The sequence below is a fragment of the Pseudomonas sp. MCal1 genome, assembly GCF_026341415.1.
Classification (GTDB): domain Bacteria; phylum Pseudomonadota; class Gammaproteobacteria; order Pseudomonadales; family Pseudomonadaceae; genus Aquipseudomonas.
Window position 1 is genome coordinate 1 of the sequence record NZ_JAKUMP010000013.1, and the last position, 114,612, is coordinate 114,612.

The 114,612-nt window shown below is 59.9% G+C and carries 103 protein-coding genes and 1 pseudogene; 66 read left to right on the forward strand and 38 right to left on the reverse strand.

Going from position 1 to position 114,612, the window contains the following annotated elements; all coding sequences use genetic code 11:
- Nucleotides 1-218: 218 nt before the first annotated feature.
- Nucleotides 219-2,111 carry a penicillin-binding protein 2 gene (gene mrdA / locus MKZ87_RS21115; RefSeq protein WP_085704510.1) on the forward strand — a complete coding sequence of 631 codons (1,893 nt, stop codon included), beginning with the start codon at nt 219-221 and terminating at the stop codon, nt 2,109-2,111.
- Between the two features lie 12 nt (nt 2,112-2,123).
- On the opposite strand, the gene MKZ87_RS21120 is transcribed toward mrdA, so the two are convergent.
- A complete protein-coding gene (locus MKZ87_RS21120) occupies nt 2,124-3,083 on the reverse strand; it encodes a LysR family transcriptional regulator (protein WP_085704512.1) in 960 nt (319 codons plus the stop codon).
- A 144-nt stretch (nt 3,084-3,227) separates the two neighbouring features.
- Between MKZ87_RS21120 and MKZ87_RS21125 the strand changes: the two genes are divergently transcribed.
- The 3 genes from MKZ87_RS21125 to MKZ87_RS21135 are packed head-to-tail and all read left to right on the forward strand — an operon-like array spanning nt 3,228 to nt 6,207.
- Entirely contained in the window at nt 3,228-4,529 is a 1,302-nt protein-coding gene (locus tag MKZ87_RS21125) for an MFS transporter (RefSeq protein ID WP_085704514.1), read from the forward strand.
- Nucleotides 4,526-5,281 carry a class II aldolase/adducin family protein gene (locus MKZ87_RS21130; RefSeq protein WP_011335215.1) on the forward strand — a complete coding sequence of 252 codons (756 nt, stop codon included), beginning with the start codon at nt 4,526-4,528 and terminating at the stop codon, nt 5,279-5,281. Before MKZ87_RS21125 ends, MKZ87_RS21130 begins: the two co-directional genes overlap by 4 nt.
- Nucleotides 5,278-6,207 carry a 2-hydroxyacid dehydrogenase gene (locus MKZ87_RS21135; protein ID WP_085704516.1) on the forward strand — a complete coding sequence of 310 codons (930 nt, stop codon included), beginning with the start codon at nt 5,278-5,280 and terminating at the stop codon, nt 6,205-6,207. The genes MKZ87_RS21130 and MKZ87_RS21135 overlap by 4 nt, the downstream gene beginning before the upstream one ends.
- Here MKZ87_RS21135 and MKZ87_RS21140 read toward each other — a convergent pair.
- A complete protein-coding gene (locus MKZ87_RS21140; RefSeq protein WP_085704518.1) occupies nt 6,201-7,136 on the reverse strand; it encodes a LysR family transcriptional regulator in 936 nt (311 codons plus the stop codon). The two genes, MKZ87_RS21135 and MKZ87_RS21140, sit on opposite strands and share 7 nt — an antisense overlap.
- A gap of 163 nt (nt 7,137-7,299) precedes the next feature.
- Here MKZ87_RS21140 and MKZ87_RS21145 point away from each other — a divergent pair, with 163 nt between their 5' ends.
- The 7 genes from MKZ87_RS21145 (at nt 7,300) to MKZ87_RS21175 (ending at nt 16,853) form a co-directional block, all read left to right on the forward strand.
- Nucleotides 7,300-8,610, forward strand: coding sequence for an MFS transporter (locus MKZ87_RS21145; RefSeq protein ID WP_085704520.1), 1,311 nt, complete (start codon nt 7,300-7,302; stop codon nt 8,608-8,610).
- A 22-nt stretch (nt 8,611-8,632) separates the two neighbouring features.
- Entirely contained in the window at nt 8,633-9,862 is a 1,230-nt protein-coding gene (locus tag MKZ87_RS21150) for a Zn-dependent hydrolase (protein WP_085704522.1), read from the forward strand.
- A gap of 135 nt (nt 9,863-9,997) precedes the next feature.
- On the forward strand, nt 9,998-11,023 hold the full coding sequence (locus MKZ87_RS21155) for a histone deacetylase family protein (RefSeq protein WP_266201929.1): 1,026 nt from the start codon (nt 9,998-10,000) through the stop codon (nt 11,021-11,023).
- Nucleotides 11,024-11,271: 248 nt separating this feature from the next.
- On the forward strand, nt 11,272-13,176 hold the full coding sequence (locus MKZ87_RS21160; protein ID WP_227233074.1) for a sigma-54-dependent Fis family transcriptional regulator: 1,905 nt from the start codon (nt 11,272-11,274) through the stop codon (nt 13,174-13,176).
- Nucleotides 13,176-14,894: an ABC transporter ATP-binding protein gene (locus tag MKZ87_RS21165; protein WP_266201930.1), complete on the forward strand. Its 1,719-nt coding sequence runs from the start codon at nt 13,176-13,178 to the stop codon at nt 14,892-14,894. The genes MKZ87_RS21160 and MKZ87_RS21165 overlap by 1 nt, the downstream gene beginning before the upstream one ends.
- The gene (locus tag MKZ87_RS21170; RefSeq protein ID WP_266201931.1) at nt 14,884-15,561 is read left to right on the forward strand and encodes a S8 family serine peptidase; all 678 of its coding nucleotides are present in this window, start codon (nt 14,884-14,886) and stop codon (nt 15,559-15,561) included. The genes MKZ87_RS21165 and MKZ87_RS21170 overlap by 11 nt, the downstream gene beginning before the upstream one ends.
- Nucleotides 15,558-16,853, forward strand: a complete 1,296-nt coding sequence (locus tag MKZ87_RS21175) for a tryptophan 7-halogenase (protein WP_266201932.1) — start codon at nt 15,558-15,560, stop codon at nt 16,851-16,853. Before MKZ87_RS21170 ends, MKZ87_RS21175 begins: the two co-directional genes overlap by 4 nt.
- A 16-nt stretch (nt 16,854-16,869) precedes the next feature.
- On the opposite strand, the gene MKZ87_RS21180 is transcribed toward MKZ87_RS21175, so the two are convergent.
- A complete protein-coding gene (locus MKZ87_RS21180; protein WP_085704534.1) occupies nt 16,870-18,360 on the reverse strand; it encodes an aldehyde dehydrogenase family protein in 1,491 nt (496 codons plus the stop codon).
- A 357-nt stretch (nt 18,361-18,717) separates the two neighbouring features.
- Between MKZ87_RS21180 and MKZ87_RS21185 the strand changes: the two genes are divergently transcribed.
- The 5 genes from MKZ87_RS21185 (at nt 18,718) to peaD (ending at nt 24,085) form a co-directional block, all read left to right on the forward strand.
- Complete coding sequence (locus tag MKZ87_RS21185) at nt 18,718-18,918, forward strand: hypothetical protein (protein WP_085686895.1); 201 nt, start codon at nt 18,718-18,720, stop codon at nt 18,916-18,918.
- Nucleotides 18,919-19,501: 583 nt separating this feature from the next.
- Complete coding sequence (gene peaA, locus MKZ87_RS21190; protein ID WP_085700528.1) at nt 19,502-21,082, forward strand: quinohemoprotein amine dehydrogenase subunit alpha; 1,581 nt, start codon at nt 19,502-19,504, stop codon at nt 21,080-21,082.
- 97 nt (nt 21,083-21,179) lie between these two features.
- On the forward strand, nt 21,180-22,610 hold the full coding sequence (gene peaB, locus MKZ87_RS21195; protein WP_085700527.1) for a quinohemoprotein amine dehydrogenase maturation protein: 1,431 nt from the start codon (nt 21,180-21,182) through the stop codon (nt 22,608-22,610).
- A gap of 1 nt (nt 22,611) precedes the next feature.
- A complete protein-coding gene (qhpC, locus tag MKZ87_RS21200; protein WP_008016081.1) occupies nt 22,612-22,935 on the forward strand; it encodes a quinohemoprotein amine dehydrogenase subunit gamma in 324 nt (107 codons plus the stop codon).
- Between the two features lie 28 nt (nt 22,936-22,963).
- Nucleotides 22,964-24,085, forward strand: coding sequence for a quinohemoprotein amine dehydrogenase subunit beta (gene peaD, locus MKZ87_RS21205; protein ID WP_266201933.1), 1,122 nt, complete (start codon nt 22,964-22,966; stop codon nt 24,083-24,085).
- A 112-nt stretch (nt 24,086-24,197) separates the two neighbouring features.
- Here peaD and MKZ87_RS21210 read toward each other — a convergent pair whose 3' ends face one another.
- Together MKZ87_RS21210 and MKZ87_RS21215 are read right to left on the reverse strand one after the other, a co-directional pair.
- Nucleotides 24,198-24,602, reverse strand: a complete 405-nt coding sequence (locus MKZ87_RS21210) for a lysozyme inhibitor LprI family protein (RefSeq protein WP_085704540.1) — start codon at nt 24,600-24,602, stop codon at nt 24,198-24,200.
- Between the two features lie 55 nt (nt 24,603-24,657).
- A complete protein-coding gene (locus MKZ87_RS21215; RefSeq protein WP_085704542.1) occupies nt 24,658-25,578 on the reverse strand; it encodes an ADP-ribosylglycohydrolase family protein in 921 nt (306 codons plus the stop codon).
- A 195-nt stretch (nt 25,579-25,773) separates the two neighbouring features.
- On the opposite strand from MKZ87_RS21215, the gene MKZ87_RS21220 reads away from it, so the two are divergent.
- Nucleotides 25,774-26,262 (forward strand): SRPBCC family protein, encoded by a 489-nt coding sequence (locus MKZ87_RS21220; RefSeq protein WP_085704544.1) that lies wholly within the window; start codon nt 25,774-25,776, stop codon nt 26,260-26,262.
- A complete protein-coding gene (locus MKZ87_RS21225; RefSeq protein WP_227233070.1) occupies nt 26,249-26,410 on the forward strand; it encodes a hypothetical protein in 162 nt (53 codons plus the stop codon). Before MKZ87_RS21220 ends, MKZ87_RS21225 begins: the two co-directional genes overlap by 14 nt.
- 290 nt (nt 26,411-26,700) lie before the next feature.
- Here MKZ87_RS21225 and acnA read toward each other — a convergent pair whose 3' ends face one another.
- Entirely contained in the window at nt 26,701-29,442 is a 2,742-nt protein-coding gene (gene acnA, locus MKZ87_RS21230) for an aconitate hydratase AcnA (protein ID WP_085704546.1), read from the reverse strand.
- 222 nt (nt 29,443-29,664) lie between these two features.
- Here acnA and rlmM point away from each other — a divergent pair, with 222 nt between their 5' ends.
- A complete protein-coding gene (rlmM, locus tag MKZ87_RS21235) occupies nt 29,665-30,738 on the forward strand; it encodes a 23S rRNA (cytidine(2498)-2'-O)-methyltransferase RlmM (RefSeq protein ID WP_085700520.1) in 1,074 nt (357 codons plus the stop codon).
- 65 nt (nt 30,739-30,803) lie between these two features.
- Nucleotides 30,804-31,055 carry a sulfurtransferase TusA gene (tusA, locus tag MKZ87_RS21240; protein WP_085700519.1) on the forward strand — a complete coding sequence of 84 codons (252 nt, stop codon included), beginning with the start codon at nt 30,804-30,806 and terminating at the stop codon, nt 31,053-31,055.
- A gap of 48 nt (nt 31,056-31,103) precedes the next feature.
- Here the strand turns inward: tusA and MKZ87_RS21245 are convergent, their stop codons facing one another.
- The gene (locus MKZ87_RS21245; RefSeq protein WP_085700518.1) at nt 31,104-32,513 is read right to left on the reverse strand and encodes an MATE family efflux transporter; all 1,410 of its coding nucleotides are present in this window, start codon (nt 32,511-32,513) and stop codon (nt 31,104-31,106) included.
- Nucleotides 32,514-32,692: 179 nt separating this feature from the next.
- On the opposite strand from MKZ87_RS21245, the gene pdxB reads away from it, so the two are divergent.
- Complete coding sequence (pdxB, locus tag MKZ87_RS21250) at nt 32,693-33,835, forward strand: 4-phosphoerythronate dehydrogenase PdxB (protein WP_085700517.1); 1,143 nt, start codon at nt 32,693-32,695, stop codon at nt 33,833-33,835.
- A gap of 57 nt (nt 33,836-33,892) precedes the next feature.
- On the opposite strand, the gene MKZ87_RS21255 is transcribed toward pdxB, so the two are convergent.
- On the reverse strand, nt 33,893-34,072 hold the full coding sequence (locus MKZ87_RS21255) for a PA1571 family protein (RefSeq protein WP_085613114.1): 180 nt from the start codon (nt 34,070-34,072) through the stop codon (nt 33,893-33,895).
- Between the two features lie 259 nt (nt 34,073-34,331).
- On the opposite strand from MKZ87_RS21255, the gene MKZ87_RS21260 reads away from it, so the two are divergent.
- Both MKZ87_RS21260 and MKZ87_RS21265 read left to right on the forward strand, forming a co-directional pair.
- On the forward strand, nt 34,332-36,107 hold the full coding sequence (locus MKZ87_RS21260; protein ID WP_170929777.1) for an ABC transporter transmembrane domain-containing protein: 1,776 nt from the start codon (nt 34,332-34,334) through the stop codon (nt 36,105-36,107).
- Nucleotides 36,108-36,172: 65 nt separating this feature from the next.
- Nucleotides 36,173-37,186 (forward strand): annotated as a pseudogene (locus MKZ87_RS21265) (Fic family protein).
- A gap of 89 nt (nt 37,187-37,275) precedes the next feature.
- Here MKZ87_RS21265 and MKZ87_RS21270 read toward each other — a convergent pair.
- Nucleotides 37,276-39,204 carry a transglycosylase SLT domain-containing protein gene (locus MKZ87_RS21270; protein WP_085704548.1) on the reverse strand — a complete coding sequence of 643 codons (1,929 nt, stop codon included), beginning with the start codon at nt 39,202-39,204 and terminating at the stop codon, nt 37,276-37,278.
- A 215-nt stretch (nt 39,205-39,419) separates the two neighbouring features.
- Between MKZ87_RS21270 and MKZ87_RS21275 the strand changes: the two genes are divergently transcribed.
- Complete coding sequence (locus MKZ87_RS21275) at nt 39,420-41,342, forward strand: ATP-binding cassette domain-containing protein (protein WP_085704550.1); 1,923 nt, start codon at nt 39,420-39,422, stop codon at nt 41,340-41,342.
- Between the two features lie 76 nt (nt 41,343-41,418).
- Here the strand turns inward: MKZ87_RS21275 and MKZ87_RS21280 are convergent, their stop codons facing one another.
- Entirely contained in the window at nt 41,419-41,856 is a 438-nt protein-coding gene (locus tag MKZ87_RS21280) for a universal stress protein (RefSeq protein ID WP_085700513.1), read from the reverse strand.
- Nucleotides 41,857-41,959: 103 nt separating this feature from the next.
- On the opposite strand from MKZ87_RS21280, the gene MKZ87_RS21285 reads away from it, so the two are divergent.
- From MKZ87_RS21285 to MKZ87_RS21315, 7 genes are all read left to right on the forward strand, one after another.
- Complete coding sequence (locus MKZ87_RS21285) at nt 41,960-42,397, forward strand: hypothetical protein (protein WP_085700512.1); 438 nt, start codon at nt 41,960-41,962, stop codon at nt 42,395-42,397.
- Between the two features lie 540 nt (nt 42,398-42,937).
- A complete protein-coding gene (fadB, locus tag MKZ87_RS21290) occupies nt 42,938-45,085 on the forward strand; it encodes a fatty acid oxidation complex subunit alpha FadB (RefSeq protein WP_266201934.1) in 2,148 nt (715 codons plus the stop codon).
- 29 nt (nt 45,086-45,114) lie between these two features.
- The gene (gene fadA, locus MKZ87_RS21295; RefSeq protein WP_085700510.1) at nt 45,115-46,290 is read left to right on the forward strand and encodes an acetyl-CoA C-acyltransferase FadA; all 1,176 of its coding nucleotides are present in this window, start codon (nt 45,115-45,117) and stop codon (nt 46,288-46,290) included.
- A gap of 99 nt (nt 46,291-46,389) precedes the next feature.
- Nucleotides 46,390-46,626, forward strand: coding sequence for a DUF1653 domain-containing protein (locus MKZ87_RS21300; protein ID WP_007953059.1), 237 nt, complete (start codon nt 46,390-46,392; stop codon nt 46,624-46,626).
- A 114-nt stretch (nt 46,627-46,740) separates the two neighbouring features.
- Nucleotides 46,741-49,371 (forward strand): type I DNA topoisomerase, encoded by a 2,631-nt coding sequence (topA, locus tag MKZ87_RS21305; RefSeq protein WP_007953057.1) that lies wholly within the window; start codon nt 46,741-46,743, stop codon nt 49,369-49,371.
- A 171-nt stretch (nt 49,372-49,542) separates the two neighbouring features.
- Entirely contained in the window at nt 49,543-50,067 is a 525-nt protein-coding gene (locus MKZ87_RS21310) for a DUF6586 family protein (protein WP_085700508.1), read from the forward strand.
- Nucleotides 50,068-50,173: 106 nt separating this feature from the next.
- Nucleotides 50,174-50,407, forward strand: a complete 234-nt coding sequence (locus MKZ87_RS21315) for a hypothetical protein (RefSeq protein WP_007953047.1) — start codon at nt 50,174-50,176, stop codon at nt 50,405-50,407.
- An 86-nt stretch (nt 50,408-50,493) separates the two neighbouring features.
- Here the strand turns inward: MKZ87_RS21315 and sulA are convergent, their stop codons facing one another.
- Together sulA and lexA are read right to left on the reverse strand one after the other, a co-directional pair.
- Entirely contained in the window at nt 50,494-50,967 is a 474-nt protein-coding gene (sulA, locus tag MKZ87_RS21320; protein WP_085700507.1) for an SOS-induced cell division inhibitor SulA, read from the reverse strand.
- A 10-nt stretch (nt 50,968-50,977) separates the two neighbouring features.
- Nucleotides 50,978-51,586 carry a transcriptional repressor LexA gene (gene lexA / locus MKZ87_RS21325; RefSeq protein WP_007953044.1) on the reverse strand — a complete coding sequence of 203 codons (609 nt, stop codon included), beginning with the start codon at nt 51,584-51,586 and terminating at the stop codon, nt 50,978-50,980.
- A gap of 230 nt (nt 51,587-51,816) precedes the next feature.
- Between lexA and MKZ87_RS21330 the strand changes: the two genes are divergently transcribed.
- The 3 genes from MKZ87_RS21330 (at nt 51,817) to MKZ87_RS21340 (ending at nt 54,444) form a co-directional block, all read left to right on the forward strand.
- Nucleotides 51,817-52,524, forward strand: a complete 708-nt coding sequence (locus MKZ87_RS21330; protein WP_085686822.1) for a TetR/AcrR family transcriptional regulator — start codon at nt 51,817-51,819, stop codon at nt 52,522-52,524.
- Nucleotides 52,525-52,682: 158 nt separating this feature from the next.
- The gene (gene nagZ / locus MKZ87_RS21335) at nt 52,683-53,693 is read left to right on the forward strand and encodes a beta-N-acetylhexosaminidase (RefSeq protein ID WP_085704554.1); all 1,011 of its coding nucleotides are present in this window, start codon (nt 52,683-52,685) and stop codon (nt 53,691-53,693) included.
- Between the two features lie 13 nt (nt 53,694-53,706).
- Nucleotides 53,707-54,444: an S-methyl-5'-thioinosine phosphorylase gene (locus MKZ87_RS21340; RefSeq protein ID WP_085704556.1), complete on the forward strand. Its 738-nt coding sequence runs from the start codon at nt 53,707-53,709 to the stop codon at nt 54,442-54,444.
- Nucleotides 54,445-54,558: 114 nt separating this feature from the next.
- On the opposite strand, the gene MKZ87_RS21345 is transcribed toward MKZ87_RS21340, so the two are convergent.
- From MKZ87_RS21345 to mfd, 3 genes are read right to left on the reverse strand one after another with little or no spacing between them, the layout of a single operon-like run.
- Nucleotides 54,559-57,249, reverse strand: a complete 2,691-nt coding sequence (locus MKZ87_RS21345) for a DEAD/DEAH box helicase (RefSeq protein ID WP_085704558.1) — start codon at nt 57,247-57,249, stop codon at nt 54,559-54,561.
- Between the two features lie 11 nt (nt 57,250-57,260).
- Nucleotides 57,261-57,827, reverse strand: a complete 567-nt coding sequence (locus MKZ87_RS21350) for a CsiV family protein (protein WP_085700503.1) — start codon at nt 57,825-57,827, stop codon at nt 57,261-57,263.
- A gap of 10 nt (nt 57,828-57,837) precedes the next feature.
- Entirely contained in the window at nt 57,838-61,287 is a 3,450-nt protein-coding gene (mfd, locus tag MKZ87_RS21355; protein WP_085700502.1) for a transcription-repair coupling factor, read from the reverse strand.
- Between the two features lie 354 nt (nt 61,288-61,641).
- On the opposite strand from mfd, the gene MKZ87_RS21360 reads away from it, so the two are divergent.
- A complete protein-coding gene (locus MKZ87_RS21360) occupies nt 61,642-63,105 on the forward strand; it encodes a glyceraldehyde-3-phosphate dehydrogenase (protein ID WP_085700501.1) in 1,464 nt (487 codons plus the stop codon).
- 65 nt (nt 63,106-63,170) lie between these two features.
- Here MKZ87_RS21360 and MKZ87_RS21365 read toward each other — a convergent pair whose 3' ends face one another.
- Nucleotides 63,171-64,463 carry an MFS transporter gene (locus MKZ87_RS21365; protein WP_085704560.1) on the reverse strand — a complete coding sequence of 431 codons (1,293 nt, stop codon included), beginning with the start codon at nt 64,461-64,463 and terminating at the stop codon, nt 63,171-63,173.
- 53 nt (nt 64,464-64,516) lie between these two features.
- Here MKZ87_RS21365 and MKZ87_RS21370 point away from each other — a divergent pair, with 53 nt between their 5' ends.
- Both MKZ87_RS21370 and sthA read left to right on the forward strand, forming a co-directional pair.
- Complete coding sequence (locus MKZ87_RS21370) at nt 64,517-65,566, forward strand: FAD:protein FMN transferase (protein ID WP_266201935.1); 1,050 nt, start codon at nt 64,517-64,519, stop codon at nt 65,564-65,566.
- A gap of 197 nt (nt 65,567-65,763) precedes the next feature.
- A complete protein-coding gene (gene sthA, locus MKZ87_RS21375) occupies nt 65,764-67,158 on the forward strand; it encodes a Si-specific NAD(P)(+) transhydrogenase (protein ID WP_007953019.1) in 1,395 nt (464 codons plus the stop codon).
- A 42-nt stretch (nt 67,159-67,200) separates the two neighbouring features.
- On the opposite strand, the gene MKZ87_RS21380 is transcribed toward sthA, so the two are convergent.
- A complete protein-coding gene (locus MKZ87_RS21380; RefSeq protein WP_085704562.1) occupies nt 67,201-67,923 on the reverse strand; it encodes a glycerophosphodiester phosphodiesterase in 723 nt (240 codons plus the stop codon).
- A 13-nt stretch (nt 67,924-67,936) separates the two neighbouring features.
- Entirely contained in the window at nt 67,937-68,518 is a 582-nt protein-coding gene (locus MKZ87_RS21385) for a PilZ domain-containing protein (RefSeq protein ID WP_085704564.1), read from the reverse strand.
- A 94-nt stretch (nt 68,519-68,612) separates the two neighbouring features.
- On the opposite strand from MKZ87_RS21385, the gene MKZ87_RS21390 reads away from it, so the two are divergent.
- From MKZ87_RS21390 to MKZ87_RS21400, 3 genes are all read left to right on the forward strand, one after another.
- Complete coding sequence (locus tag MKZ87_RS21390; protein WP_085704566.1) at nt 68,613-69,863, forward strand: lipoprotein-releasing ABC transporter permease subunit; 1,251 nt, start codon at nt 68,613-68,615, stop codon at nt 69,861-69,863.
- Between the two features lie 7 nt (nt 69,864-69,870).
- Entirely contained in the window at nt 69,871-70,554 is a 684-nt protein-coding gene (gene lolD / locus MKZ87_RS21395) for a lipoprotein-releasing ABC transporter ATP-binding protein LolD (protein WP_170929775.1), read from the forward strand.
- 63 nt (nt 70,555-70,617) lie between these two features.
- Nucleotides 70,618-71,862, forward strand: coding sequence for a lipoprotein-releasing ABC transporter permease subunit (locus MKZ87_RS21400; RefSeq protein WP_085704568.1), 1,245 nt, complete (start codon nt 70,618-70,620; stop codon nt 71,860-71,862).
- A 123-nt stretch (nt 71,863-71,985) separates the two neighbouring features.
- Here MKZ87_RS21400 and MKZ87_RS21405 read toward each other — a convergent pair whose 3' ends face one another.
- Entirely contained in the window at nt 71,986-73,323 is a 1,338-nt protein-coding gene (locus MKZ87_RS21405) for a heavy metal sensor histidine kinase (protein ID WP_085704570.1), read from the reverse strand.
- A complete protein-coding gene (locus MKZ87_RS21410) occupies nt 73,323-74,003 on the reverse strand; it encodes a heavy metal response regulator transcription factor (protein ID WP_011335179.1) in 681 nt (226 codons plus the stop codon). The genes MKZ87_RS21405 and MKZ87_RS21410 overlap by 1 nt, the downstream gene beginning before the upstream one ends.
- Before the next feature lie 154 nt (nt 74,004-74,157).
- Here MKZ87_RS21410 and MKZ87_RS21415 point away from each other — a divergent pair, with 154 nt between their 5' ends.
- Together MKZ87_RS21415 and queF are read left to right on the forward strand one after the other, a co-directional pair.
- Nucleotides 74,158-74,691 carry a cupredoxin domain-containing protein gene (locus tag MKZ87_RS21415; RefSeq protein WP_085704572.1) on the forward strand — a complete coding sequence of 178 codons (534 nt, stop codon included), beginning with the start codon at nt 74,158-74,160 and terminating at the stop codon, nt 74,689-74,691.
- A 61-nt stretch (nt 74,692-74,752) separates the two neighbouring features.
- Nucleotides 74,753-75,583: an NADPH-dependent 7-cyano-7-deazaguanine reductase QueF gene (gene queF, locus MKZ87_RS21420; protein ID WP_085704574.1), complete on the forward strand. Its 831-nt coding sequence runs from the start codon at nt 74,753-74,755 to the stop codon at nt 75,581-75,583.
- 63 nt (nt 75,584-75,646) lie between these two features.
- Here the strand turns inward: queF and MKZ87_RS21425 are convergent, their stop codons facing one another.
- A complete protein-coding gene (locus MKZ87_RS21425; RefSeq protein WP_085700493.1) occupies nt 75,647-75,910 on the reverse strand; it encodes a DUF4404 family protein in 264 nt (87 codons plus the stop codon).
- Between the two features lie 108 nt (nt 75,911-76,018).
- Nucleotides 76,019-76,639 (reverse strand): phosphatase, encoded by a 621-nt coding sequence (locus MKZ87_RS21430; protein WP_085704576.1) that lies wholly within the window; start codon nt 76,637-76,639, stop codon nt 76,019-76,021.
- Between the two features lie 185 nt (nt 76,640-76,824).
- Between MKZ87_RS21430 and MKZ87_RS21435 the strand changes: the two genes are divergently transcribed.
- The 3 genes from MKZ87_RS21435 (at nt 76,825) to rssC (ending at nt 79,500) form a co-directional block, all read left to right on the forward strand.
- Nucleotides 76,825-77,514 (forward strand): VacJ family lipoprotein, encoded by a 690-nt coding sequence (locus MKZ87_RS21435; RefSeq protein WP_085700491.1) that lies wholly within the window; start codon nt 76,825-76,827, stop codon nt 77,512-77,514.
- Nucleotides 77,515-77,836: 322 nt separating this feature from the next.
- Entirely contained in the window at nt 77,837-79,018 is a 1,182-nt protein-coding gene (rssB, locus tag MKZ87_RS21440; RefSeq protein ID WP_085700490.1) for a two-component system response regulator RssB, read from the forward strand.
- Nucleotides 79,018-79,500, forward strand: coding sequence for an anti-sigma factor antagonist RssC (rssC, locus tag MKZ87_RS21445; protein WP_024013621.1), 483 nt, complete (start codon nt 79,018-79,020; stop codon nt 79,498-79,500). The genes rssB and rssC overlap by 1 nt, the downstream gene beginning before the upstream one ends.
- A 73-nt stretch (nt 79,501-79,573) precedes the next feature.
- Here the strand turns inward: rssC and tal are convergent, their stop codons facing one another.
- Together tal and MKZ87_RS21455 are read right to left on the reverse strand one after the other, a co-directional pair.
- Nucleotides 79,574-80,500, reverse strand: coding sequence for a transaldolase (tal, locus tag MKZ87_RS21450; protein WP_085686791.1), 927 nt, complete (start codon nt 80,498-80,500; stop codon nt 79,574-79,576).
- Between the two features lie 188 nt (nt 80,501-80,688).
- Nucleotides 80,689-81,630: a glycosyl hydrolase family 5 gene (locus MKZ87_RS21455; RefSeq protein WP_085704578.1), complete on the reverse strand. Its 942-nt coding sequence runs from the start codon at nt 81,628-81,630 to the stop codon at nt 80,689-80,691.
- A gap of 291 nt (nt 81,631-81,921) precedes the next feature.
- Here MKZ87_RS21455 and MKZ87_RS21460 point away from each other — a divergent pair, with 291 nt between their 5' ends.
- From MKZ87_RS21460 to MKZ87_RS21495, 8 genes are read left to right on the forward strand one after another with little or no spacing between them, the layout of a single operon-like run.
- Nucleotides 81,922-82,362 carry a low molecular weight protein-tyrosine-phosphatase gene (locus MKZ87_RS21460; RefSeq protein ID WP_011335170.1) on the forward strand — a complete coding sequence of 147 codons (441 nt, stop codon included), beginning with the start codon at nt 81,922-81,924 and terminating at the stop codon, nt 82,360-82,362.
- Nucleotides 82,363-82,400: 38 nt separating this feature from the next.
- Nucleotides 82,401-84,623 (forward strand): polysaccharide biosynthesis tyrosine autokinase, encoded by a 2,223-nt coding sequence (locus tag MKZ87_RS21465; RefSeq protein ID WP_085700487.1) that lies wholly within the window; start codon nt 82,401-82,403, stop codon nt 84,621-84,623.
- Nucleotides 84,624-84,664: 41 nt separating this feature from the next.
- Entirely contained in the window at nt 84,665-85,741 is a 1,077-nt protein-coding gene (locus MKZ87_RS21470) for a glycosyltransferase (RefSeq protein ID WP_227233058.1), read from the forward strand.
- A 14-nt stretch (nt 85,742-85,755) separates the two neighbouring features.
- The gene (locus MKZ87_RS21475; RefSeq protein WP_266201936.1) at nt 85,756-86,868 is read left to right on the forward strand and encodes a polysaccharide pyruvyl transferase family protein; all 1,113 of its coding nucleotides are present in this window, start codon (nt 85,756-85,758) and stop codon (nt 86,866-86,868) included.
- Nucleotides 86,865-88,097: a polysaccharide biosynthesis C-terminal domain-containing protein gene (locus tag MKZ87_RS21480; protein ID WP_266201937.1), complete on the forward strand. Its 1,233-nt coding sequence runs from the start codon at nt 86,865-86,867 to the stop codon at nt 88,095-88,097. Before MKZ87_RS21475 ends, MKZ87_RS21480 begins: the two co-directional genes overlap by 4 nt.
- Nucleotides 88,088-89,191: a hypothetical protein gene (locus MKZ87_RS21485; protein ID WP_085704586.1), complete on the forward strand. Its 1,104-nt coding sequence runs from the start codon at nt 88,088-88,090 to the stop codon at nt 89,189-89,191. The genes MKZ87_RS21480 and MKZ87_RS21485 overlap by 10 nt, the downstream gene beginning before the upstream one ends.
- 12 nt (nt 89,192-89,203) lie before the next feature.
- Complete coding sequence (locus MKZ87_RS21490) at nt 89,204-90,247, forward strand: acyltransferase family protein (RefSeq protein ID WP_266201938.1); 1,044 nt, start codon at nt 89,204-89,206, stop codon at nt 90,245-90,247.
- Between the two features lie 12 nt (nt 90,248-90,259).
- A complete protein-coding gene (locus tag MKZ87_RS21495; protein WP_085704590.1) occupies nt 90,260-91,408 on the forward strand; it encodes an SGNH/GDSL hydrolase family protein in 1,149 nt (382 codons plus the stop codon).
- A gap of 3 nt (nt 91,409-91,411) precedes the next feature.
- Here MKZ87_RS21495 and MKZ87_RS21500 read toward each other — a convergent pair whose 3' ends face one another.
- Together MKZ87_RS21500 and galU are read right to left on the reverse strand one after the other, a co-directional pair.
- Nucleotides 91,412-91,819, reverse strand: coding sequence for a mannose-1-phosphate guanylyltransferase (locus MKZ87_RS21500; protein ID WP_085700480.1), 408 nt, complete (start codon nt 91,817-91,819; stop codon nt 91,412-91,414).
- 47 nt (nt 91,820-91,866) lie between these two features.
- Nucleotides 91,867-92,700, reverse strand: coding sequence for a UTP--glucose-1-phosphate uridylyltransferase GalU (galU, locus tag MKZ87_RS21505; protein WP_085700479.1), 834 nt, complete (start codon nt 92,698-92,700; stop codon nt 91,867-91,869).
- Nucleotides 92,701-93,079: 379 nt separating this feature from the next.
- On the opposite strand from galU, the gene galE reads away from it, so the two are divergent.
- From galE to MKZ87_RS21535, 6 genes are all read left to right on the forward strand, one after another.
- The gene (gene galE / locus MKZ87_RS21510) at nt 93,080-94,096 is read left to right on the forward strand and encodes a UDP-glucose 4-epimerase GalE (protein WP_266201939.1); all 1,017 of its coding nucleotides are present in this window, start codon (nt 93,080-93,082) and stop codon (nt 94,094-94,096) included.
- Nucleotides 94,097-94,323: 227 nt separating this feature from the next.
- The gene (locus MKZ87_RS21515; protein WP_003226528.1) at nt 94,324-94,560 is read left to right on the forward strand and encodes a hypothetical protein; all 237 of its coding nucleotides are present in this window, start codon (nt 94,324-94,326) and stop codon (nt 94,558-94,560) included.
- Between the two features lie 89 nt (nt 94,561-94,649).
- Entirely contained in the window at nt 94,650-95,765 is a 1,116-nt protein-coding gene (locus tag MKZ87_RS21520) for a polysaccharide biosynthesis/export family protein (RefSeq protein ID WP_176247771.1), read from the forward strand.
- A gap of 11 nt (nt 95,766-95,776) precedes the next feature.
- Nucleotides 95,777-96,442, forward strand: coding sequence for a YjbF family lipoprotein (locus MKZ87_RS21525; protein ID WP_266201940.1), 666 nt, complete (start codon nt 95,777-95,779; stop codon nt 96,440-96,442).
- A 29-nt stretch (nt 96,443-96,471) separates the two neighbouring features.
- Nucleotides 96,472-97,203 carry a capsule biosynthesis GfcC family protein gene (locus tag MKZ87_RS21530; RefSeq protein WP_085700475.1) on the forward strand — a complete coding sequence of 244 codons (732 nt, stop codon included), beginning with the start codon at nt 96,472-96,474 and terminating at the stop codon, nt 97,201-97,203.
- Complete coding sequence (locus MKZ87_RS21535) at nt 97,200-99,278, forward strand: YjbH domain-containing protein (RefSeq protein ID WP_266201941.1); 2,079 nt, start codon at nt 97,200-97,202, stop codon at nt 99,276-99,278. Before MKZ87_RS21530 ends, MKZ87_RS21535 begins: the two co-directional genes overlap by 4 nt.
- Before the next feature lie 158 nt (nt 99,279-99,436).
- Here the strand turns inward: MKZ87_RS21535 and MKZ87_RS21540 are convergent, their stop codons facing one another.
- The 3 genes from MKZ87_RS21540 to MKZ87_RS21550 form a co-directional block, all read right to left on the reverse strand.
- Nucleotides 99,437-100,831, reverse strand: coding sequence for an undecaprenyl-phosphate glucose phosphotransferase (locus tag MKZ87_RS21540; RefSeq protein WP_085700473.1), 1,395 nt, complete (start codon nt 100,829-100,831; stop codon nt 99,437-99,439).
- 382 nt (nt 100,832-101,213) lie between these two features.
- Nucleotides 101,214-101,873, reverse strand: coding sequence for a winged helix-turn-helix domain-containing protein (locus tag MKZ87_RS21545; RefSeq protein ID WP_266201942.1), 660 nt, complete (start codon nt 101,871-101,873; stop codon nt 101,214-101,216).
- A 294-nt stretch (nt 101,874-102,167) separates the two neighbouring features.
- Nucleotides 102,168-102,908 (reverse strand): winged helix-turn-helix domain-containing protein, encoded by a 741-nt coding sequence (locus MKZ87_RS21550; protein WP_266201943.1) that lies wholly within the window; start codon nt 102,906-102,908, stop codon nt 102,168-102,170.
- A gap of 507 nt (nt 102,909-103,415) precedes the next feature.
- On the opposite strand from MKZ87_RS21550, the gene MKZ87_RS21555 reads away from it, so the two are divergent.
- Complete coding sequence (locus tag MKZ87_RS21555; RefSeq protein WP_085700470.1) at nt 103,416-104,249, forward strand: undecaprenyl-diphosphate phosphatase; 834 nt, start codon at nt 103,416-103,418, stop codon at nt 104,247-104,249.
- A 23-nt stretch (nt 104,250-104,272) separates the two neighbouring features.
- On the opposite strand, the gene dusA is transcribed toward MKZ87_RS21555, so the two are convergent.
- Complete coding sequence (gene dusA, locus MKZ87_RS21560) at nt 104,273-105,283, reverse strand: tRNA dihydrouridine(20/20a) synthase DusA (protein WP_266201944.1); 1,011 nt, start codon at nt 105,281-105,283, stop codon at nt 104,273-104,275.
- 102 nt (nt 105,284-105,385) lie between these two features.
- Between dusA and MKZ87_RS21565 the strand changes: the two genes are divergently transcribed.
- Complete coding sequence (locus MKZ87_RS21565) at nt 105,386-106,510, forward strand: site-specific integrase (protein ID WP_266201945.1); 1,125 nt, start codon at nt 105,386-105,388, stop codon at nt 106,508-106,510.
- A 1-nt stretch (nt 106,511) separates the two neighbouring features.
- On the opposite strand, the gene MKZ87_RS21570 is transcribed toward MKZ87_RS21565, so the two are convergent.
- The 8 genes from MKZ87_RS21570 to MKZ87_RS21605 form a co-directional block, all read right to left on the reverse strand.
- Nucleotides 106,512-106,787 (reverse strand): pyocin activator PrtN family protein, encoded by a 276-nt coding sequence (locus MKZ87_RS21570; protein WP_266201946.1) that lies wholly within the window; start codon nt 106,785-106,787, stop codon nt 106,512-106,514.
- Between the two features lie 6 nt (nt 106,788-106,793).
- Nucleotides 106,794-107,555, reverse strand: coding sequence for a DNA cytosine methyltransferase (locus MKZ87_RS21575; RefSeq protein ID WP_266201947.1), 762 nt, complete (start codon nt 107,553-107,555; stop codon nt 106,794-106,796).
- Nucleotides 107,552-108,019: a hypothetical protein gene (locus MKZ87_RS21580; protein ID WP_266201948.1), complete on the reverse strand. Its 468-nt coding sequence runs from the start codon at nt 108,017-108,019 to the stop codon at nt 107,552-107,554. Before MKZ87_RS21580 ends, MKZ87_RS21575 begins: the two co-directional genes overlap by 4 nt.
- On the reverse strand, nt 108,016-108,396 hold the full coding sequence (locus MKZ87_RS21585) for a pyocin activator PrtN family protein (protein ID WP_266201949.1): 381 nt from the start codon (nt 108,394-108,396) through the stop codon (nt 108,016-108,018). Before MKZ87_RS21585 ends, MKZ87_RS21580 begins: the two co-directional genes overlap by 4 nt.
- Nucleotides 108,389-108,529, reverse strand: coding sequence for a hypothetical protein (locus MKZ87_RS21590; protein ID WP_164486587.1), 141 nt, complete (start codon nt 108,527-108,529; stop codon nt 108,389-108,391). Before MKZ87_RS21590 ends, MKZ87_RS21585 begins: the two co-directional genes overlap by 8 nt.
- 25 nt (nt 108,530-108,554) lie before the next feature.
- Nucleotides 108,555-108,836 (reverse strand): phage antirepressor KilAC domain-containing protein, encoded by a 282-nt coding sequence (locus tag MKZ87_RS21595; RefSeq protein WP_266201950.1) that lies wholly within the window; start codon nt 108,834-108,836, stop codon nt 108,555-108,557.
- Between the two features lie 10 nt (nt 108,837-108,846).
- On the reverse strand, nt 108,847-109,437 hold the full coding sequence (locus MKZ87_RS21600; RefSeq protein WP_266201951.1) for a hypothetical protein: 591 nt from the start codon (nt 109,435-109,437) through the stop codon (nt 108,847-108,849).
- A 264-nt stretch (nt 109,438-109,701) separates the two neighbouring features.
- Nucleotides 109,702-110,463 (reverse strand): LexA family transcriptional regulator, encoded by a 762-nt coding sequence (locus MKZ87_RS21605; RefSeq protein ID WP_093099965.1) that lies wholly within the window; start codon nt 110,461-110,463, stop codon nt 109,702-109,704.
- 80 nt (nt 110,464-110,543) lie between these two features.
- Between MKZ87_RS21605 and MKZ87_RS29125 the strand changes: the two genes are divergently transcribed.
- The 5 genes from MKZ87_RS29125 to MKZ87_RS21625 all read left to right on the forward strand — a co-directional run bounded on the left by MKZ87_RS29125 (nt 110,544) and on the right by MKZ87_RS21625 (nt 114,435).
- The gene (locus tag MKZ87_RS29125; protein ID WP_373870917.1) at nt 110,544-110,819 is read left to right on the forward strand and encodes a YdaS family helix-turn-helix protein; all 276 of its coding nucleotides are present in this window, start codon (nt 110,544-110,546) and stop codon (nt 110,817-110,819) included.
- 319 nt (nt 110,820-111,138) lie between these two features.
- Nucleotides 111,139-111,657, forward strand: a complete 519-nt coding sequence (locus MKZ87_RS21610) for a phage regulatory CII family protein (protein WP_266201952.1) — start codon at nt 111,139-111,141, stop codon at nt 111,655-111,657.
- A complete protein-coding gene (locus tag MKZ87_RS21615; protein WP_008080171.1) occupies nt 111,650-111,874 on the forward strand; it encodes a TraR/DksA family transcriptional regulator in 225 nt (74 codons plus the stop codon). The genes MKZ87_RS21610 and MKZ87_RS21615 overlap by 8 nt, the downstream gene beginning before the upstream one ends.
- Entirely contained in the window at nt 111,864-114,083 is a 2,220-nt protein-coding gene (locus MKZ87_RS21620; protein ID WP_266201953.1) for a VapE domain-containing protein, read from the forward strand. Before MKZ87_RS21615 ends, MKZ87_RS21620 begins: the two co-directional genes overlap by 11 nt.
- Entirely contained in the window at nt 114,076-114,435 is a 360-nt protein-coding gene (locus MKZ87_RS21625; RefSeq protein ID WP_047301475.1) for a hypothetical protein, read from the forward strand. Before MKZ87_RS21620 ends, MKZ87_RS21625 begins: the two co-directional genes overlap by 8 nt.
- The last annotated feature ends 177 nt before the right edge of the window (nt 114,436-114,612 follow it).

Genomic DNA, 114,612 nt, shown 5'->3' on the forward strand with positions numbered 1-114,612 from the left:
TAGGTCATCGTCAAGATTAAATTCCGAAACCCCAATTGCGAAAGCAGTTGGGGTTTTGTTTTGCCCGCAGGAAAGTGCTCGACCGTCGTAACAGCAACCATTGGGGAAATCCCTCTGAAATGACCGCCCGGTTTTTGGTATGGTGCAGCTCGTTTTTTAACGGACTGATGTCACGCCCAAGGATCGGCGCTCATTTTTGTCAAAGAGTGGCTGCAGAAATGCCCGAACCCATCCCTATCAAGGATCACGAAAAAGAGACACGACTGGTCAACAAACGCCTGATCGCCTGTGCCTTGTTCGTCTTCTCCGTCAGTTGCGCCCTGGTTGTGCGCCTGTACATCCTGCAAGTCGTCGAGTTCGACTATCACTCGACCATCTCCGAAAACAACCGCGTCCATGTCCTGCCGATCCCGCCGACACGTGGCCTGATCTACGATCGCAATGGCGTGTTGCTGGCCGATAACCGTCCCAGCTATAACCTGACGATCACAAGAGAACGTGCGACTGACGTCAACCAGGAGCTGGACGAGGTCATTAGCCTCCTGCACCTGCCACCCGAAGACCGAACAGTCTTCGACAAGGCCATGAAGCAGTCGCGCCATCCGTTTACACCCGTAACGCTGTTCTATGAACTGACCGAAGAACAAATCGCCGTGCTGGCAGTCAACGAGTTCCGTCTGCCAGGCCTGGATGTCGAGCCGCAATTCGTTCGTAACTATCCACTGGGCGCACACTTCGCACACTCGATTGGCTACGTCGGCCGCATCAACGAGAAAGAATCCAAGACCCTCGATTCCGTCGAATACCGTGGCACCCAATCGATCGGCAAGACCGGTGTCGAACGCTTCTACGAGCCACAACTGCACGGCCACGTCGGTTACGAGGAAGTGGAGACCAATGCTCAAGGCCGCGTTCTGCGGGTCCTGAAACACACCGACCCGATACCCGGCAAAAACATCGTCCTCAGCCTTGATATCAAGCTCCAAGAAGCCGCCGAAGCCGCATTGGGCGACCGTCGGGGCTCAGTGGTTGCGCTGGACCCGTCGACCGGCGAAGTGCTGGCCATGGTCAGCAACCCGAGCTTCGACCCCAATCTGTTCGTGACCGGTATCAGCTCCAAGGAATATTCCGCGCTGCGTGACTCCATCGACCGTCCGCTGTTCAACCGCGTGCTGCGAGGCCTGTACGCGCCCGGTTCGACGATCAAGCCGGAGGTGGCCATCGCTGGCCTCGACGCCGGTGTCGTCACGCCACAAACCCGGGTCTTCGATCCTGGCTATTACCAACTGCCGGACTTCGATCATAAGTACCGCAACTGGAACCACAGTGGCGATGGCTGGGTGGACATGGACGCAGCGATCATGCGCTCCAACGACACTTACTTCTACGACCTGGCGCACAAGCTCGGCATCGACCGCCTGCATGACTACATGGCGATGTTCGGCCTCGGCGAGAAAGTCTCGCTCGACATGTTCGAGGAGTCGCCCGGTCTGATGCCGTCCCAGGCCTGGAAGCGCGCCACGCGTCGGCAAGCCTGGTTCCCCGGCGAAACCGTGATCCTCGGCATCGGCCAGGGCTACATGCAAGTCACGCCGCTGCAACTGGCTCAAGCCACTGCGCTGATTGCCAACAAGGGCATCTGGAACCGTCCGCACCTGGCCAAGACCGTCGACGGTGTGGCGCCGGTGGACGAACACCCGATGCCGAACATCCTGCTCAAGGATCCGCGTGACTGGGACCAGGTCAACCACGGTATGCAGATGGTGATGCACGACGCCCGAGGTATCGCACGTGCGGCGGCGGCCGGCGCGCAATACCGCATCGCCGGCAAGAGTGGTACGGCGCAAGTAGTGGCGATCAAGCAGGGCGAGCGCTACAACCGCGAGAAAACCCTTGAGCGCCATCGTGACAACGCCTTGTTCGTCGGTTTTGCCCCGGCCGAGCATCCGAAAATCGCGATTTCGGTGATGATCGAAAACGGCGAGGCCGGTGGTCGAGTCGCAGGTCCCGTGGTGCGGCAGATCATGGACGCCTGGCTACTCGATCAGGACGGCCACCTCAAACCTCAATACGCTGCGCCGACCAAGGCGCCGGGCGATCCACACGTGTAATCCATCGCAGCTTCACAGCACAGGCTCACGTAAGCTGAGCATGTGCTGGAAGCTGTCGAGGAACACCGTTTCCGCCTGGGTCATCTTCTGTTCGCGATTCCACAGCAGCTGGATATCGAAATCCACCACTCCGTCTTCCGGCGGCAAGCGCCATAGCAAACCTTGTTCGACATCCCTTCGTACCAGGTGGGTCGGCAGACAGCCAATCCCGAACCCTGCGCAGATCAAACGATAAATCTCTTCGAAACTGGTGGAGGAAGCGACGATCTTGCCGGTAAATCCTTGCTGGTCACGAAACAGCGTCAACGGTGAAAGATTGCCGCCAAGCTGATCACTGGTGAAGCTGACAAAGTTCTCCGCCGCCAATTGCTCCAGCGTCAGATTCTGCTGCCCGAACAGTCGATGGCGCTGCCCGCAAAAGTACGCATAGCGCTCACGAAACAAAACCCGTTGTTCCAGCCTCGGCTGCGGTAAACGACACAATCCCACTCCCACCGTAGCGGTCTTCTGCAGCAGCGAACTGATGATGTTCGAACTGCCCATCACCTCGACTTCCAGCTCGATTTTTGGATGAGTCTCGTGGAAGTCCGCAAGAAACTCATCGTAATGCCGCGCCTGGACACCACTGACGGTGAGGATACGGATCTTGCCCACCACGTCGTCATGGCGTTTCTCGACCACGGTGCCCAAACGGGAGATGTCACCGTAGATATCCGTCGCAATTCGCAGGACTTCTTCCCCGGTTTCCGTCAGATCAAAACGCCGTCCGCTGCGCGCAATCAGCACACAATCCAGTTGTTCTTCGAGACGTTTCAATGCCTGACTGACCGCCGATTGGGTGATGTGCAATCGGGCGGCAGCGCGGCTCATGCTGCCTTCTTGCCCGATCACCAGATAGGTGCGAAGCAGGTTCCAGTCCAGCCGATCATTGAGAAAACGCCGTCCGACCCAGGGATTAGCGGAAGAAGTCATGTAGTAGCCACACTAATAGTAAAGATAAGTTTTTGAAAATTGACTAATCCTGTCACGGAAGCGATAAAGCCCACAAGCGCCACAGAGCGCGACTGTCACCCGCCTCGACACCTGCCTAAAACTATAAATACACAGGGTTCTTGCATGCACACCACCGCTCAGCCGCGTCGCGCCGCGGCCGCTGCCTTCATTGGCACGACCATCGAATTCTACGATTTCTATATCTACGCCACCGCCGCCGCGCTGGTGCTCGGGCAAGTGTTCTTTCCCAGCAGCGACCCGGTGACCAGCACGCTCGCCGCGTTCGGCAGTTTCGCCGTTGGCTTCATCGCCCGGCCGATGGCCGGTATGGTGTTCGGTCATTTGGGCGATCGTCTGGGCCGCAAGAAAATGCTGCTGGTGACCATGGCGCTGATGGGGCTGGCCACCGCCGGAATCGGTCTGTTGCCGAGCTATGCCAGCGTCGGCATCTGGGCGCCCATCGGTCTGATTGTTCTTCGTCTGATTCAGGGCATCTCCGTCGGCGGCGAGTGGGGCGGAGCGGTGTTGATGGCCAGTGAGCACGCTCCGGCCAAACGCAAAACCTTCTACGCCTCGTTCGCCCAGCTCGGCAGCCCGGCAGGTTTACTGCTGGCGTTGATCGCGTTCCGACTGGTGACGTCGCTGTCCCCGGAAGACTTCCTCGCCTGGGGCTGGCGTCTGCCGTTTCTGGCCAGCGGCGTGCTGATGATGGTCGGTCTGATGATCCGTTCCGGGGTGCATGAATCGCCGGAATTCGCCAAGGCCAGGGACAACAACGAAACCGCCAAATACCCGGTGAAAGACGTGATTCGCCAGTGCTGGCGTCAGATCCTGTTCGCGGCCGCCGCCGTCACCATCGGCTCGGCAGGATTCTTCTTCACCAACACCTTCATGATCACCTACGTCACCCAATATCAGGGCATTCCGCGCTCGACCATTCTCGACTGCCTGTTCCTGGTGACGATCATTCAATTGCTCTCGCAACCGTTGTCGGCGCTGCTCGCCGAGCGCATCGGCGAAGGGCGATTCCTGATGTTGGTGGCGCTGCTGTGCATGGTCACGCCGTACCCGATGTTCCTGCTGGTCGGCACTCAGAACATCCTGTTGATGACCCTCGGCATTGCCGTCGCGGTGGTGATCCTCTCGGCCCTGTACGCGGTGATCGCCGGGTACATGACCCAGGCCTTCCCGGTGCACCTGCGCTATTCGGGCATCTCCATCGCTTATCAACTGAGCTGCGCGGTCGCCGGCGGTACCACGCCGCTGATCGGCACGCTGTTGGCCAGCAAGTTTTCCGGGCAGTGGCTGCCATTGGCGGTGTTCTTCACGCTGCTGTCGGCCCTGTCGCTGATCGGTGTCTGTGGCCTCGCTCGTCTGCGGGCCAACCCGGTCGTCCTTCATACCAACAAAGAGGTGTATTCGTGAGTAAACCCGCCCACATTGACCCGATCGAATGGCAAGCCCGTTGCGAGCTCGCTGCGCTGTACCGCTTGATTGCGCACTTTCGCATGACCGACCTGATCGACACGCACATCACCCTGCGGATTCCGGGGCCGGAGCATCATTTCCTGATCAATCGCTACGGCGTGATCTTTGACCGCATGCGCGCTTCCGATCTGGTGCGCATCGATCAGGACGGACGCATCGTCGACCCTGAATACGCCGGGCATCGGGTCAACGCCGCCGGGTTCGTGATCCACTCGGCGATCCACATGGCGCGCCCGGATCTGAACTGCGTGATCCACACCCACACCGCCGCCGGCATGGCCGTCGCTGCGCAGAAACAAGGCCTGCTGCCGATCAGTCAGCATGCATTGAAGTTCTACGGAAAACTGGCGTATCACACCTACGAAGGCATCGCGCTGTCGCTGGATGAACGTGAGCGGTTGATCGCCGACCTCGGCCCACATCGCGCGATGATCCTGCGCAATCACGGCTTGCTGGTCGGCGGATCCGGCGTAGCCCAGGCATTTCAGGAAATCCACTTTCTGGAGCGTGCCTGCCAGGCGCAAGTACAGGCGCTTGCCGGCGGTTGCGAGCTGCATTTCCCGTCGCCGGAAGTCTGTGCCCACACCGCCGAACAGTTCGACCGCGATGAACAGGACAACATCATCGACCTGGCCTGGGAGGCCGCCTTGACCCTGATCGAATCCCAGCGCGAGTCCTATCTGTCATGAACACCGTTGCACTGATGTCCCGCGACTCGCTGTTGCTCAAGCAATTGCAGGAAGCCTTTGCCCGCCGTGCGCCGCAGCTCTCGTCGGTGCTGGCCGATGATCCCCGGGCGGTAAATGCGCAGATGGCGGCGTGCTGGTTTCCGCTGCCGGGCAGTCTTGCTGCGTTACCCAACCTGCAAGTGATTCACTCGGTTGCAGCCGGTATCGATCACCTGGAGCACGATCCGTCGTGCCCCGATCTGCCGGTATGCCGGGTGGTCGATCCTGGCCACCGCCAGGGCATGACCGAGTACGTGCGCTGGGCGGTGATTCACTATCATCGCGGCTTCGATCAAGTCCTTGAGCAGCAGCGCCACCAGCATTGGGAACGACCGCTGCAACGCCCGGCCCATCAGTTCCGAATCGGCGTGATGGGGCTCGGTTCGCTCGGCAGCGCGATTGCCCAAGACCTGGCCAGCGCCGGTTACGAGGTGCGTGGCTGGGCGCGCAGCAAAAAGGATTTATCGGGCGTGCAGACCTTCGACGGCACTGAAGCTTTCAATTCATTTCTCGACGGCGTGGAGTTGCTGATCAACCTGTTGCCACTCACCCACGAGACGCGCGGCATTCTCAATCGCCAGACCTTCGAGCGTCTGGCCAACGGCGCGGCACTGATCAACGTCGGGCGCGGCGGGCACCTGAACATCGACGATCTGCAACAGATGCTGGCCCGTGGAAAACTGCGCGGTGCGCTGCTCGATGTCTTCGAACAGGAACCGCTGCCCGCTGACCATCCATTGTGGAAAACCCCGGGCGTGACCATCACCCCGCACATGGCTTCGGCGGCGTCTCATGACTGCATCGCCGAACAGATCACCGAGAACTTCCGCCGTCTGAATGCCGGTGAACCGCTGCTCAACCGCGTGGATCGACTGCTCGGTTACTGATCCGCCAGACAGGCCTGCAATCGTTCGATGAACAGCGTCTCGGCGCGGCTCATGCGCTGGTCGCGGTTCCACAGCAGATGAATGTCGACATCGGCAATCCCTTCGTGGGGCGGCAGGCGCCAGAGCAATCCGGCCTCGACGTCTGCCGCTACCACGTGCTCCGGCAAACAACCGATTCCGAACCCGGCGATCACCAGTCGCCGCACTTCTTCCAGGCTCGGCGATGAGGCAACGATGCGTCCGCTGAAGCCCTGTTGATCGCGGAAAATCGTCAGCGGCGAAAGCATCCCGCCAATTTGGTCACTGGTGAAACTGACGAAATTTTCCCGTTGCAAATCGCCTTCACCGATGTCCTTTCGGCCGAACAGCGCGTGGTGTTTGCCGCAGAAAAATGCATAACGCTGACGCAGGAACAGACGCTGTTCCAGTCGCGGTTGCGGGCGGCGATTAAGGCTCAGGCCGAGGGTCGCGGTTTTCTCCTGAAGGGCACTGACGATGTCCGAACTGCGCATCACATCCACCTCCAGATCTACCCGTGGATACTGCCGGTGAAAGTCAGCGAGGAAGTCATCGAAGCGCTCGGAAAAGATCCGGCTGATGATCAGCAGTCGAACCTTGCCGATCACTTCATCGGCCGGTTGTTCCAGCAGGCTGCTGACCTGGGACATCTGCCCGTAGATCTCGCCGGCCAGTTCGAAGATCTGCTCGCCGACTTCAGTGAGGGCAAATCGCGGGCCGCGCCGGGCGATCAACTGGCGACCCAGTTGCTCCTCCAGGCGCTTGAGCGCCTGGCTCACCGCCGGTTGGGTCAAGTGCAGGCGCGCGGCGGCGCGGCTGATGCTCAGCTCCTGGCCGATCACCCGAAAGGTGCGCAAAAGATTCCAGTCCAAGCGGTCGTTAAGCAGGCGTTGTACGTCGCGTTCGGCCATGGCGGTTCTCGATTATAAGGTGAGGTAATAATCGGAATAATAAATAGAAAATTGACTAATCATAGCCCCGGGACGATAAATCACCCCACGACAGGCACCGCCAGAGTGCCCTGGAATCAGCGTTTTCCTCCTGCCAAAAAAACAATCAAAGGAGCCCGACCCCATGAAGCCCCACGCTTCGAACCAGCCGCGCCGTGCGGCGGCCGCAGCCTTCATCGGCACCATGATCGAGTGGTACGACTTTTACATCTACGCCACCGCCGCCGCACTGGTGTTCGGCGCGCTGTTCTTTCCCTCCGACGATCCGCTGTTCAGCACCATGGCCGCGTTCGGAACCTTCGCCGTGGGCTTCTTTGCCCGACCATTGGGCGGGATCATTTTCGGCCACATCGGCGACCGCATTGGCCGCAAGAAATCGCTGATCATCACGCTGCTGATGATGGGCGTGGTCACGGTGTGCATCGGTCTGTTGCCGACTTACGCGCAGATTGGCGCGACGGCGCCGGTGCTGCTGATTCTGCTGCGCATCGTCCAGGGCATCGCCGTCGGCGGCGAGTGGGGCGGGGCGGTGTTGATGGCCGGCGAGCATGCGCCGAAGGGCCGGCGCAACTTCTTCGCGTCGTTCGCGCAACTGGGCAGCCCGGCGGGTTTGATTCTGTCGCTGTTGGCCTTCAGCGCGGTGACCCGCTTGCCCGAAGCAGACCTGATGAGCTGGGGCTGGCGTCTGCCGTTCCTCGCCAGTGCGCTGTTGCTGCTGGTAGGTCTGGCGATTCGCCTGGGCGTGAACGAGTCGCCGGAATTCCTCGCCAGCCGCGAGCAGGCCACGAAACAGATCAAGAAAGAACAGGCCCCCGTGATGGAAGTCTTGCGCACCGCGTGGCGTCCGCTGTTGCTGTGCATCGGCGCCAACACGCTGGGCATCGCCGGGGTGTATTTCACCAATACCTTCATGATCGCCTACACCACTCAGCAACTGGCGCTGCCACGTTCGCTGATTCTCGAATGCCTGTTCTTCGTCGCGATCATCCAGTTCTGCATTCAGCCGCTGGCCGCATGGACGGCGCAGAAGATCGGCGCGACGCGTTTCCTGTGCCTGGTTTCGCTGCTCTCGATGGCCTCGCCGTATCCGATGTTCGTGCTCGTCAGTTCGGCCCAGGCGCCGCTGATCATCCTCGGCATCGCGCTGGCGGTGGTGTGCATGGCGTCGTTCTACGCGGTGATCGCCGGGTACGTCAGCGGCATGTTCGAGACCCGCGTGCGCTACACCGCAATCTCGCTGGCCTATCAGATCTGCGGCGCGGTGGCCGGTGGTCTGACGCCGCTGATCGGCACGATGCTCGCGCACAAGTTCACCGGGCAATGGTGGCCGATGGCGGTGTTCTACAGCCTGATCGCCGGTATTTCGCTGGTCTGCGTGCTGTCTCTCGCCCGTCGTCACGCCAGTGCCCATCGCGCGGAAATGGCCCGTGCCTGACCCGGAATTTCAGGAGAACCTTATGTTGAAAATCAATGGCGAACGCCTGTGGGCGAGCCTGATGGCCATGGCCGAAATCGGTGCGACAGCCCGAGGCGGCAGCTGCCGTCTGGCGTTGAGCGATGAAGACAAGGCCGGCCGCGAACTGTTCGCCCACTGGTGCCGCGAAGCCGGCATGACCTTGAGTGTGGATGCCATCGGCAACTTGTTCGCCCGACGCGCCGGCACCGATCCGGACGCCGCGCCGGTGATGATGGGCAGCCACCTCGACACCCAGCCCGAAGGCGGGCGTTTCGATGGCGTCTACGGCGTGCTCGCCGGGCTGGAAGTGGTGCGTTGCCTCAACGACCTCAACATCCAGACCCGCAAACCGCTGGAAGTGGCGGTGTGGACCAACGAGGAAGGCGCACGCTTCACTCCGGCCATGTTCGGCTCGGCAGTGTTCACCGGGATCATGGATCTGAACGCCGCGCTGGCGGTGCGCGATATCGATGGCATCAGCGTTGCCGAGGCTTTGCAGCGTACCGGTTACGCCGGTGAACGTCCGTTGGGCGGCGCGGTGGATGCGTATTTTGAGGCGCACATCGAGCAAGGTCCGATCCTTGAAGACAACGCCAAGAGCATCGGCGTGGTCACGGGCGGTCAGGCGATCCGCTGGCTCGATGTGCGCGTGGAGGGCATGGCCGCCCACGCCGGCACCACGCCAATGCCGTTGCGCAAAGATGCGTTGTACGGTGTGGCGCGGATGATCCAGGCAATCGAAGGTCTGGCCACGGATTTTGCGCCGGAGGGCCTGACCACGGTCGGCGAGTTGAGCATCAACAAGTCCTCGCGCAACACCATTCCGGGGCTGGTGAATTTCACCGTCGATCTGCGTCATCACCGTGACGAAGCGATTGCTGCCATGGAGCAACAAGTGCGCGCCCGCTTGCAGGCGATTGCCGATGGCCGAGGCCTGAACCTGACGATTACCCCGCACTGGACCAGCCCGGCCACGCCGTTCGACGCCGAATGCGTCGCGGCGGTGCAAGAGGCGGTGGATGCGCTGGGCTACGCTCAGCAGTCGATTGTCAGCGGCGCCGGGCATGACGCGATTCACCTGGCGCGTTACTGCCCGACGGCAATGGTGTTCATCCCGTGCGTGGGTGGCCTGAGCCACAACGAAGCCGAAGATGTGTTGCCCGAAGACGTGAAGCAGGGCACTGATGTATTGCTCAACGCCGTGCTGGCCCGCGCCGGTCGAGCTGAATAAACAGGACCCCTGTGGGAGCGAGCTTGCTCGCGATGACGTTCGATCAGTCACCGAAGTTGTTGGATGACCCTCCGCCATCGCGAGCAAGCTCGCTCCCACAGTAGAACACCATGCTGACTGACAGGAGTTCATCCCATGCGCAGTTTTTTCCATCCCGAACAATTGCTCCACCATCCACGCAGCTATTACTCGCGCGGGCAGATGCGCACGCCACAGGAAGTCCCCGAGCGCGCGCAGCGTCTGGTGCAGGCGGCCCACGGTCTGGGCTTCAGTGTCGAGCAGCCCGCCGATGCCGGCCTCGCGCCGTTGCTGGCGGTGCATGGCGCGCCTTATCTGACGTTCCTTCAGGAAGCGCATGCACGCTGGAAGGAAATCCCCGAAGACTGGGGTGATGAGGTGATGTCGAACATTTTCGTCCGTGAGCCCAACGCCCTGCGCGGCATCCTCGCCCAGGCGGCGCGCTATCTGGCGGACGGCAGTTGCCCGGTCGGCGAACAGACCTGGCGCTCGGCCTACTGGTCGGCGCAAAGCGCAGTGGCGGGGGCTCAGGCATTGATCGATGGCGAGCCGGCGGCTTATGCGCTGTGCCGTCCGCCGGGGCATCACGCCCGGGCCGAAGCAGCGGGCGGTTTTTGCTACGTGAACAACGCGGCGGTGGCGGCGCAGGTGTTGCGCGACAAGTTCGATAAAGTCGCCGTGCTCGACACCGACATGCACCACGGCCAAGGCATCCAGGAAATTTTCTACGACCGCGATGACGTTCTTTACGTCTCGGTGCATGGCGATCCGACCAACTTCTATCCGGGCGTCGCCGGGTTCGCCGACGAACGCGGCAGCGGCGCAGGGGAGGGCTTTAACCTCAACCTGCCGATGGCTCATGGATCAAGCGAAGCGGATTTTCTTGGGCAACTTGAAGTCGCATTGACGGCGGTGCGGGAGTTCGGCGCCGAGGTGCTGGTGCTGTCGCTCGGCTTCGATATCTATGAGCTGGACCCGCAAAGCAAAGTCGCCGTCACCCGTGAAGGCTTTGCAGCATTGGGTGAGCGAATCCGCAGTCTGGGCCTGCCATGCCTGATCGTGCAGGAGGGCGGTTATCACCTGGAAAGTCTCGAAGACAATGCCCGGGCATTTTTCGTGAATGCCGAGGTCTGGCAACCCTGATAGTCGAGTTGATTGATCAATCGCTTTCGCGAGCAAGCTCGCTCCCACAGATGACCGATTTGAATTCAGTATTTGTGTTCAATGCCAGTCCCTGTGGGAGCGAGTTTGCTCGCGAAGAATATTGAGCCGGTCCGCCTGCTGGAACACTAGCGCCCTACGGTGCTTGCCATCGCCCTGACGTTAACGTAAACATTGGCGTCAGGGCGCTGATATAAAGAAGCGCAAAGCGGACCGCTCCGGAGCGCTTGATGACTCTTATAAAAACAACCGATCCCAAGTCTCACCACGAAGCCCGGCTGGCCCGGGAAAAACTCCATCTCGAAGGGCAAGTCCCGGATGGCGTGTTGCGTGCGGAGATCGATGCTTCGTGGCGGCGCAGCCTGAGCCACGGCGTGCATTTCAATGGCAAGCATGAGCTTGCGCTGGAATCGAGCGCCAGTCTCGATGTGTTGCTGGCGAGCAATCGCCTGCTGATCGATGCGGCGATACCGGCCATCGATTACCTGGCCGAACGTCAGGGCAAGGAAGGCCTGATCATCCTCGCCAATTCCGACGCCACTATCCTCGCCGTCGAGGGACGGGCCGACCGGCTCAAGGGCAGCGGTCTGCAGGACATCACCCTCGGCGCCTGCTGGAGCGAAGCCGCTCGTGGCACCAACGCCCTCGGCACGGCGCTGGTCGAGGCGCGCCCCACCCTGATCGATTGCGGCGAACATTACCTCGATCGCCTCACCGATTTCTCCTGCACCTCGGTGCCGATCCATTGCCCTCAGGGCGAAATTCTTGGCGTCCTCGACCTGACCCGCGAAGGCCCCCTCGGCCGCGTTCACGACAGCACCGCGCTGCTGAGCATGGCGGTCAGCCAGATCGAGAGCCGGGTGTTCAACAACAGCTTTCCCGATCAGATCGTCCTCGCCTTTCACAGTCGCCGACAGTATCTGGAATCGCCGTGGCAAGGCCTGCTCGCAGTCAGTCTCGGCGGGCAGATTCTGGCGGTCAGCGCCCAGGCCTGCCAGTTGCTGCGGGCCGAGCGTTCGGCACTGGTCGGCAAGCGCTGCGAGGAATTTCTCGGGGTCGATGGCGTGCAGTTGCTGACCCGTCTGCAACAGGGCGGTGTCGGCAGTGTGCAGACCGCCAAGGGCGAATTTTTCTACAAGACCCTGCGAGCCCCGGCGCGTTCGGTCAACCTCGGCGGCCCGCCGCGCAGCGTGGCGAAAACCGCCAAGGCGCAACCCGATCTGGAAGCACTGGCCGGCAACAACGTCCGTTATGCCCGTGCCCTGCGCATGGCCCGCCAAGGTCTGGCCAATGAATTGCCGGTGTTGCTGCTTGGCGAGACCGGCACCGGTAAGGAAGTGATCGCCCGCGCCCTGCACCTGGCCGGCAGCCGCAGCGACAAACCGTTTGTGGCCGTGAACTGCGCAGCAATTCCCGAAGGCCTGATCGAGTCGGAACTGTTCGGCTATCGCGAAGGTGCCTTCACCGGATCGCGTCGGGGCGGCATGATCGGGCGCCTGCAACAGGCCCACGGCGGCACACTGTTCCTCGATGAGATCGGCGACATGCCGCTGGCCCTGCAGGCGCGTTTGCTGCGCGTTCTGCAGGATCGCAAAGTCGCGCCGCTGGGGGCCGGGGAAGAGCAGGATATCGACGTCGCGCTGATCTGCGCCACCCACCGCGACCTCAAGCGTCAGGTCGAGGACAAACAGTTTCGCGAAGACCTGTTCTACCGGGTCAACGGCATCAGCGTGATGCTTCCGGCCCTGCGCGAGCGCGATGACTTCAGCGCGCTGGTCACTCGGCTGCTGAGCAAGCTCGACGCACCGAACGCCGTGCTGCACGACGACCTCAATCGCCTGCTCGGCGCGTATCACTGGCCGGGCAACATCCGCCAACTGGAAATGGTGCTGCGTACCGCGCTGGCGATGCGCGAGCCGGGGGAAACGCTGCTGACCCTCGATCACCTGCCCGACAGCATGCTCGACGAACTCTGCGCCACCGAGAAACCCCAGACCGGCAGCATTCGCGAGAACGAACTGGAGATGATCCGCCAGTCCCTCGACACCCATCAGGGCAATGTCTCGGCTGCGGCCAATGCTCTGGGCATCAGCCGCGCGACCCTGTACCGCAAACTCAAACAGTTGCGCCCGTGATGCAGCGCCTGTTCGTGCGGCTGATCGACAGCCAGAACCCCGCCGCGCTGCAAGCGGCGTTGCGTTGGTTGTATGGGTTTGTGCGGCCGCAGCGGCTTGCGATTGTCGGCCTGCTCGGTCTGTCGGTTTGCGCGTCGCTGCTGGTGCTGGTGCAGCCGTGGCTGGTCAAGCTGCTGATCGACGACGGGCTGCTGGCACGCAACTTCCCGATGCTGGTCATGATCGCGGTGCTGATGATCATCGCCGGCCTGCTCGGCACGGCGTTATCAGGGATCAACCGCTATCTGCACACGCGGCTGTCCGGGCGGATTCTGTTTGCCCTGCGCGATGACCTTTACCGGCATTTGCAGAAGCTGTCGCCGAGCTTCTACGGCCAGCGGCGGATCGGTGATTTGATGTCGCGGCTCGACGGCGATGTGGCGGAGATTCAACGCTTCGCCGTGGACTCGTTGTTCTCGGCGGTATCCAGTGTGATCGGCCTGGTGGTGGCGATCGCGATGCTGTTCACCCTGTCGTGGAAACTGTCGCTGCTGGCGCTGGTGCTGATTCCGCTCGACGTGCTGTGGCTGCGCTGGATGCGGCGCAAGGTCGAGCGTGATGTGCGGCAGTTGCGTGAGCGTTCGGCAGACATTTCGTCATTTATGGTCGAGACCCTGCCGGTGATGAAATTCATCCAGTCCGCCGGCCAGCAGCAGCGTGAAGCGCGGCGCCTGGAAAACCTCGGGCAGGGCTATATGAATCAGTTGCTGCGCCTGCAAGTCACCGAATTTTTCACCCAGGCCGTGCCCGGCACGTTGACCTCGCTGTCCCGTGCCTGCGCGTTTTTGATCGGTGGTTATTGGGTGGTGCAGGGTACTTGGCAACTCGGCGCGCTGATCGCGTTTTCCACCTATCTGGGGATGGCGGTGGGGCCGGTGCAGAGCCTGTTGGGGTTGTACGTGGCGATCCAGCGCATGACCGTCAGCCTCGGTCGGGTCATGGAGTTGCGCGGCGAAGAACCCACGGTGTTTTCACCGGTCACGCCGAAACCGTTTCCGACTTCGGGGGCGCTGCGTTTCGATGCGGTGCACTTCAGCCATCCGGGCCGTCCAACCACGTTGAGTGGCATCGAGGCGACGATTCCCTACGGTTTGAAAGTCGCCTTGAGTGGCGCCTCCGGCGTCGGCAAATCGACGCTGATCGATCTGCTGCAACGGCATCACGATCCGCAATCCGGACGAGTGCTGCTCGGCGAAGTGGATCTGCGTGAACTGGAGCTGTTCGAACTGCGTCGACGCATCGCCGTGGTCAGTCAGGACATCGTGCTGTTTCGCGGCAGCCTCGCCGACAACCTGGCTTACGCGGTGCCGGACGCCAGCCGCGAAGCCATCGCCGAAGTCGCACGGCTGGCGCAACTCGACAGCCTGATCGCGTCATTGCCCGAAGGCCTCGACAGCCCGTTGGGCGAGCGCGGTCAGCAGTTGTCCGGCGGGCAGAAACAGCGCATCGCGATTGCACGGGCGCTGTTGCAGGATCCGCTGATTCTGGTGCTGGACGAAGCCACCTCGGCAGTCGACGAAACCACTGAACGCGAGGTGATCGAAGCCATCGACCGCTTGTTTGCCGGGCGCACGCGGATTCTGATCAGCCATCGTCCGTCGACCCTGGCCGATGCCGACCTGCGCTTTGAATTGCTCGACGGTGTGCTCATTTCGAAAACGGTGCTGCATGAAGCCTGAGTTGCGAATCGGTGTGGTCGATAGCGGGCACTCGGCAGCGCAACGGGTTCAGGTGATTGCCGGGCGGCGATTCTCATTGCTGGAGGACGGACTGGCGGAATCGGAGTTGCGCGATGATCCACTCGGGCATGGGAGCGCGGTGATCGAGGCGATCAGCCGTCGGGCACCGGCGGCGCGAATGTGCGTGGCTCAGGTGTTCGATCAGCGCGGCGTCACCAGTGCCTTGCAGATTTCTGCGGCCATCGATTGGCTGGTGACGCAGAACGTGCGGCAGATCAATCTGAGCCTGGGTTTACGTCAGGATCGCAGCCTGTTGCGCGAGGCCTGCGCAGCGGCGGTGGCCCGTGGTGTGTTGCTGTGTGCGTCGAGCCCGGCGCAGGGGGCGGCGGTGTTTCCGGCGAGTTATCCGCAGGTGCTCCGGGTAACTGGCGACGCGCGTTGCACGGATGAGCAATGGTCATGGCTCGACAGTGCGCAGGCGGATTTTGCGGCGTGTGTACGCGGCACTTATCCGGGACAGTCGGGGGCCAGTCTGGGGTGTGCAGCGTTGAGCGGGCATATTGCTGGCTATCTGCTGGAGCATCCGCAGGCAAGCAATGCCGAAGTGATCGACTGGCTGAAACAACACGCTCGTTATCGTGGCCCTGAACGGCGTTTCGGCCCATGACACCGATTCTGATTCTCGGTGCCGGGCCGGCCGGCGCGGCGGTGGCGTTGGGGCTGCGACGGCTGGGTTACACCGTGACGCTGATCAGCGAATGGCGCCGCTTTGCGGCGCTCGAAGGCGTGTCGCAACGGGTGCTGGAGGCGTTGCGCGGTGCCGGGTTGAATCACGCGCTGGCGGATGCCACGTTGCCGTCCCAGCGACAGGTTTCATGGAACGGCCAACAGCATGCGCAGAACATCGAGTTTTTGTTGGATCGCCCGACCTTTGATCGCGGTTTGCGGGAAAACTTGCGGATGGCCGGGGTCGAGGTGATTGAAGGGCGAGTCCTGAATGTTCAGCCTTCGGCGGACGGTCATCGGGTTGAACTTGATGGCGGTCGGACGCTAACGGCGGATTTTCTGGTAGAAGCCCGGGGCCGACAGGCGCCGGCGTCTGGCAAGGGGCTGCGCGGGCCGGAGACGGTCAGCCTGCTCAATCGCTGGCAAGGCGCGCCGGGGGTGACGGCCAGTGCCGTGGAAAGCCTTGAAGACGGTTGGGCGTGGATGGCGCGGCAGGACGACGGCCAGTGTTGTTGGCAATGGACCGTGGACGTCGCCAGTGCCGCGTTGCCGAGCAAGGCGCAGTTGCTCGATCACTGCCGCGCGCGACGGCAGGCCTCGGATTTTGCTCAAGCGTTCTTTGCCGGCGGGCAGGAATCGGCGTTGCAACTGCATGCCCGCAGCAGCACGGCGATTCTGGCGGCGCAGGTTTGTGGCGATAACTGGATTCGCGTTGGCGACGCCGCGATGGCGGTGGACCCGCTGTCAGGCAATGGGATTTTTCAGTCTCTGTCCTCCGCGTTGCAGGCGCCGGTGGTGATCAACACGTTGTTGCGCAAACCTGAACGGACGGCACTGGCCCAGCGTTTTCACCGTCAGCGAGTGGAGCAGTTGTTCCTGCGTTTTGCGCGGATCGGTCGGGACTTTTATGCCGATGAACAGCGCTGGCTCGATCAGCCGTTTTGGCAGGCGCGGCGGCAGTGGCCCGACGCCGAAGCGGCCCATGCTGCGGTGGATTTTTCCGCGTTGCGGATCGAGCGGATGCCGGTGCTGCGTGACGGGTTTGTCGATGAGGCCGAGGTGGTGATTACGGCGGATCAGCCGCTGGGGATCTGGCATGTGCAAGGCGTAGAGCTGGCTCCGCTGGTGCGGCGCTTGCGCGATGAGCCGGCGGATCAGGTGCTGGCGGGGTTGACGCTCGAGCAGGGGCGAGCCGTTCGCGGGTGGCTGTTGGCTCAGGGTTTCAGACCCTGAGCCATGAGCCCAGTCATTACAACTTGATCAACACCGACTTCAACTCGGTGTAATGCTCGATCGCCGCATACCCCATCTCGCGCCCGACGCCGGACATCTTGTAGCCGCCAAACGGCAGCGCCGGATCCAGCGCGCTGTGGCAGTTGACCCACACCGACCCTGACTTGATCCGCGGAATCATCCGGTGCACCGCCGCCAGATCGTTCGACCAGATGCTCGCACCCAAACCGTAAGGGCTGTCATTGGCCATGCGCAGCGCATCGGCTTCGTCATCGAACGGAATCGCCACCAGCACTGGCCCGAAGATCTCTTCCTGCACCAGCGAATGCTGTTGATCGAGATCGACAATCACCGTCGGCTTGACGAAGAATCCCGGCCCGAACTGCTCGCCGCCGCAGGCAATGGTCGCGCCGCTTTCGCGGCCCATTTCGATGTAGTTGTAGACCCGCTCCTGCTGGCGCGCGGAAATCAGCGGGCCCATATCGATGCTCGGGTCGAGTCCGTTGCCGAGTTTCATCGCGTTGGCGATATCGCTGATGTCGGCCACCACATTGTCGAAATGCTTGCGCTGCACGTACAGGCGCGAACCGGCGCAGCAGACTTGGCCCTGGTTGAAGAAAATCGCACTGGCCGCACCCGCCGCAGCGGTTTTCAGGTCGGCGTCGGCCATGACGATGGTCGGGGATTTGCCGCCCAGTTCCAGGGTGACCCGGGTCATCGAATCCATCGCGATCTTGCCGATCTGCTTGCCGACAGCGGTGGAGCCGGTGAAGGTCAGCTTGTCGACCAGCGGGTTGTGGGTCAGGGCGGAGCCAGCCGTGATCCCGGTGCCGGTGACCACGTTGAAGACGCCTTCCGGATAACCCGCCTCCAGCACCAGCTCCGCCAGTTTCAGCGCGGTCAGCGGGGTCTCGTCGGCGGGCTTGAGTACCACGGTGCAACCGGTGGCCAGCGCCGGGCCGAGCTTCCAGCAGGCCAGCAGCAGCGGGAAGTTCCAGGCGACGATGGCGCCGACCACCCCCACCGCTTCGCGACGGATGAAACTGTGGAACTGATCGCCGGGCATCAGCGGCAACGAGACCTCCACGCTGGAACCTTCAATCTTGGTCGCCCAACCGGCCATATAACGCAGGAAGTCGATGGCCAGTTGTACGTCCATCACTTGCGCCACCGCCGCGCTCTTGCCGTTGTTCAGGCATTCCAGTTGCGCCAGCAGTTCGGCGTCGCGCTGCATCAGGTCGGCGAGTTTCCACAACAGATTCTGCCGCTCGCGCGGGCGGGTGCGGCTCCAGGTTGAATCATCGAAAGCTTGTCGGGCGGCGAGCACCGCGCGGTCGACATCTTCCGGCGTGGCGCGTGGCACTACGCACAGTACTTCTCCGGTGGCCGGGTTGTGCAGCGGCATGGTCTGGCCGTCGGCGGCTTCGACCCAGTCGCCGCCGATCAGCATGCGCGGCGGACGCTGGATAAAGGCCGAGGTGGCAGGAAGCAGGTAGGGCAGGGGCATGGCGAAACCTCTTGTTGTTCGATGGGGATCGAGAGGGGCTTTCGCAATGGTTGTGCCAAATGCTGGAGGGTGGCGTACAGCCCGGTTGCACGGGGGGAAGGAGGAAGAGTTTCAGTGGAAGTGAGGGTGAATTTGTCTCAAAACGCGACACCCATTGAGAAGCAAGATACGCGTCCTACAAAGCCAATGCCGCTGCGACGGGGCCTGAGCAAAATCGGGCCTTTTCTGGAGTAGGAAAAGTCGCGCGTCTGACAGTTTCTACCGACTGGTGGAGGCATGAGGTACGAGCTAAGTTGCTTGGTGTATAGGGTTTTCCTGCCATGGATTTGGCGGGTCAGTGTCTTCACAGGGATGTCGATGAACAACTTAACCATTCGATGGCTAACCAATTTCATGATAGGCGTGGGGACTGGATTTCTGGTGACAGGGTTTGCGGCGCTGTTGATCGGCGATCTGACCGATGTTGATACGATTCGGGCAGGTGCCTTGATGGCTACAAGCAGTATTTTCTTGATCGCCACCTCTTTCGCAGTTGCCATGCTCGAGGATAAATCATGACGGCTTTAATTCTGTGTTTTTGGTCATTGGGCTTTAGTTTGCTGATCACGTATGCGTTTTACCGCGAGCGTCGAATTCAAGCTGCCCTGCGTGATTCCGGGTCATTGGCAGCCAAGGCCGACACGCAAGCTGAATGTTCGACGGTTTGCGAGTTTTGTGGGCGTTACAAGGTTCACCCGGACAATTCCGTTCGCTAGGATCATGTCAACGATCCAATACAGGGCCCCGTCATGTGCGGGGCTTGTTTATCAGTCACCTGGAGATTTCATCGCAGGTGATGCTGTCGGTTCCGGACGAACTGTCGCGCGACGCAATGTCGCCGACGCCGTAACAACTATGCTTGTCTCAGACTGCAACAGCTGTCGCGAAATGGGACGCCGGCCAGCACCGCCGGCACCGCCATTTCGCCATGATCTTCACGTAACTGCTTGATTGAAAAGCTTATCGGCAAGCTGGCACGCTCCGTGTATTGCTCACAGCAGACGTTTCGCTTGCCTCCGTTCGTGCAGCGCCACGAACGGCAGAAACCATAAAAAACGATAAGCCACAACAATAAGAAAGCACCGTGCGAGGTTCGACGTTGATGAAGAGAAGACTCCGATCAGGCATGAGCGCCAGCCTGCTGGCCGTGGCCGCTTGCGTGGCCCTGCATTCGCCGTACAGCCTGGCAGCCCGCGATGCCCAGACCATCCTCAAGGAAACCTGCCAGGGCTGTCACACCCCTGAAGCCGGCGACCAGTTGAGCCGTATCAGCCACCAGCGCAAGACCCCCGAAGGCTGGCTGATGAGCATTGCCCGGATGCAGACCATGCACGGTCTGCAGATCAGCGATGACGATCGACGCACACTGGTCAAATACCTCGCCGACACCCAGGGCCTGGCGCCCAGCGAAACCGATGGCGTGCGTTACGCGCTGGAACGGCGGTTGAACACCGTCGAGCAGTTCGACGAGAAAACCGCGCAGATGTGTGGTCGCTGCCATTCCGGTGCCCGGGTCGCTCTGCAACGGCGTCCGGCCCAGGAGTGGGAACGTCTGGTGAATTTCCACCTCGGCCAATGGCCGTCGCTGGAGTATCAGGCACTGGCCCGTGATCGTGACTGGTTCGATATCGCCCGCAAGGAAATGGTCCCCCTGCTGGCCAAACGTTATCCGCTGGATAATCCGGCGTGGCAGACGTGGGTCAAAACCGCACCGAAAGCCGAGGCGCTGGTGGGCGACTGGAGTTTCAGCGGTCACCTGCCGGGCAAGGGAGAACTGGCCGGCACCATGAGCGTCACCGCCGATGGCAGTGACACCTTCAAGGTTGCCGTCAAAGGTCAGTACGCCGACGGCAGCCCGTTCAACGGCGACGGCAGCGCAATCCTCTACAGCGGCTACGAATGGCGCGGCAACGTGACCGTCGATGGCGTGACCATGCGTCAGGTGTTTGCCGCGCAAGGCAACGCCATGCAGGGCCGGATGTTCGAGGCCGAGCACGATGAGCGCGGTCTGGATTTCGTTGCGGCCAAACAGGGTTCCCAGCGCCTGCTGGCGGTACAGCCTGGTTATGTGAAGGCCGGCAGCGAAACTGAAGTGACCCTGATCGGCAGCGGTCTGAGCGGCAAGCCGAATTTCGGCAAAGGCGTGGACGTGGTCGAAGTGGTCGAGCAGAGCGCCGATCGGATCAAGGTCAAAGTCAAAGCGGCAGCCAATGCCCGACCGGGGCTGCGCGCAGTCAGCGTCGGCAGCCTGAAAGGCCCGAGCCTGTCGGTGTACAGCAAGATTGCCTCGGTCAAAGTGGTGCCCGAGTTCTCGGTGGCACGGATCGGCGAGGGCGGTGGTTCGACGCCGAAAGTCCAGGGCCGCTTCGACGCCGAAGCGTGGGGCAAGGGGGCCGACGGCAAGCCATATCGCATCGGCGTGTTCCCGGCGCAATGGAAAGTCGAAGCCTTCGACGAGCGCGCCAAAGAGGACGAGGACGTCAAGTTCGCCGGCACCATGCAGGCCGACGCGGGCGTGTTCACACCGGGCGATGCCGGGCCGAATCCGGCTCGCAAGATGTCCACCAACAATGCCGGCAACCTCAAGGTGATTGCCGCCGTCGACGACGCAGGGAAATCCTTGACGGGCGAAGGCCACCTGATCGTCACCGTGCAACGCTGGAACAATCCACCCATTCCCTGATGTTGAAACGTGAGTTGAGCTGAGCGACAGCGATTCAGACACTTTTCGGAATGACCGCAAGTCCCGCCAGGCGGGGGGCTTGCACAGGAGGTTTGCAATGGGCGCTATCTTGAATCTGGTCGAACGTAATCTGCACGAAGTGCACGTCGACGCCGACCGCATGCTGTTTCATATCCCCAGCAGTTCGCTGTTCGCCAGCGATGAACTGACCGGCACCATCATTGATGCACTGCGCGGCCCTGGGTGTTCCTCAGAGGACCTGGTCCAGCGCCTCGGCGCGCGGTTCAATGGCGAGGAAATCAACGAGACACTGCGCGAGCTGATCTCGCTGGAACTGGTCAGCGACGGCTCGCCGCTGACGCCGGACATCGCCGTAAAACGCGTCGAACGCACGGCGATCAACACCGTGGTGCTCAACGTCAACACCGGCTGCAACCTGAGCTGCACCTACTGCTACAAGGAAGACCTCGACAAGCCGTCCGCCGGCAAAAAGATGGACGTCGAAACTGCCATCGCCTCGGTCGAAATGCTGCTACGCGAATCCCCCGACGAAGAGCGCTTCACCGTGGTGTTTTTCGGCGGCGAACCGCTGAGCAACCGCAAGCTGATCGAGTACATGGTCGATTACTGCGAGAAGCGGTTTGCCGAGGCCGGCAAGTTCGTCGAGTTCGTGATGACCACCAACGCCACGCTGCTCACCGAAGAAACCGTGGACTACCTGAATGCCCACCGTTTTGGCTTGTCAGTGAGCATCGACGGGCCGAAAACCGTGCACGACCGCAACCGCATCACCGTGGGCGGGCAGGGCACTTATGACGTGGTGCGGCGCAAAGCCGAAATGTTGCTCTCTCGCTACAACAGCCGTCCGGTCGGCGCGCGGGTGACCCTGACCACCGGTGTCACCGACGTTGAAACCATCTGGGATCACCTGTTTAACGAACTGGGTTTTGCCGAGGTTGGATTTGCTCCGGTAACGTCCGGCGATATCAGCAGCTTCAATCTGACCAACGACGAGTTGATCGAAGTGTTCGCCAGCATGAAACGCCTCGGTCGGCGTTATCTGGAGGCTGCGCTGGAACACCGCAATATCGGGTTCTCCAACCTGCATCAGTTGATCACCGACATTCATGAAGGCCACAAAAAGGCCCTGCCGTGCGGCGCCGGGCTGAAGATGCTGGCGGTCGATCACAAAGGCGAACTGAACCTGTGCCATCGCTTCACCGGCTCCTCGCTGCCGACCTTCGGCAACGTCCACAGCGGCGTCAAGCAGGTCGAGTTGAATGACTTCCTGTCCCAGCGCCTGGATCGCACCAACACCGGTTGCCATGACTGTCAGATTCGCAACCTGTGCTCCGGCGGTTGCTACCACGAGAGCTATGCCCGCTACGGTGACCCGGCCCACCCGACGTATCACTACTGCGAATTGATGCGTGACTGGGTCGACTTCGGCATTGAGGTCTACACCCGGATCATGGCCGCCAACCCTGCGTTCATCAGCAGCTACATCACTCCGCGCAAGGCTCACTGATATGAAACATCTCAAGGCAATCAATAACAAAGCGTTGAAGCTGGATCAGGCCGCGGACGAGAACCGCATCGAAGAAGTGGTGGCGATGAGCTCCGTCGCTGGCTGCGCCTCGACCACCGACCCGGGCTGGGAAATCGATGCGTTCGGCGGGGTGTCGTCGCTTTGTCAGCCGATGGAAGCCGACCTGTATGGCTGCTCCGACCCGTGCTGGTGGCCAGCCCAGGTGCCGGACATGATGAGCACCTACCCGGACTGGAACAAGGATGCCCAGGCGTCCAACGACAACTGGCGCAACCTCGGCACTGTCTTCCCGAAAGACAAGTAACTGCCCGGACAAGAAGAAGGATTCCAGCATGCCTAGCCTCAACAAAGCCTGCGGCCTTGCCGCACTCGCGGTTCTGAGCGCCTGTTCGCTCCCGGTTCTGGCCGATGAAAACGCCGCGCTGCAAGACGGTCACGAGTACATGTTGACCACCAATTACCCGAACAACCTGCACGTCATCGACCTGGCGACCGACAGCCTGTACAAGACCTGCAAGATGCCCGATGCCTTTGGCCCCGGCACCGTACAGCTTTCGCCGGATCGCAAGACCGCGTACGTATTGAACAACCATTACGCCGATGTCTACGGTGTCGAGCTGGACAGCTGCAAGCAGGTGTTCCATGCCAGCATCACCCAGCAGCCTGGGGAGAAGGCGCGGTCGATGTTCGCCTTTACCGTCAGCCATGACGGCAAGGAGCTGTACACCATCGCCAACCCGACCCAGATGCTCAACGATCGCTACGAGGTCAAACAGCCGCGTCTGGACGTCTACGCCACCGACGCCGGAATGGACGCCAGACCGGTGCGCAGCTTTCCGGCTCCACGGCAGTTGACGATCATGCAGAGCGGCGATGACGGTACGCTCTATGTGGCCGGCGCCGATGTGTACAAGGTCGATGTAAAGAGCGGCAAGTTCGACGTTCTGATCCCCAGCCGCCACTGGAAACGCCCGAACTACAGCGCGCCGGACGTGCTTTACGTATGGAACCAGCAAACCTATCGCCACGATTTCTCGCTGCTGTACACGGCGGCGAAGTTCAAGGACAAAAAACAGGACCCGGCCACCGCCGAATACCTTTATGGCTTGTTCAGCGTCGATCTGAAAACGGGCAAGACCGAGACCACTGACTTCGGCCCGTTGACCGAGATCTACTTCAGCGGCATGCGCTCGCCGAAGGATCCGAACCTGATGTTCGGTGTACTCAATCGTCTGGCCAAGTACGACATCAAGCAAAAAAAGCTGATTCAGGCGGCGACACTGGATCATTCCTACTACTGCATTTCGTTCAACAAGGACGGGAGCAAGATCTACCTGGCCGGGACCTTCAACGATGTGGCGATCTTTGATGCCGAAACCATGAAGCAGACCGGCAGCATCAAACTGCCGGGTGGGGATATGGCGATTACTACGGCACAGATCTTCGTCCGGTAATTAGCGACGTCAGGGATGACGCCCTCGCGAGCAAGCCTGCTCCCCCATTGAAATGCAGTTCAAATGGGGGAGCAGGCCTGCTCGCGAAGAGGCTCTCCAAATCCCTGAAAAGTCAGGCCCCCGGCACCGGGCAGCTCATGTCACCTTCCTCACATTTCAAATACTGTTTGAGCGCTTCGGTTCGCGTCTTGGTTATTGAGGCGATGCAATTGTTGTAGATCAGCGGATAAACACTCCCGCTTGCCACTCCGGATGCGGAAAACTTGCACTCGGCATCGCGAAAGCCGATCCACGCCCGTTGCGCGCTGACCAGCAGTTTCTTGCCATCAGGGTTGTTCTTCAACCGGGCGGTGATCTGTTGATAAACCGTATTCAACTCCTTGTCCGCCGCCTTGTTCTCTTGTGCGGCGCACTGATTCATCGTCGCTTGATCGCTGGCATTGGCGCAGTCCACGGCAGCGTGAGCAACAGAAGTGAAAAGAAAGGGTGTCAGGGCCAGAAGCAGGCGTGGGGACATGAGTCATCTCGCTTTGATGAGTGAACGTGCCGGGCAGTTTAGCGACTTCGTGGCGCTAACAAGGTGCACGGTGTCTGGAGGCGTTGAGCAACCGCTCCGCTGTCGCGGCAATTTCCTCTCCGTCATGCAGCTTTTCCAGCCACCCGAACGGGATTCCCTGCACGCCGTAGTGGGCGCCGGCCAACTGGCCGACGATGGCAGCCGTGGTGTCCGCGTCATCGCCCAGATTCGCCGCTTGCAGGACGGCGGCGGCAAAACTGTCGGTGTTCTGGAAGCACCATAACGCCGCTTCCAGGGATTCGACGCAGTAGCCACTGCCGCGAATGTCGCGCTCGGTCTTGTGCAGGTACTCGCCCCGGGCAATCGCCGCCACCTTGGGCTGGCTGAAGATTGTTTGCGGCTGAGTGCGCAGTTGCGCTTTCGACTCGCCTTCCAGAGCCCTGCAGAGCAGTTCGGCAAACAGCTGGCAGCATTCGATGGATTCGGGCGCCGAATGCGTAGTGCGTGAACTGTCGGCGGCGAATCGCCTGATTTGCCGGGCATCCGGGAAGTAGAACAGTACAACGGGCACCAGACGCATCAGCGACCCGTTCCCGGCGCTGTGGGGATCGGTGGAGCCGGCAAACGGCTCACCGGTTTGTTGAAAACGATCCAGCGCCTGACTCACGGTCATGCCGATATCGAAACATTCGCCGGTCGAACTCAAATAACCCCATTGCCACCAGTTCAGATAGCGGCCCATCTGGTCAGCGGCATCGAAGCCGTTTTTGTTCAGCAGACTTTCCGCCAGGCACAACGCCATCGAGGTGTCGTCGGTCCATTGGCCGGGCTTCAAGTGAAACGGCCCGCCACCCATCATCTCGGTCAGGGGCTGGAAGCTGCCGCGAGGCTGGAATTCGACGGTGGTTCCCATGGCATCGCCACAGGCCAGACCGAGCAGGGCTCCACGGTAACGTTCGGGGAGGGAGGGCTGCATGATGACGTCCTTGTGTCGTTCAATTCGTTGCGAACGTTATCAGTTTCACGGTGCTGATCCGTCCGCATTCTGACGAACCGGTGCCCCAAAATACTGCCGGATATTTCAATCAGCCCGACCGTTGCACCGGATTGATACAACTTCGGATTGGACATGTGGTCATACAAGCCTACTGTTCAAAACAGGAGGTGACGTATGAAACCAGTACCCAACAGCTTTGAACGTAAAATCATGCTCAGGTCGCCGCGCTCGCATGTCTGGCGTGCCCTGGTCGATGCCGAGGCGTTCGGCCAGTGGTTCGGCGTTGCGCTGGAAGGCCGGCGGTTTATACCGGGCGAATGGACGCAAGGGCAGGTCACGTACCGCGGTTATGAACATGTGCTCTGGAATGTGTTGGTGGAGCGGGTCGAGCCGCAACAGCTGTTCTCCTTCCGCTGGCACCCGTACGCGGTGAACCCGAAAATCGACTACTCCCAGGAACCGACCACGCTGGTCAAATTCGAACTGCAGGACTACGAGAACGGCACGTTGCTGAAGGTCTCCGAATCAGGTTTTGCGCACATTCCCGACGTGCGCCAGAAAGAGGCCTACTACATGGACAGTCGGGGCTGGGAGGAGCAGTTGAGTCGACTTGAGCACTTCCTGACGGAAAGCGACCGTTCCCGCGAGCGTGAAGGTAGCTGATCTCGACCTGTTCACGCCGTGGCTGGGACGCTGTGCGCTGGTATTCGCCGGACTGTCTGCCGCGTGGTTCATGGAGGATGACGAGCAAAAAGCCGCCGCCGGACAGCTGAAATTCGCCGGATTGGCGGCTTCTGCACTCGATGTCTGACACGCCTAAGGGTTTTCGGAAGGCCTGCTATGGCGAATGTCTTACACGCGATGGTAGCTATTTCGACTATTGCCGATTGGATCCAGAGCGTAACCTAGCCTCATCAACTGAAACACAGGGAGTGTTTCAGGATCACGGATGATCGACCATTAGCAAGGATCGCTGCCGACAGGGAGTCGATAATGGTCTTGGGAAAAACCCGCTTCGGCGGGTTTTTTTTCGCCCGCAGAAAAGTGCGCTGCCCACACAGAAACACCGCCGATCTGGCGGTGTTTCTGCATCTGCAGGTGTTACGAGGCGATCAACTGCCGCAACACGTAATGCAGGATCCCGCCGGACTTGAAGTACTCCACCTCGTTCAAGGTGTCGATGCGGCACAGCACTTCGATTTTTTCCTGACGTCCGTCTTCACGGGTGATAACCAGCGCCAGGTTCATCCGTGGTGTCAGCTCGACGCCGCTCAGGCCCTGAATATCCAGGGTTTCCTTGCCGGTGAGGTTCAGGCTCTTGCGGTTCTGATCCAGTTTGAACTGCAACGGCAGCACGCCCATGCCCACCAGATTGGAACGGTGGATCCGCTCGAAGCTTTCGGCGATCACCGCTTTTACCCCCAGCAGGTTGGTGCCCTTGGCGGCCCAGTCACGGCTGGAACCGGTGCCGTATTCTTGCCCGGCAATCACCACCAGCGGCGTGCCCGAGGCCTGATAACGCATGGCCGCGTCGTAGATCGCCAGTTTCTCGCCGGTCGGAATGTAGATCGTGTTGCCACCTTCTTCGCCGCCAAGCATTTCGTTGCGGATACGGATGTTGGCAAACGTGCCGCGCATCATGACTTCGTGGTTACCCCGGCGTGAGCCGTAGGAGTTGAAGTCCCGTGGCTCAACGCCTTGCTCGCGCAGATAGCGCCCGGCCGGGCTGTCGGCCTTGATGTTGCCGGCGGGGGAGATGTGGTCGGTGGTCACCGAATCGCCCAATAGCGCGAGCACTCGCGCGCCTTTCACATCGGCGATCACCGGCAAAGGCCCGGCAATGTCGTCGAAGAACGGCGGGTGCTGGATGTAGGTCGAATCCGCCTGCCAGACATACGTCGCAGCTTGCGGTACTTCGATGGCTTGCCACTGTTCGTCGCCGGCAAACACTTCGGCGTACTCCTTGTGGAACATCGCCGTGTTGACCTGATTCACAGCGTCAGCGATTTCCTTGCTGCTCGGCCAGATGTCGCGCAGGTACACCGGATTGCCCTGCTGGTCATTGCCCAGCGGTTCGCTGCTGATGTCGGTGCGCACACTGCCGGCCAGGGCATAGGCGACCACCAGCGGCGGCGAGGCCAGCCAGTTGGTTTTTACCAGCGGATGCACCCGGCCTTCGAAGTTGCGGTTGCCGGACAGCACCGACGCCACGGTCAAATCGGCTTTCTGGATAGCTTTTTCGATCGGTTCCGGCAGCGGGCCGGAGTTGCCGATACAAGTGGTGCAGCCGTATCCGACCAGCGAAAAACCGAGCTGATCGAGGTATTGCGTCAGTCCGGCGGCTTTGTAGTAATCAGTGACCACTTTTGAACCCGGTGCCAGCGAACTTTTCACCCACGGCTTGCGGGTCAGGCCTTTTTCCACGGCTTTTTTCGCCAGCAGGCCGGCAGCCATCATCACGCTGGGGTTGGAGGTGTTGGTGCAGGAAGTGATCGCGGCAATCACCACCGCGCCGTTTTTCAGGCGATAGGTGTGGCCGTCGTACTCGTAATCGGTTTCGCCGACCAGATCGGCATTGCCCACAGCGACACCGCCGCCGCCTTCGCTTTCGAGGCGTCCTTCTTCCTTGCTGGTGGGTTTGAATTGCAAGTCGAGGAAGTCGCTGAACGCCTGACCGACATTCGGCAGAGACACCCGGTCCTGCGGACGTTTCGGCCCGGCGAGGCTGGCTTCGACGCTGCCCATGTCCAGCGCCAGACTGTCGGTGAACACCGGCTCCTGACCGGGCAGGCGCCACAGCCCTTGAGCTTTGGTGTAGGCCTCGACCAGTTTGACCACTTCTGGCGGACGACCGGACAGGCGCAGGTATTCCAGCGTCACGTCATCGACCGGGAAGAAGCCGCAGGTCGCGCCATATTCCGGGGCCATGTTGGCGATGGTGGCGCGGTCGGCCAGCGGCAGGTCGGCGAGGCCGTCACCGTAGAACTCGACGAATTTGCCGACCACGCCTTTCTTGCGCAGCATCTGGGTCACGGTCAGCACCAGGTCGGTGGCCGTGATGCCTTCCTTGAGCTTGCCGGTGAGTTTGAAGCCGATCACTTCCGGAATCAGCATCGACACCGGTTGCCCGAGCATCGCCGCTTCCGCCTCGATCCCGCCGACGCCCCAGCCGAGTACACCGAGGCCGTTGATCATGGTGGTGTGGGAGTCGGTGCCGACCAGCGTGTCGGGGAAGGCGTAGGTGCGGCCGTCTTCATCCTTGGTCCAAACGGTGCGGCCAAGGTATTCGAGGTTGACCTGGTGGCAGATCCCGGTGCCCGGCGGCACCACGCTGAAATTGTCGAAGGCGCTCTGGCCCCAGCGCAGGAAGGCGTAGCGTTCGCCGTTGCGCTGCATTTCGATGTCGACGTTCTGTTCGAAGGCGCTGGCGCTGGCGAACTTGTCGACCATCACCGAGTGGTCGATCACCAGATCCACTGGCGACAGCGGGTTGATTCGCTGCGGATCACCGCCGGCCCTGGCCATGGCGGCGCGCATCGCGGCCAGATCGACCAAGGCAGGAACGCCGGTAAAGTCCTGCATCAGCACACGGGCAGGGCGGTACTGGATTTCTCGGTCGGAGCGGCGCTCTTTGAGCCACGCGGCAATCGCCTTGAGGTCGGCGCCGGTAACGGTTTTTTCATCTTCCCAGCGCAGCAGGTTTTCCAGCAGGACTTTCAGCGACATCGGCAGCCTGGCGAGATCGCCCAAGGACTTGGCGGCATCCGGCAGGCTGAAATAGTGGTAAGTCTTGTCATCGACTTTCAGGGTCTTAAGGGTGTGCAGGCTATCGAGGGACGGCATTACGATCACTCCTTTGAATCCGCACGGCTACGGATTGAGGGGACGAATAGAGCTTAAAACTTAGCCCTGTTTTAGGTAGCTGGCTAATAACTGGACTCTATGACAGGAACCAAGGTTCCGACATCGGCTATCATGCGCCGGTTTTCGTGACAGGCTTTGCTTCAACGCAGGGTCTGGGCATCGCGCAGGGGATGAATGATCGCCCTCTGCCCAGGAGTAAGAATGAACACCCTATTCATGCATTGCCGGCCAGGCTTCGAAGGCGAAGTCTGCTCGGAAATTTCCGACCTCGCCGCTCAGCTGAACGTGGCTGGCTACGCCAAGGCCAAACCGGCCACCGCTTGTGCCGAGTTTGTCTGCACCGAAGAAGACGGCGCCGAGCGCCTGATGCGCGGTCAGCGTTTCGCCGAGCTGATTTTCCCGCGCCAGTGGGCGCGCGGGTTTTTCATCGATCTGCCGGAAAACGACCGCATCAGCGTGATCCTCGCGCACATGGCTGAATTCCCGGTCTGTGGCAGCTTGTGGCTGGAAGTCGTCGACACCAACGACGGCAAGGAACTGTCGAATTTCTGCAAGAAGTTCGAAGGCCCGCTGCGCAAGGCCCTGACCGGCGCCGGCAAGTTGGTGGAGGACGCCGGCAAGCCGCGCCTGCTGCTGACCTTCAAAAGCGGTCGTGAGGTGTTCCTCGGTCTGGCCGATGCCGGTAACTCGGCGATGTGGCCGATGGGTATTCCGCGTTTGAAGTTCCCGCGCGAGGCGCCAAGCCGTTCGACCCTGAAGCTGGAGGAGGCCTGGCACCATTTCATCCCCCGCGATCAGTGGGAAGATCGCCTGCACAGCGACATGACCGGCGTCGATCTCGGCGCGGCGCCGGGCGGCTGGACCTGGCAACTGGTCAATCGCGGCATGCTGGTGACCGCCATCGACAACGGCCCGATGGCCGAAAGTCTGATGGACACCGGTCTGGTGCAGCACTTGATGGCCGATGGTTTCACCTTCAAACCGAAGCAACCGGTGGACTGGATGGTCTGCGACATCGTCGAGAAGCCGGCACGCAACGCCGCGATGCTCGAAGAGTGGATCGGCGAGGGGCATTGCCGGGAAGCGGTGGTCAACCTCAAGTTGCCGATGAAGCAGCGTTACGCGGAGGTGAAGCGCTTGCTCGAGCGCATCGCCGACGGGTTCAAGGCCCGCGGGATCAAGGTCGACATCGGCTGCAAGCAGCTGTATCACGACCGCGAGGAAGTGACCTGCCATTTGCGCCGCCATGATGTGAAGAAAGCCAAAGCCCGCTGAGCGCGCGGCAGGTGACCGAACACCCGGCCTTGGGCGACAATGCCGGCCAGTTTCAGGAGTGAATCATGAGTGAAATGATCAATATGCCGGTCGACGGCACCCTCGACGCTACGGGCCTCAACTGCCCGGAGCCGGTGATGATGCTGCACCAGCACATCCGCGACCTGGTGCCCGGTGGCCTGCTCAAGGTGATCGCCACCGACCCGTCGACCCGCCGCGACATCCCCAAGTTCTGCGTGTTTCTTGACCATGAACTGGTGGGGCAGCACGAAGAGGCCGGGACCTTTCTGTACTGGATCCGCAAGAAGTCTGGTTGATCTGAAAGCAAAAAAGACCTGCATGTGCAGGTCTTTTTTTATGCCCGGTCAGCCCATCGAGCGGCTGATGCGAATGCGTGTGCGTGCACTGCGCGTCAGGCGGATCGATAGCATCAGCGCCGCGCAGCTGAGGCCGACGATCAGGCCTTCCCACAAGCCGCTCGGGCCGCGTGGTTCGCCGAGCCAGTCGGTCAGGCCGAGGGCGTAACCCACCGGCAGGCCGATGCCCCAGTAGGCGAACAGGGTCAGGATCATCGTCACCCGGGTGTCCTGATATCCACGCAGTGCGCCGGCGGCGGTGACCTGGATCGCGTCGGAAAACTGGAACAGCGCCGAGTACACGATCAGCATCGCGGCGATGTGAATCACCATCGGATCCGACGTGTAGATTGCCGCAATGTGTTCGCGCATCAGCAGCATCATGCTCGCCGACAGGCAAGCGTAAGCCAGCGCGGTGCCCATGCCGACACCTGCCGCGAAACGCGCTTCGCGGGGCTCTTCACGGCCCAGAGCCTGGCCGACCCGCACAGTCACGGCCATGCCCAGCGAGTACGGAATCATGAACACCAGCGAGCTGACGTTCAGCGCAATCTGGTGCCCGGCCACCACCGTGGCGCCGAGGCTGCCGATCAACAACGCAATCACCGCAAAGATGCTCGACTCGGCAAACACCGCGACGCCGATCGGCAGACCGATGGCCAGCAAGCGCTTGATCACCGCCCATTGCGGCCAGTCGAAACGGCTGAACAGTTCGCTCGACTTGTAGGCCGGCGCCCAGCGCTCGTAACCGGCCAGACCCAGTGCCATCACCCACATCACGATCGCCGTGGCCCAGCCGCAACCGACGCCGCCCATGGCCGGTACGCCGAGGTGACCGTAAATGAACACGTAGTTCAGCGGAATATTCAGAGCCAGACCGCACAGGCCCAGCACCATCGCCGGGCGGGTGCGACCGAGACCGTCACTGGTGCAGCGCAGCACATGGTAGATGGCCACGGCCGGCAGACCGCTGGCGATGCCGTGCAGGTACTGCATGCACGGGCCGATCAGTTCCGGATCGACTTTCATCAGGTGCAGGATCGGTTCGGCGCTGAACAGCATCGTGGTCGCCATCAGGCCCACCACCAGTGCCAGCCACAAGGCCTGACGCACGATCGGGCCGATTTCGCTGTGGGTGCCGGCGCCGAAGCGCTGGGCGACTTTCGGTGTGGTGGCCAGCAGAGTGCCGGTCATCAGCAGGAACACCGGCACCCAGATCGAGTTGCCCAACGCCACGGCCGCCAGATCCTTGGGCCCGACGCGCCCGGCCATCACCGCATCGACGAAGCCCATGGCGGTGGTCGCCAGTTGCGCGATCATGATTGGCAGGGCCAGGCCGAGCAGATTTTTCAGCTCCAGGCGAACCCGGGCAGGGCGGTTGAGGGAAACGGCAGCGGGGCGGTCAGTCACGGAATTCACAGGCAAAGCGTCCACAGGGGTTGATGCGCAAGGCCGGGCATTCTACGCCGTTGACGTTATGGTCAGGAAAAATCCTCTGTTGCGGATTTGTAATCGCCCCGCCTCATCAAGAAGTCAAAGCCTGCTGGCTCATCGCAGCCCCAGCGCCTACACTGCCGATCCGCCCAAGGAGCCCCGCCATGCTGATTGTTGCCGACGAAAATATCCCGCTGCTCGATGCCTTTTTTGCCGGTTTCGGCGAGATCCGCCGGGTGCCGGGCCGCTCCATCGACCGGGCCACGGTCGAACAGGCCGATGTATTGCTGGTGCGCTCGGTGACCAACGTCAACCGCGCACTGCTGGAAGGCAGCAAGGTGCGTTTTGTCGGCACCTGCACCATCGGCACCGATCACCTGGATCTCGATTACTTCAACGAGGCCGGCATCACCTGGTCCAGCGCGCCCGGCTGCAATGCCCGGGGCGTGGTCGATTACGTGCTCGGCAGCCTGATGACCCTGGCCGAAATCGAAGGCGTCGAATTGAGTGAGCGCACTTACGGCGTGGTCGGTGCCGGTGAAGTCGGCGGGCGCCTGATCAAGGTGCTCAAAGGCCTGGGCTGGAACGTGAAAGTCTGCGACCCGCCGCGTCAGGCGGCGGAGGGCGGCGATTATGTCAGCCTGGAGCAGATCATCGCGCAGTGCGACGTGATCAGCCTGCACACCCCGCTGACCCGCAGCGGTGATGGCGCGACCTGGCATTTGTTCGACGAGCAGCGTTTGCAGCAGCTCAAGCCCGGCGCCTGGCTGATCAACGCGGCTCGCGGTCCGGTGGTGGATAACACCGCGTTGCGCGAAGTGCTGCTGGAGCGTGAGGACCTGCAAGCAGTGCTTGATGTCTGGGAAGCCGAACCGCAAGTCGATGTGGCGCTGGCAGAACTTTGCGTACTGGCGACGCCGCACATCGCCGGTTACAGCCTCGATGGCAAACAGCGCGGCACGGCGCAGATCTATCAGGCGTACTGCGAATTTATCGGTGAGCCCGCCAGCATTCAGCTCGGTGATCTGCTTCCAGCACCTTGGCTTTCGGAAGTTTCCCTGCATGCCGACAGCGATCCGGCCTGGGCGCTGGCGATGTTGTGCCGTGGCGTGTACGACCCGCGCCGGGACGACGCGGATTTCCGTCGCACCCTGCTGGGCAGTGTCGGTGAGCAACGCGCCGCGTTCGATGTGTTGCGCAAACAGTATCCGGTAAGGCGCGAGATCGAAGGCTTGAAGGTGCGAATCGAAGGAGACTCGCCGACCTTGCGCCAGATCGTGACGGCGCTGGGTGCTGTGGTCGTATAAAAAACGGGCAGAAAAAACCCGGCCTGCAGGGGCCGGGTCAGGAAGACGGTGGCGATATCACTTTTGTTCGGCAGGCTTGACCAATCGCTGTTCCAGTTCGCGGCATGCGTCCTGGATCATGTCTTCAGTGATCTCAATTTCACGCCCGTTTTCGTCGATGATCGAGCAACCCAGAGGTTGGCCGGGCTTGGTGCGGATCACTTCAATCTTGTCATCGCTGCTGTTTTGCAAGGACATGGCCTGTCTCCTCATCAGGTTGTGCGCCTAAGTTAAATCCGTCAGGTGACCAGGCTGTGACAACTCCCTGCGGTCGGTCCGGAACGGCATCTCCACTCAAACAGAAATGACCGTCCGTCTCAACCCGGACCTTAGACCAATAGCCTCTAGGGGGTAGTCTTGCCGGTCATAATTAACCTGACTCATTGTGATTTGCAGAGTTCCACCCCATTTGACTCTGTAGGCCGGCCCTATCCATCAGCACACGACGTGAACCTGAATGATCCCGATGCTCTCCTCGCGCCACCGCCGGGCCCTGCGCCTGACCATTCATTTCCTTACGCCCTATCGCTGGCCGGCATTCGGCGCACTGCTCGCACTGATCGTCACGGCGGGCATCACCCTGTCGATGGGGCAGGGCATCAAGTTGCTGGTCGATCAGGGTTTCATGACCCAGTCGCCGCACTTGCTCAACCAATCCATCGGCCTGTTCATGCTGCTGGTTTTCGGCCTGGCGCTCGGCACCTTTGCGCGGTTTTATCTGGTGTCCTGGATCGGTGAGCGCGTGGTGGCGGACATCCGTCGGCAGGTGTTCAACCATCTGGTGTACCTGCATCCCGGGTTTTACGAGGACAACCGCAGCTCGGAAATCCAGTCGCGGCTGACCGCTGACACCACGTTGCTGCAATCGGTGATCGGCTCGTCGCTGTCACTGTTCCTGCGTAATTTGCTGATGGTCATTGGCGGTGTGGTGCTGCTGTTTATCACCAACGCCAAACTCACTAGCATCGTGGTGATCGCGCTGCCGCTGGTGATTGCGCCGATCCTGATCTTCGGCCGCCGCGTGCGTAACCTCTCCCGGCTGAGTCAGGACCGGATCGCTGACATTGGCAGCTACGTTTCTGAGACCCTCGGCCAGATCAAGACCGTGCAGGCCTACAACCATCAGGTGCAGGACGAACAGCGTTTCGCCAGCACCGTCGAGCAGGCGTTCGAAACCGCACGCAAACGGATTTTCCAGCGAGCCTGGCTGATCACTCTGGTCATCGTGCTGGTCCTCGGCGCCGTTGCGGTAATGTTGTGGGTCGGCGGTATGGACGTGATTGCCGGGCGGATTTCTGCGGGTGAACTGGCAGCGTTCGTTTTCTACAGCCTGATCGTCGGTAGTGCTTTTGGTACTTTGAGCGAAGTGATTGGCGAGTTGCAGCGAGCGGCCGGCGCTGCCGAGCGCATCGCCGAATTGCTGCGCTCGGAGAACATCATCCAGCCACCGACCACGGGATTGGTGACGCTGCCGGAGCGGGTCAAAGGTGAGCTGGAACTGCAGGATGTGCGTTTTTCCTACCCTTCGCGTCCCGAAAACCTTGCCGTCGATGGCTTGAGTCTGACGATCAACGCCGGCGAAACCCTCGCCCTCGTGGGCCCGTCCGGCGCGGGCAAGTCCACGGTGTATGACTTGCTGCTGCGTTTCTACGATCCCCGGGAAGGACGGATCCTGATTGACGGCGTGCCGCTGACGAGCCTTGATCCGCTGGACCTGCGTCGCTGCTTCGCGCTGGTCTCGCAAACCCCGGCGCTGTTCTTCGGCAGTGTTGAAGAGAACATCCGTTACGGCTGCCCGACCGCCACGCTGGAGCAGGTCCAAGAAGCTGCGAAAATCGCTTATGCCCACGACTTCATCGAACAAATGCCCGACGGTTACCAGACCCATCTGGGTGACGGCGGCCTCGGCCTGTCAGGCGGACAACGCCAGCGTCTGGCCATCGCCCGGGCGCTGCTGGTCGACGCGCCGATCCTGCTGCTCGACGAAGCCACCAGCGCCCTCGATGCCCAGAGCGAACATCTGATCCAGCAAGCGCTGCCGAGCCTGATGCAAAACCGCACCACACTGGTCATCGCCCACCGGTTGGCCACAGTGAAAAACGCCGATCGGATCGCGGTGATGGATCAGGGAAAACTGGTGGCGATCGGCACGCATCAGGAGTTGATTGCCAGTAATCCGCTGTATGCGCGGTTGGCGGCGTTGCAGTTCAGTGATGGTCAGAAAACACATTGAATAAGGCTGCCAAGCTCGATGGCATCGGGCACTATGGCGAACATTGAGATGCCTTCGGAAGGGATATGAGCCGCTACCAGCCCCCATTGACCCTGACGCCTCGAATGCTCGGACTGATCGCGGAGATCAGTGAGCAGATCGGTCGGCTTTCGGCTGCCGACAGCGGGCGACAGACACCCCAGTTGCGTCGTGGGAATCGTATTCGAACGATCCAGGCTTCTCTGGCAATTGAAAACAACACGCTCAGCGTCGAGCAGGTGACTGCTGTATTGGCCGGGCAACGGGTGCTGGGTTTGCCTCGAGAAATTCAGGAAGTGCGCAATGCTTTTGCCGCTTATGAATGCCTGATTGACTGGAAACCCGGTAATCGATCCGATTTGCTGCGCGCTCACGAGCTTTTGATGCAGGGGCTGATTGACGAGAGTGGGCGCTTTCGGCGAGCAGGTGTCGGTATCTATCGAGGTGAGCAACTGGTCCACATGGCGCCGCCGCCGAGCCGGATTGCCCAATTGGTGGACGACTTGCTGGCGTGGCTCGATGCTTCGGACTGGCATCCGTTGATTACCAGTTGTGTTTTCCACTATGAGTTCGAGTTCATCCATCCTTTCGCTAATGGCAACGGGCGAATGGGACGGCTCTGGCAAACGTTGATCCTCAGCCAGTGGCGGCCGGTGTTGGCGTATTTGCCCGTTGAGGCGGTGATTCGTGAGCAGCAGGATGATTACTATGCGGCGTTGTCGGCCGCTGACCGACTGGCAGAGTCAACACCGTTCGTGGAGTACATGTTGAATGCGTTGAATCTGGCGTTGCGTGAGGCTATCGAAAGCGAGCCTTCTACCGACCTAGTAAGCGACCCAGTAGCGAAGCTCTTGCGTGTTCTTCGAGGTCGGTCACTGAGAATCAGCTAGTTGATGGCTGAAATGGACTTGTTGCACAAGGCAACCTTCCGGGCCAACTACCTTAATCCTGCGCTGGCCGATGGAATGATTGAAATGACAGTTCCCGAAACGCCAAACAGTCCGACACAAAAGTATCGATTGACCGATCTTGGCAGCGCGGCAGTTGCAAAGTTGATGTGACGGAAGGTTCAAAGGCGCAATAAAAATGCCCGCATCTCTCGATGCGGGCATTTTTGTTTACGTTGATCTATCGGCGATACGAGCTTCAATCACTGATCGTCGAAATACCGCTCATGCCAATCCACCAGCGGTTGCGGCGAGTTGAGTTTCTGACCGTATATCACCGAGTAGGACAGCACGTTCTGCACGTACTGGCGGGTTTCGTCGAACGGGATGCTTTCCACCCACACATCGAAGCTCAGGTGGTCGGCACCGCGCAGCCACTGACGCACGCGGCCGGGGCCGGCGTTGTAGGCGGCGGAGGCGAGCACGCGGTTGCCGTTGAACTGGCTGTGCACCTGGCTCAGGTAGGCGGCGCCGAGCTGGATGTTTTTATCCGGATCGAGCACCTGCTGCGGCGAGGCCAATGGAATGCTGAACTTGCGCGCGGTTTCCTTGGCGGTGCCGGGCATCAGTTGCATCAGGCCGCTGGCGCCGACGCTGGAACGGGCATCGTCCATGAACGCACTTTCCTGACGGGTGATGGCGAATACCCAGCTGGAATGCAGGCCGCGCACCTTGGCTTCGCGTACCAGGGTGTCGCGGTGGGCCATCGGGAAACGGATGTCCAGGTCGTCCCAGTACTGCGCCTGACTGATGGTGCGGATGGCCGGGAAGTACCATTTCAGGTCGTAGGCCAGTTTGGCCTGGGCGACCATTTCGTCACGGTTGAAATGCCGGCTGACGTGGTACCACTCGCGACGTCCGTCGACGATCTGCCCACGGGCGTGGAACTCCAGTGCGCGGCGCACGCCGGGGGTGTTGCGCACCTTGTTGATCAGCGCCTGACTGAGCACCAGCGGTTTGTTGTTCAGCGAATACGGCGATTGCGAGCGGTCGGCGGCGAGGAAGCCGTAGAAATCACGCTCCCGCGACAGATTCTTGTACAGCGTCTGCGCTTCCGGGTTTTTCGGTTGCGCCAGTTCCAGACTGCGGGCCTGCCAGTAACGCCAGCGGTTGGTGGTGGCCAGATCCTGCGGTAGACGGCGGGTCAGTTGATAGGCGTCGTCCCAGCGCGCCAGACGCAGCAGCAGGCGCAGGCGCCATTCGGACACGGTGTTGTCGCGCAGTTCCGGGTCGTACTTGGTCATCACATCCAGCGCGCGGCTGTCGAAGCGGCGGGCCAGAGTCAGACCGATTTCCCGTGCGATCGCGACTTTTTCATCGCGGGAGAAATGCATGCTGCTGGCATATCCGTCGAGCAGGGCCATGGCCTTGTCCGGGTCCTGGCGCGCGAGGCGGCGCAGGCCGAGGCTGACCACGTCCGACATCGGCTCATCGGCTGGCGTGAATCTCGACGGCTGGTTGAGCAGTTCCGGTTTTTGCGCCACATCCACCAGCAGGCGGCCACGCGGGGCGAGGGTGGTCAGGCCGTTGACCAGGCTGTTGGCCAGCGGATAGTTGCGGTGCTGGGCGGCGAGTTTGGCGCGTTCCCAGCGTTTCTGCTCGGTCAGCTGACCTTCGGCGGCCCACATGCCAAACAACGCATCGCAGGCGGCGGGTTGGGATTTGCCGGTCAGCCACAGCTTCTCGGCGTTGGCATAGCCCTCGGCCTTCTTGTCGTGGCTGATCTGGTACTGCGCGTTCAGGCAGTCCAGTTCGGTGAAATTCAGTTTGGGGTCGTAATACTTGACGAACGTCGCCCAGTCGCCGCGATCGGCCAGCCAACGCAGCCAGCGCAACTTCATCCAGTTGGCTTGGGGCAGGTCACCGTGTTCGGCCAGGAATTTTTCGATCTCCGCGTTGCTGGCGGTTTTCAGCCGGGCGGTCAGCTCGTCATAAGCCAGGTATGGCTCCAGCGGATAGTCGGCCAGAGCCTGGCTGTAACGGAAATACGGGCCGGTGTCGCCCTTGGCGAGGGCGCGCTTGGCTTCATCGTAATACTGGCGTTGGGTGGACAGGTCCACCGCCTGGGCGGATTGAACGGCAGCGGCGGAAAGCAGCAAACATGACAAAACACTGAAGAGGCGACTGCGCATGAGACATCCGGGCAGAGAAATCATGACAAGTGCCGGCCCTAAACCTGCACTGAATTGCCTGTAGCTTAGCCTTTTGCCAGCAAGGGGCGAAAGCTTTGCCGGCCTTGCAGCACAAGTTCGCAACAATTGTTGTGCAGAGTGCGTCAGCGGCGAAATTGCCGGCCTGCTCGGGTCCCGATTCAGGTAGAATGCGCGCCCGGTTTTTGGAGAAGCTCATGACCCTGCTCAAATTCAGCGATGTGTCCCTTGCATTCGGCGCGATGCCGTTGTTGGACAAGGTGTCCTGGCAGATCGCCCGTGGTGAGCGGGTGTGCATCATCGGCCGCAACGGCACTGGCAAATCCAGCATGATGAAACTGGTCAAGGGCGACCAGAAGCCCGATGACGGCTCGGTGTGGCGTGCCCCCGGTCTTAAAATCGGTGAATTGCCGCAGGAATTGCCGGTGGCCGACGAGCGGACAGTGTTCGATGTGGTGGCCGAAGGCCTCGACGGCGTGGGTGCACTGCTTGCCGAATACCATCATCTGAGCCAGAACATCGTCACCGACGCTGATCTGGAAAAACTGATGCACGTCCAGCACGATCTCGAAGCCCGTGACGGCTGGCGCCTGCAGACCCTGGTCGACAGCACCCTGAGCCGTTTGCAACTGCCGGCCGACAAGACCCTCGCCGAGTTGTCCGGCGGCTGGCGTCGTCGCGTGCTGCTGGCGCAGGCGCTGGTGTCCGAGCCGGATCTGCTGCTGCTCGACGAACCGACCAACCACCTGGACATCGGTGCGATCGCCTGGCTCGAAGAAGCGCTGAAGGATTTCCAGGGCGCCGTACTGTTCATCACGCACGACCGTTCCTTCCTGCAAAACCTTGCTACCCGCATCCTCGAACTGGATCGCGGTGGCCTGATCGACTGGAACGGCGACTACGCCAGTTTCCTGGTGCACAAGGAAGCCGAGCTGGCCGCTGAAGAAACCGCCAACGCGCTGTTCGACAAGCGTCTGGCTCAGGAAGAAGTATGGATTCGTCAGGGCATCAAGGCCCGTCGTACCCGTAACGAAGGCCGCGTGCGTGCGCTGAAGGCCCTGCGTGTCGAACGCAGCGAGCGACGTGAGCGCACCGGCAAGGCCAACATCCAGCTCGAAACAGCGGAGAAGTCCGGCAAGCAGGTGATGGTGCTGGATAACGTGAGCTTCGCCCACCCGGGCGGTCCGTTCCTGATCCGCGATTTCTCCATGGTGCTGCAGCGCGGCGATCGCATCGGCCTGCTCGGCGCCAACGGCACCGGCAAGACCACCCTGCTGAAACTGATGCTCAGCGGTCTGCAACCGACCAGCGGCAAAGTGGAGGAGGGCACCAAGATCGACGTGGCCTACTTCGACCAGTTGCGCCATCAGCTGGATCTGGAAAAAACCGTGGTCGACAACGTCGCCGAAGGTCGCGATTTCATCGATATCAATGGCCAGAGCCGCCACGTGCTGAGCTATCTCGGCGACTTCCTCTTCAGCCCGCAGCGTGCCCGCACGCCGGTGAAGGCGTTGTCCGGTGGCGAGCGTGCGCGTCTTTTGCTGGCCAAACTGTTCAGCAAGCCGGCGAACCTGCTGGTACTCGACGAACCGACCAACGACCTCGACGTGGAAACCCTCGAGTTGCTCGAAGAGGTGCTGCTGACTTTCAACGGCACCGTACTGATGGTCAGCCACGACCGGGCATTCCTCGACAACGTAGTGACCAGCACCCTGGTCTTCGAAGGCGAGGGCAAGGTTCGCGAATACGTCGGTGGCTATCAGGACTGGATCCGTCAGGGCGGTTCGCCGCGCCTGCTGGGCGTGACCGAAAGCAAATCCGGCAAGGCCGACCTGAACTCGGCGGTAGTCACTGCCGAACCGGCTCCGGTTGCCGCACCGGTTGCTGCGGCTCCTGCTGCGAAGAAGAAGCTGAGCTACAAGCTTCAGCGCGAGCTGGAAGCCTTGCCGGGAGACATCGACGCCAAGGAGCAGCAGATTGCTGCTGTTGAGGCTGAAATGGCTGAAGCTGGCTTCTACCAGCGCCCGCCAGCCGAGACGGCCAAGGTGATTGCCTCCCTGGAGCAGATGCAGGCTGAGCTGGATGCGCTGGTGGAGCGTTGGGCCGAGCTGGACGCCTGATTGTTTCCAGGCATTAAAAAGCCCGGCGTCCAGTGATGGGCGCCGGGCTTTTTTGGTTTTTCATAAGTGAGTGGGATCAGCGTTTGACCAGATGCACCGCCAGCACGTCGCAAGGTGCGCCGTGCAGCACGTCATTGGCGGTCGAACCCAGCAGCAGTGCCAGACCGTGTCGGCCGTGGCTGCCGACCACGATCAGGTCGCAGCCCTGTTCCTTGGCGAAGTGGTGGATCTCCTGGCGCGGCTGGCCGTAGGTCAGGTGGCAGTTGGCGCCTTCGAGCTCGGTGTACTTGTGTTTCAGGCGTTCCAGGCGTTCCTTGGCTTGATCGAACTGCTGTTGTTGCAGTTGTGACAGATCCATCGGCACGTCGCCACCAAAGGCCATGGCCATCGGTTCGACGATATGCACCAGCGACAGCTTGGCGCCATTGCTCACCGACAGCTCTCGGGCGCGGTGGATCACAGGGTCGCACTCTTCGGTCAGATCTACGGCGACCAGAATATGGTGGTAGGGCATGAGGTGCTCCTCGTGAGGGATCAATATTGTTAAGTATGGCTGGTTTCAAGCGCATTGGTTCCAAAGTGACGCAATGGGCTCGTTCAAATTCGGGAGTAGAGATATGACGGTCTGGCTGGTGGTGTCAATCCTGCTGGTGGTGTTGAGTCCGCTGGCGTGGTTGCGTCCGTCCCGTGCACAAAGTGGACGGATAGCCTTGCGCACGGAGGCCCGACGTATCGGGCTGGCCATGCAACTGGCGCCGCAGGAGTGGCCACATTGGCTGAGCCAGGAGCCGCCAAACCCGTGTGCGCAATACCATCGGCCACGGCGCGGCAAGCAGCCGGTGTGCTGGACCTATTGGCAGAAATCTCCGGGCGTGTGGGTCAATCAGTGGCAGGAAGTCTGTGAAGATCCGCTGCTGATGAATCATTTCGAAAAATTGCCGGGCAACGTTTTCAAGGTCGAAGCCGACAAGCAGATGATTGCGCTCTATTGGGGCGAGAAGGGTGACGCGTCGGTTTTGCTGGAAATCGATGCAACGCTCAAAGCGCTGGCATGACTCGCGGACTTTTCGCGCTGCAACGGTGCGAAACGTCTGGCAGACGCGCAATAAAAAGCCCGACATGATTCATCGGGCGGGGTTGGCCAGGCAGGCCGGAAATTCTTTTTGGCGTTGATCCGGTGTGATCCGGTCAGCAAACGTGCGCCTGTTTTCCTTCGTAGTCCAGCCAGCGTAGCCTGTTAAACAAGGCTTGCGGTGAATTAGGGCGAATTTTCTAACTATTAATCTTATGAATGCCCTCACATGCGAGCGTGTGTGGCCGGGCTGCGTCCTACGGAAATGACCGCAAAGTCGCATTTCAACCCGTATTTTGGGCGATTGACAATTGTCGGAAATTCCGTGAAGGTGGCGTACCCAAATCAAACGGGCGTATGAATTGAGCGTTTGTATTGCAGACTGCTCCTACAGAATCCCGACTATCGCGTTGGCGGGTGTGCCGGGTGGATGGGTGTCAGCATCGACGAGAAAACGTCCTGCCGAGCCATTTGCCTGCGTCCGACGTGTACTGTTCAGCTTCCATATCGTGGAGATCAGTTGATGATTTACGAAGGTAAAGCCATCACGGTTAAAGCTCTTGAAAGTGGCATCGTCGAATTGAAATTCGACCTCAAGGGTGAGTCCGTCAACAAGTTCAACCGTCTTACCCTGAACGAACTGCGTCAGGCCGTAGACACCATCAAGGCAGATGCTTCGATCAAGGGCGTGATCGTCAGCAGTGGCAAGGACGTGTTCATCGTCGGCGCCGACATCACCGAATTTGTCGACAACTTCAAGCTGCCGGATGCCGAGCTGGTTGCTGGCAATCTCGAAGCCAACAAGATCTTCAGCGATTTCGAAGACCTCAACGTTCCGACCGTAGCCGCGATCAACGGCATCGCCCTGGGTGGCGGTCTGGAAATGTGCCTGGCAGCGGACTACCGCGTCATGTCGACCAAGGCCAAGATCGGTCTGCCGGAAGTCAAGCTGGGCATCTACCCGGGCTTCGGTGGTACCGTTCGTCTGCCGCGCCTGATCGGTGCCGACAACGCCATCGAGTGGATTGCCGCCGGCAAGGAAAACCGTCCTGAGGACGCGCTGAAGGTCGGCGCCGTCGATGCCGTGGTTGCTCCTGAAAAACTGCACGATGCCGCCTTTGAGCTGATCAAGCGCGCCGTCTCCGGCGAGTTCGACTTTAAGGCCAAGCGCCAGCCTAAGCTGGAAAAGCTCAAGCTGAACGCCATTGAACAAATGATGGCCTTCGAAACTGCCAAAGGTTTCGTGGCTGGCCAGGCGGGTCCGAACTACCCGGCCCCGGTTGAAGCGATCAAGACCATCCAGAAAGCCGCGAACTTCGGCCGCGACAAGGCGCTGGAAGTCGAAGCAGCAGGTTTCGTGAAGCTGGCCAAGACCTCTGCCGCGCAGAGTTTGATCGGTCTGTTCCTGAACGATCAGGAGCTGAAGAAAAAGGCCAAGGCCTACGACGAAATCGCCAAGGACGTGAAGCAGGCTGCCGTACTGGGCGCCGGCATCATGGGTGGCGGTATCGCCTATCAGTCGGCTTCCAAAGGTACGCCGATCCTGATGAAGGACATCAACGAGCACGGCATCGAGCAAGGTCTGGCTGAAGCCGCCAAGCTGCTGGTTGGCCGCGTTGATAAAGGCCGCATGACCGCCGCGAAAATGGCTGAAGTGCTCAACGGCATTCGTCCGACCCTGTCCTACGGCGATTTCGGGCACGTCGACCTGGTTGTTGAAGCCGTGGTCGAGAATCCGAAGGTCAAGCAAGCCGTTCTGGCGGAAGTCGAAGAGAAGGTCAAAGAGGACACCATCCTCGCGTCCAACACCTCGACCATTTCCATCAGCCTGCTGGCCAAGGCGCTCAAGCGTCCGGAAAACTTCGTCGGCATGCACTTCTTCAACCCGGTGCACATGATGCCGCTGGTGGAAGTGATCCGCGGCGAGAAGTCCAGCGAGCAGGCGATTGCCACCACCGTTGCCTACGCCAAGAAAATGGGCAAGAACCCGATCGTCGTCAACGACTGCCCGGGCTTCCTGGTCAACCGCGTACTGTTCCCGTACTTTGGTGGTTTCGCCAAGCTGGTCAGCGCCGGTGTGGACTTCGTCCGTATCGACAAGATCATGGAAAAATTCGGCTGGCCGATGGGCCCGGCGTACCTGATGGACGTGGTCGGCATCGACACCGGTCACCATGGTCGTGACGTGATGGCCGAAGGCTTCCCGGATCGCATGAAGGACGACCGTCGCTCGGCCATCGACGTGCTTTACGAAGCCAAGCGTCTGGGCCAGAAGAACGGCAAGGGCTTCTATGCCTACGAGGCCGACAAGAAAGGCAAGCAGAAGAAAGTCGCCGATCCGTCGGTGCTGGAAGTGCTCAAGCCGATCATCTACGAGCAGCGAGAAGTCACTGACGAAGACATCATCAACTGGATGATGATCCCGCTGTGCCTGGAAACCGTGCGTTGCCTGGAAGACGGCATCGTCGAAACCGCCGCCGAAGCCGACATGGGTCTGGTTTACGGTATTGGTTTCCCTCCATTCCGTGGCGGTGCGCTGCGCTACATCGACTCGATCGGTGTTGCCGAGTTCGTTGCCCTGGCCGACCAGTACGCTGATTTGGGCGCGCTGTACCACCCGACCGCGAAGCTGCGCGAAATGGCCAAGAACGGCCAGAGCTTCTTCGGTTAAGCGCCCCCAACTAGAGTGAGAGTGAACTTATGAGCTTGAATCCTAGAGACGTCGTGATTGTCGACTTCGGTCGTACTCCGATGGGCCGCTCCAAGGGCGGCATGCACCGCAACACCCGCGCTGAAGACATGTCGGCGCACCTGATCAGCAAGCTGCTGGAACGCAACACCAAGGTCGATCCTGCAGAAGTCGAGGACGTGATCTGGGGCTGTGTGAACCAGACCCTGGAGCAGGGCTGGAACATCGCGCGCATGGCGTCGCTGATGACCCAGATCCCGCACACTTCGGCCGGCCAGACCGTCAGCCGTCTGTGTGGGTCGTCGATGAGCGCCCTGCACACCGCTGCGCAAGCGATCATGACCGGCAACGGTGACGTTTTCGTGGTTGGCGGCGTCGAGCATATGGGTCACGTGAGCATGATGCACGGTGTCGATCCGAACCCGCACATGTCCCTGTACGCGGCGAAAGCCTCGGGCATGATGGGCCTGACCGCCGAAATGCTGGGCAAAATGCACGGCATCACTCGCGAACAGCAGGACGCCTTTGGCGTGCGTTCCCATCAGTTGGCCCACAAGGCGACTGTGGAAGGCAAGTTCAAGGACGAAATCATCCCGATGCAGGGTTACGACGAGAACGGTTTCCTGAAAACCTTCGACTACGACGAAACCATTCGTCCGGAAACCACCCTGGAAAGTCTGGCGGCTCTCAAGCCGGCGTTCAATCCAAAGGGCGGCACCGTGACTGCTGGTACTTCATCGCAGATCACCGATGGTGCTTCGTGCATGATCGTGATGTCGGCACAGCGTGCACAGGACCTGGGCATCCAGCCTATGGCGGTGATTCGTTCGATGGCGGTAGCTGGTGTCGACCCGGCCATCATGGGTTATGGTCCGGTACCGGCAACTCAGAAAGCACTGAAACGTGCGGGCCTGGGTATCAACGATATCGACTTCTTCGAGCTCAACGAAGCGTTTGCCGCACAGGCCCTGCCAGTGCTGAAAGACCTGAAAGTGCTCGACAAGATGAATGAGAAGGTTAACCTGCACGGCGGCGCGATCGCCCTGGGTCATCCGTTCGGTTGCTCCGGTGCCCGTATTTCCGGCACCTTGCTGAATGTGATGAAGCAGAATGGCGGCACCTTCGGGGTGTCCACCATGTGCATTGGCCTCGGCCAGGGCATTTCCACCGTCTTCGAACGCGTTTAAGCGTCTCGTCGATGGAAGCCGGGGCCAAGTGCCCCGGTTTTTGTTTTTGCGGATTTATTTTTGTTTTTATTTTGAAAAAATTTGAGTGAGGGCCGAAGCATGCCGATACAACCTGGGCTCTACCAACATTACAAAGGTCCGCAGTACCGCGTATTCAGTGTCGCGCGGCATTCCGAGACCGAAGAAGAAGTGGTCTTTTACCAAGCCCTGTATGGCGATTACGGCTTCTGGGTACGTCCCTTGAGCATGTTCCTGGAGTCGGTCGAGGTTGACGGGGAGCAGGTCCCACGCTTTGCTTTGGTGCAAGCCGAACCGAGCCTTTTTTCGAAGCCGTAAGGCGAGTGCGCGCAAAACCCTGCGCTTGACCTCACCTTGTAGCCACTATATATAGCGGTGCCGCGTCAGGCGCCAACCGCCTTTCACTTCTAGAATTCAGGAATTTTCTGATCCATGGGCAAATCGCTGGTCATTGTGGAATCCCCGGCTAAGGCCAAGACCATCAACAAGTATCTGGGCAACCAATACGTGGTGAAGTCGAGTATCGGCCATATCCGAGACCTGCCCACCAGCGGTTCGGCTAGCGCCAGCAAGGAGCCAGCCGCCAAGCGCGGCAAGGCTGCTGCGGGCGAAGCGCCAGCGCTGTCGCCGAAAGAGAAGGCACGCAAGCAGCTGGTCTCGCGCATGGGCGTCGATCCCGAGCACGGCTGGAAAGCCAAGTACGAGATCCTCCCGGGCAAGGAAAAAGTCATCGAAGAGCTGCGCCGGCTCGCCAAGGATGCTGACACCATCTATCTCGCAACCGACTTGGATCGCGAGGGGGAAGCCATTGCCTGGCACCTGCGCGAAGCCATCGGTGGTGATGACAGCCGCTACAAGCGTGTGGTGTTCAACGAAATCACCAAGAAGGCGATTCAGGAAGCCTTCTCGGAGCCGGGCGAACTCGACATCGATCGAGTGAATGCACAGCAGGCTCGTCGCTTCCTCGACCGCGTCGTCGGCTACATGGTCTCGCCGCTGTTGTGGGCGAAGATCGCCCGTGGCCTGTCCGCCGGTCGCGTGCAATCGGTTGCCGTGAAACTGGTGGTCGAGCGTGAGCGTGAGATCCGCGCGTTCAACCCGGAAGAGTACTGGGAAGTACATGCCGACCTTGGCACTGCCAAAGGTTCGACCGTGCGTTTCGAAGTCGCTCGCGAGAAAGGCGAAGCCTTCAAGCCGTTGAACGAAGCGCAGGCGACGGCCGCGCTGGAGAAGCTCAAGTCCTCGAGCTACAGCATCGTCAAGCGTGAAGACAAACCGACCAGCAGCAAGCCGTCGGCACCGTTCATTACTTCCACACTGCAGCAGGCCGCGAGCAATCGGCTGGGCTTCGGTGTGAAGAAAACCATGATGATGGCCCAGCGTCTCTACGAAGCCGGCTACATCACCTATATGCGTACCGACTCGACCAACCTCTCGGCCGATGCCGTGGCGATGGCGCGCGATTACATCGAAACCGAGTTCGGCAAGAAATACCTGCCGGAGTCGCCGAACGTCTACAGCAGCAAGGAAGGCGCACAAGAGGCTCACGAAGCGATTCGTCCATCTGACGCCAACACCACGCCAGCCAAGCTGGCCGGCATGGAGCGCGACGCTGAGCGCCTTTACGAGCTGATCTGGCGCCAGTTCCTGGCTTGCCAGATGCTGCCGGCGCAATACCTGTCGACCACCGTCAGCGTCGCTGCCGGCGACTTCGAGCTGCGCGCCAAGGGCCGCATTCTGAAGTTCGATGGTTACACCCGCGTGCTGCCGCAAATCACCAAGCCTGGTGACGATGACGTTCTGCCGGACATGGCGCAGGGCGACGTGATGAAGCTGATCAAGCTCGATCCGTCCCAGCACTTCACCAAGCCGCCGGCCCGTTATTCGGAAGCCAGCCTGGTGAAGGAAATGGAAAAGCGCGGCATCGGTCGTCCTTCGACTTACGCAGCGATCATCTCGACCATTCAGGATCGCGGCTATGTGACCCTGCACAACCGTCGTTTCTATTCGGAAAAGATGGGCGATATCGTTACCGAGCGTCTGTCTGAAAGCTTCTCGAACCTCATGGACTACGGTTTCACCGCCGGCATGGAAGAGAACCTCGATGACGTGGCGCAGGGCGAGCGCGATTGGAAGAACGTGCTGGACGAGTTCTACGGCGACTTCAAGAAAAAACTTGAAGTGGCGGAGAATCCGGAAGCCGGCATGCGTGCCAACCAGCCGGTGATGACCGATATTCCGTGCACCACCTGCGGCCGTCCGATGCAGATTCGTACTGCGTCGACTGGCGTGTTCCTCGGCTGCTCGGGTTACAGCCTGCCGCCGAAAGAGCGCTGCAAGGCCACCGTCAACCTGGTGCCGGGCGATGAAATCGCTGCGGATGACGAGGGTGAGTCGGAATCCCTGGTACTGCGCGGCAAGCATCGTTGCCCGATCTGCAGTACAGCAATGGACGCCTACCTGCTCGACGAGAAACGCAAGCTGCACATCTGCGGTAACAACCCGGATTGCGCCGGCTACGAAATCGAAGAAGGCAGCTATCGCATCAAGGGCTACGAAGGCCCGAGCCTGGAATGCGACAAGTGCGGCAGCGAGATGCAGCTCAAGACCGGCCGTTTCGGCAAGTTCTTCGGTTGTACCAACCCGACGTGCAAGAACACCCGCAAACTGCTGAAAAGCGGTGATGCGGCGCCGCCGAAGATGGATCCGGTGAAGATGCCCGAGCTGAAATGCGAGAAGGTCAATGACACCTACATTCTGCGCGACGGTGCGTCCGGCCTGTTCCTGGCGGCCAGCCAGTTCCCGAAAAACCGCGAGACCCGTGCTCCGCTGGTGATCGAGATTCTGCCGCACAAGGACGAAATCGATCCGAAGTACCACTTCCTGTGCGAAGCGCCGCAGAAGGATCCGGATGGCTTGCCAGCCGTGATCCGCTACAGCCGCAAGACCAAGGAACAATACGTTCAGACCGAAGTCGACGGCAAGCCAACAGGCTGGAAAGCGTTCTTCGATGGTGGCAAGTGGACGGTCGAAGACAAGCGTCCGGCAAAAGCCAAGGCTTGAGCAAACGCTGAACTGAAGGTGCGCTGATCGGGCATCTTCAATTCAAAAGGCCGCATGACAACCTTCGGGTTTTCATGCGGCCTTTTTGTTTAATGCTTGCGGTCGGATCGGCTGATCCATGACACTGTCCGGCCTGTGTGAAGCAATTATTTCGTTGTGGAGAGTGCCGACATGGCCCACGAACTCTATACCCGTACCAATCAGAAGATCTATTTCGCGGGTTTGTCGCTGGAAGCGCTGGCCAGGGCCGAAGAGGGGCGGGCGATGAATTCGCTGGCGCTGATTCAGGCCGGGCGCGAGTCCGCACTGTTTCATCTCTATGGTGCATTGTTGGGGTTGTGTCATGAAATCGCGGGCTTCTATCGTCTGCCGCAAGCCAATGCGTCGCGGGCGGAAGCCTTGTTGACCCGTGAAGTGCTGGAGTCGATTGCCATCCCTGAGCTGGCAGAGATGATTGAGCTGGCAAGCAATTCAGAGACCTGGCTGGCTAAATTGCTGGCTGCGCACTCGGCGCTGTTTCAGCCTCCTCGGGTTCCACATAAACCGAAAGGTGATGTGACGCAGCCGTTGATTCAGGCGGTGAGTCTGGATGAGGAAGAGGCAGTTGAAGAGCTGAGCCGCGAAGAGCTCGAGAGCTGGCGGCAGAACCTCAAGGGGCTGGCGATCCGCTTCCGTGAAGGCTTGAACGAGTGCTGAGGGGCTCTGGACTGGCGGCGACGAGAGGCGTGCTGCTGGTCAAGATCCCGAGCGAAGCCTGAATGATGTCTATATAATCCCTGCCTTTCGTGGAGAACAGACCTATATGCCAACGTCCTTTCTAGAAATTGTCGAGCTACCAGACGGCCGAATCGAACTGCGCAGGGCTGAGGACGAGGGTTCTCTGGTGACTCTGGATTTCTCCGAGGATGCCAAGGCGTTTCTGCAGGGCCAGCACGTTGAAATTGCCAAGGCGATGTTGAGCGTCGGTGTGCAAATGGCGGGGCGTATGGTTGAAGGCGAATTCGACAAGGATGAGGGACCGCGCGTTCTTCACTGATCTGCTGTCTGTCAGTTACTGCTACAGATCGGCTTCTCTATCCTTGGAGAAGCCCTACGCTTTACGTGGCGCGCGTTGTTGCTGAATCACCCCAAGCGAATATTCAGGCTTTGAGCGTCACCGGTGCGGGCGGCGCTGATCAACTGTTGCCGTGCGCCTGCGCTCAGTGGATTCAACCATGTGACGACCGTGTGGCTGCGACCCAGGCGTAATGCTTCACAGGCCAGTTGCTGAGCGCTTTGAGCGCCACGGGGTTGTAACAGCAGGATGCGTTCGCGATTCAATCCGGCATCCCGCAGCCAAGTCTGGGTCAGGCTGGCAGGCGGTGCAATCAGGGTCAGCCAGCGTGCGTCCTGATCGTCGCTCAGTTCGCGAAGAATCGGGGCCAGCAGGCTCAGGCAGTTCCCGGCCGCGCCGCGCAGTGAAAGCTCGCTGAAGGCTTCGGGTTCGGTATTCCACGGACGTTCGACGACATCCTTGAGGATGGGGGCGAGCGGTTGCCCCAGAAACGCTTCGAACAACGGCAGTTGTGTTTGCTGAGGTGCGTGTGGGAACTGCATAAAGCCTCCTTTAGCGGCGGATGACGCCGACACTCAAGCCTTCGATGACCAGTTCCTGGTCTTTCAGGTTGACTTCGATAGGGGCAAACTCGGGGTTTTCGGCAATCAGCCAGACTTTGCTGCCGTCACGCTTGAAGCGTTTGACGGTGACTTCGTCGCCGATCCGTGCAACCACGATCTGACCGTTGCGTGCCTCGCGGGTGGTGTGAACCGCCAGCAGGTCACCGTCGAAAATGCCGATGTCCTTCATGCTCATGCCATGGACGCGCAACAGATAGTCGGCGCGCGGATGAAAGAAGGCCGGATTGATGTTGCAGGATTCTTCGATGTGTTGCTGGGCAAGAATCGGCGCACCGGCAGCCACTCGGCCGATGATCGGCAGGGTGGATTCGTCGACCTTGGCTTCGAAGCCGGGAATGCGAATACCGCGAGAGGCGCCTGGTGTCATCTCGATCGCGCCTTTGCGGGCGAGCGCCTTGAGGTGCTCTTCTGCCGCGTTCGGCGATTTGAAACCCAGTTCCTGAGCGATTTCCGCGCGGGTCGGCGGGTAGCCGTTGTCTTCGAGGCAGCGTTTGATAAAGGCCAGAATCTCGGCTTGGCGTGGCGTCAGCTTAAGCATATTGATCGCTCTGTCTTTTTATACAGTGACTGGGATTATATACAGTGAAGCGGGCTTGGCAATGATCCTTTTTTGCCATGCCGCCGGACGGTCAGTGACGACGCTGATTAATGTGGCGTCCTTGTTGTGGTTAAATATCTGACCGACCATTCCCAAAACGAACTGGCAGGCTTGACAAGGCATAGGCTGAAACGTATGTTTCAAACAAGTGTTTGTCAGGCGGAGTAGCCATGGCCCAGTCGGAAACCGTTGAACGCATTCTTGATGCTGCAGAACAGCTGTTCGCGGAAAAAGGTTTCGCTGAAACCTCATTGCGTCTGATCACCAGCAAGGCAGGGGTCAACCTCGCTGCGGTGAACTATCACTTTGGGTCGAAGAAGGCGCTGATTCAGGCGGTTTTCTCGCGCTTCCTCGGTCCGTTCTGCATCAGCCTCGACAAAGAGCTGGAACGCCGCCAGGCCAAGCCAGAGAACAAGCCTTCGCTCGAAGAGCTGCTGGAAATCCTCGTCGAGCAAGCACTGGTGGTACAGCCACGCAGCGGCAACGATCTGTCGATTTTCATGCGTTTGCTGGGGCTTGCATTCAGTCAGAGTCAAGGCCACTTGCGTCGGTATCTGGAAGACATGTACGGAAAGGTTTTCCGTCGCTACATGTTGCTGGTAAACGAAGCTGCCCCGCGTATTCCTCCGATCGAACTGTTCTGGCGCGTGCACTTCATGCTCGGTGCCGCAGCATTCAGCATGTCGGGGATCAAGGCCTTGCGCGCGATTGCCGAGACCGATTTCGGTGTCAACACTTCCATCGAGCAGGTGATGCGTCTGATGGTGCCGTTCCTGGCAGCCGGCATGCGTGCCGAAACCGGCGTCACTGACACTGCAATGGCTACCGCGCAGTTGCGACCACGCAGCAAGTCTGCGCCGACACCTGCCAAGGTTTAACCGTCCATGGGTGGGCGCGGCAGCTGACATCCGCTAAGCTAGCCGCCCATGTCGACTCTCGTCCTGAACCCGTTTCTCATTGAAATCACCGATCCGCCGGGCCATGCCTCTGGCGGTGATTTTGTGGGAGACGGGTTTTTCGTTTTCAAGGAATTTCTATGACTGCTGGCCTGCAAGGCTCGTTGATGGTGGACGTCGCCGGTACCTGGCTGACGGCCGAAGATCGCCAATTGTTGCGCCAGCGCGAAGTGGGCGGCTTGATCATTTTCGCCCGCAATATCGAGCATCCGCGCCAGGTGCGCGAGCTGAGCGCGGCAATCCGTGCCATTCGTCCGGACTTGCTATTGGCGGTGGATCAGGAAGGCGGCCGCGTCCAGCGTCTGCGTCAGGGCTTCGTACGCCTGCCGGCCATGCGCGCCATCGCTGACAATCCAAATGCCGAATACCTGGCCGAGCAATGCGGCTGGATCATGGCTACTGAGGTTCTGGCGGTTGGCCTCGACTTGAGCTTCGCGCCGGTGCTGGATCTGGATTACCAGCGCAGTGCCGTCGTCGGTACCCGTTCATTCGAAGGCGATCCGGAGCGCGCCGCGCTGCTCGCCGGTGCGTTTATAAAAGGCATGAACAGCGCCGGCATGGCCGCCACCGGCAAGCATTTTCCCGGCCATGGCTGGGCGGAAGCCGATTCCCACGTCGCAATCCCCAACGACGAGCGTAGTCTTGAAGAGATCCGCGCCAACGACCTCGTGCCGTTCGCCAGGCTCAGCAAGCATTTGGCCGCCGTCATGCCGGCCCACGTTATTTATCCGCAAGTCGACGCACAGCCCGCCGGATTCTCCCGGCGCTGGTTGCAGGACATCCTGCGTGGCGAGTTGCAGTTCGACGGCGTGATCTTTAGCGATGATCTGTCGATGGCTGGCGCGCATGTGGTCGGCGATGCTGCCAGTCGTATCGAGGCGGCGCTGAGTGCCGGTTGCGACATGGGTCTGGTTTGCAATGACCGCGCGGCCGCCGAGCTGGCCCTTAGCGCCGCGCAGCGCATGAAGGTCAAGCCGTCGCCGCGTATCGCGCGCATGCGCGGTCAGGCGTTCGCCAGCACCGAATACCGTCAGGATCCGCGCTGGCTGACCGCTGTCGGCGCGCTCAAAGACGCTCAACTGATCGATTAAGGATTTTTTCGCTATGACGGTTTACGCAATCATCGGCGGCACTGGCCTGACCCAGCTGGAAGGCCTGAGCATTCGTCAGTCGCTGACGGTGGATACGCCTTATGGCGCGCCATCGGCCGAGGTTCAGATTGGTGAATACGCCGGCAAGGAAGTGCTGTTCCTCGCTCGCCACGGCCATCCGCATCGCTTTCCACCACACAAAGTCAATTACCGCGCCAACCTGTGGGCGTTGAAGCAGGCCGGGGCCGAGGCGATCATCGCGGTCAATGCCGTGGGCGGTATTCATCCTGCAATGGGCACCGGACATTTCTGCGTACCGCATCAGATCGTGGACTACACCAGTGGTCGTGAGCACACCTATTTCGCCGATGACCTGGAACATGTCACACACATCGACTTCAGCTTTCCCTACAGCGAACCGCTGCGTCAGCAACTGATTGCTGCATTGGCTGCCGAAGGTTGCGAGTACAGCGATCAAGGCGTTTACGCTTGCACTCAGGGCCCGCGTCTGGAAACCGTGGCCGAGATCGTACGACTGGAGCGTGACGGCTGCGACATCGTCGGCATGACCGGCATGCCGGAAGCGGCGCTGGCTCGCGAACTGGATCTGGATTACGCCTGCTTGTCGCTGGTGGTGAATCCGGCAGCGGGCAAGACCACTGAAGTGATTACCATGGCTGAAATCGAACAGGCGTTGCACGACGGCATGGGCAAGGTGAAGTCGACGTTGGCGCGGGTGCTCAAGGGCTGATTCGGGCTCAAAACCGAGTCGAGTCATTTGCGGGCAAGCCCGCTCCCACAGGTTGAGCGCTTTCTCTGTGGGAGCGGGCTTGCCTGCGAATCGATCTGAAAGCCGACATGGATCTCAGCGCTTGTCGAACTTGTCCGGCAACGGCGCAAACAGCGCCTCGATATCATCACTCTGCAACTTCCAGTCCCCGGCCTTGCGCCCGTCCAGCACGCCAGCCGCCAAGTCGGATTTTTCCCGCTGCAGATGCTGAATTTTCTCCTCGACCGTGCCTCGGGCAATCATCTTGTAGACGAAAACCGGTTTCTCCTGGCCAATGCGATACGCGCGGTCAGTTGCCTGATTCTCGGTCGCCGGGTTCCACCACGGATCGTAATGAATCACCGTGTCCGCTTCCGTCAGGTTCAGACCCACACCGCCAGCCTTCAGGCTGATGAGAAAGATCTGACGCTTGCCGCTCTGGAATTCCTTCACTGGTGTGCGCCGATCCCGGGTCTGTCCCGTCAGCAGCGCATAGGAGATATTGCGTTTTTTCAGCTCGTCCTCAATCAATGACAGCATCGAAGTGAACTGCGAAAACAGCAGAATCCGCCGGCCTTCCTCAAACAATTCCTCAAGCATCTCCATCAGGCTGTCGAGCTTGCCCGAGGTGCTGCCGCGAGCGGGCAGGGTGGCGTCGTTGACCAGGCGCAAATCGCAGCAGACCTGCCGGAGTTTGAGCAGTGCTTCCAGAATGATGATCTGACTGCGCGCCACGCCTTTGCGGGTGATCTCGTCGCGCACCTTCTTGTCCATGGCCAGACGCATGGTTTCGTACACGTCGCGCTGAGCCTCGTTGAGCTCGACCCAATGGATGATCTCGGTTTTTGGCGGCAACTCGGTCGCGACCTGTTCCTTGGTGCGGCGCAACAGGAACGGTTTGATCCGACCGTTGAGGTGCTGAAGTCTGACTTCGCTCGCGCGCTTTTCGATCGGCACGCGGTAATCGGCGTTGAAGCTTTTGACGTCGCCGAGCCAGCCAGGCAGCAGAAAGTGAAACAGCGACCACAGTTCGCCCAGGTGATTTTCCAGCGGCGTCCCGCTCAGGCACAGGCGCTGACGAGCGTTCAATTCTCGGGCTGCCTGCGCGGCTTTGCTGTTCGGGTTCTTGATGTACTGCGCTTCATCCAGCACCAGTACATGCAGCGGCTGTTGCGCCAGGCGTTCGACATCCTTGGGCAGCAATGCATAGGTCGTGAGGATCAGGTCGTATTCGGCCAGATGCTCGAAATGCTTTTTACGGCTGGCACCGTACAGGGCGACAACCTTGAGCTGCGGCGTGAAGTGCGCCGCTTCGTCCAGCCAGTTGGGAATCAGGCTGGTAGGCATCACCACCATGCACGGCCGATCCAGGCGCCCGGCGTTCTTCTCGCTGAGAATGTGCGCCAGAGTCTGTAGGGTTTTGCCCAGTCCCATGTCATCCGCGAGAATCCCGCCGACTTCCAGTTGCCGCAGCGACTGCATCCAGCTCAAGCCTTCGAGCTGATAAGGACGCAGTGTCGCATTCAGCCCCTTGGGTGGCTTGGCGCTGTAATCGCGGATGTCACGCAAGCGCTGGGCGAAGCTGCGAATCTGCTCGCCACCCTCCCACAGCAGCGGAATGCCTTCCAGCGAATTCAGGCGCGTGGCGTCGGCCTTGCTCAGGCGCAGGGTGGTTTCGCCCGGTTCCTGCAAATAGAACTCGCCAAGGGTCGCCAGCACCGGCTTAAGCCGGCCGAGGGACAGGGCGACTTGCAGCGGTCCATGCTCGCTGTTGCGTTGCGGGATGTTCACCAGAATCAGTTCATCGTCGCGACGGCGGGCGAGACGTTCCGGATTGAGGATTTCCGTATGCGAGCGCATCAGGTTGAGCAAGATCGGCAGCAGGCTCAGGCGCTCACCGTTGACGATGATTCCCAGCTCCAGATCGAACCAGTCCCGCTCCGGCGCCTGCTCGACGGTGGCGTACCAGTCGTCGACGGCGGTCAGGTCGAAGCCGAACTCATCGTCGACCAACAGCTCCCAGCCCTGGGTGCGCAGCTTCGGCAGATCATTGAGAGTGAACGTCAGCCAGGCGCTGTCGTTGACCATCTCATAAAGTTCGCCGGCGCTTTCCGGCAGAGCCTTGCTCTGCCGGGTGGCGATGCGAAAGCCGAGGATTCGCAGCTGCTCGCGGTAGCTTTGTTCAATGTCCGGATGGCGTTTCACCCGCAGGGTCTGGGCTTCCTGGCGAATCAGGATGTCGCTGTTCTTCTGGCCGCTGACGTATTCGTCGAGGTAACTGAAGGACAGCGCTGCGCGATGCTGGATGTAGCGCTGCATCTTGCCGTTGCGTGGTTCGAACGCGCTGAACTCGACACTCGCCAGCCACAGGCGTGGCACCGGTTGCACGTTATCCACCAGCACTTGCGGCGGTGCCTTCGGGCTGCGGTTTTCCAGCACGGCCTGGAGTTTTTCCAGCAGTTCGGCGTCTTTGGCGGCGGCGGGGTATTCGAGGGTTTCCTGCACTTGCAGCAACACCGCCGCGCAATGTTTGCAGTTGCTGTGTACCGGGCAGGTGCAGGTCGCGTCGACCATCAGCAGGGTGCCTTTGGCCGACTCACGCAGGTGAATCGTCTGACGGTAGACGTTACCGCCAGAGCCTTCGCAACTGGCGGTGATGGTCGCGTCGCCGACCTGCACGAATCGCACCCGGTTTTCCAGCGCGTAGCGGCGGCCACGCTCCAGGCTCTGTTCCTTGAATCGGCTGACCCAGGAGGAGGCCAGCGGTTTACTCAGGGGCGGGGGCATAAGGACTTCGATCAGTCCGGAACGACTTCAGGCGCTTCCCGAGGCGCGGGTGCCGTCAGTGAAGTGATCTTGATCAGCAGGGCCAGGTGGCCGTTGTCGAGGTAGTTGAGTTGGCCGTTCTTGGTGTGGCTGTTCTGTTTCAGGCGCTCGCTGGCGGTGACCATGCCGTTGGCGTCGATCTGGTTGACCCAGAAGTCGGCGTTCACGTCGGTAAAGCGCCCGAGCTTCATTTCTATGGTGCCTTCGATAGGGAATTGGCCGAACTGCTCCTGACCTTCGCTGACTGCGACCTTGGCTGGAGTCTCGCCCAGCGTCTGCTGCCAGGCTTTGTGCATCAGCACGCTGTACTCGCCGCTGGCGTTGAGTTTGCTCACAACATCGTTCAATGCCGGGGTGCGTTTGCTGTCATCGCCTAAGCGTTGGGCGCCGGCTGCCCAGTCTTCCGGTGCGGCGCGGCTGACTATCGCCGGCACGGCGTTCTGACGTACCAGAATCATTTCGACCTGATACAGGTCATCGGCAAACGCCGTCGGTGCTACAAGTGTCAGTAGCAAGGTCAATGAGCGAAACAGGCGCATGCGGCGTCCTTCAAGCAGTTTTCGGGATGAGGCGCTCGAACAGCGCCTCCACAGTATTAAAGCGCTCTTCCGGGCGCTCCATCGGCACCTGGAACTTGAACACGGTGGCGCCTTCGAATTTGTAGCGTTTTGGCTGGCTCTGGATCAGTTTGATCAGGGTCATCGGGTCGACCGGCGTCTGCGCCGCGAACTCGATGCGCCCACCTTGCGGGCCGCCATCGACTTTCTTGATGCCCAGCTGCTCGGCCTGCAATTTCAGCGCCGTGATGCGCATCAGATTCTTGGTCGGCTCCGGCAGCAGACCGAAGCGATCGATCATCTCGACTTGCAGATCCTTCAGGCCTTCCTCGTCGGTGGCCGAAGCGATGCGCTTGTACAGGATCAGGCGCGCGTGAACATCCGGCAGATAATCTTCCGGAATCAGCGCCGGCACCCGCAGGTTGACCTCCGGGCCGCCGCCGAGCGGTTGATCGAGGTTCGGCTGCTCGCCCTTGCGGATCGACTTCACTGCGCGCTCAAGCATTTCCATGTACAGCGTGAAGCCGACAGCCTGAATCTGCCCGCTCTGACCGTCGCCCAGCAATTCGCCGGCGCCACGGATTTCCAGATCGTTGGTGGCCAGCACGAAGCCGGCACCCAGATCCTGAGTATTGGCAATCGCCTCCAGACGTTTTTCCGCATCACCGGTAATTTGCTGGCGTGGCGGGGTCAGCAGGTAGGCGTAAGCCTGGTGGTGACTACGACCAACACGACCGCGCAACTGGTGCAACTGCGCCAGGCCGAACTTGTCGGCACGCTCGATGATGATGGTGTTGGCGCTCGGCACGTCGATGCCGGTCTCGATGATGGTCGAGGCGATCAGCACGTTGAAGCGCTTGTGGTAGAAGTCGCTCATCACCTGTTCGAGTTCGCGTTCGCGCATCTGCCCGTGGCCGATGCCGATCCGCGCTTCCGGCACCAGTTCGGCGAGTTCGGCGGCGCACTTCTCGATGGTCTTCACGTCGTTGTGCAGGTAGTAAACCTGGCCGCCACGTAGCAGCTCACGCAGCAAAGCCTCTTTGACTGTGCTCTTGTTCTGCTCCATGACGAACGTGCGCACCGACAGGCGTCGCGCCGGCGGCGTGGCGATGATCGACAGGTCGCGCATACCCGACACTGCCATGTTCAGCGTGCGCGGAATCGGCGTGGCCGTCAGCGTAAGAATGTCGACTTCGCTGCGCAGGGCCTTGAGCTGTTCCTTCTGACGGACACCGAAGCGGTGCTCTTCGTCGATGATCACCAGCCCGAGGTTTTTGATTTTGACGTCGTCCTGCAGCAACTTGTGGGTGCCGATGACGATGTCGATATTGCCTTCGGCCAGCTCGGCCACCGCAGCGTTCACTTCCTTGGCCGACTTGAAGCGGCTCATCACTTCCACGGTCACCGGCCAGTCGGCGAAGCGGTCGCGGAAGCTGTTGTAATGCTGCTGGGCGAGCAGGGTGGTCGGTACCAGGATCGCCACTTGTTTGCCGCCGTGTACAGCGATGAACGCGGCGCGCATGGCCACTTCGGTCTTGCCGAAACCGACGTCGCCGCAGACCAGGCGATCCATCGGTTTCGGCGCAAGCATGTCTTCACGCACGGCTTCGATGGTGGATTGCTGGTCCGGAGTCTCCTCGAACGGGAAGCCGGCGCTGAAAGTCGCGTAATCGGCCTTCGGGTCGGCAAAGGCATAACCTTCGCGGGCGGCGCGGCGGGCATAGATGTCAAGCAATTCGGCAGCGACGTCACGCACTTGCTCGGCGGCCTTGCGCTTGGCTTTCTGCCAGGTCTCGGAGCCGAGGCGGTGCAGCGGGGCCAGCGCATCGTCGCTACCGGTGTAACGGGCGATCAGATGCAGGTTGGCCACCGGCACATAGAGCTTGGCGTTCTCGGCGTATTCGAGGGTCAGGAATTCGGCAGCCTGATTGTCGATTTCCAGAATCGTCAGGCCGAGATAGCGACCGACACCGTGGTCGATGTGCACCACCGGCGCGCCTTCGCGCAGCTCGGTGAGGTTCTTGATCACCGCATCGTTGTTGGCGTCGGCGCGTTTTTCGCGGCGACGACGCTGCATCACCCGTTGGCCGAACAGCGGGCTTTCCGCGACCAGTGCCAACGCCGGGTCATCCAGCATCAAGCCTTCGTCGAGCGGGGCGATGGTGATCGCCAGGCGATCCTTGCTTGCAACGAAGTCCGGCCAGCTGTCGACGGTTTTCGGGCGCAGCTTCAGGCGATCCAGCAACTCCAGCAACACTTCGCGACGGCCTGCGGATTCGGCGGTAAACAGCACGCGCCCCGGGAATTCGTCGAGGAATGCCGAAAGCGCGGCCAAAGGTTGCGTGGCCTTGGCTTCGATCGCCAGATTCGGCAATGCCTGCGCCGGGAAGCGCTCCCGGCCGGCACCGGTTTCCACATCCTGCTGACTGGCGACCACGCGCGGCCAGTTCTTCAGGCGGGCGAAACAGTCTTCCACCGGCAGGAAAAGTTCGGCCGGCGGCAATAAAGGACGCGATGGGTCGACGCGGCGCTCTTCATAACGATTGCGTACGTCGTTCCAGAAATTTTCCGCCGCTTGCTCGATGCCTGGCAGCGAGAACACTTGAGTGTCCTGCGGCAAGTAATCGAACAGGGTCGAGGTTTCTTCGAAGAACAGCGGCAGGTAGTACTCGATGCCGGCCGGCGTGATGCCGCTGCTCAGGTCCTGAAAGATCGGGCAGCGACGGAAGTCGACGTCGAAACGCTCGCGAAAGCGTGCCTTGAAGCGAGTGACCGCTTCTTTCTGCAGCGGGAATTCCTTGGCCGGCAGCAGCTTGACCGAATCGACCTTGTCGATGGAACGCTGGGTTTCCGGATCGAAGGTGCGCAGGGTTTCGATTTCATCGTCGAACAGATCGATGCGATACGGCAGTTTGCTGCCCATCGGGAACAGGTCGATCAACGCGCCACGCACCGTGAACTCGCCGTGTTCGTAAACTGTGTCGACGTAGCGATAGCCGCTGGCTTCCAGGCGCGAGCGCATTTGCTCGACATCGAGCTTCTGCCCGACATCCAGCACCAGACTGCTGCCGAGCAGGAATTTGGTCGGCGCCAGACGATGCAGGGCGGTGGTGATCGGCACCACCAGCACGCCATGTTCCAGTTCAGGCAGTCTATAAAGGCTGGCAATGCGCTGGGAGATGATGTCCTGGTGTGGCGAGAACAGGTCGTAGGGCAGGGTTTCCCAGTCCGGGAAATGCAGCACTGGCAAATCCGGGGCGAAGAAGCTCAGCTCCTGTTCCAGCCGTTCGGCACTCTGGCTGTCGGCGGTCAAAAGCAGCGTGAAGCGCTTGGCAGCGCTGGCAGCCTCGGCAATTGCCAGGCTCAGGGCGGCACCGGGGAGGTTGCCCCAGTGCTGTTTACCTGCCGCGGCAGGGAGAAGCGGTAGACGCAGAACAGGCACGGAAGGTTGAGCTCCAGGCGTTGCGACAAAGTCGGTAATTGTAGCGGCGTCCGGTGCCGCCTGTCAGTTGCAGGATGCGTCTATCTGCGCTGTTTGGGAAAAATGTAGTGGTAACCATAAAAACCAGCGCTTTTTTTACGGTTATGTAGTGCCAAAAGTCGGAGGTGTTACGGAGGGTTACAGACATCGTCTAACAGTCGTCGAAAAACTGACTGCGCTGGAAGCCCCGGTTTTACTGGGCTGGCGCAGAGCGTTATTTTTTTGGACGGGATTTTGTTACCGATTGCGCGACAGGCGCGCATTGCTACGAGAGGTTCTCGGCGGCATAATGTAGCCCCTTTTTTCTGCCCCTACATGTGGAAGGTTACCGTGACTCAGAAGCCCGACCAGTGTCTTGGTGAATGGATCGACCGTGAAGCACTCGCAGAAGCGATGATTCCGCTTATCGGTCAGCTCTACCGCAACAACAACGTGGTGAGCTCGATCTATGGCCGCAGCCTGATCAACCAGTCTGTCATCGCGATTCTCAAAGCCCACCGCTTTGCTCGCCACCGCTCTTCCGACGACAGCGAACTCTCCGTCCACGAAACATTCCCTCTTCTCAAGGCCATGAGCGAGCTGAAGCTCGGCGCGGCTTCGGTGGATATGGGCAAGTTGGCGTTCAAGTTCCGCGCTGAAGGCAATGGCCGCACCGCTGAACAATTCGTTCGCGAAGAACTGGCCGATGTCGTTGGTCAGCAGAACGCTTCGGCGCGTAAAGGCACTGACGTCGTGCTGTACGGCTTCGGTCGTATCGGCCGTCTGCTGGCGCGCATCCTGATCGAAAAAACCGGTGGTGGCGACGGCTTGCGTCTGCGCGCCATCGTGGTACGCAAGGGCTCTGAAAACGACCTGGTCAAGCGTGCCAGCCTGCTGCGTCGTGATTCGGTTCACGGACCGTTCGATGGCACCATCACCATCGACGAAGAAAACAACACCATTACCGCCAACGGCAACCTGATTCAGGTGATCTACGCCAAGAGCCCGAGCGAAGTCGACTATACCCAGTACGGCATCGAAAACGCTCTGGTCGTGGACAACACGGGTGTATGGCGTGATGCCGACGGTCTGGGACAGCACCTGGCCTGCCCGGGCGCTGCCCGCGTGATTCTCACCGCTCCGGGTAAAGGCGCGTTGAAGAACATCGTTCACGGCATCAACCATGGCGACATCACGCCTGACGACAAGATCATCTCGGCGGCGTCCTGCACCACCAACGCCATCGTGCCGGTGCTCAAGGCTGTCAACGACCAGTACGGCATCGTCAACGGCCACGTTGAAACCGTTCACTCGTTCACCAACGACCAGAACCTGATCGACAACTTCCACAAGGGCAGCCGTCGTGGCCGCGCCGCGCCGCTGAACATGGTAATCACCGAGACCGGTGCTGCCACTGCAGCTGCCAAGGCGTTGCCAGTGCTCAAGGGCAAGCTGACCGGTAACGCGATTCGCGTTCCTACGCCAAACGTGTCGATGGCCATTCTGAATCTGAACCTGGAAAAGGCCACCACTCGCGAAGAAATCAACGAGTACCTGCGCCAGATGGCCATGCACTCGGATTTGCACAAGCAGATCGACTACGTCAGCTCGCAGGAAGTGGTTTCCACTGACTTCGTGGGCTCGCGTCACGCTGGTGTCGTGGATGCCGAGGCAACCATTACCCAGGACAACCGCGTTGTTCTGTATGTCTGGTACGACAACGAGTTCGGTTACAGCTGCCAGGTGGTTCGCGTGATGGAAGACATGGCCGGTGTAAATCCGCCAGCGTTCCCGCGCTAAGCCTTAGCCGCAAATGAAAACGCCCCGACTCTGGTCGGGGCGTTTTTGTTTGTGCGCGATTTGCCTTAGCGGGGGATAGCGGCTTGTGCCGTGCGCAATTCGTGCTTGTTGCCACGGAACAGCACCAGTGTGGCGATCAGGCCCAGTACCGCTGCACCACTGAGCCAGATCCCCGGTGCCGCCTTGTTGTCCAGCACATGGATCAGATAAGTGCAGGCCGCCGGCGTAAAACCACCAAAGGTTGCGGTGGCCAGGCTGTAGGCCAGCGAGAAACCGGTCGTGCGAACTTCTACCGGCATGATCTCGGTGAGCGCCACCACCATTGCCCCGTTGTATGAGCCGTACAGAAACGACAGCCACAATTCGACAACCAGGAGATGGCTGAAGCTCGGGTTCGCTACCAGCCACGACAACGCCGGATAAGCGGTCAGGATCGCCAGAATCGTCGCCGCCAACAGTAGGGGTTTGCGCCCCACCTTGTCAGACACTGCGCCCATCACCGGCAGCCAGAAGAAGTTCGACAGACCGATGCACACGGTCACCAGCAACGCATCGAAGTCAGACAGGTGCAATTCCGCCTTGCCGAACGTCGGCGTGTACGCCGTGATCAGGTAGAACGACACCGTCGTCATGACCACCAGCGCCATGCCGGCGATGACGATGCCAAAGTTCTGACCGATCGAACGGACGATTTCCTGCAGGGTAGGGCGATGTTTGCGCGCCTGGAACTCCGGGGTTTCCTCCAGCGAGCGACGGATGACGAAAATCACCGGGACGATCATGCAGCCGATCAGGAACGGCACGCGCCAGCCCCATTCGCCCATCTGTTCCGGGCTCAGCCAGTGGTTGAGGCCTACACCGAGCAGGCCGGCGAACACCACGGCGGCTTGCTGACTGGCGGACTGCCAGCTGACAAAAAAGCCCTTGCGGCCCGGCGTGGCGATTTCCGCCAGGTACACCGACACGCCACCTAATTCGACGCCAGCCGAGAAGCCTTGCAGCAAGCGGCCGAACAGCACGATCAGCGGCGCGGCCACCCCAAGGGTGGCGTAGCCCGGCACGCAGGCAATCAGTACGGTGCCGGCCGCCATCAGGGCCAACGTGATGATCAAGCCCTGGCGCCGGCCATGCCGGTCGATGTAGGCGCCGAGAAAAATCGCCCCCAGCGGGCGCATCAGAAAGCCCGCGCCGAACGTGGCCAGAGAAAGCATCAAGGAGGCGAAAGCGCTGTCCGTGGGGAAGAAGGTCTTGGCAATGGCCGTGGCATAGAAGCCGTAGACCATGAAGTCGAACATCTCGAGAAAGTTGCCGCTGACAACGCGAAAAATCGCCTTGCCTTTGCCGGTCGTGGAAGACATGGGTAGGTACTCGCTCTAAATCTTGTAAGAAAGCGTTGCGCTCGTAGCCCATAATGGCCGGCGCGGTTTTGCGGGGAGATGAAGAATTGTTAACTGGACGGTGGGGGATTCTCGTGCTGCTGGCCGGGGTTTTATCCGGCTGCGGCAACGGCGATTCCCTCGAGACTTTTGGTGGCCCGACGATGGGCAGCACTTACTCGATCAAGTACGTGCGCCACGCCAATCTGCCTGCCCCGCAGGAAGTGCGTGTCGAAGTGGAAAAAATCCTCGCGGATGTCGACCGGCAGATGTCGACTTATCGCGCGGACTCCGACATCTCGCGCTTCAATGAGTTGCCGGCTGATCGCTGTCAGCTCATGCCCGCGCCGATCCTGGAAATGGTCCGCATGGGCGAACAGCTGTCGCAGCAAAGCGAAGGCTCCTACGACCTCACGGTTGAGCCGCTGATGAATCTATGGGGTTTCGGCCCGCAGGGGCGCGAAGAAAAAGTCCCGGACGCGGCGGCACTGGCCGAGGTTCGCCAGCGGGTCGGTCATCAACATCTACGTATCGACGGCGATCGGTTGTGCAAGGACGCGGCGGTCGAGGTGGATTTCAACAGCATCGCCGCCGGTTACGCGGTCGATGCCATTGTTGCGCGACTCGAAGCCCTGGGCATCCATGACTATCTCGCGCAAGCCACCGGCGAGCTCAAGGCGTCCGGCAAGAAACCCGACGGTTCGCCATGGCGTATCGCCCTGGAAGAACCGCGAGATGATCAGCAGGTGGCAGAGCGCGTCATCAACATCGATGGCTATGGCTTCTCCACCTCCGGCGACTATCGCAACTATTTTCAGCAGGATGGCCGGCGCTATTCCCACACCTTCGATGCCCGGACCGGTGCGCCGGTCCTGCACGATCTGGCGTCGGTCACGGTCATTCATCCTTCAACGCTGATGGCCGATGGACTATCAACGCTGTTGCTGATTCTCGGGCCTGAAAGGGCCTGGGACTATGCCGAAAAACACGACATTGGTGCATTCTTTGTGATTCGTGCCGATACAGGTTTCGTCACACGCACCAGTCACGCTTTCGAACGGCTCAGTGACGCAAAAGTTGACTGAGAACAGTACGAAAGCTGGCGTTGTAGTGCAGGCAAAAGTAGCCTACGACGCGACCAAGGGTTAATGTGCGCGGCGTTGACGCTTCTATAGACTGTGTCCGGGTTTTCTACTGGCCCCCAATTGTTCCTTCGCGCCGTCGTTCGGCGTGATTTAGCCGCCGGTGCTGCTGGCACCGCGGCCTGTTCTGAGGAGTACGCATGGCTGTCTACAACTACGACGTGGTGGTGCTGGGTTCCGGCCCGGCGGGAGAAGGCGCGGCAATGAACGCCGCCAAAGCAGGGCGCAAGGTGGCGATGGTCGACAGCCGTCGCCAGGTCGGCGGCAACTGCACCCACCTGGGCACCATCCCGTCCAAGGCACTGCGTCACTCGGTGCGGCAGATCATGCAGTTCAACACCAACCCGATGTTCCGTGCGATCGGCGAGCCGCGCTGGTTCTCCTTCCCGGATGTGTTGAAAAGCGCCGAGAAAGTTATCTCCAAGCAAGTCGCTTCGCGTACCGGCTACTACGCCCGTAACCGCGTCGACGTGTTCTTCGGTACCGGCAGCTTCGCCGACGAGCAAACCATCGAAGTGGTCTGCGCCAACGGCGTGGTCGAGAAACTGGTGGCCAAGCACATCATCATCGCCACCGGTTCGCGTCCTTATCGCCCGGCGGACATCGATTTCCACCACCCGCGTATCTACGATAGCGACACCATCCTCAGCCTCGGCCACACCCCGCGCAAACTGATCGTTTACGGCGCCGGCGTGATCGGTTGCGAATACGCTTCGATCTTCAGCGGTCTGGGCGTGCTGGTCGAGCTGGTGGACAACCGCGGTCAGTTGCTGAGCTTCCTCGACTCGGAAATCTCCCAGGCGTTGAGCTACCACTTCAGCAACAACAACATCACCGTGCGTCACAACGAAGAGTATGACCGCGTCGAAGGCGTGGACAACGGCGTGATCCTGCACCTGAAGTCCGGCAAGAAGATCAAGGCCGACGCCTTGCTCTGGTGTAACGGCCGTACCGGTAATACCGACCAGTTGGGTCTGGAAAACATCGGGGTCAAGGTCAACAGCCGTGGCCAGATCGAAGTCGACGAGAACTACCGCACCTGTGTGCAGAACATCTATGGCGCCGGTGACGTGATCGGCTGGCCGAGCCTGGCCAGTGCCGCCCACGACCAGGGCCGTTCGGCCGCTGGCAGCATCGTTGACAATGGCAGCTGGCGTTTCGTGAATGACGTGCCGACCGGCATCTACACCATTCCGGAGATCAGCTCGATCGGCAAGAACGAGCAGGAACTGACCCAGGCCAAAGTGCCGTACGAAGTGGGCAAGGCGTTCTTCAAGAGCATGGCGCGTGCACAGATCGCCGGCGAGCCGCAGGGCATGCTGAAGATCCTGTTCCACCGTGAAACCCTGGAAGTGCTGGGCGTTCACTGCTTCGGTTATCAGGCGTCGGAGATCGTGCACATCGGTCAGGCGATCATGAACCAGCCGGGCGAGCTGAATACCCTGAAGTACTTCGTCAACACGACGTTCAACTACCCGACCATGGCCGAAGCCTATCGGGTAGCGGCGTACGACGGCCTCAACCGGCTTTTTTGACGGGCTCCGGCCGGTGGCCTGAGCCGGCCGGGGAGACCGATTTCAGCAATTCCCGAGGGTGGCAGTGGCCAAACCGGGAAAGTCTGTAATCAGGCTGTCAACGCCGAAGTCGGCGAGTCTGCGCATCAGCGCAGGCTCGTTGACGGTCCACACCGACACATGCAGCCCTTGACGTTGCGCCTTTTGCAGGCGTTCCGGCGTACACAGCGTCCAGTTCAAGGCCAGAATCTCGCAGCCGTAGTTTGCGGCGACCTTCAACGGGTCGAGCCAGGCATATTCCGCCACCAGGCCCCGTGACACGTCCGGTACCAGATCCAGCGCCGCCTTCAACACTTCCCGAGAGCTCGAGGTGATCGTCACCTTGTCGAGCAGTCCGTGCCTGACCGCCATTTCACGAATGGCCAGAACGGTGGTGGCTGCGCGGGTGCGTGAAGCGCTTTTGACTTCGAGCTGCCAGTGATCGAAATCACATTTCTCGAACAATTCTTCCAGGGTCGGAATCGGGCACGGCTTGATCCAGCCGGGGCCGCCCTTGCGGGCGTCGTAGGTCACCAGGTCGGCGGCAGTGTGCTCGACCACCTTGCCGCGCCGGTCGGTGGTGCGCTTTAGGGTCGGGTCGTGGATGACCATCAGCTCGCCGTCCTTGGACAGGTGCAGATCCAGTTCGCAACGGCGTACGCCGTGCTTTAGACATTCCTGAAAACTGGTCAGGGTGTTTTCCGGTGCTTCGCCCTTGGCGCCGCGGTGGCCGTAGATGAGGGTCACGGTTCTTCCTTAATTAAATGCCTGATTCATTTTGTTCGCGGGCCAGACGTCGTTCCTGGGCCTGCTTCTGCAAGATATAGCGGGCAAGCAACTGGCGCTGGGCGTCGGTCAGGTGCTCGAACTCGGTACCGACGTCGTAGCCGTCGCCCTTGCGGTCGCAATGGGTGACGCGGGCGCGCAGCAACAGGCCAAGCGCCTGGGGCATCAGCACCAGTTTCACCGACAGGTGGGCGCCGGTGGCGATCGGGGTCGGGTGCTGAAAGTCGACCCCGCCCTCGGAGATGATCACCGGTTGCGGCTCGCCGATATGGCCGAGCACAGTCAGGGCGACCACCTGGCTGAGCAGGTCGATGCGTTTGTTCTGGGATTTCAGGAACGCCGAGATGGCACGGTCGCGTTCACTGATCTGGCGCAGCAGGTGCTGCGACTCGAATTCGCTCAGGTGCAGTTCGCTGAGCAGGTTGAACAATGGGGAAGCATCCTGCAACACTTCCTGGCCTGCAGCTTCGGGAGCGGACAGGGGCCGAATTTCCAGTGCGATCATGTCCTCGATACGGTAGTATTCGCGGCGATCTTCTTCATCTAATGTCGACATGGCGAACCCATGGTAGCGGCGGTGGTCTGAGTGTAAAGCTGGTTATCGACCCCCGCCACAAGGACGTTCCTTTTCCCTCCGAACAAGCCCCGACATGTTCAGACCTCTCTTCGTATTTATCGGCACGCGTTATACCCGTGCAAAGCGTCGCAATCATTTTGTGTCATTCATTTCCCTGACTTCGATGATCGGGCTCGCCCTTGGCGTGGTCGTGATGATCGTGGTGCTTTCGGTGATGAACGGCTTCGATCATGAGATGCGCACCCGCGTGCTGGGCATGGTGCCCCACGCGACCATCGAGTCCGGTGAAGCCATCAACGACTGGCCGAGCCTGACCGCCAAGGTCAAGCAGAACCCGCAGGTGGCGGCCGTTGCGCCGTTCACCCAGATGCAGGGATTGCTGACCAATAACGGCCAGGTGTCCAAGGTGTTGCTCAATGCCATCGACCCGGCGCTGGAGCGCAACGTCTCGATCATCGACAACTTCATGAAACAGGGCAAACTTGACGACCTGACGCCGGGCAGCTTCGGCATCGTGATCGGCGACAAGGCCGCGACCAAGCTCGGCGTGGGCCTCGGTGACAAGGTCACCTTCGTCGCGCCGGAGGTCAGCGTGACCCCGGCCGGCATGTTCCCGCGCATGAAGCGTTTCACCGTAGTCGGCATCTTCCATGTCGGCGCCGGTGAGCTGGACGGTTACCTGGGCGTCACCAACCTGCAGGATCTGGCGAAAATGCACCGCTGGAAGCCCGATCAGGTGCAAGGTCTGCGCCTCAAGTTCGACGATCTGTTCCAGGCGCCGCGTGAGGCGTGGAACATTGCCCAGCGCCTCGGCGAAGACCGTTACTACGCCCGCGACTGGACCCGTACCCACGGCAACCTGTATCAGGCGATCCGCATGGAAAAAGCCATGATCGGTCTGCTGTTGCTGCTGATCGTCGCCGTGGCGGCATTCAACATCATTTCCACGCTGGTGATGGTGGTGAACGACAAGAAGGGCGACATCGCCATTCTGCGCACACTGGGCGCCACGCCGGGCACGATCATGCGCACATTCATGGTGCAGGGCACGGTGATCGGTGTGGTCGGCACGGCCATCGGCGCTGTGGTCGGGATCTTCGCCGCGCTCAACGTCAGCGCCGCGATTTCGGCCCTCGAAGGCGTGATCGGACACAAATTCCTCAACGCCGATGTGTATTTCATCGATTACCTGCCGTCGCAGGTGCAGAGCCAGGACGTGGTCATGGTCTGCGCCGCTGCGTTGGTCCTGAGTTTCCTCGCCACCCTGTATCCAGCCTGGCGTGCCGCGCGCACCCAGCCGGCGGAGGCGCTACGTTATGAGTGAGTCGGGCATGAGTGAAAAAGCAATCTTGAGCTGCCGCAACCTGGGCAAATCCTACGAGGAAGGCCCGGAGTCGGTGGAAGTGCTGGCCAACCTGCAACTGGAACTGCATCCGGGTGAGCGGGTGGCGATCGTCGGCAAATCCGGTTCGGGCAAAAGTACCTTGCTCAACCTGCTGGGCGGTCTCGACACGCCGACCAAGGGCAGTGTCTGGCTCGACGGTGAAGAACTGTCGGCGCTGAGCGAGAAGAAACGTGGTCTGCTGCGTAACCGCGCCCTCGGGTTCGTGTACCAGTTCCACCACCTGCTGCCGGAATTTACCGCGCTGGAAAACGTCTGCATGCCGCTGCTGATCGGCAAGACCGCGATCCCGGAAGCCCGTCAGCGTGCCACGGCGTTGCTGGAGCGGGTCGGTCTGGGCCATCGCCTGGAACACAAACCGGCGGAACTGTCCGGTGGCGAACGTCAGCGTGTGGCCATTGCCCGGGCGCTGGTGAACAATCCTGGGCTGGTGATGCTCGACGAGCCGACCGGCAACCTCGACTCCCATACCGCCGAAGGCATTCAGGATCTGATGCTGGAACTCAGCACTTCGATGCGCACGGCGTTTCTGGTGGTGACTCACGACATGAACCTGGCTCGCCAGATGGACCGCGTCCTGCACCTCAATGAAGGCTGCCTGACGCCAATCTAACGCGTTGAAACCCGATGCCTGAAAAGGCGTCGGGTCTTTTATTTTTATACGGTGCCCCAGCGAATGTTCAGACCGTTATCGATCTTTATCGGCACGCGCTATACCCGCGCCAAGCGCCGCAATCGCTTTGTTTCGTTCATTTCGATGACCTCGATGATCGGCCTCGCCCTCGGCGTACTGGCGATGATCGTGGTGTTGTCGGTGATGAACGGCTTCCAGCGCGAAATGAGTTCGCGCATCCTCGGCATGGTGCCTCACGCGACCATTGTCGGCGTCAAGCCGATCGATGACTGGCAGCCAGTCGCCGCCGCTGCGATGAAAAACCCGGAAGTGACGGCTGCGGTGCCGTTCACCGAGATGGAGGGCATGCTGTCCTACAAGGGCATGATGCAGCCAATCCAGATCAGTGGCGTCGACCCGTCCCAGGAAGGCAAGGTGTCGATCGTTGCCCAGCACATCGTTCAGGGCCGTCTCGATGCCTTGAAACCGGGTGAGTTCGGCGTAGTGCTCGGCGAAATCACCGCCCGGCGTTTTCGCCTCAATGTCGGCGACAAGATCACCCTGATTGTCCCGGAAGTCAGCACCGCACCGGGCGGCATCACCCCGCGCATGCAGCGGCTGAACGTGGTCGGCGTGTTCAAGGTCGGTGCCGAACTCGACGGTTCCATGGGCCTGATCCACGTCTCCGACGCCGCGACCATGCAGCACTGGGAGCCGAATCAGGTGCAGAGCGTGCGTCTGGCGGTGAAGGATCTGTATGCCGCGCCGAAAGTTTCGTCGGACATTGCCAGCGGCCTCGGCGCCGACTTCAAGGCCGATGACTGGACCCACACCCAGGGCAGCCTGTTCAGCGCGATGAAGATGGAAAAAACCATGATTGGCCTGTTGCTGCTGATGATTGTCGCGGTGGCAGCCTTCAACATCATCGCGACCCTGATCATGGTGGTTAACGACAAGGGTGCCGACATCGCGATCCTGCGCACTATCGGCGCCACACCGCGCCAGATCATGGCGATCTTCATGGTGCAGGGCACGGTGATCGGCATCGTCGGCACCATTATCGGTGGCGTTCTGGGCGTGATTGCCGCGCTGAATGTCAGTGAGATGGTGGGCTGGGTCGAGCGAGTGACCGGGCAGCACATCTTCAGTTCGGACGTCTACTTCGTCAGCAACCTGCCATCGGAGTTGCAGGGCGGCGATGTCCTGCTGATCTGCTCGGCAGGCTTCATCCTCAGCTTCCTGGCCACCGTTTATCCAGCGTGGCGGGCGGCGAAGATCGAACCGGCGCACGCCTTGAGATATTCGTAAGCTTCAAGACCGCCTTCGCGAGCAAGCTCGCTCCCACAGTGTTATGGAGTGCTCACAAAATTGTGGTGCGACTCGGTACTTGTGGGAGCGAGCTTGCTCGCGAAGGGGCCAGCACTGCTGGCCTCAATCCTTGGGCAACTCAATCACAAACCGCGTCCAGCCCTGATCCGATTCGCAATGAATCTGCCCGCCATGGGCCCGGATGATCGACTGAGTAATCGCCAACCCCAATCCCGCATGCTCGCTGCTGCCTTCCTGGCGCGCCGGATCCGCCCGGTAGAAGCGATCGAACAAGCGCGGCAACAACTCTGCAGAAATCCCTTCGCCACTGTTCTCCACCGTCACCCTCAAGGATTTCGCCTGCTCGGCCACCTTCACACGCACTTCGCCGGCGGCCGGGGTGAAGCGCAACGCGTTATCCAGCAGGTTCGACAGCGCCCGGCGCAACATCGCGCGATCACCCGCAAACCGCCCCGCACCATCACGGCTCAGGCTGACCTGAGCGTCTTCGGCCAGCGGCGCAAAAAACTCCAGCAATGCATCGGCTTCTTCCGCCAGATCCAGCGGTTCACGTTTGGGCACCAGCAAACCGTGGTCAGCCTTGGCCAGATAAAGCATGTCGTTCACCAACTGCGCCATCCATTGCAGCTCTTCAAGGTTGCTGTGCAGTGCTTCGCGATAGTCTTCGAGGGGGCGAGGGCGGGTGAGAGTGACCTGGGTGTGGGTCAGCAGGTTGGACAGCGGTGTGCGCAGCTCATGGGCGATGTCGGCGGAGAACGCTGACAGCCGCTGAAAGGAGTCATCGAGACGTCCGAGCATGGCGTTGAAGCTGTGGGCCAATTCCGCAAGTTCTGCGGGCATCCGCGCTTCCGGCAGTCGGGCATTCAACGATTGCGCCGAAATCCCACGGGCCACCGCACTCATGCGGCGTAACGGGCGAAGACCGCTGCGGGCGGCCCAGGCGCCGAGCAGCGCGGTGGCCAGCGCCGAAAGGCCGACGGTCAGCCAGATCAGATGCTGCATGCGTTGCAGGAAGTGCTGGTGGTGGGTGATGTCCAGCAACAAGGTCAATTGCGGGGAATCAGGTTTTCCCGGTTCAAGCGCAGCGTTGAGCAGGCGATAGTCGGTGCCGTTGTCGTTGATGGTGGCCAGGCCGGGCTGTTGCGGCAGATTCGCCGGGGCATGCAACGAGCGGCCGAACCAGCGCTGCCCCTCAGGGCCACTGATGCGCAGCGTGACATCGCCTTGTTGGCTCAACTCATCAGTGATGTGCGCGGCGTCGCTACCACTCAACAGCGTCTGACGCACGCTGAGCAGTTTTCCTTCGAGCAGTTGCTGGTCGAGTTCGATGAAGTGACCTTCGCTGGCCCGATTGAAAACGACCCCGGCGACCAGCGAAACCACTGCGGTGCAGCCAGCGAACAACAGCGCCAGCCGGCCGCTCAAGGACAGTCGGCGCATCAGTCGGCACGCTCTTCCAGGACGTAACCCATACCGCGCACGGTGTGAATCAGCTTGTTTGGGAAGTCGTCATCGATTTTCAGGCGCAGTCGGCGAATCGCCACTTCGATCACATTGGTGTCGCTGTCGAAATTCATGTCCCAGACCTGTGAGGCGATCAGCGATTTGGGCAGCACTTCGCCCTGGCGGCGCAGGAGCATTTCCAGCAGGGCGAACTCCTTGGCGGTGAGGTCGATGCGTTGACCGCTGCGTTCGACCCGGCGGCGGATCAGGTCCAGGCTCAGATCGGCCAGGCGCAGGCTGGTTTCCTGAGGTGTGGAACTGCCGCGACGCAACAGACTGCGCACCCGCGCCAGCAGTTCAGAGAAGGCGAACGGTTTGACCAGATAATCGTCGGCGCCCAGTTCCAGGCCGTGAACCCGGTCTTCCACGGTGTCCTTGGCGGTCAGAAACAGGATCGGCGTTTCCAGACCGGCGCTGCGTACCGCTTGCAGGATCTGCCAGCCATTGCGCCCCGGCAGCATCACGTCGAGGATCAGCAACGCATAGTCGCCGCTCAACGCCAATTGCTGGCCGGTGGTGCCATCGGCCACCAGTTCTGTGTTGAAACCGGCTTCGGTCAGGCCCTGGCGCAGGTACTGGCCGGTTTTCGGTTGGTCTTCGACGATCAGCAGTTTCATGGGCGACTCGGGTTGCGGGAACGAGGACGTTATACCGTGGGCTCACGCTGTGAGCGCCAACCTGACAAAGTTGTAATCTGCCTGTCAGGTCGCTGCCAGCGCAGGCGGGCTAGAGTTTCCCACAGGCTGAACCTTGATTTGTTGGAGTACGACTATGTTTTTGCGCAACCGTCTGGCCCTTGCCGCGTGTCTGCTCGCGCTGAGTTCGCCGCTGTGGGCATCACCGGCGCACACTTATGACTTCGGCCAGCCGGCCCCGGCGGCCAAGGCCACCCGCAGCATTGAAGTGGTGATGGGCGACATGAGCTTCGATCCGAAGGCGATCGAGATCAAGGCCGGTGAGACCGTTCGTTTTGTGCTGGTGAATAAAGGCCAGTTGCTGCACGAATTCAACCTTGGCGACGCGGCGATGCATGCAAAACACCAGCAGGAAATGTTGCAGATGCAGCAAAGCGGCATGCTCACGCCGACCAGCATGAAGGAAATGTCCCACGATATGGCGGGCATGGATCACGGCTCGATGGGGCATGGAATGAAGCACGACGACCCCAACAGCGTGCTGGTGGAGCCGGGCAAGACCGCCGAGTTGACCTGGACCTTCAGCAAAGCGGTGAACCTGGAATTTGCGTGCAACATTCCCGGGCATTACCAGGCCGGAATGGTCGGCAAACTGACTGTCAGTCAGTAAGCACTCAAAGGCGGGAGCAAAGGCTGATAGAATCCGCTGATTCTTCAGTCAGGTTTCCGCCATGCATCCCGCAGCCGAACATTCGCCGCTGGGCAAGTCCAGCGAATACATCGCCACGTACACACCGTCCCTGCTGTTTCCGATTCCGCGCACCGCGAAATGGGCCGAGCTGGGCCTGACCGCCGAAACCCTGCCGTATAAAGGCGTGGATTTCTGGAACTGCTTCGAGCTGTCGTGGCTGCTGCCGTCGGGCAAACCGGTGGTGGCAATCGGTGAATTCAGCATTCCGGCGGATTCGCCGAACATCATCGAATCCAAGTCGTTCAAGCTGTACCTGAACTCGCTGAACCAGACGCCGTTTGCCGATATCGAAAGCCTGGAAGCAACGCTGGTCAAGGATCTGTCCGCCGCTGCCGGCAAACCGGTGGGCGTGCGGGTTCGCAGCCTGAAAGATGTCGAAGCCGAAGGTGTTGTCGCGCTGCCGGGCGTGTGCATCGACGATCTTGATATCAGCGTCAGCAACTACGAACATCCGCGTCCTGAACTGCTGCGCTGTGACGATTCGCGTGTGGTCGAGGAGAGCGTGCACAGTCATCTGCTCAAATCCAACTGCCCGGTGACCAGCCAGCCGGACTGGGGCAGCGTGGTGGTGGAATACAGAGGCGCGGCGCTGGATCACGCCAGCCTGCTGGAATACATCGTCAGCTTCCGTCAGCACTCGGACTTCCACGAGCAATGCGTGGAGCGGATCTTCCTCGACCTGCAACGCCTGTTGAAACCGGAAAAACTCACCGTGTTCGCGCGTTACGTGCGTCGGGGCGGGCTGGACATCAACCCGTACCGCAGCACCGAAAGCGTGCAACTGCCGAACCACCGTCTGGTTCGTCAATAACCCGCCTCGCGGACATGAAAAAGCCCTGCCAGTGATGGCAGGGCTTTTTTGCATTCGCGGGTTTCAGATGCCCATGCTGACCAGGGAATTCATGATGTTGCGCAATGTGCCGGCGATGGCAGGGTGTTCGAGTTCGAAGCGATCAACTGCCAGATTGACACCATCGGCGATGCTGGAATCTTGAGTCGCGGTCTCCAGTTTTATTTCGGATTCGATCTGTGCCATCAGCGCATGTAGATCAGCGCGCTCGGCTTCGGTCAGCGGAGGATTTTGATCCAGTTGCTCGCGCAGGGCATTGAGCTGTTTTTGCAGTTCTTGAGCGGGCATGGTTGTTTCCTTTTATCGAGAGGCACTGGCATAGACCGCAGCCGTGCGCCAAAGGTCTATGGCTCTCCTTAAGACTAATCCACTCTTGGCCAACCTGCATGATCCCGGTCAGGGCTTTTCGCCTTTGAGGCGACGCAGGCTGATGTCCGCCAGACAGGTGTCGAGTTCGCCCAGATGATCGATCACCGAGTGCACGCCGAGGCCGAACAACTGCACCGTCGCCTTGCCACGCAATTGTTCGCGTTCCTTCTGGCTCAGGGCCTGCCATTCGCTCGGCGCCAGGCCGCACAGTGAACCGCAGGACGCCAGGCCAATGGTCCACAGCCCGGCATTGAGGCCCGATTGCAGCAGGCGCGGTTCACCGCTGACCAGCACGCAACCGTCGAGACGATCGACATTCAAGCCCATCAACGCCTGCCAGCAGGCATTGGGCGCCGGCCATGGTTTGATTGTTGCCGAATGTTGCGACGGTTTGATCCAGTCCGGCAGCGCCGATGACAGCACTTGAGTGCAGGCCGTGGACAGCTCATCGAGCCAGGCGCAGGGAATTTGCTGGTGCTGAAGGCTGCGCAGGCTGTCGAGGGCGCCGGGTGTGGCATCGGCGTGTTCCGGGCCGATACTGGTGTGATGACGGGCGCGGGCACCGAAGTCCACCAGACAGCCGCTGAGTCCGAACAGCACCGCGGTCAGTGTCGTTGCGGTGACGGGCAAGGCTTCGGCTTGAGGCATGGAAAACGTCCCTGAAATAGCGATCAGGCTAGGCAATATCGGTGACAGTTGCATGACAGGCCAATGACGAAGTGTCCTACGGAGGGATTTACCGGGGAACTGCCTAAAGTAGCGTTTCCGTCTTATACTGACGCACTTATCGCCGCGGCCCAGGTGCTGCGTCCGTACTATCCAAGGAGTTTTCTATGCGCTTGAGTCATCCTCTTGCTCAGCTTTGTGTATGTGCCAGCGTGATGCTGGTGCCGTTCGCCGCTCAGGCTGCAACGGAAGAAGACCCTTGGGAAAGCGTCAACCGTCCGATCTTCCAGTTCAACGATTTCGTCGACACCTATGCGCTGAAGCCTTTGGCGCAGGGCTACGAATTTGTTACTCCGCAATTCCTGGAAGACGGCATCCACAACATGTTCCGCAACGTCGGTGATGTCACCAACCTGGCGAACAATATTCTTCAGGCCAAACCGGCTGCCGCTGGCGTCGACACCGCTCGCCTGATCTTCAACACCACCTTCGGCCTGCTTGGTTTCTTCGATGTCGGCACCAAAATGGGCCTCACCCGCAGCGACGAAGACTTCGGCCAGACCCTCGGCTACTGGGGCGTCGGCAGCGGTCCTTATGTAATGCTGCCGCTGTTGGGCCCGAGCACCCTGCGCGATGCACCGTCCAAATACGTCGACAGCTTCACCGGCCCGTACCGCTACATCAACGATGTGCCGGTGCGTAACTCGATTTTCGGCCTGAACATCGTCGACACCCGCGCCAGCCTGCTGTCGAGCGAGAAGCTGATCAGCGGCGACAAGTACACCTTCATCCGCAACGCCTACCTGCAGAACCGCGAGTTCAAGGTCAAGGACGGGCAGGTCGAAGACGATTTCTGATCTCGATTGATCGGCAGAAAAGGGCGACCGCGAGGTCGCCTTTTTTGTGGGCGCGTCCAATGATTGGGTTACGGTTGATGCTGTTCTTATAACTGCGAGTGATTTGACAAACAAAGTCTCCAAGCGACCATCGGCGCATGCTTGAAACGGTCGAAGGATGGGAGTACCGTCTGCGCCTTAGAAGGGCACCTCTGGTGCAATCGTGTGCGGGGCAAACGCTCCGAAGCGGTGCAGCAGAGAGGCTAGAAAGCGAATCCAGTAGTCTGCGCCGGGCCGTTGCCCCGCCTGCTACGCCAACCTAATTCTGGCGCCGTTTGCCCACATGCCAAAAACCAGTGCCACGCTGCTGATAATCGATGATGACGAAGTAGTGCGCGCGAGCCTCGCGGCCTATTTGGAAGACAGTGGTTTCAGCGTCTTGCAGGCCAGTAACGGCCAGCAGGGTCTTCAGGTATTCGAGCAAGACACGCCCGACTTGGTCATCTGCGATCTGCGCATGCCGCAGATGGGCGGTCTCGAACTCATCCGTCAGGTCACTGAGCGGTCGCCGCAGACACCGGTGATCGTGGTTTCGGGTGCCGGGGTGATGAACGACGCAGTCGAGGCCCTGCGCCTGGGCGCGGCGGATTACCTGATCAAGCCTCTCGAAGATCTGGCGGTGCTCGAGCACTCCGTGCGCCGGGCGCTGGATCGTTCGCGTCTGCTGCTGGAAAACCAGCGCTACCGCGAGAAACTGGAAAAGGCCAACCGCGAACTCGAAGCCAGCCTGAACCTGCTCCAGGAAGACCAGAATGCCGGTCGCCAGGTGCAGATGAACATGCTGCCGGAAAGTCCGTGGGCCATCGACGAATTCAGGTTTGCGCACCAGATCATCCCGTCGCTGTACCTGTCGGGTGATTTTGTCGATTACTTCCGGGTCGACGAGCGCCGGGTAGCGTTCTACCTGGCGGATGTCTCGGGTCATGGCGCTTCTTCGGCGTTCGTTACCGTGCTGCTGAAGTTCATGACCACGCGCTTGCTCTTCGAATCCAAGCGCAACGGCACGCTGCCGGAATTCAAGCCTTCGGAAGTCCTCGGTCATATCAACCGGGGGCTGATCAGTTGTAAGCTGGGTAAACACGTCACAATGGTCGGTGGAGTCATCGACGAGGAGACCGGTTTGTTGACCTATAGCATCGGCGGCCATCTGCCGTTGCCTGTGTTGTACACGCCTGACAGTGTTCGCTACCTCGAGGGGCGCGGTCTGCCCGTGGGGCTTTTCAACGAAGCCACCTACGAAGACCACGTGCTCGAGCTGCCACCGACGTTCAGCCTGACGCTGATGTCTGATGGCATTCTGGATCTTTTACCAGAGCCCACACTCAAAGAGAAAGAAGCCGCTTTACCGCAAAAGGTGAAGTTGGCGGGCGGCAGCCTGGATGGTCTGCGGCAGGTTTTTGGATTGGCCACGCTAGGGGAGATGCCGGATGATATCGCCCTGTTGGTGTTGAGCAGGAATCTTTAATGAGTACCGGTAGAATCCAGTTCGCCGAGCAGGATGGCACCTTCGTCCTGAAGTTCGTCGGTGAAGTTCGCCTGACCCTGTGTTCGGCGTTGGATGCGACTATTGAAAAAATCTTCACCGCGCTGAATTTCAACGCGATCGTGATCGATTTGACCGAAACCCGAAGCATCGACAGCACCACGCTGGGCCTGCTGGCCAAACTGTCGATCCTGTCGCGGCAGAAGGTCGGCCTGCTGCCGACCGTGGTCACCACCCACGAGGACATCACGCGTCTGTTGCAGTCGATGGGTTTCGAGCAGGTGTTCAATATCGTCAACCATCCCGTGCCATGCCCGGAATGCCTCGATGACTTGCCGGACCAGGATCAGTCTGAGGAGGTAGTGCGGGTCAAGGTGCTCGAAGCGCACAAGATCCTCATGGGGCTGAACGACTCCAACCGCGAAGCCTTCCATGACCTGGTGAATGCCCTCGAACGGCACTGATCGGCCAGACCGCGAGATACAAAAAAGGGCGAACCTGTGAGGGTTCGCCCTTTTTGCGTTTGCGCTTGGCCGATTACAGCTTGGCTTGCAGCAGCGCCTCGAGTTTTTCCTGGTCGCGGGCAAACTGACGGATGCCCTCGGCCAGTTTCTCGGTGGCCATTGCGTCTTCGTTGGACAACCAGCGGAATTGCGCTTCGTTGAGGCTCAGGCGCGCTTCGCCGGCATGGCCCGGAGCGAGTTTGCGTTCCAGCTTGCCGGTGTCGGCCGCCAGTTTCTCGATCAGGTCCGGGCTGATGGTCAGGCGGTCGCAGCCGGCCAGTTGCTCGATCTGACTGAGGTTACGGAAGCTCGCGCCCATGACCACGGTCTTGTAGTCATTGGCCTTGTAGTAGTTGTAGATGCGCGTCACGGACTGCACGCCCGGATCGTCGGCACCGGTGTAGTCGTTGCCGTTGGCCTTCTTGTACCAGTCGTAGATGCGGCCCACGAACGGCGAGATCAGGAACACGCCGGCATCGGCGCAGGCAGCGGCCTGGGCGAAGGAGAACAGCAGGGTCAGGTTGGTCTGGATGCCTTCCTTCTCGAGGATCTCGGCGGCGCGAATGCCTTCCCAGGTCGAGGCAATCTTGATCAGTACGCGGTCACGGCCAACGCCGGCCTTGTCGTACAGCTCGATCAGGCGATGGGCACGCTTGAGGATCGCGTCCTTGTCGAACGACAGGCGCGCATCCACTTCGGTGGAAATGCGGCCCGGAATGACCTTGAGGATTTCCTGGCCGACCGCGACGCCGAAACGGTCGCTGGCCAGGCCGACATCGCCCTTGCAGTCGCGCACGCTGGCGTTCAGCAGTTCGGCGTAGGCCGGAATCGCCGCTGCCTTGAGCAGCAGGGATGGGTTGGTGGTGGCGTCGACCGGTTTGACTCGGGCAATCGCTTCGAAGTCGCCGGTGTCGGCCACGACGGTGGTGAACTGTTTGAGTTGTTCCAGCTTGGAAGTCATGAGCGTGCTCTGTCCTATGGGTCTGGTGACATTACCCGAGCGTCGACAGCCACTCAAGGGCATGTCGGCGTATCGAGCGCCCCGGCGGCAACAACCTGAAAACGGCTGTTTGAAAGGCGGGGCGCGTTATCGATCAATACGATGCCAAAACAGACGACAGGTTCAAAGCAACTGACCTGTTGCAGCGCCTACTCGAGCTCCAATTGTGTCCTGACTGCCGTTTGAGCAGGTTTCGGTTGGCCGTCTGAGGTCAACAGACCGAAATTTTTCTCGCGATCATCTTTTCCCGAGTCGCTGTTCTTCCATTCGTAGATGGAAGTCAGCGGGATCTTGAGCCTTTTCACATCGGCGATGAACGCAGAGATTTTAGTCGCCTGGCCGTCCGGCCCACCGTTGGAGGCAAGCGCCGAAATCCCCCATTCACTGATCACACCCGGTAAGTGGAAGTTCTGCTGAATGAAATTCTGGGCATTGCTGATCTGCGTGGCTGTCATGCCGTAAGGGTGATAGGAAATGGCATCAAGGCAATTGGGGTAAGCCTCGATGAGGCTGTTGAGCGCCGCGGTGGATGCCGATCCCGCGGTGGGCGGCCGGGCGAAGCCAAAGCCGACCAGAGGCGTGGATTGGAGTTGCCCCTGCAGGGTTTTGCACATGGCGCTCATGAACGGCACGAACGTGGTGTTGAAGTTGCCGGTCGGCCAGTAGGTGCCCAGATCCGGCTCGTTCCAGATTTCGATGGCGACCAGTTGCGAACTCCAGGCTTTTTCCAGCCCGCTGACGGCGTTGGCAAAGGCTTCGCCGGCAGTCGTGAGGTCTCCAGTCAACGGTTTAGTGGCGCGGACGGTCATCAAAACCGGCAGGCCTGCGGATTTCGCCGCCGCGAACGCATCGCTGATCTGTTTCTGATAGGCCTTGGCGCCGAGGCTGTCGCTCCAGACGCCGAAACGGACAAAAGTGAATCCTGCGGCTTTGATCTGCTCGGCATCGGCCGCCGTGAAATTCTGAATCTTGACCTGAACGCCGATGGTTTTCGCTGGCAGCGCCGGGAACAACTCGCTGGCTTGAACCTGGGCGGCTGCTCCAAGCATCAACAAGGCTGCCCCTAGATGTTTGAGATGTGCTGATTTCATGTCTGCTCTCCTGATGAGAATGACATCTAGCTGAGGGTTATCTCGTTACATAAGTTTCGAGAGCAACAGGGGCACTAAGTGCACGAATGTTATTTTTTGTCGGAAAACTTTCGCCTGAAAATCACAGTTATTTTTAGTCCGGTAATTCTGGTTGGGGGACTTTTAAAGGCCGTGGTACTTAATGCACCGGTATTAACGGGTGAATCTATTTCCGAGTGAAGGAAGGTCTTGCGGGTTCATTCGAATGTGCAAGGCATGTTGGCCGATTGACATTACACGGGAAAGTAAACCTTGTTCAAAAAGATTCTTGTCGTTTGCGTAGGCAATATCTGCCGAAGTCCGACAGCGGAGCTTCTGTTGCGCAATGCACTGACACCCTCGGCGATCAGCGTGACCTCAGCAGGTCTGTCTGCGCGGGTCGGCGAAGGCATGGAGTCGACCGCGCGCCAGGTGCTGGAAGAACGCGGCCACAGTGCCGAAGGGTTCAAGGCGCGGCAACTGACAGCGGACATCGTCAATGAATCAGACCTGATTCTGGTGATGGAAAAACAACATGTTAATCAAGTACTGAAGATTGCCTCTCACGCCAGGGGCAAAGTGTTTCTGCTGGGCAAGTGGCAGAGCGAACGAGAAATACAGGACCCGTATCGCCAGGGGCAAGCCGCTTTTATTCATGCCCATGCATTGATTGAAGATGCTGTTAGCTCATGGGCGCAACGCCTGGCGCGTTGATGAATATTCTTCAGTTCAGTGAATGGTAAGAAAGACTTATGCAGTTACCGTCAGTAATCGGCACCCGCGACAACGATCAAGACAGTATTGATCTTCTCGGCATCTTCGGCAGCCTGATCGACCAGAAGTGGTTGATCGGTGCGTTCACCGGCGCATTCATGATGACCGGTGTGGCCTATGCGATTTTGGCCACGCCGGTGTATCTGGCCAACGCGCTGGTGCAGGTCGAACCGAAGAAGAACGACATGCTCGGTTTTTCCGACCTCAACAGCATGCTCGGCGGGCAATCGCCGTCGGTGACCGAAATCGGCATCATCAAATCCCGCGCGGTGATCGGCAAGACGGTCGACGACTTGCGCCTGGACATCGACGTCACCCCCAATACCTTTCCGCTGATTGGCGGCTTCCTTTCCCGACGCTATCGCGGTGAGACCGAACTCAGCGTCGCGCCGCCGCGTTTCGGCCTGAGCAGCTACGCCTGGGGCGGTGAACGCCTGGAGTTTGCAAAGCTCAATCTGCCCAAGGAATTGCTGGGCAAGAAACTCACCTTGATCGCCGGCGAGCAACATCGTTTCCAGTTGCTGGACGACAACGACAACCTGCTGGTCGATGGCGTGGCGGGCGAGGCTTTCGCGCAGGACGGCGTGGAAGGGCAGGTTGCGCAACTGTTGGCCAACCCCGGGACCCGTTTCGAAGTGGTGCGCTACCCGCGAATCGTGACCATTCAGGGCTATCAGGACGCGCTGGACATCTCCGAGCAAGGCAAGGAATCGGGGATCATCCGTCTGGCCCTGGCCAGCAGCGATGCCGCCGAAGCGGTGAAGATCCTCAACAAGATCGCCTCGCTGTACGTGGATCAGAACGTACGCCGCACTTCCGCCGAAGCGGCGCAGAGCCTGGCCTTCCTGCAAAGCCAGTTACCGCAGGTCAAACGCGATCTGGCCAAGGCCAGCGATGCGCTCAACGCCTACCAGACCCACGGCAAGACCGTGAACATCTCGCTGGAAACCCAATCGGTGCTGGGCCAGTCCGTGGCGCTCGAAACGCGGATTTCCGAGCTGAAACTGCAGCAGGCAGAGATGGATCGCAAGTTCACCAAACAGCACCCGGCCTACCGTGCGCTGATGACCCAGATCGGTGAATTGACCCAGCAACAGCGTTCCCTGGAAGGCAAGGTTCAGGACCTGCCGGCCACGCAGCAGGAACTGCTCAACCTGACTCGCGACGTCGAAGTCGCCTCGCAGATCTACACCCAGTTGCTGAACAAGTCCCAGGAGCTGGACATCATCCGCGCCGGTGCCGTGGGCAACGTGCGTCTGGTGGATACGGCGGACGTCGACCTGACCAGCCCGGTCAAACCGAAAAAAGCCCTGATCGTGTTGATCGCCACTTTCCTCGGTGCCTTCGTCGGCGTGGCGCTTGTGCTGTTGCGCAAATCCCTGAGCAAGGGCCTGGAAGGCCCGGAAGGCATCGAGCAGCTCGGCTTGCCGGTCTACGCTTCGATTCCCTACAGCGCCCTGCAACAGGAAGAAGACAGCAAAAAAGTCCGGGCCAAAGTCGCAGCGGACACGCCGGCGTATCTGCTGGCCCTGCGCAACCCGACGGACCTGTCCATCGAATCGATCCGCAGCCTGCGTACCTGCCTGCACTTCGCAGCGCTGGATTCGACCAACAACCGCATCATGATTTCCGGGCCGAGCCCGCAGGTCGGCAAGACCTTCGTCTCTTCCAACCTCGCGGCGGTCATGGCGCAGAGCGGGCAGCGCGTGGTGCTGATCGACGCCGACATGCGCAAAGGGCATCTGCACAAGACGCTGAACACACCGATCACCAACGGTTTGTCGGATCTGCTGGTCAAGCGCTGCACCCTCGATCAGGCGATCAACAAGGTCGAGGTCGACAACCTGCATTTCATCAGCCGTGGCCAGGTCCCGCCCAATCCTTCCGAACTGTTGATGCACGCCAATTTCCGCGAACTGCTGGCGCAACTCAGCGAGCGTTATGACGTGGTGATCATCGACACGCCACCGCTACTGGCCGTGACCGATGCGGCGATTGTCGGTCGCGAAGCCGGCATCAGCCTGATCGTCGCGCGGTTCGGGGTAAACCCGGCCAAGGAAATCGAAATGACGATCCGGCGTTTCGCCCAGAACGGTATCGAGTTGAAGGGCGCGGTGTTCAACGGCGTCGAGAAGCGCGCGGCCAGCTATTACGGCAACGGCAGCTATTACAACTACGAATACGCGTCCGACCAGTCCTGAATCTCGGGGATGGTCCTTACAGGCATGAAAGTGGGTGGGTTGTGAAAAAAATACTGCACGTGGCGGAAACGATCAAAGGCGGGGTGGCGACGGTCATCCGCACGATTTCGGCGGCGCCGGAAGACGGGCGCTATGAGCTGGTGTACCTGGTCCCGCTCGACCAGAAAAAAGAGCTGCACGGCATCGATGAACAGCAGATCCGCACCTTCGCCCGCAGCGGGCGGAATGTGCCGTCGCTGCTGCGTTTTGCCTGGCAACTGGCGCGGGTCCTGCTCAAGGAAAAACCCGATGTCGTGCATTTGCACAGCACTTTTTCCGGGGTGATCGGGCGTTGCGTGTGCGTGCTTCTGCGACCCTGGCGCAAGCCGAAAATCGTCTACTGCCCCCATGCGTTTTCGTTCCTGATGGAAAGCTCGCCGATCAAGCAGAAAGTCTATGCGTGGATCGAGCGAGTGCTGCAGAAGGTCACGGACAGGATCATCTGCGTCAGCCAGTTCGAGCTGGACAAGGCCGCGAAATTTGGCATCGAGCGCAAGCGCATGACGCTGATCTACAACGGCATCGATCACAAGAATGACGAACGCAAGGTCAACGATCCGGCACCGATTCATCTGCTGTTTGTCGGCCGCCTCGACTATCAGAAAGGCTTCGACGTGTTGCTCAAGGCCTACACCGAAGCACAGCGCAGCGACCTGAAACTGACGGTGGTGGGCAGTGCGGTGAACGAGGACGTCGTCGAGTGTCCGCCGCTGGATGGCGTGGAATATCTGCCTTGGGTGACGCCAACCGAGGTGCACGCGCTGTATCAGAAAGCCGATGCGCTGATCGTCCCGAGTCGCTGGGAAGGCTTTGCCATGGTGCCGCTGGAAGGCATGGCGCTGGGCCTGCCGGTGATCGCCAGCGACTGCACGTCGTTGCCCGAACTGGTCACCCATGGCGTGTCCGGTTACGTGTTCCCCGCCGGGGATCACCAGGCGCTGGCCGATCGGCTGAAGCAAATCCAGAAGCCTGCATTGTCGGCCCTCGGCATCGAAGGTCGACGCATCGTCCGCGAGCGCTTCAGCGCCGCGTTGATGATCCGTCAGACCTACGACGTGTATTCCGCTCCCTCTTATTAAGTAGAACTCCGCTCATGAACGTAACGATTTTGCATGGCTACAGTGCCTCCAATTCCGGCGATGGTCTGCTGGTCGATCTGGCCATTGCGCTGGTGCAGCGCAACTTTGGCGAAGACACCGCGATCAGCGTCGTGGCTTCCGATCCGGATTCCTTCAAATACCTGCCGCACCCGCGTTTTGACGCGCCGGTCATGGCAGCCAAGGGCCTGGGCCGGGTCAAGCAGGCGGTATTCCTCAATCAGTCGTACGCCGGGTTGGCGGATCTGTTGAAGAAAACCGATCTGATCGTCGGCGTCGGTGGCGGCTACATGCGCTCGAAAAGTGCCTTCGAACACATCAAGCTGAAACTCGGCCACGCCAAGCAACTGGAAACCGCGATCCTCAGCAAAGTGCCTTCGGTGTACCTGCCGCAAAGCATCGGGCCGTTCCACGGCGACAGCGACAAGATCGTCGGCCACTACGCCAGCGCCGATGCAGTGTTCGTGCGCGATAACCGCTCCTCGGCGCTGTTCGATGCCTGTGAAAATGTCTACCGCGCTCCGGATCTCGCGGTGCAGGCGCTGGCCGGCAAGATTCTTCAGCAACCCAAGTTCACCCGCTGCGCCTCTACACCGGCGACGGTGTGCGTAGTGCTGCGCAAACCGCCGGCGTGGAGCAAGGAAAAGAAGCTCGCCTACGTGGCCAACCTGAAGGTGCTGCTGCAGCGTTTGAAGAACAAAAGCAAAGTGGTCTGCGCCGTACAGAGCGCTGTGCGGGGTAACGATGACGGCGCGTTTTATCGCGAACTGGGTATCAGCGAAGACCTGTTGCCGCTGAAGGCGACGCTGGCCAAATACCAGCCGGACCTGGTGATTTCCGTACGCCTGCACGGCGCAATCGAATCGCTGCTCTCGGGCGTGCCGGCGTATCACATCAGCTATGAACGCAAAGGCTTCGGTGCCTATCAGGACATGGGCGTCGAGGACTGGGTCATCAATGGCGGGGACATCAATGTCGACACCATCATCGACACGGTTTACGCGCCTGACGCACTGTCGAATTTCGGCAAACGCCTGACCGACACCTGCCGCGAGATCGAGGCGAAAACCGTGGCCATGGACGACATCATCAAGGGCGTCATTCGATGATATTCCGGCTGTTGCTGCGGGGCGGGGCACTGGGCGCGAAGTTCTTGCTGGTGCTCGCCATCACCCATTACCTCGGTTACGAGGCGCTGGGTTTTTACGGCGTGGTGGTCGCGGCTTCGTTGATCGCGTCGAAGTTCTACAGCGTCGGTTTCAGTTCCGAAATCAACCGGCTGATCAGCGTGGGCGGCAGTTCGCGCCGGGTCGTGGACAAGGTGCTGTTGCTGTACCTGGCCGTGGGCCTGGCGTTGTCGGTGCTGACGGTGGTGATCTATTCGCTGTTCCAGTCGCTGGAAGCGACGACCGCGCTGATCGCCTGCGTGACGCTGGTACTGCTCACCGAACACCTGTCGTTCGAGATCAACTCGTTCGTGTTTTCCGCGCAGAAAGCCACGGCGGGTGCGCTGCTGTTTTTCATCAAGACCGGGCTCTGGGCGCTGCTGGCTGTGGGTGGAATGGCGCTCGGCTGGGTGTCCGGAATCGCCAGCGTATTGTGGCTGTGGGTCATCGCCAACGTGCTGGTGATCGTCGCCGGTTACCTGATCGTGGTGAAGGTCCATCACGGCCGGGAGGAGGGGACGCTGGCGACGGCGGCCGTGTGGAAAGCCGGGTTGCCGTTTTACCTCGGCACTGGCCTTATCGCGCTGAGTCAGTACGCCGAGCGCTTTCTGATCATCGACCTCGAACCCTACGCCAGCCTCGGTAAATATGTGTACGCGTGGTCGGCGGCCAACACCTTGCAGGCGTTGTCTTACGCGGTGGTAGCGGTGGTCGGCATTCCGCTGCTCGCCAAGCGTTATCAGGCCGATCAGCAACCGTTCACGGTCAGGCAGTTGTTCGTGAACAAATGGGTCGCGCGCTCGCTGGCGGTGTCGGCGGCGGTCGCGGTGGGCATTTATCTGTTTTTCAACGTGGTGCTTGATTACGTCGCCACCAGCGTTCCGCGTCCGGACAACGGCATCCTCGGCGTGCTGATTTTTTCCTTCGCCCTGCGTGCCATTGGCGACATCGTCTGGGGCGGGTTGATTGCGTCGAAAAACAGTCGGGTCTCCCTCGCCAGCGCGGCCATTTGTCTATTGGTTTCAGTGCCGGTCAGTTACCTGCTGATCAAGCACTATTCGATTTACGGCGCGGCCTGGGGCAACGTTTTCGCGATCATCGTGCAGCTCGGCGTGATTGCCCTGCTGACCCGCGCCACGCGCGCAAAAAAGGCTGTCGTGTCATGGGCCTGAAACTGCCGTGCATCGAGTTTCGCGGCCGCCGTCTCGATTCGTCGCTGTCGTTCCTGATCCTGTTCACCGGGCTGTTTCTGTCGGTGGCCATGCCGCTGCTGATTCCCCGCGATCCGGGCCCGGACGCGATGACCCTGTGGTCGTCCTACGCCCGGGCCGACAACTGCAATTTCTGGAACCCGTTCTCGCCGGATCGCTCGTCCTACGAGTGTTCGGCATTCCTGCTGCGGCCCACCGGAATCAACCTGACCAACGCCTGGGCCTACGGAATGTTCTGCAACTTTTTCCTCACGGCCATTCCCGTGGTGGTGTTCCGGCGCATGCCGTTGGCCATCTTCGGCACCCTGTGCCTGTGGGGTGTCGTCCGTTCGTTTTTCCTGGAAAACCTGACCAAGGAAATCATCGTGTCGGTGGCGGTGCTGAGCATTCTGTTCAGCTCGCTGACGCGCAAATATCGCGGCGGATTTTTCCTCTCGGCGGCGATCTACGGCGTGCTGATCCGGCCGTACTGGATTCTGTTTTCGCTGTCCTGGGTCGGCGTCTGCGTGATGAAGAAGTATGTGTCGCGCACGACCTTCTTCCTGATGCTGTTCCTGTTCTACCTGGCGGTTGCGATGGCGATCCAGCTGGCGCTGGGCTTTCCGGTGTCGTCGATTCGCGCCAGCAACAACGAATTGCGCACGGCGGGCGAGGAGGGTTCCAAATCGCTGATCGTCTCATGGCTCAGTGGCAGCGACTTCGTCTCGCAGGCCCTGGACTCGATGATTATTTTCTTCCGGTTATCGTTCCCCGTTGAGCTGATCCTGCTGTCCGGGCCGGGTCAGGTGATCTTCGTGGCGTTGATGATCATGACTGCGCTGCTGCTGTTCAAAGTCATCACCTCGACCGATTACAAGGGCGCGCCGATCCAGACCAAACCCAAGGAACTGATCGCGATTCCGCTGGCGTTCCTGTTGGTTCAAGGCTTGTTCGAGCCGGACTTCGGCTCGTTCGCCCGGCACTTTTCGATGGTGGTGCCGGTGTTGTTCGTGGGCCTGGGATTGATGCTGCGGGCGAACAAACCGGTGAAGGTTGAATCAAGAATTCTGAATTGAGGCGGGTGCTTTATGTCGAGCAAGAAAAAGTCCCTGGAGATCGAAACCCTGCGTGGCCTGGCGTGCCTGTTGCTGGTGCTCTATCACGTGATCGGGCCGTTGGGCGGTGGTTTGAAAATCGACATCGGCTCGCCGTTCCGGGTGATCGCCGATTCGATGGTGTACGTGCGCATGCCGCTGTTCACCTTCATCTCCGGCTACATCTACTCCATCTACAAGATTCGCAACAATGACTTTTCGGCATTCTTCAGCGGCAAGGTGCGGCGCCTGATCGTGCCGCTGTTTTGCGTCGGGGTGCCGTTCTCGGTGCTGCAGGCGGTGGGGCCGGGCGTGAACAAGGACGTCAGCGTGATGGATGCGCTGTTGTCGTTCTATGTGCCGATCAACCACTTCTGGTTCCTGCAGGCGGTGTTCATCATTTTCATGTTTGTCGGCCTGCTGGAATGGCGCGGTTTGCTGCGCACGCCGACGCGTCTGTACCTGTTGTTCGCGTTTGCGGCGGCGGTGTTCCTGTTGCCGCCGTTTGCGCTGGACGCGTTTGGCATCAACGGGGCGATTTATCTGCTGCCGTTCTTCGTGGCGGGCATGATCGGCCAGGAGAAAGTCAGCGAGCTGAAGCAAACGTTCAAGGTGATCGGTCCGCTGGTGTTTGTGCTGATTTCGTTGACGCTGCTGTACGTGGCGGCGGTGGACCGCGAGCTGATCGTCGACCGCCGCAGCCTGATCGGCCTGACCGTGGGCTGCGTGTCGTGCATTGCGTTGCTGTCGAGTGACATGCGCTCGAAGGCGCTGACCTGGCTCGGCGGTTATTCCTACGCGATTTTCCTGTTTCATGTGTTGTTCGCCGCTACTTCGCGCTCGATCCTTGGCCGCCTCGGTGTGAAAGACGAAAGCGTGCTGGTGTTCTGCGGCGTGATGTGTGGCTTGCTCGGGCCGGTGGTGTTGTCGATGATTTTCAGCCGGTTCAACTTCACCTCCGTGCTGTTTCTTGGCGAGCGTGCCGCGACGAAAAAGAAACCGCCGGCGCCCATTGCCCCGGTGGCGCAGACCCGATGAAGGAAGCGATCCATGCTGGCTGTTGATGATGTTCCGCCGGTAGCGGCGTCGGTGGTGCAAGTCGGCGACGCTCGCCAGCGGTTTGGCCAGTGGCGTGAAGGCAAGGCCGGCAAGGTGTTGTCGATCTCGGTGATCGGCGACAGCTACAGCGCCGGGCAGGATTTCTACCTGAACAGACTGGTGCAACGCGTGGCCGGGGAGGTCGGGTTTGCCGGGCCGGGTTATGTCGGCTTCAACCACGGCGCAGCGCTGGGCGGCACGCATTTCAAGTACACCCGCAGCAGCGAGAAGTATTTCGGCGGCGACTGGCAGGTCTCCGGCCTTGGCCAGGCCAGCCCCGACAGCCGCACCCTGACTGGTCGGCCCGGCGCCTGGCTGCAAGTCGAGGCCAGCCCGACGCCCGCCATCAACACCGCCGTCACTCAGGCCAAACTGCTTTACCTCGGCAACGGTGAGCCCAGTGAGCTGCGTTATCGCTGGTCACCTTCCGCTGACTGGCAACCGTTGAAACTCGCAGGCGAGGGCGTTCAGGAAGTCCCGCTGACCGGCACATCGGCCGTCACCGATTGGGCTTTCAGACTGGAAGTGCTGAAGGGCGCGCCGACCTTGTTCGGCCTGTGGCTGAGCAACGATCAGAACGGAGTTCGGGTATCGAAACTGGCCGCGTCCGGCGCGGCGTCCGCTGATTTCTACCACGACGATGCTCGCTGGCAGGCGCAGTGGAAAGCCGTGGTCTCGAAGATTCCCGCAGACATTTACCTGATCATGCTCGGTGGCAACGATCAGGGTTTTGGCGTGAAGCCCGAGCAGTATCTGCACAATGTTCAGGGTCTGGTCGGCATGCTCCGCGAGATTCAACCGGCGGCGAGCATCAACCTGATCCTGCGTCAGGACACCACCCGCTCCAGCGCCTATCCGATGTCGGCGTATGCGCAGGTCATCGAGCCCTGGGCCCGTGCGCAGCACCTGGGTTATGCCAATCTGCAATGCGCGTTCGGCACCGACGTCAAACGCTACGCGGCGGCCATGATCGGGCCCGACAAGATTCATCCGCTGCCGGCCACCGGCGGGCGGGTGATTGCCGATTACTTCTATCGTTGGGTCGTGGGCGGACAGCAAAAAGTCTCGCCACAGGACAACTGTGGCGAGACTTCGAAATAGCCGTCAGTTGTCGAACAGATCCAGATGACTCAGCAGCTCTTCGGTTTTCTGCGGCATCAACTGCGTCACGCAACGGGTTTCCACGTTGACGATGATCGCCGGGTCGTTGCAGCAGATCCGCACGCGAAAACGCCAGTCGCTGAAAATCACTTTCAGGCCGTCGCGGTCATCGACCTCCAGCGCCTGTTCGCTGTAGATCCGTTTCAGGTGGGCGAGCAGGGGCCAGGGATCGCGCATCGGTCGGCGAATGTCCCCGGAGGAGGGAAACACGCCGATGCGATCGACCAGCAGCAGAGTGCCCAGCCACGGTCCATTGGCGCTGGGCAATGGCTGATGGCGGGATAACCAGCTCATCACCCCAAGGTTGTCCACCTCACGTTCAATCTCTGCGGAATGTTGTGCAATGTTCATGGTTGCCTCGTTGGATGTGCGTGCCGCGATGGATCAATGGGGGCCGCTCAGCGGCCCTTCAGGTAAACGTTCTCGTAGCAGAAGTTGGTCGCCTGCAGGTAACCCTCGGCGTCGCCGCAGTCGAAGCGCAGGCCCTTGAACTTGTAGGCCAGCACGCAACCGTTCTGCGCCTGTTTCATCAGGGCGTCGGTGATCTGGATTTCGCCGCCCTTGCCCGGCTGGGTGTCGGCGATCAAGTCGAAGATGTCCGGCGTCAGGATGTAACGGCCGATGATCGCCAGGTTCGACGGTGCGTCTTGCGGTGCCGGTTTTTCCACCATGTGGTTGACCCGGTAAATACCGTCGGAAATCGCCTCACCGGCGATCACGCCGTACTTGTGAGTCTGGTCGCGCGGGACTTCCTGGATGGCGACGATCGAGCAGCGGAATTTCCTGTACAGCTCGATCATCTGGGTGAGAACGCCGTCGCCTTCGAGGTTCAGGCACAGGTCGTCCGCCAGCACCACGGCGAAGGGCTCGTCACCGATCAACGGGCGACCGCTGAGAATCGCGTGGCCCAGACCTTTCATTTCCACCTGACGGGTGTAGGAGAACGTGCAGGTGTCGATCAGCTCGCGAGTGCCAGCCAGGAATTTCTCTTTCTCGGTGCCGCGAATTTGGTGTTCGAGTTCATAGCTGATGTCGAAGTGGTCTTCCAGTGCGCGCTTGCCCCGGCCGGTGACGATGGCCATGTGTTGCAGGCCGGCGTCCCGTGCTTCTTCCACGGCGTATTCGATCAACGGCTTGTTGACGATCGGCAGCATTTCCTTGGGCATGGCTTTGGTGGCCGGCAAGAAACGCGTGCCATAACCGGCAGCGGGGAACAAACATTTACGGATCATAAAAGTTTCCTGGTCATTCATGGCGCACTGCCATCGTTTATTGCAATAACGAAAAGTTGCAAGTTATTGAAGCTGTACTTTAATACCTGACTCGGGAGAGAGGTGGCAAATAGCAATGAGTGTAAAACACGACAATGTTATGAGATGTCGGTTTGACAGTTATTGGTTATTTTTAGTCGGCATCCGTTGATAGTGATGAATGCGCGGGAGTGCTAATAAGTACCAGGCAATACAGTTTGGCTTGTAAAAATATTTATAGCCAGTGATTGAACTGTTTTTGTTTCTGGTTGTTGTCGCCCTGTTTGTGTGAATCAAGGCACACATTAAACAAACAGGGCTTGACACGCGAGTTGGCACTTTTCCCACTATGGACCGCGCTATGAAGATTCTGGTAACGGGTGGCGCCGGCTATATCGGCTCGCACACCACACTTGCACTACTTGAAGCAGGTTACGAAGTTGTAGTTCTGGATAATCTTTGCAACAGCAGCGACGCGGCATTGCACGCGGTGGAAGCCATTTGCGGCAAAAGTGCGCTGATGATTCGCGGGGATGTCTGTGACCGGGCCCTGCTGGACCGGATTTTCCAGCAGCACGCCATCGATGCCGTGCTGCATTTCGCCGGGCTCAAGGCCGTGGGCGAGAGCGTGCGCAAGCCGCTCGAATACTACGAAACCAACGTCAGCGGCAGTATCACGCTGTGCCAGGCGATGGCAGCGGCGGGGGTGTTCCGGCTGGTGTTCAGCTCGTCCGCCACGGTCTACGGCGAGCCGGCGCAGATGCCGATCCGCGAGGATTTCCCGACCGGCACTCCGACCAATCCCTACGGCCAGTCCAAGCTGATCGTCGAGAACGTGCTGCGCGACCTGTGCCAGTCCGAACCGCGCTGGAGCATCGCGCTGCTGCGCTACTTCAACCCGATTGGCGCACATCACAGCGGGCAGATGGGCGAAGATCCCAACGGCATCCCCAACAATCTGGTGCCTTACATCAGCCAGGTGGCGGTCGGCAGCCTGAAGGAATTGTCGATCTTCGGCGACGATTACCCGACGGTCGACGGCACCGGCGTGCGCGATTACATCCATGTGGTGGATCTGGCGGACGGGCACTTGAAAGCCCTGCAAACCATCGCCGACCGCACCGGCATTCATACCTGGAACCTCGGCACCGGCGACGGCTACAGCGTGTTGCAGGTGCTGCGGGCGTTTGAGAAGGCGTGCGGGCAGCCAGTGCCGTTCCGGGTGATGCCACGGCGTTCCGGGGATATTGCCGAGAGCTGGGCCGACGCCTCCAAGGCGGCGAAGGAACTCGGCTGGAAAGCCACCCGCAACTTGCAGGACATGGTCACCGACACGTGGCGCTGGCAATCGAATCATCCCCGGGGTTATCAGGGATGATGGCGTTTTAGTGCAATGTTAGTTTCAGTCAGGTTGTTAGATATCGTCGGGAAATTAGACTGGCAATGCCTATTACAAGTCCGTAGATATAAACCTGCCGTTCGACTTTTATCAGTTGGGTAAGACTGTGAAAGAACAACGGATCTTGTTCGCGCTTTTTGCGACTTGAACTCTACCACCTCTAACGAACACCCGATGTTCAGGTGCGATGTTAGAAAGGAGTTGATATGAAAAAAGTGATGGCGATTGCCCTGTTGACGATGTTGAGCAACTGGGCATCCGCAGCTGAAGCGCCGCTTACAGCAGTGACCAATGTATCTGGCAGTGTCGCGGCTTCTACAGCGCCTGCTGCCAGTACTGCCATGGTCGCCAGTGCTGTAGCGGCGTCCAACAGTGGTGGAAGTGCCAACGGCGGTACAACGGGTACCACCGGTACCACGGGTACAACCGGCACGCACAACTAACTGAAGTATCTGTTGGTGCAGTACAAGGTCGCCCGACGAAAGTCGGGTGACTTTGTTTTGGATTCGCCCTTGAATAGCGTAGTGCCATTATGAACCGTCGTTTTTCTCTTTTATTGTTGGCAAGTATCGCTTTGCAAGGTTGCATGTTCTCCCCCGGCCAGTACCTGAGCACCAGTAGCATCACGCGCCAGGGCGCCAGCGAAAGCAGCCGGGTCGAGCTCATTCAGATCACCCCCAAGCTCATCGCCATGAACCGCGCCACGCACAAGCGGGAGTCGGTGCCGGCGGAGTTGTTGGCGACCCCGGCCGAATATCGCATCGGCAGCAATGATGTGCTGTACATCACGGTCTGGGATCATCCCGAGCTGACCGCCCCTTCGGGTGCGCAACAGCAGATCGATGCCAACGGCCGTCTGGTGCGCTCCGACGGCACGTTGTATTACCCGTACATCAAGGAAGTCCAGGCCGCGGGCAAAACCATCCAGCAACTGCGTTCGGACATCGAGCAACGTCTCTCGGCGTTCATTGCCGAGCCGCAAGTGGATGTCGCGGTGCTGCGTTTCGCCAGCCAGAAAGTCGTGGTCTCGGGCGCCGTGACCAAGGCCGGCCCCCAGGCGATTTCGACCAACCCGCTGAGCGTGGTCGAAGCCCTTGGTTCAGCCGGTGTCGATACCAACAATGCCGATTTGTCCGGGCTGATGCTGACGCGCAACGGGCGGGTCTATCCGCTCAATCTCGACGCCCTCAATCAGCAGGATTCCGAATTGCAGAACGTCTACCTCAAGGGAGGCGATCAGCTGTATCTGCCGTACAACGACAACAAGCGCATCTACGTGATGGGCGAGGTCAACCAGCCCCGTGCGCTGAGTTTCAAGACCGCCACCATGAACCTGTCCGACGTGCTCGGGTCGGTCGGCGGCTTGAGCCAGACCACCTCCAACGGCAACGCCGTGTATGTGATTCGCGGGGTGGAAAACCTCGACGTGGAGCCGGCGAAAATCTACCAGCTGGAAGCCGAATCGCCGACCGCCATGGCGCTCGCTTCGCACTTCGAAGTCCGGCCTCAGGACGTGGTCTATGTCGGGCCTGCCAACGTGACTCGCTGGAATCGCCTGATCAGCCAGTTGGTGCCGTCGGCATCGATTGTCGGGACGGGGGCTTCCGCTGCGAAGAACTGGAGCGAATACAGTAACAACAGCAAATAAGGCCGCCGACTGTGAAAACGTTGAAAGTGGGCGTGTGCCTGATGGCGGCCGTCTTATTGAGTGGCTGCAATCCGTTGATGAGCGCTTCGTTGAACAACCTCAAGGCGTCGGTCATCGGACCGGATGAACTCGATGTGTCGGCGCAGCAGGTGGCCGGGGTCAAGTATCCCCAGCTCAAACTGACCACGCCGTCCGGTTCCGGGGTGCTGGCGCTGGTGCGTGAGCGCGAGGATCTGCAGTTCTGGGTCGCCTCCGGCAAGCAGGTGCTGCTGATGCGCGACGGCCTGGCGATGCGCAGCATCGGCCTGGGCGTGGAGGGCGATCTGGACGGCACGCGCCTGTCCGATGACTCGCCGTTCAAACGGGGTCTGCACCAGATCACCGACGGCTACACCAGCCGCCGCTGGATCGACCTCTACAAGGGCCAGGAAGTCGGGATCATCCTCAACAGCCGCTTCTCCCGAAAGTCCCTGGAAACCCTCGAGATTCTCGACAAGCAATACACCGTGCTGCGTGTCGACGAGCAGATTGATGCGCCGGCCATCGGCCTGCGCGCGACCAATCGTTACTGGGTCGATCCGGTGGACGGCTTCATTGTGCAGAGTGAACAGCAACTGACCTCGCAGTTGCGGGTCAGGATCGTGCAACTGACCCCTGACCGCAGGCATGTCCCGTGAAGCGGCTCAGAGCGCTTTCGGCGTGCTTGATGTTGCTCACCGGGATCAGCGAGGCAGCGGTCATCGTCAGCGGTGATGTCGCCAACCCGGGCCCGATCGAATTGCCGGCGGGCGGGCGTTTGCGCGATGTGATCGGCGAGGCCGTACCGAACGCCGAAGGCTACTGGCTGGCGGGCGTTCTGTTGCGTCAGTCGCTGCTCGAAGAACAGACGCGACTCAAGGTCGGCGTGCTGTTCGATCTGGATGTGTTGCATCGAATGGCGATGCTGTTTGACAAGCCGAGTCGTGCGGCGCTGGCCCAGCGCCTGACCGAGCAGGTCCGACAGATGCCAGTGACCGGACGGCAGATCGCCGATCTCGATCCGGTGGCGGTGGAAGTCGGCTTCGCCCGCAACATCCGTCTCGACGATGGCGATCAACTGATCTACCCGAAACGGGTCGATGAAGTCGAAGTGCTGGGCGCCGTCGCCGAGCCGTGCCGCCTGCCTTATCAGCCGTTGCAGGAGGCCCGCGAATATCTGCAGGGCTGCACGTTGCTGGAGGCCGACGCCGATGCCGATTACCTGTGGCTGATCCAGCCCAACGGCGAATCGCGGCGGGTCGGCATCGCCCACTGGAACCGCGAGAGCGGGCAGATGCCCGTGGCCGGCAGCAAGATTCTGGTGCCGGTGAAAAACGATGATCTGGATCCGCCTGTCCCTGAACTGAATCAGCAGTTGGCCGAATTGATTGCCACGCAGTTGGCTGAGGTGGTTCGTTGAATTTGCGTTTTGCAGCTGTGTTGTTACTGCCGTGTAGCCTGGTGCATGCCGAGCCACGCATTACCCAGAATGACTTCGGCGGCGCCGGTCTGTTGCAGACCCCGACCGCGCGCATGTCGCCCGCCGGTGAGTTGAGTGTCAACGCCAACCGCACCGAACCGTACAGCCGATACAGCGTTTCGTTGCAGCCGCTCGACTGGCTGGAAGGTTCGTTTCGCTACACCGCCATCACCAACCGTCCGTACGGTTCCGAAGCGCTGAGCGGCAGCCAGAGCTATAAGGACAAGGCGGTCGACGCCAAGGTCCGGCTGTGGCAGGAAAGCCACTGGGCGCCGGAAGTGGCGCTGGGCTTTCGAGACATCGGTGGTACCGGTTTGTTTGCCAGTGAATTCTTCGTCGCCAACAAACGCTATGACAATTTCGATTTCAGCGCCGGCATCGCCTGGGGTTACATCGGTAATCGCGGCGATTTCGACAACCCGCTGGGTTGGGCCAGTGATCGCTTCAAAACCAGACCAGACCTGGAAGGCACCGGTGACGTCAACGCCGGGTCGTACTTTCGCGGCAAACCTGGGTTTTTCGGCGGCGTGAGTTACCAGACGCCCTGGGATCGCCTCAGCCTGAAACTCGAATACGATGGCAACGACTACAAGCACGAGCCCAAGGACAACATCATCAAGCAGGACTCGCCGATCAACCTTGGCGCGGTGTTCAAGGTGACCGATTCCGTCGATGTGAGCGCGGCCTGGGAGCGGGGTAACACGGCGATGTTCGGCATCACGTTCCACACCAATTTCGTCAGTCGCAAGGCCCCGGCCAAAACCTTCGACCCACCGGCCGAACCGCTGCCGGCGAAGGCCCCGAGTACGACGATGGAGGAGGTCAACTGGGCCGACGTGTCGCGCCGCTTGCAGCAGAACGCCGGCTACAAGGTCGAGCGCATCACCCAGCGCGATTCCGAACTGATCGTCTACGGCGAGCAGCAGCGTTATTTCCATTCGCCCAAGGCCGTCGGCCGCGCGAGCCGGATTCTCGACAACAGCGTCAACGACGACATCGACTGGTTCACCGTGGTCAACAAGCGCTACGACCTGCCGCTGGAAGAAACCAGCGTGCCCCGGCAGACGTTCCGCGAAGTGATCAACAACGAAGAGCCGCTGGAATCGCTGCACCGCACCACCGAGATCAACCCGGCGATGCCGCGCAACGAGAAAACCCTCTACAGCGAAGCGCCGCAGCACTTCAATTACGGCGTCGGCCTGGGCTTCAAACAGAACGTCGGCGGCCCCGATGGCTTGCTCTATCAGTTCACAGCGGATCTGGACGCCGAGTACCGCTTCAACCGCAACACCTGGTGGAACGGTTTGCTCAGTCAGAACCTGATCAACAACTTCGACAAGTTCAAATACGACGCACCCAGCGGCCTGCCCCGTGTGCGCACCGACTTGCGTCAGTACCTGACCACGTCGGACACCACCATGCCGCTGTTCCAGGTCAGCCACGCCGAGCAACTGGACAAGGATCTGTACGGCATGGTCTACGGCGGTTATCTGGAGTCGATGTTCGCCGGGGTCGGGGGCGAGGTGCTGTTTCGTCCGACCGGCAAGCGCTGGTCGATCGGCGCGGACCTGAACTACGTGCGTCAGCGTGAGTTCGATCAGGGTTTCGGCCTGCGTGATTACTCGGTCTGGACCGGCCATATCACCGGCTACACCGATCTGCCGTTCGACACGCTGGCGGCCGTCAGCGTCGGGCGTTATCTGGCCGGCGACTTTGGCGGCACGGTGGATATCTCCCGCGAGTTCTTCAACGGCGTGCGCTTTGGCGCCTGGGCGACCATCACCACTGCTGGCAGCGCCGAGTATGGCGAGGGTAGTTTCGACAAGGGGCTGTACCTGTCGATCCCGTTCGACGAAATGATGAGCATGTCGACCATGCGCCGCGCCAACCTGGTGTGGGCACCGCTGACCCGTGACGGTGGTGCGCGGCTCAACCGCAGCTTCCAGCTGCATTCGATGACGGACAGTCGGGAAGGGGACATGTTCTACCGCAACTTCGGGAAGATTACCGAGTAGGTTCGGGGGAGCGGGGAGTTAAAGCGGGAGCCTGTGGGCTCCCGTTTTTGTTTGTGGTGAAGGGGAATCTTGATACAGCCACGACCAACCCCCAAATCCCGCCCACAAAAAAGGGGACTCTCGTCCCCTTGCGGTGTTGCCTTCTCAAGCCCTGCGTCTCAGTAAATATCCTTCGACAACAGGGTGAACGGCGTCTTCACCAGGATCTTCACATCCAGCCACAGCGACCAGTTGTTGATGTACTTCAGATCGATCTCGACGCGCTTTTCCATCTTGTCGAGGGTATCTGTCTCACCCCGGCAACCGCTGATCTGCGCCAGACCAGTGATGCCCGGTTTGATTCGGTGACGGGCCATGTAGGCGAGGATTTTGCCCGAGTAGTAGTTGTTGTGCGCCACGGCATGCGGACGTGGGCCGACCAGTGCCATGTGGCCTTGCAGCACGTTGAACAGTTGCGGCAGCTCGTCCAGTGACGTGCGACGGATGAAGCGACCGACCGGAGTGATGCGCGAATCGTTGCGGCTGGCCTGTTTGACTTCACGGTCATCGTGCACGCGCATCGAGCGGAATTTCCAGACCTTGATCACCTTGCCGTTCCAGCCGTGGCGATCCTGCTTGAAAAACACCGGGCCCGGCGAGGTGAGCTTCACCGCCAACGCCACGGCCAGCAGCACCGGGCTCAACAGAATGATGGCCAACAGGGCGACGGCTTTTTCCACCAGGCTCTTGCTCAGCGCAGCGGTCGGGCGACTGGTCAGCGGGCTTTCGTTGAGGTAGATCGCCGGCAGACCGTCCACGACTTTCACCGAATGGTTGAGCAGCGTCAGGCTGTTCAGGTCCGGCACCCAGACCACGTCCACGTTGGCATCCAGCAGGTCGACATACATCGCTTCGATTTTGGCGGCTTCCGACAGCGGCAATGTGATGTACAAGCGGCGGATGTCGTGAGCCTGGATCAGTTCGAGCAGTTCGTCCTGAGCGCCGACGACGCGTGGGGCATCCGCTTCCAGGCCAGGGGTATCGCCGTTGCTGACCAGGCCGACCAGCGGCAGGTTTTCGTGCTGGCTCAACTTCTTCGCCAGGCCCAGAGCCAGTTCGCCGGTGCCGACGATCAAGGTCTTGTGTTCGCTTTTGCGCGAACGCTGGTAGAACTTCGAGAACGCATGCAGCGGTGCGTAAAGCAGTGCCTGGCCAAGGAAACCGTACACCGCCCATTCAAGGATGACCTGACGGGAGAACAGTGCATCGGCCTTGCAGATGAAGGCGATGAACGCCAACCCGGCCATGGTCATGAACCAACCCATGAACAGCCGTCCCAGCCCGGTCAGATAGTTGTCTCGTTTTCGATACGCGCCGCTGAATGTATAGGCCGGAACCGACGCCAGTACCGCGAGGATCGTGCACATCCGGTAATAGAACTCGACGGTTCCGGTGTGCTGTTCAGCCAGAAAGAACAACAGTGAAACAATGAAACTCTGTGCCAGCGCCCATTGGCCCCAAAAGGTCAGTCCCTTGAGGCCGGTGTTTCGATTGATACGAAGAGAAAGATCCATACGATATCCCCAAAAGACGTCCATTCAGGTTTCGACAGTAGAAATCCGAGTTGTTAAGCAGACTTGTTATTGTTGTTTGAGCCAGTGTCCTGAGGTAACAACGCCGGTATGCGGAACTGTCATCAGTCAATAGACTAAGTTATTGCCGGGGATGCTGTCTGACGAGTTCTAACAAGATGGCACAGTGCCAACTTATTTGAATTTTCAATATTCAAACGTTAGAAAAGGTCGAAAGGCAGGGGGTGAATAATCAATCTTGTGTTTGCTATCGTAGGTGGGGTCAGGCGGCGGGTATAACCAGGGAGGGGTGAAACCAAACAGAGTGCTTTTTTATTTTTGTAATCGCACTTGTATCTGTTTGTCTTGGCGTGAGGAATGTTGTTTAGGCAACAACTTCCTGGATCAGGCAGTAACCGCGATTGCGCACGGCGCGAAACAAACGTTCACCGTTGCTGGCGTTCTTGAACTTGTCTTGAAGACGGCTCAGGCACATTTCCAGTCCCCGGTATTGTTCCGGCTCGCGGCCGATGCTGAGGATCAGATCGTCGCGACTGACAACACGCTCTTCATGGTGAAGCATTTTGCGCACCAGTGCGGTTTCGAGCCCGGTGAGACTGATTTCGACGCCTTCTTTCGTCAATGCACCCTGATCATTGTCCAGATGCCAGGCTTCGGTGCACGGCGTGTCGGATTCGATCGTGCGGGAAGTATCGGTGGGGTTTTCGGACATGGCCGTGGAATTGTGAAATGAATGCGCCGATTGTGCGGCCAGCCATTCCGATTCGAGGGTGGCCAATATGCGCTGGGTATCATGTTCGATGCTGCGTGCGACATGCTTCCTTGTGCCGCGTGGGTAAGTGAACTCCATCAGCATCGGAGTGGAAGAGGGCGAAGCAACACCTTCAATAAACATTTGTGCCTGAGACGTGCCAAACGAATTGAAACGCTCGCTGGAGAGGATGTTCTCAAGTTCACGTTGCGACGCCGGGCTATTAGTCACGACAACAAAGTATTTTCTTGGGAGGGTTGTGCTGGTTTCCATGTCTCTCTCCTAAAGTACACACCAAATTTGGCGAAAAAAATAATGGGCAGGCGAGCAATGTTTTCCTCGGAAATAATCGATAGACAGGGTCTGGGCCCAATAATGGCCCTCGATAAGTTCCACTCGGTCTGCTTTTAGAGTAATGGTTTATTGTTATGTTTAAGTGTTGCAGCGCTCATGCAATTGACAGCTTTTTATTAGATATGTGACGCAGTTAAAACAGTGAGACATCGGATTTTTAGTGCGTTGCATCAGACGTTCCCTCGTAAGCTGCAAAAAGAGTGATTCCCTGAATCAGGCGGTCGAGATCAACCCCCGCATCAGACGATAGCCATACCCGCGAATGCTCTGTATGGCGTTCGTACCGTACACGTCCTTGATTTTCCCACGCAAGCGGCTGATGGATTTTTCCAGCGCCCGAGGATCGTAGAAATGGGTGTTGAGCCCCATGATGCTGGCGATTTCATCATGGCTGAGAATGTGATTGCCGGTCTGCGCAAAGGCTTGCAGGATCTTCATTTCGGCAAAGGAAATATCGAGTTTCTTGCTGGTGTCCGAGAGGCAAATGCGGGTAGGGTCCAGCACCAGGCTGGTATCGCGTTGCCATTCTTCACTGTTGAAGAATTCGCCCAGCAGGTCACCGCTTTCATCGGACAAGGTATTGAGTTTGATACAGAAGTCGGCGCCGGCCAGGAAATACTTGATCTTGTTGAACGCGCCGCGCCCGGTGATCACCGCACAAATGATCGGCTTCAAGTTATCGCTGCGCAGGCTTTCCACCAATGCCAGGTTGTCTTCAAGCGCCTGAGGGCTGTCGATGACAATGAATATGGCCCGATACAAGCCGTGATATTCATTTTGCTGATATGAACTAGCGTAAGAGTCGGCCTCAATGGCCAGATCAGACTGCACGTGCTTGGCGATTAGCGCGCTAAAGTGTTCAGCCACGCCACGGGTACGACCCAGAGTGAGAACACCTGGTTCGTCGCTTGTGCGGCGCGGGCTTCTAGTCGCTAAGTTACCTGTGAGCATCATGCATTGACTCGAATAAGGTGCTGACATCGGGATGTTAAAGCACCGGTTCTCGTCTGTGACTGACAATTGGTAACATTTGCGCGGATTTTAGACGTGGCTCCCGAGTTTTCTAACAATAATTAAGCGATTCAAGCTTTTAGTTGATTTTTTCGGGGCTGTTAACTAACGAAATTGGGGGCTTTAGATGGTGGCAATATGGAATGGTGCCACTATTTTGTAATTATCGCGACCTGTTTTTATGTCCCTTGGCCACCACTCAACTGCATACGTATCAGAGCAGTGTGAGCTGGGTCACATTTTATGTGGCGGCCCGTCTTTTGGCTATAACGTCGACAAGTTCACATACGGACGTTTATTAACATGCCTTGAGTGTGGCTTTTGATAAGACATATTCTCCGTCCCCGAGTCGGGCAATGGGTATGCATCTGCCAATTGTTTTACTTCAGATACTCAATGCCTGAATGCATTTAACGGCGCGCCGTAAAAGAGCGTGCCGACGGAGGATTAATGGATTTACTGACCTTGTTCAAGGTGCTGATACTCGGGGCGGTAGAAGGCCTGACCGAGTTCCTGCCCATTTCCAGTACGGGCCACCAGATTATTGTTGCCGATTTGCTGGAGTTCGGCGGCGAACGCGCCATGGCGTTCAACATCATTATTCAACTGGGCGCCATTCTGGCCGTGGTCTGGGAATTTCGCCCGAAGATCTTCGAAATCGTCAAAGGCCTGCCGACCCAGAATAATGCGCAACGTTTTACTCGCAATCTGCTGATCGCCTTTTTCCCGGCGGTCATTCTCGGCGTGTTATTCGCCGACACGATTCATGAATACCTGTTCAACCCGATCACCGTTGCCGTTGCCCTGGTCGTGGGCGGTATCGTGATGTTGTGGGCCGAGCAGCGCGATCATGCAGTGAGTGTCGACCATGTAGACGACATGAAATGGGCTGATGCGCTGAAGATCGGTTGCGTGCAATGTCTGGCGATGATTCCGGGCACGTCGCGCTCCGGTTCCACCATTATCGGCGGTCTGCTGTTCGGCCTGTCACGCAAGGCCGCCACGGAGTTCTCATTCTTCCTGGCGATGCCGACCATGGTCGGCGCTGCGGTGTATTCCGGCTACAAGTACCGCGAACTGTTCCAGAGCAGCGACCTGCCGGTCTTCGCCCTGGGGTTCGTCGTAGCGTTCATCTTCGCAATGATCGCCGTGCGCGGCCTGCTGAAGTTCATTGCCAACCACAGCTACGCCACCTTCGCCTGGTATCGGATCGCCTTCGGCTTGCTGATCCTCGCGACCTGGCAATTCGGCTGGGTCAACTGGACGGCGGCGGCAGCCGCCTGACCCTCAGCCGCGCAGGCCGGGCCTCAACGCCCGGCCAGCAACTCCGCCGCCTGATCCAGCAACGCCAGCGGGTCCTTGGCCTTGTGGATATCCACCGACAACAACTGACGAAACTTGCGTGCCCCCGGGAACCCGGTGCCCAGGCCCAGCACATGCCGGGTGATGTGATGCATCGCGCCGCCGGCCAGCAAATGCTCGGCTATATAAGGCCGCAACTGCGCCAGCGCCTCGGCCCGAGAAATCACCGGCGCCGAACTGCCGAACAACTGCTGATCCACCTCGGCCAGCAGATAAGGATTGTGATACGCCTCGCGCCCCAGCATCACCCCGTCAAAGGTCTGCAAATGCTCATGGCAGGCCTCCATCGTCTTGATCCCGCCGTTCAGAATGATCTCCAGCTCCGGAAAATCAGCCTTCAACCGCGCCGCCACGTCATAACGCAACGGCGGAATGTCCCGGTTCTCCTTCGGCGACAACCCCTCCAGAATCGCAATCCGCGCATGCACCGTAAAACTGGTGCACCCGGCATCCCGCACCGTGCCGACGAAATCGCACAGCTGCTCATAACTGTCCCGCCCATTGATCCCGATCCGATGCTTCACCGTCACCGGAATCGACACCGCATCCCGCATCGCTTTCACACAATCCGCCACCAACTGCGGATGCCCCATCAGGCACGCACCGATCATATTGTTCTGCACCCGATCACTCGGGCAGCCAACGTTCAGATTCACCTCGTCGTAACCGTGCTCCTGCGCCATGCGTGCGCAAGCGGCCAGGTCCAGCGGAACACTACCGCCCAACTGCAACGCCAGAGGATGTTCGGCCTCGTTGTGACGCAGGAAACGCTCGTGATCGCCGTTCAGCAGAGCGCCGGTAGTGACCATCTCGGTGTAGAGCAGGGCGTTTTTCGACAGGATGCGTAGGAAGTACCGGCAGTGGCGGTCAGTCCAATCCATCATGGGCGCAACGGAGAACCGCCGAGACAGCGCAGGGCTTGAGTTTACTGGGCTTGAGTGGGTATTTGGTACCATTTGGCTCAACGTATTTATAGCGTGTTTTTAGGCGTTTTCAGGCGTTTTTTCGATGTCGCTGGTACAATGTACCAATCACTTTCGGAATTGTACCAGTCGACTATGGCAACGATCAGAGCACGAAAACGCACCGATGGCTCAGTCAGTTACACGGCACAGATACGCCTGTTTCGCGATGGAGCGCAAGTCTACCAAGAGAGCCAGACCTTCGCCCGGAAACAGGCGGCACAAGCGTGGGTGCGGCGACGTGAGGCAGAGCTAGATCAGCCTGGTGCGATCGAGCGGGCGAACCGCAAGGGCGTCACCGTACAGGACATGATCAAGCAGTACCTGGATGAAATGGAGAAAGTCCGGCCGTTGGGTAAAACCAAGGAAGCCACTCTAAATTCTATCGCGGCGACGGAGTTTGGCCAGACCGTTGATTCGGCTATCAACAGTCAGCGCTTGGTGGATTTTGCACTCTGGCGAATGAGTAAAGAGGGCGGCGGCGTCCAGCCGCAAACGGCTGGTAACGATTTGGCGCACCTTGGGGCTGTCCTTTCGATTGCGCGTCCCGCTTGGGGGTATGAGGTGGACCCTCACGCGATGCCGGACGCTCGGAAGGTGTTAAGGAAGCTCGGCTACAACATGAAGAGCCGGGAGCGCGATCGCCGTCCAGCCAAAGACGAGCTAGATAAACTTTTGGGGCACTTCGTCAGTATGCAGCAGCGTCGACCTAGTTCGATCAACATGCTGAAGGTGATTGGCTTCGCGATTTTTTCCACGCGTCGGCAGGATGAGATAAGCCGAATTGTGTGGGACGACGTCGATGAGTCGAATCAGCGGGTGCTGGTGAGAGATATGAAAAACCCTGGGCAGAAAATTGGCAATGATGTTTGGTGCCACCTACCCGACGAAGCCTGGAGAATTCTGCAAAGCATGCCAAAAGAGCGTGCGGAAATTTTCCCCTACAACTCTTCGTCGATCTCTACGGCCTGGGCGAAGGCGTGCAAGTTTCTGGAGATTGAAGATCTTCACTTCCACGATCTGAGACACGACGGAGTTAGTCGGTTGTTTGAGATGGATTGGGATATCCCGCGGGTGGCCAGCGTGTCCGGGCACCGTGACTGGAACTCGTTGCGTAGGTATACCCATCTTCGCGGGAAGGGTGACCACTATGCCGAATGGCCATGGTTAGAGAGGATCATTCAAGCGCCCGTGAAGCTGGGCGCCTGGGGTAAGCAGTGAATTAGCTGGCTCGGCGAATTCCGTTGAGCTGGTTGCATTCCTTTACCGCGGCCTCCCGCTGCAAGTCTAAATACGCTGCTAAATCTGTTATGTGAATTCCTTTAGCACTTTTCTGGCTGGATTCGAGTCTCGTGATAGGTATTCGAATTTGACCAGCCATTACTTTGCGCTGAAACATATCGGTTGTTAGGTGTGTGAAATAGTCTTTACAAACTTTATTAATTGAAATGATTGTTTGCCCGTTGTATTGAGCCATTAGCAGAAATAAGGTTTTCATGCGCCTTCACCCATTTTCAAATCCTGACAAGTGTTCGAATGCTGCTGCTGCCACGACTGGAACCTGTCCGTTGCCAATGGCCTTAAGTCGGTCCACCCGATGGGCCACCCCATCAGCCACTCGGCCCATTCCGGGTTCAGATGACCACCATCTAATGCCATCACGGCGTGATCCAGGCGATCGTTCGAACGGTCTGCCCCTGATCGGCGAGTCAGTGCGGCAGGGGAGGATCCCTTTGCCATGCTCGCCACCGGTGTTGGCCACCGTCTGACGCGTGTCTTCTGCGATGAGCCAGATCCGGTCACGCTGATGAGGGGCGCAGAGGTCAGCCGCTCCGATAACACCCCATCGCGTGTCATACCCCATTTCGGCAAGGTCACCGAGCACCACGGCAAGTCCTCTTCCCACAAGCAATGGTGAGTTCTCCAGGTCGACGTAGCGCGGTCGTACCTCATCGGTAATTCGTGCCATCTGCCGCCACAATCCTGAGCGTTCTCCGGCGATACCGAGGCCGTTGCCTGCGACCGAGATGTCCTGACAAGGAAATCCTCCCGAAACCACGTCAACAAGGCCTCGCCATGGTCGTCCGTCAAAACTGCACACGTCAGACCAAATCGGGAAAGGCGGGAGCAGTCCATCGGTTTGTCGTTGCGCCAGAATCTGTGCGGCGTAGGCATCACGCTCAACGGCGCAGACGGTGCGCCACCCGAGGAGATGGCCGCCGAGTATTCCGCCGCCAGCGCCTGCGAAAAGAGCCAACTCATTCACGCGGCCTCCACAATGACTTGCGCGGCGCCGGAGAGCGGTTGTCCGACCTTGTTGTCCTGAATTCCTGGTTGCAGCTGCGCAGCCATCGCAAGCACCTGTTCGCGCAGGGACCAAGCATCACGCTCGAGCTTCATGCCGGTACGAAAGGCGCTGAAGGTCTCGGCTGCAATCCGCAGCAGCTCGCCGATATCGACCAGCGTCTGGTGCTCGGCCGGGCCGAAGAGTGGACCTGCTTCAAATCGTTTGCAGGTGTGTGCCAGGCGCGTGTGATCGGCCCGGATAAACTGCAGGGAGGCCTGAAGCTCGCGGATGGTTTTGGCGCTTGCGGCGCGTTGGATGTCTTCACCCTCGCGCAGGCCTGTTTCCAGGCCATCGCTGCGGCCCATGATGTAACCGCCCCAGAGCAGCAGGGCGGCCAGAACTATCAGGGTGATGAGTGCACCGATTTGTATTGGGGTCATCATGTGGTGTGCTCCTGGGATTGTCGTTGGCTGGTGGTGACAGTCGTCAGTGGTGTGGGGGCAACAGGGCGTTGTCCGTCGTGCTGTCGCTGCATGTCTTCATCAGCCTTGTAGGCGCGGATGTCGATCAGCGAGGCGACGTGCCGGATGTGGGCGTATTTGAGGGCCTTGCGGCTGGTGTCCAGCGTGGTGATCGGGAGCTGGATCCGGCCGCTGTTGATTTCTGTCACGAACGACTGTTCGTTGAGGTTGCGAAAGTACTGCTCGCGTACTTTTTCCAGCGGGATCAGGACGTCACCGAAGATGCGATACAGCAGTTCGACGGTGGCCGATTCAGGCGCCGGATGCAGGCGAAGCGGATTCTGTGCAGCGTTACTCATGGCCTTGTCGAGCCTCCTTGCGTTGTTGTCGTGCCGGGTGGTTCCAGGCGTTCAGGCAGTGGCGTCTGGTCAGCTCGCGCAGATGTTCGGGCACTTCGAGGAGCGCGGCATTGCGCTCCTCGCGTGTGCGCATGGCAACGATCTGGCGGGCGTACTCCCTAGGCCACGTCACGGCGATCTGCCGGGATGGCGGGTAGATCGATGTCCAACTGCTTGGCCAGCCAGCGGATGCCGGCTTGCATGACGCGAGTCGACTGGCTGTACTGCATTCCGCATTTTTCGTCATACCAGTGGCTGTCCTTGACCCGCAGGTACGCTTTGTCTCGCTTCGGGTTCGCCGGCAGGTTTCCCTTGAGCAGACCTTTTTCCCGCATGAGAGCGATCAGTTTGGGGCGAGTGAGGCCGAGTTGAGTGGCTGCTTGGGCGAGGGTGCGTTCCATAAACGGCTCCTCAAGCAGCATGCGCAGCAGGAGTGGCGGCTGCAGCAAGGTGGTTGATGGACTCAATGAGCTTTGCGTAGATCTCGGCATCGGGGTCGTACAGGGTGAAGCAACGCGTATGCGGGCTCTTGTTGCCGATGCTCAAGATGGCGGTGACGCCCCGGCGTGAATGGGTGCGATGCAGCGCCACATGCAGGGGAAGCTCGAAACCCATGTCGAGGCTCAGCACACCGCCGGTGTGCACCAGTTCGAACACGCGCTGCTTGTCCTGGACATCAAAACGGCCGTATTGACGATCGGCATGCGGGCGATGTACCAGGTCGCTGGAGTTGCTCGCGTCGAACGGACCGTTGGCAATCTCTTCGATGAAGTCGGCGAGTTTGAGGTGCATCTTCTTGTCGTTGTGCAGGGTCAGCGTGTGGCGTTCGCTGCCCAGTTCGACGACAAAAGTGCTTTCCACTGTGCCGCGCTCAGCCTTGAGGCGAAACGCTAGGCAATCACGCTTCGGTGCTGTTCGCAGGACGTGGTTGAAGGTCTGGGTCAGGTTGACCTGGGCGTTGAGCAACTGCAGTGTGCGGTTGTCGACCTTGTACTTGATCATGCCGCTTGCCCTCCACCGTTCGGATCGATAGGAGAGGGCTGGCAGGACTTGGCGACTAGCTTGGGTTTGCTGTTATGAATGACGACCAGACAGCCTGTTGTGAGCTGTAGTTGTTCGATCAGGTTGCGATTGCTTACGCATGTCGGATGGACATGTAAGGTAGCGGTGGTGCGCATAGGTATTGCCTCGCTCTGTGGTAAAGAGTGAGGCGAGTAAACAATATGTTTGCTGTTTGGTCAACACGGTTTGTTTGGTTTCTTGAGATTAGGCTGAGCCTAAAGGTCTGCTTACTGACCACCAAAACACGCGTCCGAGGATGACAATCCGTTGTTCGAGAACCTGATCCATTGAGTATTCTTTGTCGGGATACTCTTCACGATTGAAGCATTTTTGCCTGATTGCTCCGCTGGATAACCGCTGTAAGAACCTCACCCTCAAGGTGCCGTTGTGCGTCAGTGCATACAATTCACTATCGACAATTCGTGTAAAAGCTTTGTCAATGCCGAGCACTGCGCCATGAGGAAGAAGGGGTTGATTACTATTCCCAACGTTCAGCATGAACACAGCATTATTCGCGTTGACCCCGCATTCTCTAAGAGTTGCTACGTCAAGCGTGACATGACGTTTGTGAGCGCTGTGTATGTCAACCTGGCTCGATTCTATAGGCGCTCCGCTCTGGTCTGTCAGCAAGAACACCAGATCATCTTTTTCAATTGAGTGATCAGAGTTCCATGGAACAATGGAGGTCATTTCATAGGGCTCTCCATCATCCGTGACCCCGTAAACGATCTCGGCATCATCCGTAAACATCGGCAGATCACCGTATTCGAGCCACTCTCTCCTCAGCCCGAGCGCAAGTGCTACTGCGCTTATTTTATTGGCCGGTACCCCTCGTTTTTTCCAGTTCGTAATATTTTGGTCGTTTTCTAACCCGAGTACGCGAGCCAGCTCTGTACCACCTGTGTTGGTCAGCTCCAGCGCTTTCACAAAGCGCTCAGCGTTGTTGGATATCAGCCGTGTTTTCATAAACAGTATGTTACCCCGCTTGCAGTATTCCGATAACAAACGTATTGTTTGTTTCGTGTTTGGTGTGTCGAGGTAAATCTATGAGCTCGTTCAATTCACCCCAAGTGGGGCCTGTACCCGTTTCCGCTCTTGAGAGAGCGATAGGTTGCACTGCTGGCTCTCCTACGGCTTTCGCTCGAATTATCGGAGTTAGTCCTCAGCGACTGTTCAACTGGATGCGCCGAGGTGTCCCCGTTAAGCAGGTGCCGTTGATTGTAAAAGCTTGTCGAGGAGCGTTATCCGCACATGAGCTAAGGCCGGATCTACCAGAAGTCTTTCCCGCTCCGATCAACTTCATCAACAGCCAAAAAAACTAGAAAAAAGGCGACCCAAAGGTCGCCTGTTTTCTCCCGACAGCATCACCACAATGCTATCGGGTCGCGATGTCGGAAGGCGAGCACACCACATGCCGCCGACTTTCATCGCGTTTCCAAGGCTCGGAAGCCTTGGTGTTGCTGCCGTTCTTACCACAGAGCTGGCAGCTGTTGCGCCAGGGGTGAACAACGGATTGTTCGCCCCGGCACGGTGCCGGTGTTGGTCTTACGAACCTAGCCGGCTTTGGGCCTCTCCAGACCACGCGGCAAATGTATCACCAACTTCTGTCGCGCGGCACTGGCAACTTTTAGGATTAATGCCATGAGCCGTATCGCTCTGAGTTCTCAGGAACGGGCGCAGCGGGAAATCCTGCCGCTCGATTTAGCGCTGTACCACGCCGCTCGCGATTACCCGGGCGGCGCTGCTGCCATTGCTGCTACGACCGGTCGCAACCCGACCACGCTGCAGCACAAGCTGTCGCCGACTCATCCGAGCCACTCCATCAACATTCAGGAGTTTGGCGAGATCCTCGAACTGACCAAGGACCGCCGCATTCTCGATGCGGTGCATGCGCTGGTCGGCGACACGATCTGGCAGGAGTTGGCCGACACCTACACCAACGATATGCCCGAGACCTTGACCACCGGCATCGCCGAATACTTCCGCCAAGTCGCTGATCTGGCCGAGACCTGGGCCAAGAGCATCGGCGACGGAGTGGTGACTGATCAGGAACTGGCCGCTATTCGTCTGCAGGTGTTCCGGGGTATTCAAGGGCTGCTCGGGTTGTTCAACCGCGCCACCTACGTCAACCAGACGACGCGAGGTGCTGACCGTGGCTGATATCGCCGATTTCGCCAACGATCTGGTGCAGGAACGTATCGATCAGGCCATGGCGGCGCGCAGCGCTGCCAAAGCAGAAAGTGCTGCCCATTCCTTGCTGTTCTGTGAAGCCTGCGACGATCCGATCCCGGAAGCACGCCGCCTGGCTCAACCGGGTTGCTCGCAGTGCATCAGCTGCCAATCCCTCTCTGAGCGGGGGATTCAGCATGCTCGATGAGGTATTGGGGCAATTCGCCGATTACGGTCTGGAGCCGGCGCAACCGCTGGTGTTCGGCAAGCTGACCCGCTGCAAGACATCGCAGGACAAGGGCAAGGAAAAGAACGGCTGGTACGTGGTCCACGAGCAGCGCACGGAGAAGGGCGACACGCTGATCTTCGGTGCCTTCGGTGATTGGCGTTCGGGCGAGACGCAGAAGATCAAGGTCAAGGCCGGGCGCATGTCGCCGGAAGAGCGCGAAGTGATGCGCGCTCGCCAGGAGGAAGCCAAGCGCCGCGCCGCGGAAATCGCGAACAACGCTGCGCGGCGGGCCGCGAAAAGGGCGCAGGGGTTGTTCGAGCGCATGCCGACCACAGGGCGCAGCGATTACGTGGACCGTAAGCAGATCGTTGGCATCAACGTGCGTTACGCGCCGCGCACCGGTGCCGTGCTGGTCCCAATGAAGAACGCCCGTGATCAGATCATGGGCCTGCAGGTGATCTTCCCGAACAAGCAGGAAGACACCGGCCGCGACAAGTCCTACTGGCCTTACGGGATGGCGAAGGAGGGCACCTTTCACCTGCTCGGCCCGCACCCGGTACCAGGTGAACCGGTGCTGGTCTGTGAGGGTTACGCCACCGGCGCCAGCCTGCACATGGCGACGTCGCTCGCCGTCGCCGTGGCCTTCGATGCAGGCAACCTGCTGGCCGTGTGCAAGGTCATGCGCGAGCGCTTCGCCGGCTGCCCGCTGATCATCTGCCGCGACGATGACTGGAAGACCACCAAGCCTAATGGCGATGCCTGGAACCCGGGTGAGGAGAAGGCCAGCAACGCCGCGTTGATCGTCGGTGCCCAGGTGGTCGCACCGATCTTCGCGGTCGAGCGTCACGACAAGTGGACCGACTTCAACGACCTGCACGTCGCCGAAGGCCTCGACGCGGTTCGCCGACAAGTGCTCGCCGTGGTCCGCCCACCGGCGGCCGGTGGCTGGAAAGATCAGCTCGCTCGAAGTGAAAGTGGCGCGCTGATCGCGCACATGCAGAACGTCGAATTGATCCTCGCTCACGACGAACGCTGGGCCGGGGTAATCAGCTACTGCGCCTTCAGCTCGAAGATCGTCAAGCTGCGTGCTGCGCCTTATGGCGGTGGCACCGGCGAGTGGGCCGACATCGACGACGTGCGCGTGATGAAGTGGCTCGCACAGCAGTACAACCTGCGTGTGAAGTCGTCGCACGTGATTGAAGCGGTGAGCGTGGTGGCGCACGACCACGCCTTTCACCCGGTGCGTGAGTACCTGAAAAAGCTCGAGTGGGATCGTGTGCCGCGCTTGGAACGTTGGTTGACGGATGTCATGGGGGTGAAGGCAACCGATTACACGTCCAAGGTCGGCAAACGCTGGATGATCTCGGCCGTGGCGCGGGTGATGAAGCCCGGCTGCAAGGCCGACTCGGTGATGATCCTCGAAGGCGTACAAGGCGCCGGTAAGTCGACCGCCATGAGCGTGCTCGGCGGTGAGTGGTTCATGGATACGCCGTTTGCTCTCGGTGACAAGGACGGCTTTCAGGCGATCCGCGGCAAGTGGATCGTCGAGCTCGGCGAGCTGGACAGCTTCAACAAGGCCGAGAGCACGAAGGCCAAGCAGTTCTTCTCAGCGTCGACCGACACCTACCGCGAAAGCTATGGCCGCAGAACGTTGGACGTGCCACGCCAGTGTGTGTTCGTTGGTACCACCAACCAGGACGAGTACCTCAAGGACGCCACCGGCAACCGTCGTTATTGGCCGGTGGCCTGCACCAAGGTCGACGTGCCGTTGCTGCGCGAGATTCGCGACCAGTTGTGGGCCGAAGCGATGTTTTGCTTTGAGGCCGGCGACCTCTGGTGGGTCACGCGAGAGGAAGCGCCAATGTTCAGCGAAGAGCAGGACGAACGCTTCGTCGTGGACGAATGGGAAACGCCGATCCTGACCTGGCTCGAAGAGTCGCAGATCGGCGAGACCACCACCGGCAGTGAAGTGATGAGTCAGGCGCTCAAGCTCGATCCCGGTCATTGGGGCAAACCGGAGCAGATGCGCGTGGGTGCGATCTTGCATCGACTGGGCTGGCGACGTTTCCGTCTCGGCGCCTTGAGCAAGAGCGGCCAGCGGCCTTGGGCGTACAAGAAACCGGAGGGTTGGGGCAGGGCGCCTGCGCTGGAACAACCTGAGTTCGAGGAGCCGTGCTTCGATGATTAAAGCGATCGATATGGCCCTCAAACAATGGGCGCAGGAGCTGCACAGCGACGAGGTGGCCGCCGGTTACTCGGGCGGCAACATGGTCGCCATGATGATGGAGAGCGGTGGCCAGCTCGTGCGCGGCAGGCGTGGGAGCAGGGTGCCTCTGGAAGCCTCACTGGACATCGAGCGGATCGTCAAGAAACGCCTCGATCCCGAGTTGATGACGGTGGTCCAGGTGCATTACTTCCAGCCTGATGCGCCTTTGACTGCGCGTCTGGCCGAGAGTGGCTGCACACGCAACCTCTACTACCAGCGCCTGCATGACGCCCACATTGTGGTCGAGCACTTCCTCCTGGGGGAAGCGGCTTGATCGTGGGCATTACTCTGGCTCGCGCCGTCCCACTGGCCTGCCTCCGTCCCACCGCTTTTTGCGGTGGTGGGACGGGCGCAGGCCGCGTCGTTGTTGGGCTGTCCCACCGTCCCACCTTTTTCATGCCTCCCGCCCGTGTATGCGTAGCGGGCATCAATGCGCGTGTTCACGCGCACG

Coding starts and splice junctions, on each gene's coding strand:
- mrdA (WP_085704510.1), top strand. CDS start 219: ATGCCCGAACCCATCCCTATCAAGGATCACGAAAAAGAGACACGACTG.
- MKZ87_RS21120 (WP_085704512.1), bottom strand. CDS start 3,083: ATGACTTCTTCCGCTAATCCCTGGGTCGGACGGCGTTTTCTCAATGAT.
- MKZ87_RS21125 (WP_085704514.1), top strand. CDS start 3,228: ATGCACACCACCGCTCAGCCGCGTCGCGCCGCGGCCGCTGCCTTCATT.
- MKZ87_RS21135 (WP_085704516.1), top strand. CDS start 5,278: ATGAACACCGTTGCACTGATGTCCCGCGACTCGCTGTTGCTCAAGCAA.
- MKZ87_RS21140 (WP_085704518.1), bottom strand. CDS start 7,136: ATGGCCGAACGCGACGTACAACGCCTGCTTAACGACCGCTTGGACTGG.
- MKZ87_RS21145 (WP_085704520.1), top strand. CDS start 7,300: ATGAAGCCCCACGCTTCGAACCAGCCGCGCCGTGCGGCGGCCGCAGCC.
- MKZ87_RS21150 (WP_085704522.1), top strand. CDS start 8,633: ATGTTGAAAATCAATGGCGAACGCCTGTGGGCGAGCCTGATGGCCATG.
- MKZ87_RS21155 (WP_266201929.1), top strand. CDS start 9,998: ATGCGCAGTTTTTTCCATCCCGAACAATTGCTCCACCATCCACGCAGC.
- MKZ87_RS21160 (WP_227233074.1), top strand. CDS start 11,272: ATGACTCTTATAAAAACAACCGATCCCAAGTCTCACCACGAAGCCCGG.
- MKZ87_RS21165 (WP_266201930.1), top strand. CDS start 13,176: ATGCAGCGCCTGTTCGTGCGGCTGATCGACAGCCAGAACCCCGCCGCG.
- MKZ87_RS21170 (WP_266201931.1), top strand. CDS start 14,884: ATGAAGCCTGAGTTGCGAATCGGTGTGGTCGATAGCGGGCACTCGGCA.
- MKZ87_RS21175 (WP_266201932.1), top strand. CDS start 15,558: ATGACACCGATTCTGATTCTCGGTGCCGGGCCGGCCGGCGCGGCGGTG.
- MKZ87_RS21180 (WP_085704534.1), bottom strand. CDS start 18,360: ATGCCCCTGCCCTACCTGCTTCCTGCCACCTCGGCCTTTATCCAGCGT.
- MKZ87_RS21185 (WP_085686895.1), top strand. CDS start 18,718: ATGAACAACTTAACCATTCGATGGCTAACCAATTTCATGATAGGCGTG.
- peaA (WP_085700528.1), top strand. CDS start 19,502: ATGAAGAGAAGACTCCGATCAGGCATGAGCGCCAGCCTGCTGGCCGTG.
- peaB (WP_085700527.1), top strand. CDS start 21,180: ATGGGCGCTATCTTGAATCTGGTCGAACGTAATCTGCACGAAGTGCAC.
- qhpC (WP_008016081.1), top strand. CDS start 22,612: ATGAAACATCTCAAGGCAATCAATAACAAAGCGTTGAAGCTGGATCAG.
- peaD (WP_266201933.1), top strand. CDS start 22,964: ATGCCTAGCCTCAACAAAGCCTGCGGCCTTGCCGCACTCGCGGTTCTG.
- MKZ87_RS21210 (WP_085704540.1), bottom strand. CDS start 24,602: ATGTCCCCACGCCTGCTTCTGGCCCTGACACCCTTTCTTTTCACTTCT.
- MKZ87_RS21215 (WP_085704542.1), bottom strand. CDS start 25,578: ATGCAGCCCTCCCTCCCCGAACGTTACCGTGGAGCCCTGCTCGGTCTG.
- MKZ87_RS21220 (WP_085704544.1), top strand. CDS start 25,774: ATGAAACCAGTACCCAACAGCTTTGAACGTAAAATCATGCTCAGGTCG.
- acnA (WP_085704546.1), bottom strand. CDS start 29,442: ATGCCGTCCCTCGATAGCCTGCACACCCTTAAGACCCTGAAAGTCGAT.
- rlmM (WP_085700520.1), top strand. CDS start 29,665: ATGAACACCCTATTCATGCATTGCCGGCCAGGCTTCGAAGGCGAAGTC.
- tusA (WP_085700519.1), top strand. CDS start 30,804: ATGAGTGAAATGATCAATATGCCGGTCGACGGCACCCTCGACGCTACG.
- pdxB (WP_085700517.1), top strand. CDS start 32,693: ATGCTGATTGTTGCCGACGAAAATATCCCGCTGCTCGATGCCTTTTTT.
- MKZ87_RS21255 (WP_085613114.1), bottom strand. CDS start 34,072: ATGTCCTTGCAAAACAGCAGCGATGACAAGATTGAAGTGATCCGCACC.
- MKZ87_RS21260 (WP_170929777.1), top strand. CDS start 34,332: ATGATCCCGATGCTCTCCTCGCGCCACCGCCGGGCCCTGCGCCTGACC.
- MKZ87_RS21270 (WP_085704548.1), bottom strand. CDS start 39,204: ATGCGCAGTCGCCTCTTCAGTGTTTTGTCATGTTTGCTGCTTTCCGCC.
- MKZ87_RS21275 (WP_085704550.1), top strand. CDS start 39,420: ATGACCCTGCTCAAATTCAGCGATGTGTCCCTTGCATTCGGCGCGATG.
- MKZ87_RS21280 (WP_085700513.1), bottom strand. CDS start 41,856: ATGCCCTACCACCATATTCTGGTCGCCGTAGATCTGACCGAAGAGTGC.
- MKZ87_RS21285 (WP_085700512.1), top strand. CDS start 41,960: ATGACGGTCTGGCTGGTGGTGTCAATCCTGCTGGTGGTGTTGAGTCCG.
- fadB (WP_266201934.1), top strand. CDS start 42,938: ATGATTTACGAAGGTAAAGCCATCACGGTTAAAGCTCTTGAAAGTGGC.
- fadA (WP_085700510.1), top strand. CDS start 45,115: ATGAGCTTGAATCCTAGAGACGTCGTGATTGTCGACTTCGGTCGTACT.
- MKZ87_RS21300 (WP_007953059.1), top strand. CDS start 46,390: ATGCCGATACAACCTGGGCTCTACCAACATTACAAAGGTCCGCAGTAC.
- topA (WP_007953057.1), top strand. CDS start 46,741: ATGGGCAAATCGCTGGTCATTGTGGAATCCCCGGCTAAGGCCAAGACC.
- MKZ87_RS21310 (WP_085700508.1), top strand. CDS start 49,543: ATGGCCCACGAACTCTATACCCGTACCAATCAGAAGATCTATTTCGCG.
- MKZ87_RS21315 (WP_007953047.1), top strand. CDS start 50,174: ATGCCAACGTCCTTTCTAGAAATTGTCGAGCTACCAGACGGCCGAATC.
- sulA (WP_085700507.1), bottom strand. CDS start 50,967: ATGCAGTTCCCACACGCACCTCAGCAAACACAACTGCCGTTGTTCGAA.
- lexA (WP_007953044.1), bottom strand. CDS start 51,586: ATGCTTAAGCTGACGCCACGCCAAGCCGAGATTCTGGCCTTTATCAAA.
- MKZ87_RS21330 (WP_085686822.1), top strand. CDS start 51,817: ATGGCCCAGTCGGAAACCGTTGAACGCATTCTTGATGCTGCAGAACAG.
- nagZ (WP_085704554.1), top strand. CDS start 52,683: ATGACTGCTGGCCTGCAAGGCTCGTTGATGGTGGACGTCGCCGGTACC.
- MKZ87_RS21340 (WP_085704556.1), top strand. CDS start 53,707: ATGACGGTTTACGCAATCATCGGCGGCACTGGCCTGACCCAGCTGGAA.
- MKZ87_RS21345 (WP_085704558.1), bottom strand. CDS start 57,249: ATGCCCCCGCCCCTGAGTAAACCGCTGGCCTCCTCCTGGGTCAGCCGA.
- MKZ87_RS21350 (WP_085700503.1), bottom strand. CDS start 57,827: ATGCGCCTGTTTCGCTCATTGACCTTGCTACTGACACTTGTAGCACCG.
- MKZ87_RS21360 (WP_085700501.1), top strand. CDS start 61,642: ATGTGGAAGGTTACCGTGACTCAGAAGCCCGACCAGTGTCTTGGTGAA.
- MKZ87_RS21365 (WP_085704560.1), bottom strand. CDS start 64,463: ATGTCTTCCACGACCGGCAAAGGCAAGGCGATTTTTCGCGTTGTCAGC.
- MKZ87_RS21370 (WP_266201935.1), top strand. CDS start 64,517: ATGGCCGGCGCGGTTTTGCGGGGAGATGAAGAATTGTTAACTGGACGG.
- sthA (WP_007953019.1), top strand. CDS start 65,764: ATGGCTGTCTACAACTACGACGTGGTGGTGCTGGGTTCCGGCCCGGCG.
- MKZ87_RS21385 (WP_085704564.1), bottom strand. CDS start 68,518: ATGTCGACATTAGATGAAGAAGATCGCCGCGAATACTACCGTATCGAG.
- MKZ87_RS21390 (WP_085704566.1), top strand. CDS start 68,613: ATGTTCAGACCTCTCTTCGTATTTATCGGCACGCGTTATACCCGTGCA.
- lolD (WP_170929775.1), top strand. CDS start 69,871: ATGAGTGAAAAAGCAATCTTGAGCTGCCGCAACCTGGGCAAATCCTAC.
- MKZ87_RS21400 (WP_085704568.1), top strand. CDS start 70,618: ATGTTCAGACCGTTATCGATCTTTATCGGCACGCGCTATACCCGCGCC.
- MKZ87_RS21405 (WP_085704570.1), bottom strand. CDS start 73,323: ATGCGCCGACTGTCCTTGAGCGGCCGGCTGGCGCTGTTGTTCGCTGGC.
- MKZ87_RS21410 (WP_011335179.1), bottom strand. CDS start 74,003: ATGAAACTGCTGATCGTCGAAGACCAACCGAAAACCGGCCAGTACCTG.
- MKZ87_RS21415 (WP_085704572.1), top strand. CDS start 74,158: ATGTTTTTGCGCAACCGTCTGGCCCTTGCCGCGTGTCTGCTCGCGCTG.
- queF (WP_085704574.1), top strand. CDS start 74,753: ATGCATCCCGCAGCCGAACATTCGCCGCTGGGCAAGTCCAGCGAATAC.
- MKZ87_RS21425 (WP_085700493.1), bottom strand. CDS start 75,910: ATGCCCGCTCAAGAACTGCAAAAACAGCTCAATGCCCTGCGCGAGCAA.
- MKZ87_RS21430 (WP_085704576.1), bottom strand. CDS start 76,639: ATGCCTCAAGCCGAAGCCTTGCCCGTCACCGCAACGACACTGACCGCG.
- MKZ87_RS21435 (WP_085700491.1), top strand. CDS start 76,825: ATGCGCTTGAGTCATCCTCTTGCTCAGCTTTGTGTATGTGCCAGCGTG.
- rssB (WP_085700490.1), top strand. CDS start 77,837: ATGCCAAAAACCAGTGCCACGCTGCTGATAATCGATGATGACGAAGTA.
- rssC (WP_024013621.1), top strand. CDS start 79,018: ATGAGTACCGGTAGAATCCAGTTCGCCGAGCAGGATGGCACCTTCGTC.
- tal (WP_085686791.1), bottom strand. CDS start 80,500: ATGACTTCCAAGCTGGAACAACTCAAACAGTTCACCACCGTCGTGGCC.
- MKZ87_RS21455 (WP_085704578.1), bottom strand. CDS start 81,630: ATGAAATCAGCACATCTCAAACATCTAGGGGCAGCCTTGTTGATGCTT.
- MKZ87_RS21465 (WP_085700487.1), top strand. CDS start 82,401: ATGCAGTTACCGTCAGTAATCGGCACCCGCGACAACGATCAAGACAGT.
- MKZ87_RS21475 (WP_266201936.1), top strand. CDS start 85,756: ATGAACGTAACGATTTTGCATGGCTACAGTGCCTCCAATTCCGGCGAT.
- MKZ87_RS21480 (WP_266201937.1), top strand. CDS start 86,865: ATGATATTCCGGCTGTTGCTGCGGGGCGGGGCACTGGGCGCGAAGTTC.
- MKZ87_RS21485 (WP_085704586.1), top strand. CDS start 88,088: ATGGGCCTGAAACTGCCGTGCATCGAGTTTCGCGGCCGCCGTCTCGAT.
- MKZ87_RS21490 (WP_266201938.1), top strand. CDS start 89,204: ATGTCGAGCAAGAAAAAGTCCCTGGAGATCGAAACCCTGCGTGGCCTG.
- MKZ87_RS21495 (WP_085704590.1), top strand. CDS start 90,260: ATGCTGGCTGTTGATGATGTTCCGCCGGTAGCGGCGTCGGTGGTGCAA.
- MKZ87_RS21500 (WP_085700480.1), bottom strand. CDS start 91,819: ATGAACATTGCACAACATTCCGCAGAGATTGAACGTGAGGTGGACAAC.
- galU (WP_085700479.1), bottom strand. CDS start 92,700: ATGATCCGTAAATGTTTGTTCCCCGCTGCCGGTTATGGCACGCGTTTC.
- galE (WP_266201939.1), top strand. CDS start 93,080: ATGAAGATTCTGGTAACGGGTGGCGCCGGCTATATCGGCTCGCACACC.
- MKZ87_RS21515 (WP_003226528.1), top strand. CDS start 94,324: ATGAAAAAAGTGATGGCGATTGCCCTGTTGACGATGTTGAGCAACTGG.
- MKZ87_RS21520 (WP_176247771.1), top strand. CDS start 94,650: ATGAACCGTCGTTTTTCTCTTTTATTGTTGGCAAGTATCGCTTTGCAA.
- MKZ87_RS21530 (WP_085700475.1), top strand. CDS start 96,472: ATGTTGCTCACCGGGATCAGCGAGGCAGCGGTCATCGTCAGCGGTGAT.
- MKZ87_RS21540 (WP_085700473.1), bottom strand. CDS start 100,831: ATGGATCTTTCTCTTCGTATCAATCGAAACACCGGCCTCAAGGGACTG.
- MKZ87_RS21545 (WP_266201942.1), bottom strand. CDS start 101,873: ATGGAAACCAGCACAACCCTCCCAAGAAAATACTTTGTTGTCGTGACT.
- MKZ87_RS21550 (WP_266201943.1), bottom strand. CDS start 102,908: ATGATGCTCACAGGTAACTTAGCGACTAGAAGCCCGCGCCGCACAAGC.
- MKZ87_RS21555 (WP_085700470.1), top strand. CDS start 103,416: ATGGATTTACTGACCTTGTTCAAGGTGCTGATACTCGGGGCGGTAGAA.
- dusA (WP_266201944.1), bottom strand. CDS start 105,283: ATGGTACCAAATACCCACTCAAGCCCAGTAAACTCAAGCCCTGCGCTG.
- MKZ87_RS21565 (WP_266201945.1), top strand. CDS start 105,386: ATGGCAACGATCAGAGCACGAAAACGCACCGATGGCTCAGTCAGTTAC.
- MKZ87_RS21570 (WP_266201946.1), bottom strand. CDS start 106,787: ATGAAAACCTTATTTCTGCTAATGGCTCAATACAACGGGCAAACAATC.
- MKZ87_RS21580 (WP_266201948.1), bottom strand. CDS start 108,019: ATGATGACCCCAATACAAATCGGTGCACTCATCACCCTGATAGTTCTG.
- MKZ87_RS21585 (WP_266201949.1), bottom strand. CDS start 108,396: ATGAGTAACGCTGCACAGAATCCGCTTCGCCTGCATCCGGCGCCTGAA.
- MKZ87_RS21590 (WP_164486587.1), bottom strand. CDS start 108,529: ATGCGCACACGCGAGGAGCGCAATGCCGCGCTCCTCGAAGTGCCCGAA.
- MKZ87_RS21595 (WP_266201950.1), bottom strand. CDS start 108,836: ATGGAACGCACCCTCGCCCAAGCAGCCACTCAACTCGGCCTCACTCGC.
- MKZ87_RS21600 (WP_266201951.1), bottom strand. CDS start 109,437: ATGATCAAGTACAAGGTCGACAACCGCACACTGCAGTTGCTCAACGCC.
- MKZ87_RS21605 (WP_093099965.1), bottom strand. CDS start 110,463: ATGAAAACACGGCTGATATCCAACAACGCTGAGCGCTTTGTGAAAGCG.
- MKZ87_RS29125 (WP_373870917.1), top strand. CDS start 110,544: ATGAGCTCGTTCAATTCACCCCAAGTGGGGCCTGTACCCGTTTCCGCT.
- MKZ87_RS21610 (WP_266201952.1), top strand. CDS start 111,139: ATGAGCCGTATCGCTCTGAGTTCTCAGGAACGGGCGCAGCGGGAAATC.
- MKZ87_RS21620 (WP_266201953.1), top strand. CDS start 111,864: ATGCTCGATGAGGTATTGGGGCAATTCGCCGATTACGGTCTGGAGCCG.
- MKZ87_RS21625 (WP_047301475.1), top strand. CDS start 114,076: ATGATTAAAGCGATCGATATGGCCCTCAAACAATGGGCGCAGGAGCTG.